Annotated in this window: 97 protein-coding genes, 1 tRNA gene and 10 pseudogenes (1 of these 108 running past the window's edge); 52 read left to right on the plus strand and 56 right to left on the minus strand. The window is 60.5% G+C overall.

All coding sequences use genetic code 11. The annotated features are described in order from the left end of the window. The coding region (locus NKH28_RS14785) for a hypothetical protein (protein WP_352979351.1) at positions 1-522 on the minus strand (522 nt) is incomplete at its 3' end. A gap of 282 nt (positions 523-804) precedes the next feature. Between NKH28_RS14785 and dnaG the strand changes: the two genes are divergently transcribed. From dnaG to NKH28_RS14810, 5 genes are all read left to right on the plus strand, one after another. Next, positions 805-2766, plus strand: coding sequence for a DNA primase (gene dnaG / locus NKH28_RS14790; RefSeq protein ID WP_352979353.1), 1962 nt, complete (start codon positions 805-807; stop codon positions 2764-2766). A 374-nt stretch (positions 2767-3140) separates the two neighbouring features. Further along, positions 3141-5162 carry an RNA polymerase sigma factor RpoD gene (gene rpoD, locus NKH28_RS14795; RefSeq protein WP_023678297.1) on the plus strand — a complete coding sequence of 674 codons (2022 nt, stop codon included), beginning with the start codon at positions 3141-3143 and terminating at the stop codon, positions 5160-5162. A 10-nt stretch (positions 5163-5172) separates the two neighbouring features. Next, positions 5173-5748 carry a hypothetical protein gene (locus tag NKH28_RS14800; RefSeq protein WP_352815511.1) on the plus strand — a complete coding sequence of 192 codons (576 nt, stop codon included), beginning with the start codon at positions 5173-5175 and terminating at the stop codon, positions 5746-5748. A 234-nt stretch (positions 5749-5982) separates the two neighbouring features. Further along, on the plus strand, positions 5983-6276 hold the full coding sequence (locus NKH28_RS14805) for a GYD domain-containing protein (RefSeq protein WP_292658752.1): 294 nt from the start codon (positions 5983-5985) through the stop codon (positions 6274-6276). 210 nt (positions 6277-6486) lie between these two features. Next, positions 6487-6867, plus strand: coding sequence for a thiol-disulfide oxidoreductase DCC family protein (locus tag NKH28_RS14810; RefSeq protein ID WP_352491498.1), 381 nt, complete (start codon positions 6487-6489; stop codon positions 6865-6867). Positions 6868-7026: 159 nt separating this feature from the next. Here the strand turns inward: NKH28_RS14810 and NKH28_RS14815 are convergent, their stop codons facing one another. Then, entirely contained in the window at positions 7027-7179 is a 153-nt protein-coding gene (locus NKH28_RS14815; protein WP_352591312.1) for a DUF2798 domain-containing protein, read from the minus strand. A gap of 270 nt (positions 7180-7449) precedes the next feature. Here NKH28_RS14815 and NKH28_RS14820 point away from each other — a divergent pair, with 270 nt between their 5' ends. Further along, the gene (locus tag NKH28_RS14820; RefSeq protein ID WP_352491496.1) at positions 7450-8133 is read left to right on the plus strand and encodes a PadR family transcriptional regulator; all 684 of its coding nucleotides are present in this window, start codon (positions 7450-7452) and stop codon (positions 8131-8133) included. 112 nt (positions 8134-8245) lie between these two features. After that, entirely contained in the window at positions 8246-8536 is a 291-nt protein-coding gene (locus tag NKH28_RS14825) for an HlyU family transcriptional regulator (protein ID WP_023719334.1), read from the plus strand. A gap of 381 nt (positions 8537-8917) precedes the next feature. On the opposite strand, the pseudogene NKH28_RS14835 reads toward NKH28_RS14825, so the two are convergent. The 3 genes and pseudogenes from NKH28_RS14835 to NKH28_RS14845 form a co-directional block, all read right to left on the minus strand. Continuing rightward, a pseudogene (locus tag NKH28_RS14835) lies at positions 8918-10054 on the minus strand (AAA family ATPase); the annotation flags it as partial. Further along, complete coding sequence (locus NKH28_RS14840) at positions 10051-11433, minus strand: 3' terminal RNA ribose 2'-O-methyltransferase Hen1 (protein ID WP_352979357.1); 1383 nt, start codon at positions 11431-11433, stop codon at positions 10051-10053. The gene NKH28_RS14840 and the pseudogene NKH28_RS14835, both read right to left, overlap by 4 nt. A 132-nt stretch (positions 11434-11565) precedes the next feature. Next, positions 11566-12210 (minus strand): FMN-dependent NADH-azoreductase, encoded by a 645-nt coding sequence (locus tag NKH28_RS14845; protein WP_352491493.1) that lies wholly within the window; start codon positions 12208-12210, stop codon positions 11566-11568. A gap of 111 nt (positions 12211-12321) precedes the next feature. On the opposite strand from NKH28_RS14845, the gene NKH28_RS14850 reads away from it, so the two are divergent. Then, a complete protein-coding gene (locus tag NKH28_RS14850) occupies positions 12322-13278 on the plus strand; it encodes a LysR family transcriptional regulator (RefSeq protein ID WP_352771690.1) in 957 nt (318 codons plus the stop codon). Here the strand turns inward: NKH28_RS14850 and NKH28_RS14855 are convergent. After that, positions 13211-13837, minus strand: coding sequence for a TetR/AcrR family transcriptional regulator (locus NKH28_RS14855; protein ID WP_352771692.1), 627 nt, complete (start codon positions 13835-13837; stop codon positions 13211-13213). The two genes, NKH28_RS14850 and NKH28_RS14855, sit on opposite strands and share 68 nt — an antisense overlap. 66 nt (positions 13838-13903) lie before the next feature. Between NKH28_RS14855 and NKH28_RS14860 the strand changes: the two genes are divergently transcribed. Continuing rightward, complete coding sequence (locus NKH28_RS14860; RefSeq protein WP_352771694.1) at positions 13904-14329, plus strand: VOC family protein; 426 nt, start codon at positions 13904-13906, stop codon at positions 14327-14329. On the opposite strand, the gene NKH28_RS14865 is transcribed toward NKH28_RS14860, so the two are convergent. Next, entirely contained in the window at positions 14326-15276 is a 951-nt protein-coding gene (locus tag NKH28_RS14865) for a S1C family serine protease (RefSeq protein WP_023678284.1), read from the minus strand. The two genes, NKH28_RS14860 and NKH28_RS14865, sit on opposite strands and share 4 nt — an antisense overlap. 169 nt (positions 15277-15445) lie before the next feature. On the opposite strand from NKH28_RS14865, the gene NKH28_RS14870 reads away from it, so the two are divergent. From NKH28_RS14870 to NKH28_RS14880, 3 genes are all read left to right on the plus strand, one after another. Beyond that, positions 15446-16315, plus strand: a complete 870-nt coding sequence (locus NKH28_RS14870; RefSeq protein WP_352771696.1) for a S1C family serine protease — start codon at positions 15446-15448, stop codon at positions 16313-16315. 7 nt (positions 16316-16322) lie between these two features. Continuing rightward, a complete protein-coding gene (locus NKH28_RS14875) occupies positions 16323-16958 on the plus strand; it encodes a helix-turn-helix transcriptional regulator (RefSeq protein ID WP_352771698.1) in 636 nt (211 codons plus the stop codon). Between the two features lie 114 nt (positions 16959-17072). Then, entirely contained in the window at positions 17073-17939 is an 867-nt protein-coding gene (locus NKH28_RS14880; RefSeq protein WP_352771700.1) for an SDR family oxidoreductase, read from the plus strand. A gap of 54 nt (positions 17940-17993) precedes the next feature. On the opposite strand, the gene NKH28_RS14885 is transcribed toward NKH28_RS14880, so the two are convergent. After that, positions 17994-18509 carry a TIGR00645 family protein gene (locus NKH28_RS14885; protein ID WP_352450730.1) on the minus strand — a complete coding sequence of 172 codons (516 nt, stop codon included), beginning with the start codon at positions 18507-18509 and terminating at the stop codon, positions 17994-17996. 239 nt (positions 18510-18748) lie between these two features. After that, complete coding sequence (locus NKH28_RS14890) at positions 18749-20914, minus strand: OmpA family protein (RefSeq protein WP_352941843.1); 2166 nt, start codon at positions 20912-20914, stop codon at positions 18749-18751. Positions 20915-21149: 235 nt separating this feature from the next. Between NKH28_RS14890 and NKH28_RS14895 the strand changes: the two genes are divergently transcribed. Together NKH28_RS14895 and NKH28_RS14900 are read left to right on the plus strand one after the other, a co-directional pair. Next, positions 21150-21596 carry a YcgN family cysteine cluster protein gene (locus tag NKH28_RS14895; protein WP_023678278.1) on the plus strand — a complete coding sequence of 149 codons (447 nt, stop codon included), beginning with the start codon at positions 21150-21152 and terminating at the stop codon, positions 21594-21596. Between the two features lie 225 nt (positions 21597-21821). Next, entirely contained in the window at positions 21822-22181 is a 360-nt protein-coding gene (locus NKH28_RS14900) for a hypothetical protein (protein ID WP_352637442.1), read from the plus strand. A gap of 132 nt (positions 22182-22313) precedes the next feature. On the opposite strand, the gene NKH28_RS14905 is transcribed toward NKH28_RS14900, so the two are convergent. Further along, on the minus strand, positions 22314-23024 hold the full coding sequence (locus NKH28_RS14905; RefSeq protein WP_352472400.1) for an SIMPL domain-containing protein: 711 nt from the start codon (positions 23022-23024) through the stop codon (positions 22314-22316). Positions 23025-23208: 184 nt separating this feature from the next. Here NKH28_RS14905 and NKH28_RS14910 point away from each other — a divergent pair. Together NKH28_RS14910 and NKH28_RS14915 are read left to right on the plus strand one after the other, a co-directional pair. Next, a tRNA-Ile gene (locus NKH28_RS14910) sits at positions 23209-23284 on the plus strand. Positions 23285-23757: 473 nt separating this feature from the next. Next, positions 23758-24036, plus strand: coding sequence for a hypothetical protein (locus tag NKH28_RS14915; protein WP_352979361.1), 279 nt, complete (start codon positions 23758-23760; stop codon positions 24034-24036). A 192-nt stretch (positions 24037-24228) separates the two neighbouring features. Here NKH28_RS14915 and NKH28_RS14920 read toward each other — a convergent pair whose 3' ends face one another. The 7 genes from NKH28_RS14920 to NKH28_RS14950 all read right to left on the minus strand — a co-directional run bounded on the left by NKH28_RS14920 (position 24229) and on the right by NKH28_RS14950 (position 32457). Beyond that, positions 24229-25023, minus strand: coding sequence for a DUF4427 domain-containing protein (locus tag NKH28_RS14920; RefSeq protein ID WP_352979363.1), 795 nt, complete (start codon positions 25021-25023; stop codon positions 24229-24231). Between the two features lie 69 nt (positions 25024-25092). After that, complete coding sequence (locus NKH28_RS14925) at positions 25093-25479, minus strand: hypothetical protein (protein WP_352979365.1); 387 nt, start codon at positions 25477-25479, stop codon at positions 25093-25095. Between the two features lie 21 nt (positions 25480-25500). Continuing rightward, positions 25501-26841, minus strand: coding sequence for an AbiJ-related protein (locus NKH28_RS14930; protein ID WP_352979367.1), 1341 nt, complete (start codon positions 26839-26841; stop codon positions 25501-25503). Then, positions 26838-28721 carry a UvrD-helicase domain-containing protein gene (locus tag NKH28_RS14935; protein WP_352979369.1) on the minus strand — a complete coding sequence of 628 codons (1884 nt, stop codon included), beginning with the start codon at positions 28719-28721 and terminating at the stop codon, positions 26838-26840. Before NKH28_RS14935 ends, NKH28_RS14930 begins: the two co-directional genes overlap by 4 nt. 2 nt (positions 28722-28723) lie before the next feature. Next, positions 28724-30691 carry an ATP-dependent nuclease gene (locus NKH28_RS14940; protein WP_352979371.1) on the minus strand — a complete coding sequence of 656 codons (1968 nt, stop codon included), beginning with the start codon at positions 30689-30691 and terminating at the stop codon, positions 28724-28726. Positions 30692-30897: 206 nt separating this feature from the next. Next, a complete protein-coding gene (locus NKH28_RS14945; RefSeq protein WP_352979373.1) occupies positions 30898-31389 on the minus strand; it encodes a PIN domain-containing protein in 492 nt (163 codons plus the stop codon). 3 nt (positions 31390-31392) lie between these two features. Further along, positions 31393-32457: a helix-turn-helix domain-containing protein gene (locus tag NKH28_RS14950; RefSeq protein ID WP_352979375.1), complete on the minus strand. Its 1065-nt coding sequence runs from the start codon at positions 32455-32457 to the stop codon at positions 31393-31395. Between the two features lie 205 nt (positions 32458-32662). Between NKH28_RS14950 and NKH28_RS14955 the strand changes: the two genes are divergently transcribed. The 7 genes and pseudogenes from NKH28_RS14955 (at position 32663) to NKH28_RS14985 (ending at position 38679) form a co-directional block, all read left to right on the plus strand. After that, positions 32663-33607 carry a CBASS oligonucleotide cyclase gene (locus NKH28_RS14955; RefSeq protein WP_352979377.1) on the plus strand — a complete coding sequence of 315 codons (945 nt, stop codon included), beginning with the start codon at positions 32663-32665 and terminating at the stop codon, positions 33605-33607. A 1-nt stretch (position 33608) separates the two neighbouring features. Further along, positions 33609-34109 carry an HORMA-1 domain-containing protein gene (locus NKH28_RS14960; RefSeq protein WP_352937898.1) on the plus strand — a complete coding sequence of 167 codons (501 nt, stop codon included), beginning with the start codon at positions 33609-33611 and terminating at the stop codon, positions 34107-34109. Between the two features lie 68 nt (positions 34110-34177). Then, positions 34178-35002 (plus strand): ATP-binding protein, encoded by an 825-nt coding sequence (locus NKH28_RS14965; RefSeq protein WP_352979379.1) that lies wholly within the window; start codon positions 34178-34180, stop codon positions 35000-35002. Next, on the plus strand, positions 34999-36168 hold the full coding sequence (locus NKH28_RS14970) for a hypothetical protein (RefSeq protein WP_352798103.1): 1170 nt from the start codon (positions 34999-35001) through the stop codon (positions 36166-36168). The genes NKH28_RS14965 and NKH28_RS14970 overlap by 4 nt, the downstream gene beginning before the upstream one ends. After that, complete coding sequence (locus tag NKH28_RS14975; protein WP_352798101.1) at positions 36165-36719, plus strand: 3'-5' exonuclease; 555 nt, start codon at positions 36165-36167, stop codon at positions 36717-36719. Before NKH28_RS14970 ends, NKH28_RS14975 begins: the two co-directional genes overlap by 4 nt. 93 nt (positions 36720-36812) lie before the next feature. Beyond that, positions 36813-37774, plus strand: a pseudogene (locus tag NKH28_RS14980) (HPP family protein). Between the two features lie 683 nt (positions 37775-38457). Continuing rightward, positions 38458-38679, plus strand: a complete 222-nt coding sequence (locus NKH28_RS14985) for a hypothetical protein (RefSeq protein ID WP_352979381.1) — start codon at positions 38458-38460, stop codon at positions 38677-38679. 45 nt (positions 38680-38724) lie between these two features. On the opposite strand, the gene NKH28_RS14990 is transcribed toward NKH28_RS14985, so the two are convergent. Further along, positions 38725-39924, minus strand: a complete 1200-nt coding sequence (locus NKH28_RS14990; protein WP_352979383.1) for an IS256 family transposase — start codon at positions 39922-39924, stop codon at positions 38725-38727. 57 nt (positions 39925-39981) lie between these two features. Between NKH28_RS14990 and NKH28_RS14995 the strand changes: the two genes are divergently transcribed. Then, complete coding sequence (locus tag NKH28_RS14995) at positions 39982-40395, plus strand: hypothetical protein (protein ID WP_352979385.1); 414 nt, start codon at positions 39982-39984, stop codon at positions 40393-40395. 808 nt (positions 40396-41203) lie between these two features. Here NKH28_RS14995 and NKH28_RS15000 read toward each other — a convergent pair. The 3 genes from NKH28_RS15000 to NKH28_RS15010 all read right to left on the minus strand — a co-directional run bounded on the left by NKH28_RS15000 (position 41204) and on the right by NKH28_RS15010 (position 46148). Next, positions 41204-42433 (minus strand): tyrosine-type recombinase/integrase, encoded by a 1230-nt coding sequence (locus tag NKH28_RS15000; protein WP_352979387.1) that lies wholly within the window; start codon positions 42431-42433, stop codon positions 41204-41206. A gap of 651 nt (positions 42434-43084) precedes the next feature. After that, positions 43085-44398 carry an HlyD family type I secretion periplasmic adaptor subunit gene (locus NKH28_RS15005; RefSeq protein WP_352979389.1) on the minus strand — a complete coding sequence of 438 codons (1314 nt, stop codon included), beginning with the start codon at positions 44396-44398 and terminating at the stop codon, positions 43085-43087. After that, the gene (locus NKH28_RS15010; protein WP_352979514.1) at positions 44376-46148 is read right to left on the minus strand and encodes a type I secretion system permease/ATPase; all 1773 of its coding nucleotides are present in this window, start codon (positions 46146-46148) and stop codon (positions 44376-44378) included. Before NKH28_RS15010 ends, NKH28_RS15005 begins: the two co-directional genes overlap by 23 nt. A 137-nt stretch (positions 46149-46285) precedes the next feature. Between NKH28_RS15010 and NKH28_RS15015 the strand changes: the two genes are divergently transcribed. Beyond that, the gene (locus NKH28_RS15015; protein ID WP_352979391.1) at positions 46286-46483 is read left to right on the plus strand and encodes a hypothetical protein; all 198 of its coding nucleotides are present in this window, start codon (positions 46286-46288) and stop codon (positions 46481-46483) included. 59 nt (positions 46484-46542) lie between these two features. On the opposite strand, the gene NKH28_RS15020 is transcribed toward NKH28_RS15015, so the two are convergent. Then, positions 46543-47343: a calcium-binding protein gene (locus NKH28_RS15020; RefSeq protein ID WP_352979393.1), complete on the minus strand. Its 801-nt coding sequence runs from the start codon at positions 47341-47343 to the stop codon at positions 46543-46545. Positions 47344-47790: 447 nt separating this feature from the next. Between NKH28_RS15020 and NKH28_RS15025 the strand changes: the two are divergent. Continuing rightward, a pseudogene (locus tag NKH28_RS15025) lies at positions 47791-48168 on the plus strand (hypothetical protein); the annotation flags it as partial. Between the two features lie 77 nt (positions 48169-48245). Here the strand turns inward: NKH28_RS15025 and NKH28_RS15030 are convergent. The 9 genes and pseudogenes from NKH28_RS15030 to NKH28_RS15070 form a co-directional block, all read right to left on the minus strand. Further along, a pseudogene (locus NKH28_RS15030) lies at positions 48246-48508 on the minus strand (hypothetical protein); the annotation flags it as partial. An 8-nt stretch (positions 48509-48516) separates the two neighbouring features. After that, complete coding sequence (locus tag NKH28_RS15035) at positions 48517-49479, minus strand: LysR family transcriptional regulator (protein ID WP_023678269.1); 963 nt, start codon at positions 49477-49479, stop codon at positions 48517-48519. 67 nt (positions 49480-49546) lie between these two features. Further along, positions 49547-50335: an ABC transporter permease gene (locus NKH28_RS15040; protein WP_352483783.1), complete on the minus strand. Its 789-nt coding sequence runs from the start codon at positions 50333-50335 to the stop codon at positions 49547-49549. A gap of 3 nt (positions 50336-50338) precedes the next feature. Further along, on the minus strand, positions 50339-51250 hold the full coding sequence (gene nodI, locus NKH28_RS15045) for a nodulation factor ABC transporter ATP-binding protein NodI (protein ID WP_023719311.1): 912 nt from the start codon (positions 51248-51250) through the stop codon (positions 50339-50341). 43 nt (positions 51251-51293) lie between these two features. Further along, a pseudogene (locus NKH28_RS15050) lies at positions 51294-51539 on the minus strand (carbamoyltransferase N-terminal domain-containing protein); the annotation flags it as partial. Positions 51540-51574: 35 nt separating this feature from the next. Beyond that, positions 51575-52171, minus strand: coding sequence for a nodulation methyltransferase NodS (gene nodS / locus NKH28_RS15055; RefSeq protein ID WP_031194123.1), 597 nt, complete (start codon positions 52169-52171; stop codon positions 51575-51577). 80 nt (positions 52172-52251) lie between these two features. Beyond that, the gene (nodC, locus tag NKH28_RS15060) at positions 52252-53577 is read right to left on the minus strand and encodes a chitooligosaccharide synthase NodC (RefSeq protein ID WP_352466667.1); all 1326 of its coding nucleotides are present in this window, start codon (positions 53575-53577) and stop codon (positions 52252-52254) included. A gap of 14 nt (positions 53578-53591) precedes the next feature. Next, positions 53592-54251 (minus strand): chitooligosaccharide deacetylase NodB, encoded by a 660-nt coding sequence (gene nodB / locus NKH28_RS15065; protein ID WP_352466666.1) that lies wholly within the window; start codon positions 54249-54251, stop codon positions 53592-53594. After that, on the minus strand, positions 54248-54841 hold the full coding sequence (locus tag NKH28_RS15070) for a NodA family N-acyltransferase (RefSeq protein ID WP_352457034.1): 594 nt from the start codon (positions 54839-54841) through the stop codon (positions 54248-54250). Before NKH28_RS15070 ends, nodB begins: the two co-directional genes overlap by 4 nt. Positions 54842-55109: 268 nt before the next feature. Here NKH28_RS15070 and NKH28_RS15075 point away from each other — a divergent pair, with 268 nt between their 5' ends. Beyond that, positions 55110-56039 carry a LysR family transcriptional regulator gene (locus tag NKH28_RS15075; protein ID WP_352457033.1) on the plus strand — a complete coding sequence of 310 codons (930 nt, stop codon included), beginning with the start codon at positions 55110-55112 and terminating at the stop codon, positions 56037-56039. Positions 56040-56156: 117 nt separating this feature from the next. Here NKH28_RS15075 and NKH28_RS34455 read toward each other — a convergent pair. The 3 genes and pseudogenes from NKH28_RS34455 to NKH28_RS15085 all read right to left on the minus strand — a co-directional run. After that, positions 56157-56394 (minus strand): annotated as a pseudogene (locus tag NKH28_RS34455) (IS1634 family transposase); the annotation flags it as partial. 445 nt (positions 56395-56839) lie between these two features. Then, positions 56840-57871, minus strand: coding sequence for a LacI family DNA-binding transcriptional regulator (locus NKH28_RS15080; RefSeq protein WP_352466665.1), 1032 nt, complete (start codon positions 57869-57871; stop codon positions 56840-56842). A gap of 302 nt (positions 57872-58173) precedes the next feature. After that, the gene (locus tag NKH28_RS15085) at positions 58174-59502 is read right to left on the minus strand and encodes a dicarboxylate/amino acid:cation symporter (protein ID WP_352615322.1); all 1329 of its coding nucleotides are present in this window, start codon (positions 59500-59502) and stop codon (positions 58174-58176) included. 1087 nt (positions 59503-60589) lie between these two features. On the opposite strand from NKH28_RS15085, the gene nifA (NKH28_RS15090) reads away from it, so the two are divergent. The 3 genes from nifA (NKH28_RS15090) (at position 60590) to NKH28_RS15100 (ending at position 64779) form a co-directional block, all read left to right on the plus strand. Then, on the plus strand, positions 60590-62272 hold the full coding sequence (gene nifA / locus NKH28_RS15090) for a nif-specific transcriptional activator NifA (RefSeq protein WP_352979395.1): 1683 nt from the start codon (positions 60590-60592) through the stop codon (positions 62270-62272). Between the two features lie 235 nt (positions 62273-62507). Next, positions 62508-63647 carry a histidinol-phosphate transaminase gene (gene hisC / locus NKH28_RS15095; RefSeq protein ID WP_352542067.1) on the plus strand — a complete coding sequence of 380 codons (1140 nt, stop codon included), beginning with the start codon at positions 62508-62510 and terminating at the stop codon, positions 63645-63647. A 91-nt stretch (positions 63648-63738) separates the two neighbouring features. Further along, positions 63739-64779, plus strand: a complete 1041-nt coding sequence (locus tag NKH28_RS15100) for an LLM class flavin-dependent oxidoreductase (RefSeq protein WP_023678254.1) — start codon at positions 63739-63741, stop codon at positions 64777-64779. Positions 64780-65025: 246 nt separating this feature from the next. Here the strand turns inward: NKH28_RS15100 and NKH28_RS15105 are convergent, their stop codons facing one another. From NKH28_RS15105 to nifS, 16 genes and pseudogenes are all read right to left on the minus strand, one after another. Next, the gene (locus tag NKH28_RS15105; RefSeq protein WP_352979397.1) at positions 65026-65229 is read right to left on the minus strand and encodes a hypothetical protein; all 204 of its coding nucleotides are present in this window, start codon (positions 65227-65229) and stop codon (positions 65026-65028) included. 159 nt (positions 65230-65388) lie between these two features. Further along, positions 65389-67284, minus strand: a complete 1896-nt coding sequence (locus NKH28_RS15110) for an ABC transporter ATP-binding protein (RefSeq protein ID WP_352979399.1) — start codon at positions 67282-67284, stop codon at positions 65389-65391. Continuing rightward, positions 67284-69152 (minus strand): ABC transporter ATP-binding protein, encoded by a 1869-nt coding sequence (locus tag NKH28_RS15115; protein WP_352979401.1) that lies wholly within the window; start codon positions 69150-69152, stop codon positions 67284-67286. Before NKH28_RS15115 ends, NKH28_RS15110 begins: the two co-directional genes overlap by 1 nt. 73 nt (positions 69153-69225) lie before the next feature. Beyond that, positions 69226-70131 carry an SIR2 family NAD-dependent protein deacylase gene (locus NKH28_RS15120; protein WP_352979403.1) on the minus strand — a complete coding sequence of 302 codons (906 nt, stop codon included), beginning with the start codon at positions 70129-70131 and terminating at the stop codon, positions 69226-69228. Positions 70132-70168: 37 nt separating this feature from the next. Continuing rightward, positions 70169-70381: a putative nitrogen fixation protein NifT gene (nifT, locus tag NKH28_RS15125; RefSeq protein WP_352542071.1), complete on the minus strand. Its 213-nt coding sequence runs from the start codon at positions 70379-70381 to the stop codon at positions 70169-70171. Continuing rightward, positions 70378-70698, minus strand: coding sequence for a nitrogen fixation protein NifZ (locus tag NKH28_RS15130; protein WP_352542072.1), 321 nt, complete (start codon positions 70696-70698; stop codon positions 70378-70380). Before NKH28_RS15130 ends, nifT begins: the two co-directional genes overlap by 4 nt. Positions 70699-70796: 98 nt before the next feature. Then, positions 70797-70991 carry a 4Fe-4S dicluster domain-containing protein gene (locus tag NKH28_RS34460; RefSeq protein ID WP_502906622.1) on the minus strand — a complete coding sequence of 65 codons (195 nt, stop codon included), beginning with the start codon at positions 70989-70991 and terminating at the stop codon, positions 70797-70799. A gap of 32 nt (positions 70992-71023) precedes the next feature. Next, positions 71024-72502, minus strand: coding sequence for a nitrogenase cofactor biosynthesis protein NifB (gene nifB, locus NKH28_RS15140; protein ID WP_352979405.1), 1479 nt, complete (start codon positions 72500-72502; stop codon positions 71024-71026). A gap of 238 nt (positions 72503-72740) precedes the next feature. Next, positions 72741-74429 carry a nif-specific transcriptional activator NifA gene (nifA, locus tag NKH28_RS15145; RefSeq protein WP_352979407.1) on the minus strand — a complete coding sequence of 563 codons (1689 nt, stop codon included), beginning with the start codon at positions 74427-74429 and terminating at the stop codon, positions 72741-72743. Positions 74430-74684: 255 nt separating this feature from the next. Further along, positions 74685-74984 (minus strand): ferredoxin family protein, encoded by a 300-nt coding sequence (locus NKH28_RS15150; RefSeq protein WP_023678245.1) that lies wholly within the window; start codon positions 74982-74984, stop codon positions 74685-74687. A gap of 11 nt (positions 74985-74995) precedes the next feature. Then, positions 74996-76303, minus strand: a complete 1308-nt coding sequence (locus tag NKH28_RS15155) for an FAD-binding protein (protein WP_023678244.1) — start codon at positions 76301-76303, stop codon at positions 74996-74998. Between the two features lie 9 nt (positions 76304-76312). After that, complete coding sequence (locus NKH28_RS15160) at positions 76313-77422, minus strand: electron transfer flavoprotein subunit alpha/FixB family protein (RefSeq protein WP_352979409.1); 1110 nt, start codon at positions 77420-77422, stop codon at positions 76313-76315. Between the two features lie 18 nt (positions 77423-77440). Further along, positions 77441-78292 (minus strand): electron transfer flavoprotein subunit beta/FixA family protein, encoded by an 852-nt coding sequence (locus tag NKH28_RS15165; protein ID WP_352979411.1) that lies wholly within the window; start codon positions 78290-78292, stop codon positions 77441-77443. 188 nt (positions 78293-78480) lie between these two features. Further along, a complete protein-coding gene (gene nifW / locus NKH28_RS15170; protein ID WP_352503026.1) occupies positions 78481-78861 on the minus strand; it encodes a nitrogenase stabilizing/protective protein NifW in 381 nt (126 codons plus the stop codon). Further along, positions 78858-80066: pseudogene (nifV, locus tag NKH28_RS15175) on the minus strand (homocitrate synthase). Before nifV ends, nifW begins: the two are co-directional and overlap by 4 nt. Beyond that, positions 80063-81280: a cysteine desulfurase NifS gene (gene nifS, locus NKH28_RS15180; protein WP_352979414.1), complete on the minus strand. Its 1218-nt coding sequence runs from the start codon at positions 81278-81280 to the stop codon at positions 80063-80065. The pseudogene nifV and the gene nifS overlap by 4 nt, the downstream one beginning before the upstream one ends. Here nifS and NKH28_RS15185 point away from each other — a divergent pair. Further along, entirely contained in the window at positions 81279-81671 is a 393-nt protein-coding gene (locus tag NKH28_RS15185; RefSeq protein ID WP_352979416.1) for a hypothetical protein, read from the plus strand. The genes nifS and NKH28_RS15185 overlap by 2 nt on opposite strands. A 69-nt stretch (positions 81672-81740) precedes the next feature. On the opposite strand, the gene NKH28_RS15190 is transcribed toward NKH28_RS15185, so the two are convergent. Next, the gene (locus NKH28_RS15190) at positions 81741-82061 is read right to left on the minus strand and encodes a HesB/IscA family protein (protein ID WP_352979418.1); all 321 of its coding nucleotides are present in this window, start codon (positions 82059-82061) and stop codon (positions 81741-81743) included. A 589-nt stretch (positions 82062-82650) separates the two neighbouring features. Here NKH28_RS15190 and hemP point away from each other — a divergent pair. After that, complete coding sequence (gene hemP, locus NKH28_RS15195; protein WP_352517086.1) at positions 82651-82755, plus strand: hemin uptake protein HemP; 105 nt, start codon at positions 82651-82653, stop codon at positions 82753-82755. 32 nt (positions 82756-82787) lie between these two features. Then, entirely contained in the window at positions 82788-83855 is a 1068-nt protein-coding gene (locus NKH28_RS15200; protein ID WP_352979421.1) for a hemin-degrading factor, read from the plus strand. A 129-nt stretch (positions 83856-83984) separates the two neighbouring features. Here the strand turns inward: NKH28_RS15200 and NKH28_RS15205 are convergent, their stop codons facing one another. Beyond that, on the minus strand, positions 83985-84197 hold the full coding sequence (locus tag NKH28_RS15205) for a hypothetical protein (protein ID WP_352975509.1): 213 nt from the start codon (positions 84195-84197) through the stop codon (positions 83985-83987). 520 nt (positions 84198-84717) lie between these two features. On the opposite strand from NKH28_RS15205, the gene NKH28_RS15210 reads away from it, so the two are divergent. The 9 genes and pseudogenes from NKH28_RS15210 (at position 84718) to NKH28_RS15250 (ending at position 93773) form a co-directional block, all read left to right on the plus strand. Then, complete coding sequence (locus tag NKH28_RS15210; protein WP_352979423.1) at positions 84718-85935, plus strand: cytochrome P450; 1218 nt, start codon at positions 84718-84720, stop codon at positions 85933-85935. Positions 85936-85975: 40 nt separating this feature from the next. Then, a complete protein-coding gene (locus NKH28_RS15215; protein ID WP_352491466.1) occupies positions 85976-86176 on the plus strand; it encodes a ferredoxin in 201 nt (66 codons plus the stop codon). Positions 86177-86499: 323 nt separating this feature from the next. Continuing rightward, the gene (locus NKH28_RS15220; RefSeq protein WP_352517095.1) at positions 86500-87111 is read left to right on the plus strand and encodes a nitrogen fixation protein NifQ; all 612 of its coding nucleotides are present in this window, start codon (positions 86500-86502) and stop codon (positions 87109-87111) included. 854 nt (positions 87112-87965) lie between these two features. Beyond that, a complete protein-coding gene (locus NKH28_RS15225) occupies positions 87966-89399 on the plus strand; it encodes a hypothetical protein (RefSeq protein ID WP_352979518.1) in 1434 nt (477 codons plus the stop codon). Then, on the plus strand, positions 89392-90210 hold the full coding sequence (locus tag NKH28_RS15230; RefSeq protein WP_352517088.1) for a hypothetical protein: 819 nt from the start codon (positions 89392-89394) through the stop codon (positions 90208-90210). Before NKH28_RS15225 ends, NKH28_RS15230 begins: the two co-directional genes overlap by 8 nt. Continuing rightward, complete coding sequence (locus NKH28_RS15235) at positions 90210-91523, plus strand: coiled-coil domain-containing protein (RefSeq protein WP_352979425.1); 1314 nt, start codon at positions 90210-90212, stop codon at positions 91521-91523. Before NKH28_RS15230 ends, NKH28_RS15235 begins: the two co-directional genes overlap by 1 nt. After that, positions 91520-92560, plus strand: a complete 1041-nt coding sequence (locus NKH28_RS15240; RefSeq protein WP_352979427.1) for an OmpA family protein — start codon at positions 91520-91522, stop codon at positions 92558-92560. The genes NKH28_RS15235 and NKH28_RS15240 overlap by 4 nt, the downstream gene beginning before the upstream one ends. A 58-nt stretch (positions 92561-92618) precedes the next feature. Further along, positions 92619-92765 (plus strand): annotated as a pseudogene (locus NKH28_RS15245) (DUF4236 domain-containing protein); the annotation flags it as partial. Between the two features lie 126 nt (positions 92766-92891). After that, positions 92892-93773, plus strand: a complete 882-nt coding sequence (locus NKH28_RS15250) for a hypothetical protein (RefSeq protein WP_352979523.1) — start codon at positions 92892-92894, stop codon at positions 93771-93773. 29 nt (positions 93774-93802) lie between these two features. Here NKH28_RS15250 and NKH28_RS15255 read toward each other — a convergent pair whose 3' ends face one another. Beyond that, positions 93803-94630, minus strand: a complete 828-nt coding sequence (locus tag NKH28_RS15255; protein WP_352975507.1) for a thermonuclease family protein — start codon at positions 94628-94630, stop codon at positions 93803-93805. Between the two features lie 538 nt (positions 94631-95168). Between NKH28_RS15255 and NKH28_RS15260 the strand changes: the two genes are divergently transcribed. From NKH28_RS15260 to NKH28_RS15280, 5 genes are all read left to right on the plus strand, one after another. After that, complete coding sequence (locus NKH28_RS15260; protein ID WP_352979430.1) at positions 95169-100757, plus strand: DUF3320 domain-containing protein; 5589 nt, start codon at positions 95169-95171, stop codon at positions 100755-100757. 70 nt (positions 100758-100827) lie between these two features. Beyond that, positions 100828-102087: a metallophosphoesterase family protein gene (locus NKH28_RS15265; RefSeq protein WP_352517742.1), complete on the plus strand. Its 1260-nt coding sequence runs from the start codon at positions 100828-100830 to the stop codon at positions 102085-102087. Then, positions 102084-105554: an ATP-binding protein gene (locus NKH28_RS15270; protein WP_352979433.1), complete on the plus strand. Its 3471-nt coding sequence runs from the start codon at positions 102084-102086 to the stop codon at positions 105552-105554. Before NKH28_RS15265 ends, NKH28_RS15270 begins: the two co-directional genes overlap by 4 nt. A 290-nt stretch (positions 105555-105844) precedes the next feature. Beyond that, a complete protein-coding gene (locus tag NKH28_RS15275; RefSeq protein ID WP_352491457.1) occupies positions 105845-106447 on the plus strand; it encodes a hypothetical protein in 603 nt (200 codons plus the stop codon). Continuing rightward, positions 106447-106881, plus strand: coding sequence for a hypothetical protein (locus tag NKH28_RS15280; RefSeq protein WP_352979435.1), 435 nt, complete (start codon positions 106447-106449; stop codon positions 106879-106881). The genes NKH28_RS15275 and NKH28_RS15280 overlap by 1 nt, the downstream gene beginning before the upstream one ends. A 558-nt stretch (positions 106882-107439) precedes the next feature. On the opposite strand, the gene NKH28_RS15285 is transcribed toward NKH28_RS15280, so the two are convergent. From NKH28_RS15285 to NKH28_RS15295, 3 genes are all read right to left on the minus strand, one after another. Next, the gene (locus tag NKH28_RS15285) at positions 107440-108657 is read right to left on the minus strand and encodes an MFS transporter (RefSeq protein ID WP_352491455.1); all 1218 of its coding nucleotides are present in this window, start codon (positions 108655-108657) and stop codon (positions 107440-107442) included. 57 nt (positions 108658-108714) lie between these two features. Then, on the minus strand, positions 108715-110151 hold the full coding sequence (gene rpoN, locus NKH28_RS15290) for an RNA polymerase factor sigma-54 (RefSeq protein ID WP_352450769.1): 1437 nt from the start codon (positions 110149-110151) through the stop codon (positions 108715-108717). A gap of 69 nt (positions 110152-110220) precedes the next feature. Next, entirely contained in the window at positions 110221-110754 is a 534-nt protein-coding gene (locus NKH28_RS15295; protein ID WP_352450770.1) for a peroxiredoxin, read from the minus strand. A gap of 1309 nt (positions 110755-112063) precedes the next feature. Here NKH28_RS15295 and nifH point away from each other — a divergent pair. The 5 genes and pseudogenes from nifH to NKH28_RS15320 form a co-directional block, all read left to right on the plus strand. After that, positions 112064-112257 (plus strand): annotated as a pseudogene (nifH, locus tag NKH28_RS15300) (nitrogenase reductase); the annotation flags it as partial. Positions 112258-112409: 152 nt separating this feature from the next. Continuing rightward, positions 112410-113612, plus strand: coding sequence for a cytochrome P450 (locus tag NKH28_RS15305; RefSeq protein ID WP_352979439.1), 1203 nt, complete (start codon positions 112410-112412; stop codon positions 113610-113612). A 94-nt stretch (positions 113613-113706) separates the two neighbouring features. After that, the gene (locus NKH28_RS15310; protein WP_352979441.1) at positions 113707-114996 is read left to right on the plus strand and encodes a cytochrome P450; all 1290 of its coding nucleotides are present in this window, start codon (positions 113707-113709) and stop codon (positions 114994-114996) included. Position 114997: 1 nt separating this feature from the next. Then, positions 114998-115123, plus strand: a pseudogene (locus NKH28_RS15315) (ferredoxin); the annotation flags it as partial. 168 nt (positions 115124-115291) lie between these two features. Then, on the plus strand, positions 115292-115343 hold the beginning of the coding sequence (locus tag NKH28_RS15320; protein WP_352529852.1) for an SDR family oxidoreductase. It continues 791 nt past the right edge of the window; 52 of the gene's 843 nt are visible here — the first part of the coding sequence; it begins with the start codon at positions 115292-115294; its stop codon lies off the right edge, out of view.

Here is a 115343-nt window from a genome sequence, read left to right on the forward strand (position 1 = left end):
CTGGCCGGCAGCCTGGTTGATGGTCACTGTCAGCGGCGGTGGCGGCGGCAGATTGTAGGTGACGGTATTGTCGGTGCTGGTCGAGGGCTCGTTCGGATCGACGCTGGCGTTGGTTGCCACGCCGGCCGGTATTGTGGCCACGACGGAACCTGAACCCGTCATGCCGCTGACCAAAACGCTGTAGGAGCTGCCGGAGCCGGTAACGGACGCGGTGGTGGCGCCGGCGGTGCCGGAAAGATCGACGTCGCTGCCATTGAAGCCGGTCACCGGCTCGCTGAAGATCACGTCGAACCGAATTGGTGACGAACCCGCCGGATCGCTCTGGCCCGCTGCCTGGTTGATGGTCACCGTCGGCAGCGCGAACGCCGCGGTCGGCACGAGCACGAGCACTAGAATGGCGGCAAGGGTGCGCCTCAGCGTTGCGAACAAAAGCAGGAAAATCGACGACAACGGAAAGGAAAGTGCGGATAACGGCAAACGCCGCAGTCGCATGGTGACATGCGCATCCAGAGCTACGGTCACCCCGTCCCCCAAAATCCCCCGACCGGCGGGCCTGCTCTCTACGGGCGCTGAATTCCGGACGAGTCGCCTTTGCTTATGATCATCTAGATTGGCGAGTTCATGCAAAGTCAATCTTGAAGCCACGGGTCAGGTAAGCTTGAGACTATTCCCGCTGCGGTGTGGCAGCCACGCAACGTCAGGCGCCTGGACCCCTTGGCCCTGTGAAAACCGGGTATGGTTCCGCATTAGGAGTCGTCGGGCTTCGCCGGCGTGATTATATGGAGGCCAAACGAGCTGTCCCCCATGCGCTTTCCGCCTGCTTTCCTCGACGAGATCCGCGACCGCGTGCCGATTTCTTCGGTGATCGGCCAGCGCGTCGCGTGGGACAGGAAGAAGACTAACGCGCCGCGCGGCGACTATTGGGCGTGCTGTCCCTTCCATGGCGAGAAGAGCCCGTCCTTCCACTGCGAGGACAAGAAGGGCCGCTACCATTGCTTCGGCTGCTCGGTTTCGGGCGACCATTTCAAGTTCCTAACCGAACTTGACGGGATGAGCTTTCCTGAAGCGGTCGAGAAGATCGCCGACATGGCCGGCGTGCCGATGCCGGTTCGCGATGCCCAGGAGGAGCGGCGCGAAAAGGAACGCGCCAGCCTGACTGACGTCATGGAGATGGCGACGGCGTTCTTCCAGGAACGGCTGCAGGGACCGGAAGGGGCAAAGGCCCGCGCCTATCTGCGCGACCGGGGGCTGACACCGGCGACGCAGCAGTCTTTCCGCCTCGGCTATGCCCCCGACAGCCGCAATGCGCTGAAGGAGCATCTTGCCGCCAAGGGTGTCCCCAAGGCCGACATCGAGGCGTGCGGGCTGGTGCGCCATGGCGACGACGTCCCGGTTTCCTACGATTGGTTCCGCGACCGCATCATGTTCCCGATCCCGGATTCCAGGGGCAAGATCATCGCCTTCGGCGGGCGGGCACTGGCGCCGGATGCGCCGGCCAAATACATGAACTCGCCCGATACGGAGCTCTTCCACAAAGGCAACGTGCTCTACAATTTCGCCCGTGCGCGCCAAGCGCTCGGAAAGGGGGCGCTGGCCAAGGGCGGCACGGTCATTGCCGTAGAGGGCTACATGGATGTGATCGCGCTGGCGCAGGCCGGCTTCGAAAACGTGGTGGCGCCGCTCGGCACCGCGTTGACTGAAAACCAGCTCGAACTTCTATGGCGCATGGCTGGCGAGCCGGTGCTGTGCTTCGACGGCGACCAGGCCGGGTTGAAGGCAGCGTGGCGCGCCGCCGACATGGCGCTGCCGGCGGTCCAGGCAGGCCGCTCCGTGCGCTTCGCCCTGCTGCCGGAGGGCAAGGATCCCGACGATCTGGTCAAGGGTGACGGGCCGGATGCGTTCCGCGCCGTGCTTTCCGAGGCACGGCCGCTGGCCGACCTCTTGTGGATGCGCGAGACCGCCGGCGGCATCTTCGACACGCCGGAACGGCGGGCGGAGCTCGAAAAGACGCTCCGCGAACTGACCAGCCGCATCCGCGACGAGAGCCTTCGTTATCACTACCAACAGGAAATGCGCGAGCGCGTACAGAGCTTCTTCGGGACCCAGCGCGGACGCCAGGGACGTCAGGAAGGACGGCCAGGTGAGCGCTTCCCGGGCAGGGTCTCAGCACCCGGCGGACAGTTTGCACGTGGCGGCAATGCCGGTGGGCGCACCGCGATCACCGAAAGCCTCGGCCGCTCGGCGCTGGTCAAACGCGGCGGCGAGGGCATGTCGGTGCGCGAGGCGACGATCATTGCGGCCCTCGTCAACCATCCCGTGCTGATCGACGAGAATTTCGCCCATGTCGAGTTCCTCGATCTCGCCAATTCCGATCTGAAGCGGCTGCATGCGGCCATCCTCGACGCTATGGCGCACGATATGGCCAACAACCGCGAGGCTGTAATCGCGACGATCGAGCGGGCCGGCTGCGGTGAGATCTGGCAGCGCGCGGTGGCGCTGATCAAACGTGCGCGGCAATGGCCGGCGCTGGAAACGGCAGCACTCGACGATGCTCGCGATGCGTTCAGCCAAGCTCTCCACTTGCAGCGCAGCGCGCGCACCTTACATAAGGAGCTGAAGCAGGCGGAAGCAGCGCTCGCCAGCGATCCCACGGACGAAAATTACCGGCACCTGGTCGAAATCCAGGCGCAATTTCGTGATGTGCAGGCAACGGAAGCGCTGATCGAAGGGTTTGGCGTATCGTCGGGCAGAGCTGGGCGCGTTTAGATCGAAGCCTCCAGAAGACTGAAATGTAAGGACGTGCTTGCGCGTTGAATCAAGCGTGCGGTGCTCTAAGTCGGGTAATTGATTCGCTTTTTTCATGCGAATCATGCGAGAGGCGCTTGACCTTCCGGCAGAATGGCGGAATCAGGTCGATTCGAAACGTTAACCCGCCCCGGCATCGACGGGAATGCAGCGATGTAAGGTACTGATCACTGGACAGGCAGTCAGCTTGCCACAGATATCAGGGTTAATCTGGACTTAACGAGAGATGCAGTTACTGGCCCGGTAAAGCGCGTTCTGGAAAGAGCGCATCCAATTTGACCGGACCGGCAGCTTACGCGGCTTTGATACTCAGCCGCTTGGAGAAAATAAAGACTATGGCGACAAAAGAAAAGGAAGAAGTCGAGACCGAACGCGAGGCCGCGACCGATGGCCCTCTGCTCGACCTTTCCGACGATGCTGTCAAGAAGATGATCAAGGCCGCCAAGAAACGCGGTTATGTCACCATGGACGAGCTGAATTCGGTGCTGCCCTCGGAGGAAGTGACCTCCGAGCAGATCGAGGACACGATGGCCATGCTTTCCGACATGGGCATCAACGTGGTCGAGGACGACGAGCAGGGCGAGGAGCCCGAAGCCGCCGATACCGCCGCTGACGCCGAGGAAGACGCCAACGAGCTGGCCGAGCAGACCGGCACCGCCGTCGCCGCCACCACGACCAAGAAAGAGCCGACCGACCGCACCGACGATCCGGTCCGTATGTATCTGCGCGAGATGGGCTCAGTCGAGCTTCTGTCGCGCGAGGGCGAAATCGCGATCGCCAAGCGCATCGAGGCCGGCCGCGAGACGATGATCGCGGGCCTCTGTGAAAGCCCGCTGACTTTCCAGGCCATCATCATCTGGCGTGACGAGCTCAACGAATCGAAGATCCTGCTGCGCGAGATCATCGACCTCGAGGCGACCTATGCCGGGCCGGAGGCCAAGCAGGCGCCGGTTGTCGAGCGTATCGAGGAAGCCAAGACCGAGGAAAAGTCGCGCCGTTCGCGCGAGGACGAGGACGACATTACCAATGTCGGCGGCGACACGCGTGGCCTGGTGGACGACGACGAGGAAGACGATGACGAGGCGAGCCTGTCGCTGGCGGCGATGGAAGCGGAACTGCGCCCGCAGGTGATGGAGACGCTCGACGTCATTGCCGACACCTACAAGAAACTGCGCAAGCTGCAGGACCAGCAGGTCGAGAACCGGCTGGCTGCCGCGGGCACGCTGTCGCCCAGCCAGGACCGCCGGCTGAAGGAATTGAAGGACCAGCTGATCAAGGCGGTGAAGTCGCTGTCCTTGAACACGGCGCGCATCGAGGCACTGGTCGAGCAGCTCTACGACATCAACAAGCGCCTGGTGCAGAACGAAGGCAAGCTGCTCAGGCTGGCCGAAAGCTATGGCGTGCGCCGCGAGGAATTCCTCAAGGAATATCAGGGCTCGGAGCTCGATCCCAACTGGACGCGCTCGATCGGCAATCTGACCTCGCGCGGCTGGAAGGAATTCACCAAGAACGAGAAGGACGCCATCCGCGACCTGCGCGCCGAGATCCAGAACCTCGCCACCGAGACGGCGATTTCGATCCAGGAATTTCGCAAGATCGTCAACCAGGTGCAGAAGGGCGAGCGCGAAGCCGCGATCGCCAAGAAGGAAATGGTCGAGGCCAATCTGCGCCTCGTCATCTCCATCGCCAAGAAATATACCAATCGCGGCCTGCAGTTCCTCGACCTGATCCAGGAAGGCAATATCGGCCTGATGAAGGCGGTCGACAAATTCGAATACCGCCGCGGCTACAAGTTCTCGACCTACGCGACGTGGTGGATCCGGCAGGCGATCACCCGTTCGATCGCCGACCAGGCGCGCACCATCCGCATTCCGGTGCACATGATCGAAACGATCAACAAGATCGTGCGCACCTCGCGCCAGATGCTGCATGAGATCGGCCGTGAGCCGACGCCGGAAGAACTGGCGGAAAAGCTCGCCATGCCGCTGGAAAAAGTGCGCAAGGTGCTGAAGATCGCCAAGGAGCCGATCTCGCTCGAAACGCCGGTCGGCGACGAGGAGGATTCGCATCTGGGCGACTTCATCGAGGACAAGATGGCGATCCTGCCGATCGACGCAGCGATCCAGGCCAATCTGCGCGAGACGACGACGCGCGTGCTGGCCTCACTGACGCCGCGCGAAGAGCGCGTGCTCAGAATGCGCTTCGGCATCGGCATGAACACCGACCACACGCTTGAAGAGGTCGGCCAGCAATTCTCGGTCACCCGCGAGCGCATCCGCCAGATCGAAGCCAAGGCGCTGCGCAAGCTCAAGCATCCGAGCCGGTCGCGCAAGCTCAGAAGCTTCCTCGACAGCTGAGGATTTTTAGGTGGGCGCGACCTACGGAACCGTCAGCATAAAGGGGCCAACGCAAGAAGCGTTGGTCAACTGGCTGAGGACGAAGACCATCGACGCCTTCGTCACAACCGAACAGAATGGTTGGACCACTTTCTCCGACCGTTACACAGACCAGCTCGACCCGCGCTGGATTGAATCCTTGCTTCAGAGCCTGACCCTCGATCTGACCTGCGTCGGCATCGCGATTACCGTCTATGATGAGGAACAGCTAAACCTCTGGGCGGCAAAGCACGGCGTTCTCCAATCGCGCTACAATTCCTGTCCGGGTATGGAGATGAGTGACCCTGACGATGCGGACATGCGTCCTCGGCTGGAAGACGCTCCCGCCTTGCTGGCTATGATCGGCAAGCAGGCCGCGCCTGACGATTTGCTTCAGATATTGGGAATAGATGGAGCGAAAGAGTACATGGCTCCGCTCGACCTCCATGAGGAACTCGCCGCCTATCTGGGACTTCCGGAAAATTCTGTTGGCCTTGGCCACAGATACATTCTGAAGGACAAAATCGATCTGTCAGAGCAGGGCTTGATCAGGACGGTCGATAGCTGACGTCGTGCTCGAGCATGCTCGGAACCGTCTTAGGAGCTGACACTCAAGAATGACTGAACGAGTCAGAGGGCGCCATCCGGCGCCTTTTTAATTTTATCGTCCGGCCGTTTGTTCTTGCGGTGCACCGGGTGTGGGAGGATAATTCCGCAACGGACGCATTCTCTGGGCGACAAACCCGGATGCCCGCCCCGGCGGTTGGACGCCGTGCTCCGTGGCACCGGAGGGAGGTGTGCCATGACAACTTACATCGTGCTGATCAACTGGACCGAGCAAGGCGCCAAAAATGTGCGCGAATCGCCGAAGCGGCTCGATGCCGCCAAGAAGCTGCTGGGAGACATGGGCGGGTCCTTCAAGGCATTTTATCTCACTATGGGGGATTGCGACATGGTGGCCGTGCTCGAAGCGCCCGACGATGCTGTCCTGGCTCGTTTCTCGCTGATGCTGGCGACGGGCGGAAACGTCAGGACGCGGACACTCAAGGCTTTCCCCGAGGATGCCTATCGCGAGATCATCACCTCGCTCGGCTGAGCCGCGGCGCCTGAAGCGCGTCGCGCTGAACGGCCCTTGCGACGCGCTTTAAGCTCTTCTTTTTATGCATGTCGTTATCGTAAAACCGCTGCGTACCCTTTGGGCGACCTGGATCAGCGAAGCCGGCCGTTCCGCCGGTATCGTGTCACGTTGCGGCGCAACGGCATTTCTCGGATAATCCGTGCGTGTCCTCTGGTGCCGTTTCGAAACATGGCCAAGCCTCTGCTGACAGTCTGGTACAATACGCGCTGTCCGGTCTGCGATGCCGGCATCAGCCGGCAGAAGCGGCGGCTGATCGAGGCGGTCAAGGCCGGGCGGATCGAATTTCGCGACATCAATGCCGAACCGGCGGCGCTGGCCGGGTACGGCATCGGCCTGGAGGACATCCGGCGCCGGCTGCATGCGATCGACGCCGACGGCAAATTGCTGGTCGGCGCCGATGTTGCCATTGCTGTATGGCGCACGACGCCCGGCGAAGGCTGGCTCGCAACGCTGTTCGGCAATCCCGGCGCACTGCCGTTGACGCGCTATGGCTATGATCGCTTTGCCGATCTGCTCTATGCCTGGAACCGGCGCAAAGGCCGCTGGTAACGGGTATTATCCGCTCCGCACCGAAACGTCCGGAGATTGTTTCCGGGCCTTTCGCGTGCCCTGCTATCGAGCCACGGGCTCGCAAAGCCAGCCAACGATGCGGCGCACCGCCGGCAGCACTGGCAGCAGCGTCGGCCAGCCAGGACAGGCCTCAAGCCGTCAGCCAAGTGGCCACATGTCGGGCTGGAAGCCAAGGCTTTTCAGTGTCGAGATGAACGACACGATGAACGTCGTCAACAACGACAGCACCAGCGGGTCGAGCACGGCGGCATAGCGCACAGGCAGCCTGCTGCGCGGGGTTTTCATGGTCATTTGGATTTCCCTGAAGCATCCGGTTCGTCGCCTTGCACCCATTCGCCGGTATCGTCGGCGTAACTGCCCGGAACGACCGGGGTGGATGCGTTGCTTCACGTCAGACGCTTACGGAGCGGCCTTCGGCCCTCATGCACCGTCTAGCTGCCCTCGCTGGCGAACTCAATCCTGCTGGTGCCATTTTCAGATACATCGTAAGATATATCTTGACTCGGCCGTGGCGGGCACTTAGTTGAGATATATCGTAAGACATAACTCAAGGAGCAGATAATGCACAAAGACAATCATTTCAGCCATCATCGTTTCGGCGAACGCGCCGAGCGCGTCTTCATGCATATGGCCGGCAAGTTCGGCGGACGTGGCGGCGGCTTTGGCCCGTTCGGGCATGGCATGAGAGGCGGCGGACGCGGCGGGCCGGGCGACATGTTCCGCGCCGGCCGCATGCTGGCCGACGGCGATCTCAAGCTGATCACGCTGTCACTGCTGGCCGAGGCGCCGCGGCACGGCTACGACATCATCAAGGCGCTGGAGGAGCGCACCAGCGGCGTCTACAGCCCGAGCCCCGGCGTGGTCTATCCGACGCTGACCTTCCTGGAGGAGGCCGGCTACGCCGTTTCTGCGGCGGAAGGCAACAAGAAGGTGTTTTCAATCACCGAGGCTGGGCAGGCGCACCTCAACGAAAATCGCGAGATGATCGACCACGTGCTCGAACATCTCGAGCGCTTCGGCCGCAAGATGGCCAAGGCGCGCGACTGGTTCGGCTGGAACGATGACGGCGACGGTGGCCGGCGCGGCCGCGGCCGCTCGGAAAAGCGCGACGAGTTTCGCGCCGTGCGCCACCGGCTACGCGCCGCGCTCGGCGAGATCGTCGATGCGCCTGAAGCAAAGCAGGCCGAGGCAATCAGCATATTGGAAGCTGCCGCGGAAGCCCTGGAAGCACTGACGCGCGACTGACCTCTAACGGCAAGCCGCAGGCGGCCCTTGCCGGTCCAGCCAAGGACCGGTACTGAAAATCATCCTGCGTCGCGCTATGTGGTGCAGGATGATTGCCGTTGGAGGATACCCCATGTCTTTTCTGAAGCGTCTTTTCGGCGGAGGCAACGAAGCCGCCGAGCCAAAGACAGCGGCGCCTGTAAAGCAGATCGAGCACAAGGGATTTTTGATCAGCGCCACGCCCTACAAGGCGGAGGGCCAGTACCAGACCTGCGGCGTGGTTTCGAAAGAGATCGACGGCGTGATGAAGGAGCACAAATTCATCCGCGCCGACCGCTTTGCCGGGCTTGATGATGCCGTCGACATCTCGATCAAAAAGGGCATCCAGCTGGTCGACGAGCAGGGCGAAAAGATCTTCGGATAGATCGGCTACTACAGCCTTGGGTCGATTGGCTCGCTTTCCAACGCCAGCACGGCGAAGACACACTCGTGAACCCGGCGTAGCGGCTGCTTGGCGACAAATCGCGTTAGCGCTTCGTGGCCAAGCGCGAACTCCCGGAACGCCAGGCCGGCGACCGGAGACATCCTGATAATCGAGCACGCCGTCGGCGTCGGCCTGTGCCGATTTACCGGGACCGGACCCGCCCAGCGGACGTATCGGCTCCGACCAGGTCTCGATTGCCGGCACCTCGACCAGTTCGCGTTCCGGCCAGCGCAAGGCCGTCAGCTTGCCGCCGAATACGCATCCGGTGTCGATGCACAGGGTGTTGTTGACCCATTCGGCCGATAGCGTGGGCGTATGTCCATAGATAATGCCCGTCTTGCCACGATAGGCCGCAGCCCAGTCGGCACGGACGGGCAGCCCGAACTCGTCGGTCTCGCCTGTGGTCTCGCCGTACAGAGCGAACTCGCGCACAGCGCCGGAACCGCGTCCGATCATCTCTTCCTTGAGGCCGGCATGGGCGACGGCGAGGCCTCCGCCATCGAGCCAGACATGGCTGCGCAGGCCGTCGAGAAAGGCCGGCAGCGCCTCGCGCAGGCCTCGGTCCTGTGCATTTAGCTGATCGACAGTCTGCTGGAGGCCGTGAGCGACCGTGACCTTGCGGCCTTCTAGCCAGCGGCTGAGTTTGCGTTCATGGTTGCCCTGGACACAGTAAGCCGTTCCAGCCGCGACCATGCTCATGGCAATGCGCAGCACGTCGGGCGAGTTGGGGCCGCGATCGACGAGGTCGCCGACAAAGACGATCTTGCGGCCCTCTGGTGGAACCACGGTGACCATTCGGTCGCCCTGATGCTCAGACCAGGCGACGCTGTAGCCCAGTCGAGCGAGCAGGATATGAAGCTCATCCGAACAGCCATGGATGTCGCCAATGATATCGAACGGGCCATGGTCGTCGCGCTTATCGGTCCACAGCGGCTGTCGCGACACCTCGGCCGCGTCGATGCTGGCCTCGCTGGTAAGCTTCCAGACTTGGCGGAAGCCCTCGCGTTGGAGGCCGCCAAGACCCTTGCGGACCTCGGTTGTCATGCGCCGGGCGACCCCGGCGCCGAACTGCCGGTCGGCTCGCACCGCATTGCGTGCGACGCACACCTCGACGCCTGGATCGAGGACCACGGCGACGGGCAAAGCGTGCCACTTGCGCGCCAGCTCAATCCAGGGCTTGCGGTCGGCGGCTCGCACATTGGTGGCATCGATGACGGCCAGCCTGCGGTGTTTGAGCCGCTTGCCGGCTATTTCGCGAACCAGATCGAAGGCATCCGCAGAGACGTCCTGGTCGGTTTCGTCGTCGGAGATCAGCGCCCGGCACTGGTCCGAGGAGATAATCTCGGTCGTCAGGAAATGCTTGGTGGCGAAAGTCGACTTGCCCGATCCGGTCGAGCCGATCAGCACGACGAGGGCGAAGTCAGGAATGGTGAGGTTGGTCTTATCAGGTTCTCTCATCGGGTGAACACCGCCATCTGTGTGGGGGCGCCGAGGGTCGGGTCCTCGGCTCCGATACCGCTGAAGGTGGCTGCATAGCCATAGATCTCGCCGATTTTGGCCGCCCAGGCTTGGAACTGAGCCCGGCTCCATTCGAAACGGTGATCGGGATGGCGAAATGCGCCAGGGACCAGTCTTGGAAACAGAGCGTTGTAGTCCGCATTCGGAGTGGTCACGATGACGGATTTGGGCGCCGTCTCACCGAAAACGATGCGTTCGACCAGGGGCAGCCTGTCCTCGTCGAGATGCTCGATGACCTCGACCAGAACGGCGACGTCGGCTGCGGCCCAACGGCTGTCGCGGTAGGTCAGCGATCCATGCAGCAGCGTGACCCGGCCCTCGGGCGGCCCGCCTAATTCGTTCAGCTTGAGACGCTTTGCGGCCCATTCCAGTTCGCGCGCCGCCGGATCCAGACCGAACAGCTTGTGAATCCATCGCTCGCGCACCAGCCTGTCGAGCAGCTTGCCTTCACCGCATCCCAGGTCCGCAACCGTGGTTCCTCGCGTCGCCCGAATGGCGTGGACAACTGCGTCCATGCGCAGATCGTTGAGCCGGATAGGCGTCTCCAGCGCTTCCTCGGGCGTAACGCGCGGCTCGGCAGGTTGTGCCTCGCCAGCCGTCTCGGGAGCCAGCCGCTCCAGGGCGATGCGGGCCAAAGCCCGGCGATTGCCCAGATAGCGGCGCACGATCAGGTCTTTGGCCGGATGGTTTTCCAGCCAGCCTTCGCCTTTGGACAGCAGCTTGTCGATCTCTGCTTCGCCGACCCAGTAATGCTTGGCATCGTCCATCACTGGGATCAGCACATAGAGGTGGTTCAACAAGGCGCTGAGCCGGCCCGTGCCGGTCAGCTTCAGATGGCCGTATCGGGGCTCGCCCGCAGCACCCCCGATTCCTTCGATTGGCGTCAGATCGACTGTCCAGCCCAAGGGTTCGAACAAACTTCGAACCAGAACCTCACCGCCGCGCGTTGGCAGTGGCGTAACCACGGCTTCCAGCGGCAGTTCGCTGTCGGCCAGTTCCTGGCGCTCCTTCGATGTACCGGTCATCGCCGTCCGCAGCATTTTGTTCAGCGCTACCGACAGGAAGGATGATGCTGCGTAAGGCCGGTCGTTCACATATTGGTCGAGCAGGCCTTCTGCCTGGCCCTTGCCCCGCACCAGTCCCACAGGATCGACATCGAGCAGGAGTGCAGCCTCGCAACGCTCTTCGGTTGCCTCGGGATAGAACAGCCACGCCTTGCCGAAAGACAGGTCGGTCTCGTGCAGGCGATCCGGATGCTTGTGCAGCAAGAAACCGAGATCGGTGGCCGGACGGTGCGTTGTGGCAACGGAAAGGAACATCCGCGACCGATAGCGCAGACAAGCGGAATAACCAATGGCGGTTGTGTGGCCCACCACAATAGGTTGTCGCCAACGACAACAAGGGCAGGCGCCGGGCGCCTGCCCTTGTACAATTCAGACGATGCTGACGCTTTACGCCGCGGTGGCGACGCGCTCGGCATTGCCGGTCGCGGCTACAATGGCGTCGACCTTGGTCGAGGCCTTGGCCAGCGCTGCTGCCACCGCATCGGCGCCCATGCCGACTCCTTCGATGCGGATGACCTCGAGATCGGTCATGCCGAGGAAGCCAAGCACGCTGCGCAGGTAGGGAATGGCGTGATCGAACTGCACGGCCGCACCTTCGGAATAGATGCCGCCCGAAGCCAGCACGATGTAGACCTTCTTGCCGGTGACGAGGCCCTTGGGGCCGTTCTCGCCATAGGCAAAGCTCTTGCCGGAACGGGCAATGTGATCGACCCAGGACTTCAGCGTCGAGGAGATGTTGAAGTTGATGAAGCCGGTGGCGAGAATCACCGAATCGGCGGCGAACAGTTCATCCAGCACGACATCGGAGACGCCAACGACTTCAGCCTGGCGCGAGGTGCGCGCTTCGGCCGGCGTGTAGATGCCGGTCGCATAATCGGCATCGATGTGCGGCAACGGATTGGCGACGAGGTCGCGCACGACAAGCGTGTTCGACGGATCGGCGGCAACAAGCTTTTCAGCGAATTCAGTAGCAATTCGGGTCGAGTGGGAGGCAGCGCCGCGCGGGCTCGATGTGACAAGAAGGATGGACATTAATGGGGTCTCCAGGGTTGGATTAAAATCTCCCGGCAGATATGTGTGCGCAGACCCATTTGAAAAACTGGTATATTTTGTATATTATCCATCTAAAATGTGGATTGAACGATGCAACCGAACCCGACGCTTGACCAACTGCAGATCCTGGTTGCGGTGGCCGAGACCGGCAGCTTCTCGGCCGCCGGGCGCAAATTGAATCGCGCGCAATCGGTGATCAGCTACGCCATCGCCAACCTCGAAGCGCAGCTTGGGCTGAAGCTGTTCGAGCGCGAGGGCACGCGTGAACCGCAACTGACCGATGTCGGCAAGGCGACGCTGGAAGATGCGCGGCGAATGGTCGGCGTGCTGCAACGCATCCGCTCGCGTGTCGACGGATACCGGCAGGGATTGGAGGCGGAAGTTACGCTGTCGGTCGACGTGACGCTACCGTCGCCGGTGCTGGTTCGGGTGCTAAAGGCATTCGAGGCGCAGTTCCCGGCCGTGACGCTGCGTCTGCATATCGGCTCGCTTGGCCTTATCCTCGATCATGTTGTCGGCGGACAGGCCGATCTCGGCATCGGGGGGCTTCTGGGTGAGACGGACGTGAATCTGCTTCGCATCGGCTTCTTCTCCCTGGTGCCAGCCGCAGCGCCTGATCACCCTCTGGCGCTGCTGCCGAGACCAGTGGCGCTAGAGGATGTCCGCGAACACATCCAACTGGTCGTCTCGGACCAGTCCGAGCGTACGCGCGGGCGTGACTATGGCGTCTTCGCCTACCGCACCTGGCGGCTGACGGATGTGCGCACCAAGCACGTGCTGATGCGCGAGGGGCTGGGCTGGGGCGGGCTGCCGCGATGGCTGATCGCCGATGATCTGGCGACCGGCCGGCTCGTCGAACTCGATCTCGATCCTTACAGCGAAGTCCGCTCGCCGCTCTATGCCATGCACCGCGCCGATCGCAGCCCGAAACCGGCGGCCGCCTGGCTGATCGACCAGTTCAAGCGCCAGCTAGGCTGTTTCAACGAGTTCGAACCGGGTGAGATACCTGAGGAGGAGCCGGAGACAGGCCGTCGATCAGCGCCATGAGAACGGCGCGATAGTCCTCGATCGATGCTCCAGTTTCGATTGCGAGCGCTGCGCGGTCGAAGGCGGCTGCGAGCAACGCGGTCAGTGCTTCCACAGGCAGTCTCGTCATGGAGTGCGAGCGCATCGCAGCAACAAGGCCTTCGCGCAGCGAACGGTTGCCATGGCGATTGTCGATCGCATCCATGGCGGCGCGGCCGAGCACGGCCGGGCCGTCAAGCAGCAAGAGCCGCGTGCGGCCGGGGGCACGCATGGCAGCCAGATAGGCATCCGAGCCGGCAATCAGCGCATCGCGGGCAAATAGCGAAGGCGGCGACGCGCGTTCGATCTCTTCCGAGACGGCTTGCGCCTCCTGTTCGACCACAGCGGCAAACAACGCCTGCTTGTCGGCAAAGTGATGATAGAGCGCGCCGCGCGTGACGCCGGCAGCGGCGACGATCTCGGGTGTACCGGTGTCGGCATAGGACTTTTCGGTGAACAGTTTGCGAGCCGCGGCGACGAGCTCGGCGCGTGTCGCCGCGGTGCGATCACGGTTGGAGCGACGAGCGGATCCTTGTTGCATACATGCAGCCTGTATGTTATTGCCATTTACATGCAGACTGTATGTTATTCGCCGGGAGAAGGAAAGATGAGGACGACGAGCTATTATCCGGTGCTGATGACGAGCGACGTTGCCGGCACGGCAGCCTTTTATGTTGCGCATTTCGGCTTCAAGCCGCTGTTTGAGGCCGACTGGTACGTGCATCTGCGCTCAGCCGAAGACCGTCGCGTCAACCTCGGCATCGTCCAGGGCGATCATGAGACGATCCCGGAGGAAGGGCGGGGCCGCACATCTGGTCTGCTGATCAATTTCGAGGTCAGGGATCCGGATGCCATCTATAAGCGGATCACCGCCGCTGGCCTGCCGATCCTGCGGACGCTGCGCGACGAACCCTTCGGCCAGCGCCATTTCATCACCAGGGATCCCAACGGCGTGCTGATCGACGTGATCAGGCAAATCCCGCCGAGCCCAGAATTTATGGCGCAATATGCGCAGGGTGCTGCGGCGCGCTAGCTTGCCCTCGCCAACGGCATCACGGTGACCTGAGTAATGCCGGAGCGGCGCACCACCGTGCATAGTGTCTCGCGGCCGATTCGCTCGGCGTCGAGCATGCGCACCAGATCGTCGACGCCGGTGACCGGACGGCCGTCGATGGCGGCAATAATGTCGCCTTCCCTGAGGCCGGCTTTGGCCGCCGGGCTGTTCTTTTCGACGGTGCGCAGGCGCACCGCCGTGCTGCTCGATACTTGCGACAAAAGGGCTGCGCGGCGCGGCAGGTTGGTGGTATCGGCGGAAACGCCGATGAAGGCACGGCGCACACGGCCGAAGCGGATGATTTCCGAGATGACGAAATTGGCGGTGTTGGAAGCAACCGCGAAGGCGATGCCTTGCGCACCGTGGATCATCGCGGTGTTAACGCCGATCACCTCGCCAGCCGAGGACACCAGCGGTCCGCCAGAATTGCCGGGGTTGAGCGCGGCGTCGGTCTGGATGACGTCGTCGATCAGCCGGCCGGTGGAGGCACGCATCGAGCGGCCGAGTGCCGAGACGACGCCAGTGGTGACGGTCCATTCGAAGCCGAGCGGATTGCCGATGGCAATTGCAATCTGGCCGCGCCTCAAACGCTTGGAATCGCCAAGCGGCGCGACGTCGGCAAAGTTGCCGTCGGCGCGCACCAGCGCAATGTCGGTGTCGGGATCGCGGCCGAGCACGCGGCCTTCCCTGGAGGCGCCGTCCGGCATTGACACGCGTACGCTGCGCGCATCGCCGACGACGTGGAAGTTGGTGACGACCAGCCCGTCCTGCGCGATGACGAAGCCGGAGCCATGGCCACCCGGGCCACCGATGCGCTCGATGCGGCAGACGGCGGGCCCGATGCGGTCGACGGCATCGGCGACCGTCGCCGAATAGGCATCGAGAAGGGCATCGTCATATTGCAATTGCTGGGCGGGCAGGGCCATCCGAGGGCTCCGTTTGGAACAAGATGAACAATGCCTATATGTGCGGAGCGGCCGGACCGGCCGCGACCTGACCAGATGGCCAGTCACATGCCCAACTAGCCGTCAGGCGAGTATCCGCCAACGCCCTGCCGGGCGATATCTGGGTCACGAAGAACCCAGGAGATAAATCATGAGCGATTTCAATCTGAGCACGTTTTCCGACGCCATTGCCGACATCGCGGCAGCCGCGGCACCAGCGACGGCCAGCTTCGCGACGCACCACCGGACGTCAACTGCTTTCCACTGGCGGGACGGCTATTTCGTCACTGCCGAGGAGGCGGTCGAGGCCGGCGAGGAGATCGAGCTGACGTTTTCTTCGGGCGAAGCCGTCAAGGCGGAACTGGTCGGCCGCGACCCGTCCACCGGCACGGCCGTTTTGAAACCGGCCGGCGCGCCGGCCGCCCCGTCACTGGTAAAGGCGGATGCGGTGCGGCCGGGCAACCTGGTGGTCGTGGCGGGCAATAGCGACGGCACCTCGCTCGCTACCTTGGGCACGGTCGGCGAGGTCGGCCCGGCCTGGCGTTCAATGCGCGGCGGCACGATCGACCGGCGCATCAACCTTGCCGTCAATGCCGGCGGCCGTTTCGAAGGTGGCCCTGTGCTCGATGCCAAGGGCGGACTGATCGGCATGCTGCTGTTCGGGCCACGCCGGCGGGCGCTGGTCATGCCTTACGAAACGATCGAGCGGGCAGTCACGACGCTGCGCGAGAAGGGTCATGTGGCGCGCGGCTATCTTGGCGCCGGCCTGCATCCGGTCCGCAATGGTGATACACAGGGTGCCATGGTGATGAGCCTCGACGATAACGGGCCGGCGAAATCAGCCGGTCTCAGTCTCGGCGACATCATCGTGTCGTGGAACGCAGAGACGGTGCATGGCCCGCGCGAGCTGATCCGCAAGCTCGGGCCGGACAGCGCCGGTGCCTTGGTGACACTCGGCGTGGTGCGCGGCGGCGAGAATCGTGAGGTTTCCCTGACCATCGGTGAAAAGCCACTGAGCTGAGGGATAGATGGTAAGCGGTGAGGTCGCTGGCAGACGGCTGACGGTGCTGATCGCGCTCGGTGACGCCGAGCGCACGCGAAGTCTGTCCGCCATTCTCGCCGCGACCGATGATCTGCGGCCGGTTCTGGCCGGCGAAGTCGACGGGCGTGAGGCGGCGGATGTCGCCATCGTCGATGATCATGGGCTACAAGGCGGGCTCGTCGACGCGACTATGCCTCGCGTGCTGCTATCGTCGCGAGCGGCCCGTGAACGGCCGGCCGATACAGTATTTGCCGTGCTGCCGGTGCAAGCGGACGAGTTGCTGATCGCCGCCGCCGCGCGGCTCGCGGCTGCGGGCTACCGGATTTCGCGTGACAGTCATGCTCTATCCGATCTGCATCACGATTTGCCCTTCCATGGCAGCGACCGGTTCGAAGAGGAACTGACCGACGAGCAGATCGTCCGGCCGACGCTTTCGCCGCGGGAAGGCGAGGTGCTGGCGCTACTGGCCGAGGGCGCCCCCAACAAGGTCATCGCGCGGCGGCTGAACATCTCCGTGCATACGGCGAAGTTCCATGTCGCAGCGATCCTGACGAAGCTCGGTGCCGCCAACCGCACCGATGCGATTGCCATCGCCATGCGGCAGGGCCTGGTGCTGGTCTAGTTCAGATTGTCTCAAGGCCGACGCAGCGTAACCCGCATGCGGTATGTTGGGCCTTGCGCGGCGGTTCTCAGCCGCGCAAGGATCGTGTCTTTCATGTTGCAGGAAGGCGCAAGGATGTCGCTCAAGGGAAAGACGCTTTTCATCTCCGGCGGGTCGCGCGGCATCGGGCTGGCGATTGCGCTGCGCGCCGCGCGCGATGGCGCCAATGTGACGATCGCGGCCAAGACCGCCGAGCCGCATCCGAAGCTGCCCGGGACGATCTACACGGCGGCGCACGAGATCGAGCAGGCCGGCGGCAAGGCGCTGCCGGTGCTGTGCGACATTCGGGATGAAGAACAGGTCGCCGAGGCGGTCGCCAAGACCGTGGAGAGGTTCGGCGGCGTCGATATCTGCGTCAACAACGCCAGTGCCATCCAGCTCACCGGCACGTTGGAGACCGATATGAAGCGCTACGATCTGATGCACCAGATCAACACGCGCGGCACTTTTCTCGTCTCCAAAATGTGCATTCCGCACTTGAGGTTGGCGGAAAATCCTCACATCTTGAATCTGGCGCCGCCGCTCGACATGAAGGCCAAGTGGTTCAAGAACCATGTCGCCTACACGATGGCAAAGTTCGGCATGTCGATGTGCACGCTGGGCATGAGCGCCGAGTTCGCCAGGGACGGCATCGCGGTCAATTCGCTATGGCCGATCTCGACCATCGACACGGCGGCGGTGCGTAACCTCCTGGGCGGGGCGACGGTGGCGGCGATGAGCCGTTCGCCCGACATCATGGCCGATGCGGCATACGCCATCCTGGTCAGGCCGTCGCGTGAGGCGACCGGCAATTTCTACATTGACGAAGAAGTGCTGCGCGCTGAGGGCGTCAGCGATTTCTCGGCCTATGCGCCGGGTGCGACAGGCCCGCTCGCCGGCGACTTTTTTGTGCCGGACGAGGTGTTCGGCCGGACGGATACCAAAATCAAAGGTATCTACTGACGGAAAGTATCTAGCTGACAGGCATATCTCTTAAAGACCGGCACAGACGTGTGCTCAGTCTTCGGCTTTCTTGGCTTTGCCAAGACCCATCAGCCGGTCGATATAGGCAAGCATCAGTGCCGACAGAACGAAGGCCAGATGAATGATGGTCAGCCACATCAGCTGGTCGGTCGTGTAGGAGACCGAGTTCAGGAACACCTGCAAGAGGTGGATCGAGGAGATCGCTACGATTGTCGAGGCGACCTTGACCTTCAGCGAGCCGACATCGATCGTGCCCAGCCAATGCACCTTGCCGTCATTTTCATCGAAGCGGCTGACGAAGTTTTCGTAACCCGAGATGATCACCATCACCACCAGTGAGGCGACCAGCGCGGCATCGATGAGGCCGAGTATTTTCAGGATGGTGTCGGTGTCATCGAGCGTGAAGGCAACGGAGACGAACTCGAACAGCTTGTTGCCGAAGGACACGGCATAGATGGCAAGTGCCGCACCCAGTCCGAGATAGAAGGCGACCAGCAGCCAGCGCGAGGCGAGAATGATCGATTCGATGGCGAGTTCGAGGCGCTTCATGCGGCGATTCGGGCTCCGTTGTCGGAGTGCCGTATTTCGGGCAGGCTGCGGCGGTTTGCAAGGTTTCAAAAAAACGAAACCCCGCCGGGGAGGGGAACCGGCGGGGCTCGTGTGTCCCGCTGGAGTCGGGACAGGGCAGGGAACGCCCTTTCCAGAATCTGGGATGGGTAACCGCGCGTTTCAAGATTGATGACCGCGCGATTCAATGGTTGATCAAATCGCGCGGTTCACATTGCGGTTTATTGGGCGCTGGCCACAGGCGCTACCAGGGGGGTAATCCGGCGGATGGCGACGCGGCGGTTCTCGCGGTTGGGTCCCGACGTGTTGACCTTGAGATACTCCTCGCCATAGCCCTGCGTCGTCAGGTTCTCCGGCGGGATGCCAAAGGCGTTGGTCAAGGCTTCGGCGACCGCCTCGGCGCGGCGGTCGGACAGAGCAAGGTTCGCTTCCGGTGTGCCGACAGCGTCGGTATGGCCCTCGATCAGGAAGCTCTCGGCCGGGTTTTTCTTCAGCAGCTTGTCCATGGCGTTGGCAACACCCTCCAGCTTCTGGACCTCGGTGTCGGAAATCGAGGCCGAACCGAATTCGAAGTTGAGCGTGTCGAGGTCGATGCGGCGGGCGATGTCGCGCACGCGGGCCGAGCGCTTGACCTCGTCGATCGAATAGAGGCGCTGGACCCTCTCGACCGGCGGCCGTTCGAGGAAGGTGTAGTAGTCGTCCGGATCCTCGACCTCTTCGGAATCCAGAATGTATTCCTCTTGCGGGATGGTAAGGCGCATCGGCGGCAGGTCGTCGCCCGGGTCGCGCCAGTCTGCATCATCGTCATAGTTCCGCTCGTCGACATAGCTCAGCACATATTCGCGGCCGTCGGGCGCGATGCGTGAACGCTGGATGACGTCGCCGTAGCGATTGCGGATGGTGACGATCCGGACACCATTGTCACGCTCGACTATTTCCCGGGTGCGATCGCCCGACAGGTCCTCATAATAGACATTCCTGGCGCCGCGGTGCATGCGCGGTGCATCGCTGCTTTCGACGAACGTCTGGTTGTTGAACTGGAGGATAACGCGGTCGCCGAATTCCCTGACGACGTTGGCACCCTGGGGGCGCGGACGACGACGAACATCCTCGATGTCCGGCGCACGCTCGACGCGCTTGCCTTTTTCCTCGGTCACCGGAACGATTTTTTCAGGCTTGATCTCCCGCTGGGCTGCCCGGTCGTCGGTGGGTGGCGGCCCCTGATCGACCGGAGCCGGCTTCGGGGCTTCCACCTGGTTCTCGCCCTGCTGGGCGGGCTGGTTGCCCTGCCGCTTACCGGCATTTTGGCCGCGCTCCTTGCCACCCTTGCGCTTGCGCAAGACATCCTTCTGGCTGTCCAGAACAGGTGCCTCGTTCGGATTGGCCTGGGCTTCACCCTGGACCGGATTTTCCCCCTGGACCGGCGCGGCCTGGCCAGTCGAAGGCTGTTCGCCGGTCGAGGGCTGTTGCTCTCCTGTCACCGGCTGTTCGCCGACAGGCCTCTTGCCACGTTTCTTGATCTTGTCCTGGGGCTGTTCGCCCGGGACGGGAGCGGCCTGCTGCTCGGTCGGAGCCGGTTGGGCCTGTGGGGTCGCTTCCTTATTGGTCGGCGCCGGCTGGCCTTCCGCCTCCGTGGCGGGTCCGGTCAATTCAGCAGGCTTCTTGCGCTTGCCCGGCTTTTGTCCGGGCTCGACAGTCGGAGCCTGTTCTGCCGGGGCAGCCTCGATCTGCTGGTTCTGTTTTTGCTTCTTCTTGCGCGGATTGACGTTGGGCTGGTTGTCGTTTGCCGGCGCTGCCTGCTCGGCCGGTTGTTCCGATGGGGCCGCTTCGATCTGCTGCTGATTGCGCCGCTTCTTGCGGGGCTGCTCGGTCTCGGCCGGAGCGATCTGCTCGGCCGGAGCGGATTCTGTTTGCTGCTGCTGATTGCGCCGCTTCTTGCGGGGTTGCTCGGTCTCGGCCGGAGCGATCTGCTCGGCCGGAGCGGATTCTGTTTGCTGCTGCTGATTGCGCCGCTTCTTGCGGGGTTGCTCGGACTCGGCTGGAGCGATCTGCTCGGCCGGAGCGGATTCTGTTTGCTGCTGCTGATTGCGCCGCTTCTTGCGGGGTTGCTCGGACTCGGCCGGAGCCGCCTGCTCGGCCGGAGCGGATTCCGTTTGCTGCTGCTGGTCGCGCTTCTTCTTTCTGGGCTGCTCTGCCTGCTGGCTCTGCGCGCAGGCCTCCGCCGACTCGCCCTCGGCGCAACTCGATTGCACTGGGATGAGCGGCGCTGCGGTGCGTTGCACGGGGCCGAGTGCGGCATTGCCTTGCAGCGGGAACGCGCCTAGCGGCGCGGACGCCATCAACAGGCCAAGCGCCGTGCCTGCCAGAATCCGTGGTTGGCGTTTCATCATAAACACTCCTTGTGGCGTCCCATCCCTGCCCAAACTTTCAGCAACCATGTTTGGTTCCTGTTTGTAGGTTCTAGCTGTGGCACAGGGCGATTGACCGGCGTTTTGAAGGCGACTTCATGTCATTCGTATGGTCCTGGCGTATGTTCCGGCGTATGGTCCCGGCGTATCGTTCGGACGAGGGTGCACGGTTGCCGTGCTTGACCTTGAAGCGTCCGGGGGCCACATGCCGACGATGGAAAAGCCGTTCTGGAAGACCAAGACGCTCGAGGCGATGACCCCGGCCGAGTGGGAATCACTCTGCGACGGTTGTGGCAAGTGCTGCCTGTCGAAACTCGAAGACGAGGACACCGGAGAGATCTACTGGACCAGCGTCGGCTGCCGGCTGTTCGACGCTGGAAGCTGCCGCTGCTCCGACTATGCCAACCGGCTGGCGCGTGTTCCGGATTGCGTCGGGCTGACGCCGCAGAACGTGCGCACCATCAGCTGGCTGCCCAAGACCTGCGCTTACCGGCTGGTGGCCGAGGGCCGCGATCTCTATTGGTGGCACAGGCTGGTGTCGGGAAGCGACGAGACCGTGCACGAGGCCGGCATCTCGATGCGCGGCCGGGTCAGCGCCAGCGAGACCGACCTTGCCGAGCCGGACGACTATTTCGACCATATGCTCGCGGACGAGCCTTAGGATTTCCTGCGGTAACGAAGACCGGGAACCATGGCAAAAGGGTACGTTCCCCATCTGCCCTGCATAGAACGGTTCCAGAAACGGACAGACTAACGGCTGGCCCATTCTTGCCGCATGAACGGGGGATGAATGGCCGGTTCGCAAAAAATTCAGACAGGCGGGTGCATTCTCCTCGCATAGGTTTGACGAAAACGGGTGGAAACCCTCAAACAAGGAGAGAAGACAATGTTCAATACCATCAAGACGGTTGCTCTTTCGGCACTTGTCGGCCTTGGCACGCTTGCTGCCATCCCCGCTCATGCTGACAGCATCTATCTCGGCTTCGGCAACAACCAGGATCCGCGCGTCGGCGTCTATACCGGCGACGAAGATGATGGTTACTATCGCGAACACCGCCGTCATGGCGGCTGGCGCCGGTCCTGTTCGCCGGAGCGTGCCATTGACAAGGCCGAACGCATGGGCCTGCACCGCGCCCGCATCATCGACATCAACCGCCGCACGGTCAAGGTCGCCGGCCGCCAGTATGGCGACCGCGTCGTAATCGTATTCGCCAACGAGCGCGGCTGTCCGATCATCTATCGCTAAGGTCTTCGGGCTTGCGGCCGGCTGACTTGCAGCCGGTAGAGTAGCGGAGCCCTTTCCGCCAGGACGGAAAGCGCGGCTCAAAAAACCCCGGAGGATCGATCCTCCGGGGTTTTTTCATGCTGCAAGCGATGATCATTTCAATTCGAAAGTCACCGTCACCTGTGCGGTATAGGAATTCTCGCCGGCTTGCACCGGGACCGACGCGCCGGCGGCATCGAATGCCTTGGCGTTGATCGGCATCGGCGGTGGTGCGAAATTCTGGTCGGTGATTTCCAGGACCCGGCCGATGCCGACGCCGGCCGCTTCGGCCAGCGTCTTGGCCTTGGCCATGGCATTGGCGACGGCCTTCTTGCGCGCCTCGGTGACGGCTGCCGCCGGATCGTCGTTGGAGAAGGAGATGCCGCCGCCCTGGTTGACGCCGAGCGACACCGCCTTGTCGAGAATGTCGCCGGTCTTGTCGATGTCGCGGACGCGCACCGAAAGCGTGTTGGTCACCTGATAGGCGACAAGCTCGGCCTCCTGGCTGCCGTCGGGCTTGTTGGTGTAGTTATAACGCGGATTGATCTGGATGCCCGCTGTCTGCAGGTCGCGCTCCTTGATGCCGGACGATTTCATGGCAGCGATCACCGCGGCCATGGCGTCGTTATTGGCATCGAGCGCTGCACGTGCCGTCTTGGCTTCGCGCATGACGCTGAGCGTCAGCAGAGCCAGATCGGGTGCTATCGCCGCCTCGCCTTCACCGGTGACGACGATACGCGGCGGCGGTGGCGAATCGGCGGCGGCCGCGATCGCCGGAAATGCGATTGCGGCGGCAATCGCCAGGGGCAAAATACGTCTGGTCATGAAATCTCCTCGATCTGGGATCCCAAGACAGCCGAGTGTTGGCCGGCGTCCAATGGGCGACGTGCAATAGGTTATCAATATGGGCTGATTTGGGCGATCCCTGCCAGCCCCCTTGGAACGCCTGCTCGGAAAGCCCTCGGAAAGCCTTGTGCGGTTCAGGGAAAAACACTAATCCAGCGCCGTGGGGCCTGTAGCTCAATGGTTAGAGCCGGCGGCTCATAACCGCTTGGTTGGGGGTTCGAGTCCCTCCGGGCCCACCATCGGCTATTGTGGCTCTTGATTTAATTGGATTTTTTGGCCATTTTTGTCCCACCTCTTTCAACCCCCTCAGAAAGTGGGACAATTTCGTTCTCGTTTCGAGCGAAAATCAGAAGTGTGCGGGCGGACTGCGCGACCTTCTGACGGCGCGCTTTCCGGATCTAATGGTCCGGGTGCTGGTAAGTAGTCCAGTCGTATATTACCTTCAGCTGCTCGTGCGTCGCCGTTTTCCGCTGCGACCGTAGCCCCTGCCTTTCGGATGCCGTATGCGCTACAATTCGGGAGTCCAGCCTCGTCGCACCACTTGCCCGCTGACGCTGAACCTAAGGCGAAGGCGGTTCCTGCTCCTGATTGTGGGTGACGGTATCCGAGTGGAGACGATCGCCGAATATCTACGAGTCATTCGGGCCTTCATTTCACATTAGGCCTCGTCGAGATGCCCATCTAGCAGCTGGCCGACGGCGCACGGTTTATCGTGCCGCGCGTGCTTGCGAAGACGCAGACGATCGTCAGGAGCGTCATCGAGCTTTCGGACGGCTTCGTTGTGTCGGAGGGAGAAGAGGAAGCGAACCTCCGCGCGGTCAAGACGCCGGAACGGCGAGCCGGTCGAGACCGTCGCAACGCCGTCAACCAACTCGTGCCGCGGGGCGCTCCGAACTTGAAGACACTGCTGAATCTGAGTACCCAGGAGGGCGGACCCGAGGACTTCCTCGACAAACGCCTCTGGGACTTCATTATCAGTCTACCGAGATAGTCTTAGGTCCAAAACGCGTCGCATCTCGGCCGTTGGAATCCTCATCTTCATCCCCGTACGCACAATCGGTCTCTCGGTGTGCCGGCGATCGCGGTGCTGGCCAGAGGAGGTGCTTTCCCCATTCCGGAAATCCCGGTAATCGGGAACACGGAAAGCCGAGTTCCCGCCATCCGACTTTGATGCACGACGACTTTAATAATCGTCGGCGTCATCGCTGAAATTATAGTATTTTCGATTGTCGAGTTCGTCGCCATTATATAAGGGGACCCCGTTGGGATCGTCGGACGCGAGCACCGAAAAATACGTCGCATGGACGCCGTGTTCGCCTTCCAAACGCTCGGCCAGTTTAAGGGTCATCTCCTCCCGCTGGGCAAGGCTGCGCAAGTCTGAATATTCATAGAGCTCAACGATGTAATTGCCTTCCTTCGTCACCCTCGCGAAATTGTACCTCAGCAGCGCTGGCGTCATCTCATGTTCGTTGTCGGTGATCCAGAGCCAGCAACCGCCAATTTCCCCAGATTCAGGCGGGCCCGCTTTCTCTTCGACGCTTTTGACCAACTGACGGAATTGTTCGGACAGCTCTTCGGCGCGGTCTTTGCTGATCGCGAAATAGGGTGCGAGATCAATGCGCCCGGCATCGATGGCGTCCTCCAGCGCCTCCCGATCCCGGATATCGGCCATGCTCGCAATCGAGTCGAGCGCGAGAACGAACTCATAACGATGCTCGTTGACATCGCCACGGTCCACCTGGGTGAGAATGTCGCAGATGAGTCGTTCGGCTTGCGTGGCAGTTTTGACGACGGCGCCGATCCCGTTGAGGATCGGACCATCGAGCTCCAGACCGGGCAGGTTATCGATATCGGGCGGCAGATCGTTAGGGTCGAGCGCAGGGGCATTTCGCAAGGGCCAGCGCCATTCCCGCTCATGGGTCCAGTCGATCGGCTTCGGACTTACAGGGTTGTAGGTGACATGGCGATACTGTGCCAAGGGGGGGTAGCTGGCTGCTCGCAATCATGCGCGCGCCATCTGGCATGTCCGTCACATTCACATTGCCGCTCAAATCATAAATGACGGGACGGGCGCCGAGTTGGAACATGGCGGATTTGGCAGAACAAGACCATAGGGGCTCATGGCCTGGCCAGCTGCGGCGCGGGCGAGGCCGGCCTCGACGAAGGCCGCTATCGGCATTTCCGTGAAGCAGACGGCGGGATCGGGACCATAGACCGTGCGGCGGCCGCTGCGCACGGACCAGGTGGCCCATACCCGACCCTGCCGCACCGCGTTGCGCAGCAGGAAGAAGGGCGAAAGCGGTTCGTCGAAATTCTCGACCGTGGAGAAGCCCCAATGTTCGGGGAGTGTCGGTGTGTCGGGATGCTGGGTGTCGAGCGGGCGGGAAAAGTGGATGAGCCGGTCGGAGAGATCATATCGGGCATTGTTGTTCATGAGGGGCGGCGACCTCGGGCGTCAGGATTTGAGTGGCATTGGTTTGTGGAGCGCCCAGAGACGATCGAAAAAGCCTTCGATTTCGGCTGACGCATTGGCACCTACGAGTTCGTTCGATCCGAAGCGATAGATCTCGTAGCCGCCCAGACGAAGATCGCGATCGGCGGAGACCATGTCCGCGTAAAGAGCGAGCGAGGGCTTCCCCTCGACGCTGAAATGCTGCGATCCGTCCACTTCGATGACGACGCGCTGATGGCCAGGCAGCAGCAACAGGAAATCCATACGCTGCCGGCGAAGCCCGGAGCGATGGCGCAGAAGCTTCACCACGGCGGGATCGTAATGGAGGTAGACCTGCGGGATGAGCGCCGGCAGGGTGTCGCCGAGGCGTGACCGGTAGAGCTTGAAGTAGGTACTGAAGAGGGTGCGCTCGGCATCTGAGGCGAGCGAGGCGTGCAATCGCTCACCGAGCGCGCGGGCCGGGTCCTCGGACGTCGGGCTCTGGGCTCGCCACCACTCGACCAGCTCGCTCCAGAGCAGACCGTCACGCCGGATCGGACGATCATAGATCAGGCAGCTTGCGGCGTTGGAGAGGATGACGATGTCATTGTTGATGGCGTCGGAGAAGCCGATCTCGGGCTTTGGGCCATTGGAGGCGAAGATCAGATTTTTGGGCGCACCCGCCACGCCACGGGCGATGGGCGCGAGACGATGGAGCGGATAGCCGGATTCCTCGCCGTCGACCTTCAGCTCATATCCGTCGCGCCGCAGTACGGCGTTGATCGAAGTGACAAGATCGACCTGCACGGGTCCACGTCGCCCCAGGGGATGAAGCGCTGCCTCGATCAGGCGGGCAAAGCGGTCGCGTGAACAGGTGAGGGCGCCGATCTGTTCGAACAGAAATTCGACGCTCCAGTCGCCGAAGTTGCGCACCATATGCTGGTCGATCTCGTCCGCGAGAGTTCGGGCCGAGAAAAACCCCGTGCCGACAAGCCCCATCGGGAACAGCCGCCGAACAAGCTCGACGACGCTCTGTTCGCCGGACAGATCGTCGCCGAAGCATTTGCCGACATCGCGCCTGGTGATCTCGGTGATCCGGGGCGAATCCCTCTCCAGAACAGCCCAGCCTGCCTCTTCCAGGCCGAAGTCGCCGAAATGGGCTCCGACCCTGCGCGCGATCTCGCCGAGTTCGTGCTCGGTCTTCCCTTGCAGCCCGATCCGCGCTCGATCGCGCTTGCTGATGTTGTCCTCCTGCGGCGGGACGGTGATGCCGGCAACGGCCGCCACGCTCGGCATCTGCTCATGAGTGGAGCGTGTCTTGAGGTATTCCGCCAGCCGCTCGCTGAGATCGGGTTCCGCGCTCATATGGCGATCTCCGGCACGCCGGCATCGGTGAGGAGCTGGTAGAGTTCGGCGACGTTATTTCGCGCACCGCGTTCCTGGCAGAACGCGAAGATAGCCCGCTGCTTGGCGCGCGAGAGGGCGACGAAGAAGGCAGCTACTCCCTCGGGATCTCCGGGAACGTGCGCCCACCAGGCTTGGTCATCGAGGCCGACGAAGACGATCGTGTCATATTCCAGCCCCTTGCTCTTGTGCACGGTCATCATCGGGATCTGGTTGACGCCCTCGAAGCCGTCCAGACACGCGGTCCAGTCGGCGGCGCCATCGGCCGACGCGAAGAAATGCAGGCAGAAGGCCTCAAGGATGATCTGGAGGAGGTCACCGACGCCATATTCGGCATAGGTCCGGGCGATGGCTGCCAGATCGAGATATTCAAAGACCCGCGTCGCGAAGTCAGCGGCACTATTCCGGGATGGAGCTGTCGCCGCCATGTCGGCGCGAAGCGTGGCAAGGAAGGCGGTCAGGTCCGCCTCGACCTTCGCCGCGCCGATGTCGTCGTCGGCTGTGACCGCCCGGAGCGCCAGAACTTCGGACGAAGCCAACTGCCACGCCGCAGCCGCTCGGCGTGTCGCTCCGAGGCGGAACATCGCTATCGCCAGGCGGCAGAGGTCATCTGAGAGAAGATCCTGAAGCGAGGTTTTCCCAAGAGCGTGGCTCTCATTGCGGATGCGCAGGCCATGGGCGGCGAAAGGTGCTGCGAGTTCATGCTCGTAATCATCGGATTTCTGCTTGACGAGAAGCGCATAGTCCCGTGGCGATCGTCCCCGGACCGCCATGTCATAGGCAAGCCATTGCGCGAGATGAGCGGCTTCGGCGGCTTTGGTCTGGCTGCGCCAGACTTGCGCCACATCACCATCGACCTGGCGGACCGCATGGGCAACGGTCGGAACGGCATTTGGATCGAGCGCGCGCGCAACGACATGCTGGATGGCAACAAGGTCGGGCGACGATCGGAAATTGAAGAGCAGAGGGAAGCGGGCTGCGCCGAAATCGACTTCAAGGCGCTGAAACGCATCGCTTCGAGCGCCGGCGAATATCATGATCCGCTGCTTGTCGTCGCCTACACCTGTGACGATGGTCTGTCCGCCGGCGAAGGCCGAGAGCAGGAAGTCGTATTGCGCGAAAGTCGTGTCTTGGAATTCGTCGACGAAGACAAAGGGGTAGGTGGCGATCAGCGCGCGACGGATGTGCGGATTGGCGCGGAGCAGGAGCTCGGCGAGACGGTTGATGCTGACAAAAGTCAGCGAGGAGGGATGGCTCGGCCGCAATTGCGTCGCCCACCATCGGGCGATGGTGAACTCTGCGGCGTTTTGCGGTGCCTGAGGCGCGAGGGGAAGTCGATAGCCGCCGACCACCCGCGCTTCGAAGTCCGTTGCGCTGAAGGCGGCGATGTCGGCCTGCCATTCCTGCGGCGCGTTGAGGCGTGACAGCGTCAGGAACTGATCGACCTGCCACCGCTTGGGAAACGCGATGTCATAGGGCCGGGTTGGGCGCCAATCGGCCGGGATGGCGTTGAGAAATCGATCGACAAGGCTCTTGCAGAATGAATCGAACGTGAGCGATACGAAGCGGTTGGCGAGCTCCGGAGGGCAGCGCTGCCGAACGCGCGCGGCAAGATTGCTGGCAGCGTCAGTCTTGAATGAGATCGCCAGTAAGCGGTGCGGCGCACGACAGATTCCGGTTTCGAGGAGATAGACCGCGCGTTGCGCCAGAAATTCGGTCTTGCCGGCGCCGGGGCCGGCTACCACGCATGCCGAACCGCCGTGCCGGAGCGCATTCCACGCTGCGGGTTCGAGATCGTTGATGCCACGCGGGCACCAGTCCTCGGGACGAACAAGACCCATGATCAGGCACCTGCCGGAGCCGCGGGCGTGAGGCGGGCGACGATCGAGGTCAGAAGAGCACGCAATTCTTCAGGGGCGCCGGCCGCGAGAGCGGCCGCGTCCTGGGCATTCAGAACGCGGACATGGGTGCTTGGCTTGCCACGGCCGAGAAACAGATAGCGATACCAACGCAGCAGGCCATCCTGATCGGCAGGGTACAGCTGGGGCAGACCGTCTTCGCCAAGCACCGCCGTTCGTGGTTCGCCTTGCGGAGACGGACCTTGTCGTCCCGGCTCGACAACTTGATAGGCGGCCGGGAAGGCCTTGAGCATCGAATAATCGAGATCAAGCGGGCCGCAGAAGTAGACATGAAACTGGCGCAGCCATTGGGTCCATTGCGTGATCTGCGCGAAACCCTGGATCGGCAGGGCGTCAAAGGCCGCCAGATTGGCCGCTGGACCTTGAGGATTGAGATACTGGCCGAAAATGGCCTGCGGTGGAACGCCATTGGCGAGCAACTGCGTGCATGCCGTTTTGATCCGCCCCCATCCGCCGCCGGCACGACCCCAATCGAGATCGAGAAGGGTCGTGTAGGGGATGTCGAGGTCGGTCAGCAGCCGCCAGAGGTGGTTCACATGCCGGCCGCCCAACGGCACCACCGCGACGAAGGAGCGGTCGATCTCCAAGCCCATAGCCTCGGCGAGACGCGGCAGAACGACCTCTTCGGACGCGCCTTCGCCGAGCACGACAAAGCGCGCGAAGTAGAGCTCGGGATAGGTCCGCACGGCCTCCCGGACGAACTTGGACGCATCCTCATCGCCGGGCGGCAGGCTTGTCGGACGGACTCGTGCAGTGCGATCAGCCGGGTTGAGCCGGAAATGCCTGACCTCGGTCGGATCGACTCTGGCGAGAATGCTCGGCGAGTGACTGGATACGACGGCTTGGGCGCGCGGTCCTCGCGTCAGATCCTTGATCTGGCGAACAATGCGGGAGAGATAAAAGGGCGCGAGATTGTTTTCGGGCTCCTCCACGGCGATGAGGGTCAAGGCCGGCAGCGGCACGCCGCCTTCCTGAAAGCCCGCCGCGGCGGGATCGGCGATGATCCCGGCCTCGACATCGAGGATCGCCGCCGTCATCGCCAGATGGAAGAGGGATCGCTGCCCGTCGCTGAGATCATCGAGAGCCCGTTCCCGGCCAGCCGCGTCGGGGCGGAACACCACTTCGACTTTGCGGATGAATTCTTGGAAACGCAGGTCGATCGGGCGGAAGAGCGGCGTCGTGTCGGTCCCGGCTGTGTGAACCTCCTGCCATCGTCGCCTAACGGCTGCGGCGATTACATCGACCGCCGGCTCTCCCGCGAACGCGCCGTTAAGCGTCGTGCCTACCTCGGTAAACGTGTCCCGGACCCCCTGCGACCAATTGATCGCGCGCCAGAGCCTGCCGCGCAGGAAGGCCGTCACCTGAGAGGCGCCATCGCGCGTCGCGGGGACGTAGATCATCTGGATTCGGGCGCGATCGGTCGCCTTGAGTTCGGTGCAGTCTGCTTCGGTGTAGGCGCCGAAAGTCCGGATCGCCCAGTATTTCTGCTCGATCGTTCCGTCGAGCGATCCGTCGTCGGTCCATGTCGCCTCGAGGCGCAGGCGGCATTTCAGGTTGCCGGCTTCGTCAGCGGCCATTTGGTGGAAGAATTCCGGGATGGCGGCTCCGCCAGCGCCGGCGGCATCGAGTTCGGGGAAAGCCACGATGGCTTCCAGTACCAGGCCTCGTTGCAGAGGCGGGGCGACTTCGGCTGACGGAACGTGAAAATCCTGACGCCGAAGCCGTCGCTGCTCGCCGGTAATGCCGAACAGGCGCTGCAGCGCCTGCATGACGGCGGTTTTGCCCGCGCCATTCACTCCGATAAAAGCTGTGAGACCGTGCGTAAGGTCAATCGTCAACGTGTCTGGGCCAAAGCACCGAAAATTACTTAAAGTGAGCCGTTCGATGAACATGCAGATTTAGTCTCCCCCAGTCCGGTGCGGCTCGATTGCTATGGCTGAGACGCAAATTTGCCCTAATACTTATTGTTTATTGTAGCTTGCAGTTCGCTGCATCCATAGACCATGACGCAGCTTCTTTTCGCCCCAAGCCGCAACGCTGCGGACCGGTTGAGCGAGCGCCCACGATCTTCACCAGGCGATATGTGATGACGCTGACCTCATTCGGCGAATCGAGCCAACCGGCGTCGCACTTCGTTCGCCGGCAGCCGGCATCTTGGATGGGCGAAGATGGTGCTCAGGCCATTATGGAGGCGATGGAAGGGAACATGATCGCCATCCGCGAACTGGTCGAACAGCCAGAGCACGCCATGCATGTCGATCGCTTCGGCGACGGCCAGCTCGCGCAGGCTGCCGTCGCCGGTGAGCAACGTCCATTGCCGTGATTGTGCTATGGCGAAAGCAAACGTGTCCGGGACCGAGAGACGCGCGTCCTGCCGCCGCACCGTGGTCGCCCGGCTAAGCTCGGCGGGCGTCAGGACCTCGACGCGCAGCCCCAACGCCACCAATTGGTCACCGAGTGCGCCCGCTAATTCCCTTTCATAGAGAAGGTCGGGCACAGCGAACTCAAAGGGCAGCCGAAAGGTGTCCTCGAGGAGTTGCGCTCTCTCCAGATCAATCAGAACAGACGTATCCGAAACGAGAATCGACACTGATCAAGCCGCCACCTGATCGAGTCTGGCGTCGAGTTCGCGGACGGATATGCCGAGCAGTTCCGCAGCACGGGATTCTCCGATCACGCCTTCGGCGAGGGCCCGGTAGCAGAGGCGCTCGAAGCGCTTGGGTTCCTCCAGCTCCGGCTCCATCGTCTCCGGTTCCTCAAAAGGCGCCGTCCTCCACCCTCGCTCCGCAAATATCTTGAAGAGGCGAGCAAAGGCGGCCTGGTTGATGATGCCCAAATCCTTGCATCGATAAGCGAGGGCCTGGATGCTCACACCAAAGCGCTTCTTCAGCGCGACGAGTTCCCCGATACTGATCGTAGACCGATGGACGCCGACCTCGGTGCGCAGTACGTCGGCCGGCATCAAAAAGGCGCCAGCGAAGCGATGTGCTGCCTTTTCCTCATCCACGCCTTCGCCGGCCGCGAGGACCATGTGGCCGAGTTCGTGGGCGAGGTTGAAGCGCTTGCGCTCCGACCACGTGCTGCGCTTGATAACGATCACGCGCGCGGCCGCTCGATCTTTGCGCCGGACTTTGGCGGCAAGCCCGTCGACATCATCGAGATCGAGCGTCAGGACCTTGATGCCACGCTCCTCGAGCAATTCGGCGAGTTGCGGGATAGGGTCATTGCCGAGCCCCCAGTCATCGCGCACCGAGCGCGCCGCGTCCTCGGCGTCCCGGATGTCCGCAACGGGATGCGGAGCGCTTCGTGGCTGCTCCCATTCGACGCTTCGCATCTGGAGAAGATCCTCGACGGCGAGATAACGCTCCAGCATGTGGATGGCGCGTGCCTCGAGAACGGCCTTTTCCCGGGAGGACGTTCCGACCTTCTTCCTGAAGTCCACCCCTTCTAGGGCGATCTCGTCATCGCTGAGGAGATACTCCTCCGAAACGTCGAGCACTTTTGCGAGCGCGATAAGCACGCGCGAGCTCGGCATGTCTTCGTTTCTCTCGTACTTCCCAATGGCTTGGGCCGAGACAATGCCGTCCATGGCATCGGCGAGCGCGCGTAGCGACAGCCCCGACGCCGATCGCGCAACCTTGAGTTTGCTTCCGATCATGGTGGCCTCCTTCGATTCCAGTTTCCAAAACTACGATATAAGCGCAATTTTGTAAACCAAAATCCCTTGAAAAGAGGTAAACGGGTTCCTAACTGAGATGAGCGCTGTTGCTGAAGGCCAGTTTGTAAACCGGGGCGGCGCGCCGCGAGACAATGGTCGCCTGTCGGCGGTCAACGGATTGGCGCCCAACCGGAAAGGAAAGGCAATGGCGTTAAGCAATACGGAACTGCGCTACTATGACAACAACGTCCTACGCCTGCCCGCGGACAAGCGGAAGGAATATCACGAACAGGTCGATCGCCTGATCGCTGAGTTGTGCAAGAGCGTCCGCGACAAGACCGAGATCAAGATCACCAAGGTCGTGAAAGCAGGGTCCTTCGCAAAATACACAATCCTGCGGAAGACCAGCGTCGATCCGGTCGACGTCGACGTGGTGTTCTACATCTCAGGCCGCGATGCGAGCAAAGAGACGCTCGATACTCTGAGCAACACGATCTACGACCTGCTGGTCAAGATTTACCCCAACAAGTCGGTCGAGGATTTCGAGATCCAGCGCAAGGCCGCGACCGTGACCTTCGTCGGTTCCGGTCTGAGCGTCGACATCGTGCCGGTGATCGAGGACGAGAACCGGCCCGGCTATGGGTGGCAGTTCGACATCCATGACGGATCAAAGATCCAGACCTGCGCGCCTTGCCAGATCAAGTTCGTGCGGGATCGGAAGAACACCGATAGCGATTTCCGGACACTGGTGCGCCTGGCGAAGAAGTGGCGAAACCATGCCGAGATCAAGCCGCTCAAGTCTTTCGCGATCGAGCTGATCATGGCCCATGTGCTGGCGACCCAGGGCAATTCCGCCACCATCGAGCAGCGTTTCCGTAATTTCCTTCTCTACCTCGCCCAGTCGGGTATCAAGGAGCAGATCAGCTTCCCCGAGAATACCGCCCCGTTCGGGAACTTCTCCGATCCCGTGATCATCCTCGACCCGGTCTATAGCCTCAACAATGTGACCAGCCGGATTTCGGAAGCCGAGCGCAAGGAGATCGTCGCAGCCGCGGAAGCCTCTTGGGAAGCCGCCAATTTCGCATCCGCTGAAAACGACAATGAGGTCTGGAAAGAGATCTTCGGGTCTCGCTTCAAGACGGAGGACTGAGATGAGCCAGACCATGACTGCCACTGCCAGCGCCACCTACACGGTCGTCGACATCGAAAATGTCGTGCGCCGCGTAAAGGCGGATCTGATCATGATCGGTGATAGCACCGGCGCTTGGACGGCGGCCAAGGCTGCCGATTATGCCCATGACGTCGAGGTGCTGGCCAAGGCCGGCTACCTCGCCTGGGTTGATGTGACGTTGCTCAGCTACGGCGTTGAGCAGAAAGCCGTTCGGTTCGACGTCGATACCGATGCCGGGTCTCTGACGACGAGCCGGCCGGGCGGTGTGCTTTGGCCGAAGGTGGCAGGGGCGCATCTGCGGCTGATCCTAGGTTATACCGAGGCGTACACGAGCGCGGCGCGCGAGGCCATGAAGGGCAAGCTGAAGATCGGCTGGGTCACATCCTACGACGACACCAGCCATACCAGCCTTACGTCTTCAGGCGGCCGTAACTATGCCAGCAATGCGTACGGAATGCAGAGAAAGGATTGGGCAGCGTGAGTCAGCCAAGCATCTTCGATAACGAAACACCACTCCCCAGCGAGGCGCTAGCCAAGCGGGAGAAAATCTTGCTGGGCTTCGACACACGCTATGCCCGTGTCCATGATCAGCTTCGCCTGCTGCTCAATGTGGGCGGGCTGGCTGAATGGAACCGCAAGCACCACGGCGGCAAGCTTGCCATATGCGATCTCGTCGCCGAGCAGTACCCGCTAGTCATCTTCCATGGCGATGTCGGGACCGGCAAGACGGCGATGGCTGAGTGCATCGCCAACAAGCTGGTGGCTGAGGCGAAGAGCGAGGATTCGATCCTTTTCAAGCTCTCGAACCGAGTTCGCGGCAGCGGCATGGTGGGCGAGATGGGGACACTTATCGCCGAGGCTTTTCGCAAGGTGATCCAGTCCGCCGGCAAGAGCCGCCGGGCTATCCTCATCATCGACGAGGGGGACAGCCTCGGCGCTTCCCGCTCGCAGGACCACAGCCACCACGAGGACAAGGTGGCAGTGAACACATTGATCCAAGGTGTCGACGATCTGCGCCAGTATGGCGGACGTGTCGTCGTGATTCTCTGCACAAACCGGTTGTCGGTTCTCGACGCTGCGCTGCGCCGGCGGGCCGCCATCATCGAGGAGTTCAAGCGTCCGTCCGAGGAAGAGCGCCGCCAACTCTTTCAAATGGACCTGGGAGGGCTGGGCCTGCCTGCCGCGCAAATCTCTGAACTGGTAGCCGCGACGGGGACCCGTGGAAGCCATCCGTCCTGGACGTATTCGGACATCCGCACGCGTCTCTACCCCGCGGCCCTGGCCAACGCCTACCCGCAGGAGCCGCTGCGCTTCGAACACCTGAGGTCGGTGGCGGCGATGCTTCATGCGTCGCCCGTGATGGAGGACAAATGATGGCGCGCTCTCCTTTGTACGGCCGCCGAATTCATATCAGCGGCAGCGTCATCGACGACGGGGCGATCGCTCCGACGCACGACGTCAATGCTGCAAGGGAGCTCGTCACGTGCTTGGTGAGGGAACTTGTCAAACGCGGTGCAAATTTCGTCGTGCCAGTGGATGCCGAACCAATTCGCAACGTTGACAGCCTGCCGATCTGCTTCGATTGGCTGATCTGGAAAGCGATCAAGGACAATTGGACGCTGCGTCCGTCCGGCGTTCCGGGACCGCTCGCCGTTGCCGTGCAGCACCACAAGACCGAGGATCAAATCCCTGTTGCCAATGTTGAACTGTGGGACGAACTGCGCGCTTCACCTCTGGTGAAGATCGAGAATGCCGCGCACTGGAATATGGCGAGCAAACGCATGGAGGCACAGGCCCGCTTCGGCGACGTCCTCGTCGCCTTGGGCGGCGCAGAAGGCGTGCTCTACCTCGCCAACTTGTACCACGATGCGGGGAAACCGGTCATACCGCTCAATCTGGCGCTTTGCCCGGAGACCACAGGCGCGCGGCGCCTCTATAGCTTCGGGTTGAGCAGCCACCAGAGTCGGCGCCTGTTTCAGATTGAACAGGACGGGGATTCCCATGATTGGATCAACAGGATCCGCTTCCCGCAGCGGCAGTCGATTGCGGATCGCGTCTCGGTGTTGGTCGAGCTGTTGGAATCGCTCGAGAGGCCGAGGGCTTTTGCCGTCCGCCTCCTGAACCCGGACCTGCCTGACTATGCTGACGTCCAGACCTTTTTCGATATGGTTGTTCAGCCTGTGGTCGAGGATGAGTTGGGATACCGGTTGGTCGTGATCGATGGCCGTCAGGCGTATGAGTATTCGAGGATCGACCAGGAGATATTTGCCAAGCTCCATCGCAGTAGCGTCGTTCTGGCAGATATTACCGGCGCTCGTCCGAATTGCTTCCTTGAGCTAGGCTATGCCCTGGGGCGCGGCCTGCCGACCATGGTGATGGTGCGCGAAGGGGCAAGCCTGCCTTTTGATATCACGACGTTTTCGGGTCTCCACTGGAAGACGACCGGCGCGGCGGAAGACAGGCGGCGGGCGTTCCGGGAGCACTGGCAGGCGATCCGCAACCGACCCTCCCTCGTTCCGGCGGAGCCACTGATCTCATGAGCGGCAAGCGCGAAGTTTTCGTTTCGGTTGACGTCGAGACGGCAGGCCCAATTCCCGGCGAGTTCAGCTTGTTATCGATTGGGGCCTGCTCGATCTTCGAGCCTGAACAGACTTTCGCGTGCGAGCTGAAGCCGATCAACGGAAATTTCGATCCCAAGGCCCTGGAGGTGAGCGGTTTTTCTCTCGACGAACTAGGGCGAACAGGGCTTGCGCCAACGGAAGCCATGGGTGCTTTTGCAAAGTGGCTCTCTGGCATTGCAGGTCGGAATGGCACGCCGGTCTTCGTGGGATTCAATGCTCCGTTCGACTGGTCGTTCGTGAATTACTATTTCCACCGGTTTGAAGCCGGCAATCCGTTCGGATTCACTGCGCTAGACGTCAAAGCGCTTTACATGGGGGCAACAGGCTGCTCATGGGCCGATACGCGTTCAAGCAAGATCGCTGAAAGGATGAAACCCGCGTTGACTGGCACGCACGATGCTCTCAGCGACGCTTTATATCAGGCCGAAATCTTCCGGCTGATTTGGTCCAAGCTCATCAAGACGAGATGACAGCGAGATGTCGGCGTAAAGCTAGCGGCCGCCAACAGGCGCCCCGCGCTGCCGCAGCAGGTTGCGCTGACCGGCGTGATCAGCGGGCTCGCCATGGGCGGCGGGCCACATGTGGCGCTGCTGGTGGCGCCGATGGGCGCCTCCGCCGTGCTGCTCTTTGCCGTGCCGTCGAGCCCGCTCGCGCAGCCCTGGTCTATTATTGGCGGCAATTCGATCTCTGCACTGGTCGGCGTGACGGTCGCGCTTTTCGTGCACGATCCGGTGATCGCGTCGGGCCTCGCTGTGGCGCTGGCGATCGCTGCCATGTCATTCTGGCGTAGCCTGCATCCGCCGGCGGTGCCGCGGCGCTGACGGCCGTGCTTGGCGGACCGGCCGTGCTCAGCTTCGGCTTTCTGTTCCCGTTGGTGCCGGTGGCGCTGAACTCGACAATTTTGGTGGCGCTGGGCTTGGTCTTCCACCGCCTGTCACGGCGCAACTATCCGCATGTCCATGCAGCCGCGGCCAACAGCCACAGCACCGCCGATCCGCCGCCCACGAAGCGCGTCGGCTTCCGGCCCGAGGATGTCGATGCGGCACTCGCCGCTTTGGACGAAACGTTCGACATCGGCCGCGACGACCTCGAAAGGCTGCTGCGCCAGCTCGAGCTGCAGGCGATGGTGCGCTCGCACCGCACGCTGCTTTGCCGGGACATCATGTCCCGCGACGTGATCTCGGTCCCGGAAAACGCACCCATCGACGTGGCGCGAAAGCAGCTTCTCGACCACAACATCCGCACCTTGCCAGTGGTCGATCCGCACGGTCGGCTGGTCGGCGCCGTGGGCCTGCGCGAACTGACCAAGGGGGCCGATACGGTGAAATGCGTTATTTCGAAGACTGCCACCGCCTCTCCCAACACGCCAGCGATGCGCCTGCTTCCTGTGCTCACCGACGGCCGCAGCCATGCCGTAGTCATTGTCGATACCGAGCGAAACATCCTTGGCCTGATCACCCAGACCGACCTGCTGGCGGCGGCAGCGCGCGTGCAGACCGCAGGCGCAGGGGTATCAGCGGCATAAAAGGCATTCCGCATTCTCAATCGGGATGCCATTTTTCAGACAGACACATCCACTGTCTGTTCGGAGTCGCGATGAGAAGCCGGCCAAGTCGTCGCGGTTTGCGCGGCCGTCGCTGCCGAAATGGGGCTCGTACACCGGGATCGGGCCGGAGGCTGGTGCCGGGCCTGTGCCAAACGCTTTGGAAGCGACGCCTCAGCCGGGCGCAGGAAGCACGGCGCTCTGCACTGCCACGTCGCCCCTACTAACCAGTCTGCCGGGACGTGTCGACCGGCGATGGTACTCGTCGTGTTCCGCGCGGCTGACGCCCATATCTCGAAACCATGCTCCAGGAACAGGTCGCGCGCGGCAGACAATATTGCGCTGGCCTTGCGATTTGGGCGGTCGGGAGAGCCTTCGTTCTGGCTTGATCGCCTGCCTCGGGCCGGGTGCCTCGTCGAATGCCCGTCGCCATCTCAGTCCTCGCCACACATTAAACCAAGCCGTTCAGTTACTCCCAGTCCTGACACCGTTGGGTGTGGAGGCGAACGCGCTCCTGTATCGATCTGACTGTCAGTTTTTCGCGGTCATTCTTGATCGCTTCATCATCGACGATCAGTTGGTAGACAAACGCTTCCGACAGCTGCGGGACGGTCTCAATCAGGGTGGCGACTGCGGGCGACGAGGTCCTGTCCTCAGGAACCCGCATGCAGCAGCTTCTAACCGGAAGCTATCGGCGCTACGGAAACTACATCCAGAGCGCTCTCTTCAAGCTCGGAATGTCACCGAGATATGCTGCGGGCTGTGACCAGGCGATCATGCTCCGATGGCAATCCAGTTCCGAAAAAGCGGTCAACGGCAAGGCTCGCGACGTCTTTAAGAAGCTTGCCGAGCGCACGAACAGGATCTTGCCCACTGACGTGGTGTAGCTGACGGCATTGGTCGCCGTGCTCTCCGGCATGGGCCGGAATTGATCAGCGCGCCACTGCCGGCAGGCTGATGAGCGGATCATCGCTCATCTGGCTGATGATCTCAAGAGTCATGTAGCGGGCCCGCTGCACGGCCCATTCGTCATTTTGCTCCAGCAGCAGCGCGCCGACGAGACGGACTATGGCATCGTCATTGGGGAAGATGCCGACGACCTCGGTCCTGCGCTTGATCTCGCCGTTGAGACGTTCGATCGGGTTAATGCTGTGCAGCTTGACGCGGTGTTCTTTCGGGAAAGTCATGTACGCGAGCACGTCGTGCTCGGCCTCGTCCATGATGGTAGCGAGCTTCGGCACCTTGGGCCGGATCTGGTCGGCCACGGCGCGCCATTGCACGCTTGCGGCCTCGGCCGTCTCCTGGGCGAAGGCGGTGGCGATGAAGGCCGAGACGACGCGGCGGCCGCTCTTGCCGGCATGCGCCAGCACGTTCCTCATGAAATGAACCCGGCAGCGCTGCCAGGTGGCTGAGAGCACCTTGGTCACGGCGGCCTTGATGCCCTCATGGGCGTCGGAGACGACAAGCTTGACGCCGCGCAGGCCGCGCCGGGTGAGCTTGCGCAGGAACTCCGTCCAGATCGGCTCAGCCTCCGAGGTGCCGACCTCCATGCCGAGCACCTCGCGGCGGCCGTCACTGTTGACGCCGACGGCGATGATGACGGCGACCGACACGATGCGGCCACCGCGGCGCACCTTCAGGTAGGTGGCATCGATCCAAAGATACGGCCAGTCGCCCTCGATCGGCCGCTCGAGGAAGGCCTTCACCTTGCCGTCGATCTCCTCGCAGAGCCGGCTCACCTGGCTTTTGGAGACGCCGCTCGCGCCCATTGCCTTGACAAGGTCGTCGACCGAGCGCGTCGAGATGCCCTGCACGTAGGCCTCTTGGATGACCGCGGTGAGCGCCTTCTCGGCCATGCGCCGCGGCTCCAGGAAGCTGGGGAAGTAGGAGCCCTTCCTCAGCTTCGGGATGCGCAGCTCGACCGTGCCGGCCCGCGTCTCCCAGTCCCTGTCGCGATAGCCGTTGCGCTGGACAAGCCGCAGCGGGTTCTTCTCGCCATGGGCCGCGCCGGTCGCCGCGCCCACTTCCAGCTCCATCAGCCGCTCGGCGGCAAAGCCGATCATCTCGCGCAGGAGATCGGCGTCGGGGGTCTTCTCCACGAGCCCGCGCAGGTTCATCATGTCGTCGGTCATCGGTGCTTCCTTCGAATCAGGTTGGTGTCAGCAACCCAACCCTACCGAAGAACATCGATGACCACCGCTGCGCCGCTCGCTCGCTACCGCGCTGTTGAGTGCGCGCTCGCGAGCGGCTTCGCTACCGCCAAGCTACACCACCCCGCGGGACACGACCCCGAACAGCTGCCGCAGGAGACGGATTCCGTTATTCGTATAGGCCTCGAACCGTTGGAATCCGGTGAGGTCGAGCGGCGCAGGTACGATAGGATCCTCGAGAGCACCGCCCGCTTTGACGCGAAGGCGAAGAACCTTCGTTACGTTTACTGCCACTACCTCATGCCGGAAAGCCCGCCCGACGAGTCCTGGGCGTTCGACGAAACCGTGCAGTGGCGCCGGATCACGGGTACTGAGCAGCGACCTCTGGAATACCCACTTCTGGTGCTGCCGGGTGATACGGAAGTGAGGTTTGGACCATATTGGGCGACTTGATGGTGGAGTGAAGCGTTCCGCAGTGGACGGGCGCGCGAGTTGTGGGACTGATCGCAGGAAACGAATAGTTCGACCGAGGTTGGCGTGGCCAGTCGGGAGCTTCAGACCAGACATGCCATATGGCCGACTTTGCGGCAGGCTCGACGCGTGGCGAACGACGTGCTGGGACTTCTGCTTTACGCCATCGCGATGTTCCTGGTGATCACCTCAGGCTGGCGGCATATGTAAGCTTCGTCAGGACCGGATGGAGCAAAGCCGGAATTCAGTTGATTGCATACCGCTCGACCTGACAGTGAAGATACATCCGACCATTCGGGGACTCTTGATTTCAGGACAGCGGAATGGGCGCGCGCGACTGCGATCTGGATGAGCGGGATCCTCGCGGAAGCTATCAGCCCTGCGCGTATCGACTTAACAGAGGAGTCTGACGTGTTGACGCTGTCCGAAGGGATTCAAATCTAAGGTTAGCGGCTTCCCTATTGCCGGGAAGCCGCGCCAACAACTGCCGCCTCTTTCTCACGTGCTGCTATCGGACCGTCCGCTCCCGGCCACAATCGAGACGCTCCTTGCTCTTAATGGTACTACCGCGACTTTCCAAGGAGAGACTGAAACACCGTCACGATCCATCTTACGCGATAAGGCGAGAGGGGCGTTCATCGGGCGAAATGCAGCGTTGTAGCTGGGACAAGAACATCGAAAAACATTGGAACAGATTTGAATGCTTTGCTGTCCCGCTGGTCCCTAACTGCTTGATTTGGCTTCCCAACATTCCTCCGGCCCACCAGTCCCCCGGACAGCTATTGTTAAATCACGATTTTTTCGCCGTAATTGTCCCACCTGATTCCACCCCGGCGGAAAATGGGACAATTTTGTTCTCTTTTCGATCGATAAGCAGCAGGTATTTCGCCGCTCTCGCTACCTTCCGGCGACGCGCTTTCTTGATGTAGTGGTCGGGCTGCTGGTACGTAGTCCACCCATATATCGCCTTCAGCTGCTCGTGCGTCGCGCCGTTCTCAGCGGCGATCGTCGCGCCGGCCTTCCGAATTCCATGAGCACTGCAGTGCGGCAGCTCAGCTTGGTCACACCACTGGCGCATCTTGTTGCCCAGACCGTTCTCCGAGAACGGGCGACCATATTCATTGACCAGGAATGTCATCTGGTCTGACGGCGTGTGCTCAAGTTCCGCCTCTAGTTCGGGCAGAAGCGGGAGCTCCACCAACACCGCATCCTTGTTACGACTGGTCTTCCCAGGCTTAATTCTGATCCACTTCTCCCACTGCTCGGTCTCCTCGTTGTAGACGAGCGTGATGTGCTGTCGACCGAAGATCGCGACGTCCGACAACCGCAGGCCAGTAAACATGAAGATCGAGAGCGCACGTCTGGCTGCGGTACCCAGCGGATGCCGCTTCTCATATTGAACGATCTCCGACAAGTCCCATGTGTGCCAGCCGTCGCCGCTCTTCAGCCGTCTGATGCCGCGGGCGGGATTGAAGTCGACGCCCGGAATCTCTGTGTCCTTTGCCCACTCAAACATCGCGCTGATGGCTTTTACGATATTGTTTGCGGCGCCAAGGGCGTCGAGCCTGGTGTCCCTGATCTCCTTAACATGAGACCTTTTCATACCGGCGAATGGCAGAGATCCCTTGGTGGGATACTGAGGATCCGGCTCACCTTCGAGGGGATGAGGTAATTCGCATACGCGCTCCAGAATTGCTCGTCGGCGCGCCATAGTGTCTTGGGTGATTTCCGTGCCGCCCCGACGGTAATACTCCTGGCAAAGCCACAGTAACGTGCCTTTCTTCGCTGGCTCGGAAGGCTTGGGGAGGCGCCGGCAAATCTCGGGAAGAGTGCCGGGCCGAACATAATAGACCTCGGCGCGTGCGCAGCGCAGTTCCTCGAGGAACTCGTCGCTGCCGGTCGGTTCACGGAGCCGGACCTTCTTCCGACCCGGTGCGCGAAAATAGTACCGCTCATTGCCGTGGCGATCAGTGTCCTTCACTACGCCCTTAAGATCGATTTTCACGGGCTCATCCGTCATGTTCGTGGTTTTCGATCCCAAGGATTGTCTAGTGGCGGCGAATCTTCGTCAAGCTTTGGTGCTCCTCCGATTTGGCGGTGAGGGAGCTTTCGAAAGGCCAATACAAGTTCCTCGACGTCCCAAACAATGCGCCCCTTGCTCGGCATTCGTGGCTGCGGCATCCGGCCGTCCTGGACCATTTCATCAAAGGTCGTTGAGCTTACGCCGATGAACGTCGCAGCCTGCTCGCGATTGATTCCTACCGGCGGGAGCGAGGGCGGCAAGACGCTCGGGGTGCGCAGCATCGGTTTAGTCTAGTGCGTTGAAAGCGCGTCTTTGACGCCTGCCTGTCTTCCTATGTACCTGTCCGAATATTGCAGACGCTCAATCATGTCCTAGCTCTGTGCTTGCAGGCTCACCCTAGGTCTCCAGACCTAGGATCGCTCAAGACACCGGACTCTTTTCCAGCCTTTGTGTACGATGATGGGTATCTTAATGCGCTCGAGGCCAAGAACTGAATGGTCGGCGACTTGGAAGGGCAAAATGACCGCGGAACCACGAATCTGAGTCAGAGGCGGAATCCAACTGAGGAAAGTATGGCTGTGTTTTCAGACGGTTGTGACTCTCATGCATGCGTAACAACGACCAACAAAATATTTCTGTGGATCACTTTCATTCCTCATGGAATGCGCGACTGATTTGGTCCGACAGCGGCTTCACAAAATAAGAAAGCGCCGTACGCTCGCCCGTCTGGATCATCGCTTCGGCCGGCATGCCGGGCACGAGCGTCAGGTCCTTGAGCTTCGTCAGTTCCGCATGCGGAACCGACAGACGCACCAGGTAATACGAAACGCCGTTTTTTTCGTCCGTCGCCAGATCGGCTGCGATCCGGCTGACATATCCGTTCAATACCGGCGTGGTCCTCAGATTGAAGGCTGACATCCGCAGCACGGCCTTGTGACCAAGCTGGATTTGGTCGATGTCCTTCGGGGTGATTCGTGCTTCAAGCGCAAGATCGTCGCCTTCCGGCACGATTAGCATAATCGGATCGGCGGGCGTGATCACTCCTCCGACCGTATGAACTGCGAGTTGTTGAATGGCGCCTGACTGCGGCGCGACAATATCGATCCGTCGCAGTTCCTGTTCAGCCGCCACCTTGCGCTCAACATACTCCCCAACCTGCGCCTGAACCTCTCTGAGCTCCTGGCCGACTTCCGTCTTGAAATCCGGATCGATCTGCAGGATCTGCAGGCGCGTTTCGGCTATGCGGGCTGCCGTCTGTGCCTGATGTGCAATCTTCTCACCGCGTTCGCCGCCGAAAGTGGCAACCTGCGTCTTCAGGCTGTTCAAGCGTTGGTCCGAGACAATGCCTTGGTCGCGCAGCCCACTCAGGGCAGCAATTTCCTTTTGGAGAATCTCGGTGCTTTTCTCAGAAGCGATTTCCTGCGCCTTGAGCCCCTCGATCTCGTGCTCATATTGAGTGATGCGTTCCGCTAGCTGCGCCTGCCTTCCGTCGCGGGATTGTCTGCGGAATTCGAACAGCCGCGTCTCGCCATGTACTGCCGAAGCTACGTCCGGAACATCTCTGCGGGCGAGCAGCCAGTCCGGGAAGGCGATCTCCACCAGATCGTCACGCTCAGCTTCGAGTCGTGCCAGGTTGGCGGCCAGCTCATCGAGCCGCTTGGTGACTACAGCGAGAGTGGCGCGCGTCTGGGTGGCGTCGAGCCGCATGAGGATGTCGCCGGCTTTTACTTTATCACCTTCGCTCACCAGGATTTCTCCCACCACCCCGCCGGTCGGGTGCTGCACCTTCTTCACATAGGAATCGACGACAAAGTGTCCGGACGCGACAACCGCACCGGAGAGATTCGTGAAGGCCGCCCAGGCTCCGGCTCCTCCAACAAAGATCACGCTCGCCAGAAGGCCCGCCACCAGGTGCCGGCGAATGGAGCTGGAAACGTCATTATTCTGATGAATGCCGGCCACCGGGATCCTCCATGTCAGCGCGCTCTCCCACGTTATCCTGTGTAGACTCGATGGCCTTGACGCCAGCGCCTGGTGCCATCGCTGCCCTCTTCAAGACTTTGGAAAGCGCTTCATCACGCGCACCGAATGCTCGCTGCCGTCCACCTTCCATGACCAACACAAAATCCACGGCGCGGATGGCGCTCGGCCGATGGGCGACGACAACCGCAATGCCCTTGCGCCCGCGCACGGAGGCGATCGCCTTGACGACCGCAGCCTCGCCTTCCGCATCGAGATTGGCATTGGGTTCATCCAGCACAACAAGGAAAGGGTCTCGATAAAGAGCACGGGCAAGACCGATACGCTGGCGCTGCCCGGCGGAAAGTGCCGATCCGGCCTCACCAATCGGAGTTTCGTAGCCGTGCTCAAATCGGAGGATCAGTTCGTGCGTGCCCGCTGCTTTCGCCGCGGTGACAATAGCCTCAGGGTCAGGATTATCTTCAAAACGAGCGATGTTTTCGGCAATGGTGCCGTCGAACAGTTCAACACCTTGCGGCAAATAGCCGATATGACGGCCTAGCGCTTCCCGGTCCCATTGATCGAGGCTTGCGCTGTCGATGCGAATCTTTCCGGCGACCGGCGCCCATGCGCCGACGATGGCGCGCGAGAGTGTCGACTTGCCCGAACCCGATGCACCGATGATCCCGAGTGCGCTTCCCGCCTGAACGGCAAACGCAAGGCCGGTCACGGTCGGCTTCCTTTCGCCGGGCGGAACGATTGTCACGCCTTCGAGGCGGAGTTCGCGTTCAGGTGCAGGCATTGGCATAACAGGAGCGGTTTCAGGAACCTTTCCCAGGAGGTCCTCCAGCCGCGCCCAACCCTGGCGCGCCATGAGGAAGGGTTTCCAGCTTGAAATGGCCAGATCGACCGGAGCCAGCGCACGCCCCATCATGATCGAACTGGCAATCATGACCCCGGCCGTAGCCTCCTGCCTGATGACAAGGTACGCGCCGACGGCAAGAATTGCCGATTGCAGCAGCACGCGCAACGACTTTGCAATGCCACCCAGCCCACCTGCCACGTCCCCAGCTTTCCGGTTGGCGGCCAGATACTCGGCATTGGCCTTGTGCCATCGGGCAGCGATCCGCTTTCCGAGACCGAGAGCTTGCACGACCTCGGCATTGCAACGCGCTGCTTGCAGTAGGCCATTGCGCACCATGTCGTGGGCAATGGTCTCGCGTATCGGCCGTTGCGAGAGAGTGTTGGTAAGAAGTGTCAGAGATGTGAGACCGATCGCCCCGATAAGTGCCGTCATGCCGATCCAGAAATGAAGGAGGAAGCAAATGGCAAGATAAAGCAGCATCCATGGCAGATCGAAGAACGCTGTCGGACCGTTTCCACCTAAGAATCCGCGAATATTGTCGAGGTCGCGAAGCGGCTGCAAGCCGTCGCCCGGCATGCGCGTTAAAAGCGGAAGGCGAACGATCGCATCGTGAACGCGTCCGGAAAACTGTTCATCGAAACGCTCGCCAATCCGCAGCAGCACGCGGGCGCGCAAAACGTCGAGCAGGCATTGGAACGCATAAAGCCCTGCAGCAAGCACGACGAGCCCCACTAGCGTCGATACGCTGCCACTTGCCAGAACGCGGTCGTAGACCTGAAGCATGAACAGCGGCGAGATCAGCGCAAGCACGTTGACCACGCCGCTGATCAACAGAATTCCCCAAATAGCGGAAGTCAGAGGGAAAGGTCTCAAAGCTGAATCCTTCAAGGAATGGTTACTCACGTAGGTCTCCGTGAGGATCTGGCGACCCAGCTCCCTATATTGCTCCCCGAGCGGCAACCGACTGCATCCGCTGGCTGATTCAGGATCAGTGCTCCCGCCGAATGTGTTTGGTTTGGCATTTAATGGAGCGGGTCAACAACAACACCGTCCGGCTGAAGGTTTGGAAGGGCAACGTCATCGTGGCCGGCCGCAAGGGCCCGAACAGGCTTCCGCCTCCACGCCTTCAGGGAGATTCGGTGTACGACCAGCGCGACGTGCAGGGCTTCGTCAAGCTGTACACGCTGCGACTGCTCCCGGGCGCCCCGGCCCATCGCAAGTAGCGGAAACGGAAAGCGCCCGCCCAGGGGGGCGGGGCGCTGTTCCGTATGGGTTTTCTGGATCAAACGAAGGTGAAGTCCGACGCGGTCAGGCCTAGGTCGGCCACGGTGACCACACCGCCCAGGTGGGCGAACTCATGCGCGCTGTTGTCGGCGGTGACATAGGCCAGAGTTGCGACTCTGTCGGTGTAGCTGCTTTGGTAGACAATGATGTCGCCGGCGTGCTCGCCGGAGATCGCACTCGCGGCTTCAGAAGCAGAGTTGAAAGATTCGCCAGTGATTACCACGACGTGTTCGCCGTTCGCACCCGAGGCCGCACCACTGTAGAAGCTGCTCACCGGGTAGCCGGACTGTATGCTGGCGTTGTTGACGAAGTTCGCGCCAAAACCGTCGTTGTAGAGGCCCACCGCATCGAAGGCGAACTTGTCCTCCGCCGGGTTGAAATCGGTGATAGTGGTAATGTCCGGCTTCGACCCGACACTCGGGACGACGCCAGGCACCGGATTGTGGAACTGGAACACGAACGTGTCATTGTCGGTGCCCCCGGTCAACGTATCCTGGCCGTCACCCACGTAGAGGACATCCTGGCCGGGACCGCCGCTGAGCCTGTCATTGTCCTCACCGGAGATGCGCGCGTTGAAGCGGCCGTTGTCGCCGGAGAGATCGTCCCAGCCATCTCCGCCGAAGATGCGGTCGTTACCCTCGCCGCCAATGGCTCGGTCACTGCCCTGGCCAGCCGAGATCTCGTCGTTGCCGCCACGACCGTCAATCCAGTCATTGCCTCCGAAACCCTCCATCCAATCTTCAAGCTCGGTGCCGAGGAGTGTTTCGGCACCCGGGCTACCCTCGATAATCTTTGCCATCGAAAATACTCCTAATGATGCACCCTGCCTGACGCGGTTCATATTCCTCATCGGATAATTAGAGAAATCGATTGCTTGGATAGACACACATTTACGAAATGGATGCACTCACGTTCACTTCGCCCTTCTGCTGAGCAGTTGCGGGCTCGCTGGCGGCCGGGAAGCTGGTCGCCCAAGCAATCGATCTGAAGATTCGACACTCAAACCGGACCAGGACAACACTTCGTCGGGGCCGTCCTAGTTCGGCCCCAAACTTCTCTCTGTTACTCGACGCCGGCATACCCGCACCGTAAGCGCTGGACGAGGACAAGTTCCGCTGGCCGCGGGTGGAGAACGGCGTGATCCGGCTTGCCGCGCCGAACTGATGGCGCTCGTCGAAGGCATGGACTGGCGCGTTTGAGCCGAACGGAGACGGCGTCCGACGTCGGCCGGATAGGCCGTGGCGAAGTGACTCAGGCGCAAAAGGCGGGCCTCAGGCCGTGCAAAATAAGCTCCTGTCGGCGTCATGACGAGAAGCGCTTCGGCCCGTCCCCACGAAATCGATCCGCTCAAGGCGATGTTCGTCGCCATGGCGGCGGAGAAGGCCGAACTGCAACAACTCCGGAGCGAAACACTCAAGGCCGAGATCGTCCGGATGGCGACACTCAACGAGCGTGCCCAGGAGAGGATCGCCGACCTTCACGGGATCGTCAAGCAGCTGGAGCGCGCCACTTCGGTCGCAGCTCCGAGAAGCTCGAACGTGCCCAGCAGGCCTTCGCCTTCGAAATCCAGACCGGGCTCGGCGCGATTGAGTCCGAGCTCGAGGCCGCAAGACCGACAGGCGAGCCGCGACGTGCTGCGCGACCGCGCAAGGCGTTCCCGGCGCACCTGGAGCGGGTCGAGATCGTCATCCAGCCCGAGCCATGGCGGAAGAAGCGCTCCCGCAGCCAATCGTCCAGTCCGTCAAACGCGGTCGGCCGCACAGGCTTGCGAAACGGAACAGTCCCGCCCTCGCTTAGATACCGAGGCACCGTGTTGCGAGCGCACCCGAATTCGTTCGCCCGTCGGTTCCCCAGCCAAGCTCATGCAGCGGCAGCATCGCTGCCACCTCTTCAGGCTGAAGGATCTGCTCTCCCTGCATCGTTCTCGACAATGCAGGAATCGCCCAATCCCAATCGCCATCCATGCCTCCTCTCATAACCGAGGGGTCGTCGGCCGACAACTGAGACGTCCGGTGCTCTTAGGCGGGGTAATCATACGAGATGCCTCCTGCAACATCATTTCCCGCATCCATAGGCTTGCCGGATCATTATTGTGAAGCGCAGGCCATTGGACGGCCTCCGTGAATGCGGCAGGAAGTGGCGGCGGAAGTTCGACAATCCGCAGGGGTGTTAATTTTGCGAAATGCTGCGCCAGCCGTAAGGGCATTGTCCCGATGCGGTTGGTGCCTGATAGAAGGGGCGGGATCATGCTAAAGCCCTGTACGACGACCTCGATACGTCTCTCGAAACCGTTCTCGAGCAAATACCATTCCTCGATGGAGGGCTGCCGGGTGTCCCCGAATTTGAGCACAACCTGCCCCATCGATAAGTATCGGTCGAATGTAAGTGGCTCTGACAGCTGCTTGTTCGTGCCGCAGCCTACGCATACGAGTATATCTTCGAACAGGGCTGCGCGAGGATGTTTCGACATGAACACTTCCGGCATAATCAGAAAATCAACGTCGCCGCGCCGGAGAAGCTCCTCGGGGTCGTCGGAAATAAGCAGACATTCGAAGCGGACTGCGGGAGCTTCCCGCGCAGCACGCTTTACGATCTTCTTAAAAAATACGAGTGTGAGGTAATCGGAAAGGATGATGCGGAAGCGACGATCCGATCGGGCCGGGTTAAAGGCGTCCCAGGAAATAATCGACAGCTGGATGTGCAGCAATGCCTCCCGGACTGCTGTGGCGAGCCCCTCCGCGCGCGGTGTCAAAATGAGTTCGCGGCCGTTCATCGTAAATAGCTCATCGCTGAAATAGGCGCGTAACCGACCGACGGCGGCGCTCATGGCCGGCTGACTCAGGTTAATACTGCGGGCTGCGGCGGTGACTTTACGCTCCCTGATCAAAGCGTCCAGCACAACGAGGAGATTTAGATCGAGTCCCTTAAAACGCATGTATTGACCTATCCGACGCGTGGATGGGTATCGCCCAAAGAATCAATTTTACGAATGGTGAGTAGCGTCAACGCATCAGCCGACGACGAAATAGAGCAACCGATAGGAAGAACGGCAAAACCGTGTATATGCAAAGCGCGCCGATATGCAGGCCCATGCTGCCGGCCGGACGGCCAAGCATCGCCGGACGAATGAGGTCAATTGCATGTGCGAGCGGCAACAAGGAGGCGACGTCCTGAAAAGCGCCGGGCAACTGGTTGACCGGAAACATCGCGCCGCAAAGGAACAGCATGGGTGTTACAACAAGCGTATTATAAAATATGAAATATTCATAACTGGGCGCAAGCGCCGTGACGACCATCGCTAGACTCGCGAAGGCGAGGCCACTGAGAGCGATGACTGGCAGCAAGCAGAGGATGGATGGCCACGATGTGTAGCCGAGCGTGGTGGCAACAATAGTGATTGCTGTGCCCGCCATCAGGGCCTTGGTGGCTGCCCACGCCAATTCGCCGAGTAAGATATCGCCGAGCGTCAGCTGAGTGCATAGCATTCCTTCCCAGGTGCGCTGGTTGTCCATGCGGCCGAAACTCCCGTAAACCGTTTCAGCAGTCGCCGATGCCATCGCGCTTGTGGCAACCATGCCAGCCGCGAGAAACGCAATGTACGAAGTGCCCTCAACAGGACCTATCATTGTTCCGATGCCAAAGCCGAGACCGAACAGATAGATCATCGGATCGGCGAGGTTGCCGAGAACCGATGCAAGCCCGATTTTCTTCCATCCAAGATAGTTGCGGCGCCAAACCGCGACCCAATTCCACGCATTGGCGGGCATGGCCGCCGCATAACGTTCGCCCATTGTTCAGTCCTCCATCTCGCGCCCGGTTAGCCGCAAGAACACATCCTCGAGATTGGGGGGACGCTGCAGAAGGCGCAGACCCGCGCGCCCGCGTAGCTGCACCAGCACCTGCTCCGGATCGGGTGCATAGCAAAAAAGCGTCTCACCGCTCACCTCGATGCGCTGTGCGTACGGCCGGATCAGCGCACCCAGTTCATGCGGATTGCCGCCGTAGACCTCGACCACGTCACAGCCGATCTGCTCGTCAATGAGTGCGGACGGGCGGCCTTCGGCGATCTTGCGCCCCTCCTCCATAACGCACAGCCGATCGCACAGCCGCTCGGCCTCTTCCATGAAATGGGTAGTCAAAAGAATAGTCTTGCCCCGCGCCAGCAGCGATCGCAGCCGTTCCCAGATCAGGTGGCGGGCCTGCGGATCGAGGCCGGTGGTCGGCTCGTCCATCACCAGCAAGTGCGGGTCATTGATCAGCGCACGCGCGAGCGTCAGGCGCCGCTTCATGCCGCCGGACAGTTCGGCGACGCGCGCATCCGCTTTGTTCTCGAGGCGGGCGAACTCAAGCAGCGATGGTATGACCGCTTCGATCTGGCGTCTGCTCATCCGGAAGTAGCGCCCGAACACCAACAGATTCTCGCGTACAGTGAACGCGGTATCAAGATTGTCGAACTGCGGGACCACGCCGATGCGCATACGTGCCAAACGCGCGCGCGCCGGCACTGGAGCGCCAAGCACAGTAATCTTCCCCGCATCAGGCGATGTCATGCCGAGGACCATACGCGCAATCGTGCTTTTGCCCGCACCGTTCGGTCCCAAGAGCCCGAAGCATTCCCCCGCCGCAACGCGGAACGACAGTCTGTCGACAACGAGCTTGTCATAAGTTTTGCTTACGTCCGTAAGATCGATCGCTACCATGGACATGGGTTCATTTTACCGAGAGGGACGCCAAGACTGGCGGTTGCTTGGTTGCCTGCCGGACCTGAAACTGTGACTCGTCTTCGCCATCCCAGCCGTCGATAACGAACTGATCGACATCACAAGGATTTAGCCCCTGTTCCGCCAAAGCGGCGACAATTGCGTCGAGATTATCGATGGTTTGATAACGCGGATTGTTGTGCCGCTTTTCCTGCTCAACGCAGAAGACGAGCCGTCCATCCTCGACAAGCGCGATCGCCCCATCATGGGTCAGCTTGGTACCACAGATGCGCATAGTGTCTCCACGTTAACGGCGATAGATTCGATTGATCAGGAAGCGGAAAGCGGGTTCCGGAAACGGACGAGCAAGCAGTCTTCGTTGACCGACTCGCCCCGACACTCAAGACGCTCTACCTCGATCAACGTTTCGTTCAGCATGGCGATGACCGGCTCAGCACCAGCGGCGTGACCCCAGCGACGGCAATTAGCATCCCTTGCCGATCCGAAGATCAGATGCCCGCCTGGCGCAAGCACCCGCACCAGGTTTTTGACGGCCGCGCGCATCTCGGCTATGTCTTCGAGGTAGTATAGGACCTCCGCCACAACGATCAGGTCAAACAACTCGTCGGTCGAAAACTGTTGAACATCGGAGACTATCCAGTTGATGCGCGACGGCTCCTTTATCCGTTGACGTGCTCGAGCAATCGCTTGCGCCACGACATCGATGACGGTGAGCCCTTGGCAGTTGGGAGCTAGTTTTTCCGTGAATGCGCCGGCAGCGCACCCGACTTCGAGGGCATTTGTAATGGAGCCTTGGGCAAGCGCCAACTGGAGCATTTGCGTGTGGCGCTCCCGCTCGAACGGATTGCCGTCGAGGCGCCACGGATCGTCTGCGGCCAATTCCCGATCGAGCAACTGATGATTCATGTTCTGGGTCAAACTCGTCCACCTCTCGTCCACCTAGGTAATTAGCGATCACTCGTCGCCGCAGATGTTGCTCGACAGCGCTAATCCCGAAGAATCCGCGCAAGATTGAGCCTGCGAAGCGGAGCCGCATGCGGTGAGAATTCTGCCCTGCTTGATCCAGTGATCGGAGTTTGGGTGGGGGCCTGTTTTCCCCCAGTGTTCGATGTAGCGACAGCAGAGCTTCGCGACAGCCAATCGCTATTGCTCAATGTACACAGCGCGTAGGCCTTCAAGGGAAGTAAGAGAAAGATGTTGATGAACGTGTGCAGAGAAAAGCCCAGAAATCGAAACTGTCGAGCACGAAATGCTACCACGCTGCATCGGAGCATGGTCATGGACACAATCATCAGTCCTGTCCACCAAGGCACAGTGCCTGTCAGTGCGAAATGTGCGAGGCCCGTTAGTACCGATAGGGCGAGGAGTAGCGGCCCGAGATTCTGTCCGACCACGTCCAACGTGAGATAGCTATTGAGGCCGGGCAGCAAGCGCAGCCCAAGCAGCGTGTCCCGGAATGTGCTTCGTGCCCAACGGAGTTGTTGGCGCAGATACGGTCCGAGTCTGTTCGGAACGACTGTGGCCGCGATGGCGCCCGGAACGTACTCGGTTCGAAAGCCTGCTTTCAGCATGAGGATAGTGAGATGGCGATCCTCCCCGAAGTCGCTTGGCTTGCCCCGAAAAAATTGCGACTCGTACTGGTCCAGTAACAAAAGGAGCGCAGACCGGCGGTACATGGCACATGGGCCGCAACAGCACATAACGGCACCGAAGCGAGCCTGTGCCGCGCGCTCCTCGTTGCAAGCCAGCCAGTACTCCATGTCTATCAGCCTTGTCAGCCAGCTCTCGCTCCGGTTACTGGCAATCAACTGACCCATGACTGCGCCGACCGCTGGATCTCGCATCTTCGGTACAAGCTTGGTGATGACGTCGGACGCGAGTATCGTGTCTGAATCAACGTTAAGCACCAAATCCCCGGATGAGCGGCGTATCGCGGCGATCTGCGCCTTGCGCTTTCCAACATTCTCGGGAAGCAAAATGATGTCAAACCTAGGGTCGCGCGCGTAGGTTTCGTGGACAGTTCCTACGGCTTCGCGATTTCCAGAACCGTCATCAACCACATAGACCCGAAGTCTTCCGGCGTATTCTTGGTCTGCAATGGACGCCAGGCACTCTGAAAGCGTGCGCGGATCCTCGTTGAAGCAGGGGACGATGACATCCACGCTGGGCAGTTGATCGGAGCCGACGAGATCCTCCAACGCCGATGAGTCGTTTGTCGGCAGAGCATAAATCCCCTGCATGCTCTTATAAGCAGTCGAGAGCAGTGCATAAAGCGAAATGGCCACAGTGCTGGTTGTACCAAGAAGAGTCATGGGATCTCGTTTGTTCAGTGATGTTGAGGAAGTGAGCGGATTACAAATCCGCGCTCATGAAGTGCTGGAATCAGACGGGACAGCGCCGTGACCGTCTGGTCGCGCAGACCGGCGTGAGCGCCCTGGCTCAACTCGCCGGGAGGGCATCCGTCGTGCAAGAGTACGATTGCGCCCGGCCGGACAGAGGCGAGCACGGTATCGATAATCGCGTCGACCCCAGGGCGAGACCAATCTCGAGGGTCGACGGACCAATGGAGGGCCGTCAGCCCGGCGATCTGTGACGCTGTGAAGATTTCTTCGCTCCAGGCGCCGTAGGGCGCGCGAATATAGCGCACCGAGGCCTGAGGGCACGCCCTCATGATGGCGCCGTTAGCTTCAAAGATCTCACGTTGCACTTCGCCGAAGCCGCATTTGTACAGATCCGGATGAGTCATCGTGTGGTTGCCTAGCTCGTGCCCTTCTGCAAACATTCGTTGGATTAGATCCGGGTGCTCTAAGGCGTAGGCGCCGATGACGAAGAAAGTCGCCGGCACCCGCTGCTCTGCCAACACATCGAGAATCTCCGGTGTGAAAAGTGGATTGGGACCGTCGTCAAACGTCAGATAAACGCTGCGACGGCCGGTGCCGTCAGAGCACTCACGGCGCACTTCGTACAAGCAATCGGGACGGCTCATAGCTCTGGTCCGTTCCGATCGATCATCGTGCCCGTGGGCCATTCGCTGATCGGCCGTCCAACTGGCAGAACAATGGTGAGTGCGTCATCGATGCGTGTGGGCGGCAGGTCGAGGCGCGCCTCTGGTCGGGTGGAGCGCACGCGAATTCCCGACAAAACGGCCAAAGGGCTGTATCGCCGCGCGAACCTCTCAACATGATTCCGCAGCGCGTCCCGGACGGTTCCGAAAGCGAATGGAACGCCAAGCTCCTGCAGTATTGGAAGCATGACATGGATTGAATGGGCGATTCCGAGACCCTCAAGATCCGGACGTACCCCGTACAGGCCCAGCTCAGCCACCAACAGATCGACCGCGTCAACCTTGATGAAACGGCGCAGTATGCCCATGTGAGCCGCTACACCGCTCGAATCATAGGCGATTGCGCGGAGTTCAGGCCTGGCTCCGGCCCAGCTTCGACTACCTTCGAACGGTTCTGCGTTGGACGCCCCAGTCGGCCCGTAGGTATTACGAAAGAACTGGGCGAGCTCGACGTGGTCCGAGAGCTGCAACTCGTTTTCCCAGCACAATTTCCACTGCACCTGAGGGCGCATTCAGGACCTCTCTTCAAAATGGTTTCTTGCGGGCCGCATTACCCGGCCAAAGCGGCGGCGTTGTTGGCTGCACTCAACCGTTGTCGTTAGCGACGGTGAGCCAGCCGGTGGGGCTCGCCAATGAGCTCTCTCGATGTTCCCGCCCGTGTGGCGGCGCCGTCGATTTGAGCTTGACGTCGGTCATTTACGTTCCTCTAATGCATGGTTCGTAAATTCGTAAAATTGATTGTTTAGATGATGCCCATCCACACGCTGGATAGATCAGGATATGCGGTTTAAGGGGCTGGATCTGAATCTCCTCGTTGTGCTGGACGCTCTGATCAGGGAGCGTAAAGTCACTGCCGCGGCCAACAGTATTAATCTGAGCCAGCCGGCCATGAGCGCCGCCGTCGCTCGGTTACGCGCCTACTTCAGCAATGAGCTATTTACGATGAACGGCCGCGAGCTCATTTTGACACCGCGCGCGGAGGGGCTTGCCCCAGCAGTCCGGGACGCATTGCTGCACATCCAGCTATCGATTATTTCCTCCGACGCCTTTAACCCAGCCCAATCGGATCGTCTCTTCCGAATCATGCTTTCCGATTACCTCACGCTCGTGCTTTTTAAGAGGATCGTAGAGCGTACTGCGCGGGAAGCTCCCGCCGTCCGCTTCGAATGTCTGCCTATTTGCGACGACCCCGAGGAGCTTCTCCGGCGCGGCGACGTTGATTTTCTGATTATGCCGGAAGTGTTCATGTCGAAACATCCTCGCGCAGCCCTGTTCGAAGATATGCTCGTATGCGTAGGCTGCGGCACGAACAAGCAGCTGTCAGAGCCACTTACATTCGAGCGATACTTGTCGATGGGGCATGTCGTGCTCAAATTCAGGCACACCCGGCAGCCCACCATGGAGGAATGGTATTTGCTCGAGCACGGGTTCGAGAGACGTATCGAGGTCGTCGTACAGGGCTTTAGCCTGATCGCGCCGGTCCTATCAGGCACCAACCGCATCGGGACCATGCCCTTACGGCTGGCGCAGCATTTCGCAAAAACAACACCCCTGCGGATTGTCGGACTTCCGCCGCCACTTCCTCATCCCGCATTCACGGAGGCCGTCCAATGGCCTGCGCTTCACAACACTGATCCGGCAAGCCTGTGGATGCGGGAAATGATGTTGCAGGAGGCATCTCGCCTGGCGCCTTTGCTTGAAAGCTATTGAGCGTCTCGGGCACGACCATCCGACCTTGCAGTTTAAACACCGCCCGCAAGAATATGTCATTAATCAGCATGTTAGGCGCGCTCCGGCGCGTGTTACCACTACGTTTTGGGGGTGATCTCAGGCGAGTTGTTCATCGAGGTTGTGTGGCAGAGCGATGCCAGCTGCCTTCAAAACGTTGCCCACTTTGGCCGTGACGTGGTGGTGACGACGCGAGCATCCTTTTCGATGGTGGCTTCCTGGAGGCGGTCGCGATCGCGTAGGAGCGGTTGCCATTCGGGCGTCAGGCCTTTGGCCCGGCAGAGCGGCGCAGTTCCTTGCTGAGTACGAGGGCCAGGAACGAGCAGAACACATGTCCGGGTTGGTACTGAATTGACTGCCGCCTCCGATTTCGCGTGCGAAGTCCCAGAAGGTGTTTAGCCCCACTCAAATGCCAACTTTGCCGGCCATGCCGCGGCTTTTCACGCGGCCAGGCGAGGAGATGGCGGTCGACGAGGTCGATACCAATGGACTGTGCCGGCCTCGCTCGGCTACTGGCGTGAGGCATCCTTGACGACACCGCCCTGCACCGACAACGTCGAGATGTTGGCAATGAAGCCGGTCGAGGTCGACGCTGCGGATGTAGGCAATTTACCTCGCGCTTCGGGCTGAACGCGCGGCCGATCCGTTCACCCAATCGGCGCTTCATCCTGGGCCGCGGCTGAGGCCTATGGGGTGCGGCTACCCCGCGTGGATGGGATAATCAATCAACTTTCTCTCATTCATGAAAGGAAACTCCCCGCTTACGATAGAAGCCATCAGTTTCATATATTTTCCGGCAGATGGATGTCGAACGGCAGAAATGTCTGTCCTGGTGTTTCAGCAGTGCCGGTCTCGATAGCCCGCGTCATCAGCGTTATCAGCTCCTGGGAAAGCCGGCGCATTGGCGTGGCGACTGCCATCGTGATGATGTTATCAGCGAGTGCCGCCCGAGATTCCGGCGTGATTTCATTCACGATCGCGACGAGATCGCGACTTTTACCCTCTTCCCGGACCGCGGAGATGGCGCCCTCCATGCCGCCGCCGGCGACATAGAAGCCGACGAGCTCGGGTTCCCGCTGCATGAGATCAAGCGTTGCCTCGTAGGTGACCTGCCGTTTCTCCAGGTTCACAAGCGGATCGAGCACCTCGAACGTCGGCGCGTTCTCACGGCAATAGGAGCGAAAGCCGACGTCACGGAGCTCGTGCCCCTGGAAACGATGGCTACCGACAAACACCGCCACCTTGCCGGGCCGTTTTGCGACCTTGGACACCATCCAAGCGGCCGTGCGCCCCACCTTGCGGTTGTTGAGGCCGATATAGCCCTGTCGCACGCCGGCGGCGAAGTCGGAAAGCAGCGAGAAAACCGGAATGCCTTTGGCCTTGAGGTCCTCAACCGCTGCTGTAATTTTTGGGTGGTCCGGTGCCACCATCGCGATCGCATGGCAGCGTGCGCCCAAATCCTTGAGCGGTGCGATTAGGTCGCTCGGCATATGTGACGGGGCGAATTGGATGAGCGGAATGCCGTGGAAGGACTGGGCCAAATTGACCGACGCTTCGACCTCGCGCGCAAAGTCTTGGTAGAAATGCTGGGCCGGTTTTCTCAAGATGAAGCCCAGACGGTAGCACGGTAGGTCTCGCCGCAAGCGCTGCTTGATGAGCCCGGCAGCATGATAGCCGATCGCGTGGGCGGCGTCGTGGACCCGCCGCGCGGTCTCCTCGCGCACCGGATGGCGGGCGTTCAGAACCCGATCGACCGTTGCTACGCTGACTCGGGCTTCGCGGGCGAGATCGGTAATTGTGGGGCGCTTGGTCATGGGTCCTATTCTGATTGGTTTTTGACGCAGGCTGGCTCTCTGTCACCTAGCGCGATTCGACAATGCTTTCGGGTGGGCAAAGTGAAGACGCCCGCATACTGAATGATCGACAGCGTATTGGACTACTCCAGACGTAGACCGGCCGGGTATAACGGAAGGTTCATTCGCTTAGGGCGGCGATGATTTGCACTCACACATTTAGCGCTTCTGATACATGGTCCGTGAGGCGCCGTTTAGAGCCTGCGAGTCGATCGTTCAGGTCATGTGACCAGCTTGGCGAAACCGGTCGCGGTGCGTCGCCCTTACTCGGCGGAGGATAGCCGGTTTGATGCCTCGGCAAGCTGATGACCGCAGAAGGCGGCTTTCATCTGCGCTTGGTCCAATTCTCCTTCCCAGCGGGCGACGACGAGGGATGCCACTGCGTTACCAACGCAATTCGTCAACGCCCGGCATTCGGACATGAAGCGGTCGATGCCGAGTATCAGGGCCATCCCAGCAACGGGAACACTCGGAACTACGGCGAGCGTAGCAGCCAGGGTGATGAAGCCCGCACCTGTCACACCTGCAGCGCCCTTGGAGGAAAGCATCGCAACGAGCAGCAGCAGCACCTGATCGCCGATTGACAGATCGGTGTTCGTCGCCTGCGCGATGAAGAGGGCCGCCAGGGTCATGTAGATATTCGTGCCGTCCAGATTGAACGAATATCCGGCCGGGATGACGAGACCCACAACCGAACGCCTGGCGCCCGCCTTCTCCATCTTCTGCATGAGCGAGGGGAGCGCGGCCTCCGAGGAGGACGTTGCGAGGACAAGCAGCAGCTCTTCCTTGATGTAGCGAATGAGAGAACAGATCGAAAAGCCGTTGTAGCGGCAGACCGCGCCGAGAACCCCGAACACGAAGAGGAAGGCGGTGAAATAGAACGTCGCGACCAGCATCGCGAGGTTGACGACCGAACCGATGCCATATCTGCCGATGGTGAAGGCCATTGCGCCGAAAGCGCCGATCGGCGCGGCTTTCATCAGAATGCCGACGAGCTTGAAGACAGGCGCGATGAGCGCCTGAAGGAAGGAAACGACAGGCTTGCCCGTCTCTCCGGCCATCGCGAGCGCCATGCCGAACAGAACCGAGAAGAACAGCACCTGCAGGATGTCGCCTTCCGCGAAGGCGCCGACTATCGTTGGCGGGATGATGTTCATCAGGAAGCCGGTGACCGACTGCTCGTGGGCCTTTGCGGCATAGGTATTCACGGCCTGGACATCGAGCGAGGCCGGATCGATGTTGAGGCCGGCGCCAGGCTGGACGACATTGGCGACGATGAGGCCGACGATCAGCGCCAGCGTCGAGAAGGTGAGGAAATAGACCATTGCCTTGCCGGCGACCCGGCCGACCTTGTGAAGATCGTTCATGCCGGCAATGCCGGTCGCAATTGTCAGGAAGATGACAGGCGCGATGATCATCTTGACCAGCTTGATGAAGGCATCACCCAGCGGCTTCAGGCTCTCGCCGGTCCCCGGATAGAAATAGCCAATTGCGACGCCGAGGGCGATGGCGGCAAGCACCTGCGCGTAAAGCTTGGCATAGAAGGGTTTGCGGGGCGCGGGACTCGCGCCGCGGACTTGTGCAGCTGACACTGTTTCTCTCTCCCTGACCGGATCGAGGTGGCGTGACTTCTCCCGGGCTTCTCCCTATCGCGGCGCTCCGGTCGAACGCTGCACCAAGGCCGCCGCAATACCCATGCCAAATGGATCCGCATGACCTGAACTGACGTTGGGCTCGCCAATGATGGGATGAGCGGTGGCACAAGACGGGAATGACAAGGCCGCCGTCCAGCACGCGCTTGATGTTCTCCGGCAGATTGCCGGTCGATCTCTCTGGCTTGCGGTTTTGCTGCACATCGTGGCGGGCTCCTCGGTTTGCCGACTTTGGGAAGGGCCGCATCGCTGGCACGAGGGCGCAGAATTGCCGTGTTCTTTGCCGCGCTCCCGCTGCAGCGACAGCTTGAAAGCGACGTCGAGACGTAGGGATTGACGCCGCTGGTGCTGACCGCGACGATGCGGTTCAGAAGTTCCGAGCACCGCCGAGAAAGCCGCGCTCGACCGCCAGCTTCGCGCCTTCACACGCGATGCCGCCGCCTTATGTCCGTCATCAATATCGAGGAAATGGCGGTTGCCGCGACCGACCAGTGTCGTCGGCAGTGATTATCGCTCCCGCCCCTGGTTCGCAGGCGCTGGTGACTGGCACGGCCCGGCAACTCGGCGCGGTCAGCCGCTCGGGCACCGCATCGCCGGCGCCGTATTTCTGTCGTTCAACATCGCCGACAAAAATTAGAACTGATGAATTCTATCATAGGCCGCGAGGTTTCCTTTCACGAATGAAAGAAAGCTCGATTGACTATCCCGCCTCGCTCCAGTCTTTTGAAAATCAACGTGTGGTTGCCCCCGTGCAAGCCGAGAACGTGGCCAAGCTTCGTGGAGGGAGAGCCAAGCGATGCGTCAGGGGTCGACCCGCTTTGCACTCGACCACACGGCGGTGGCACGAGTTCACGTCAGAGCATTTTCGCGCTTGCCCGCGACGTCGCGGGCGCACATGCCGCCGGCATGCATTTCATGGCGCGAGATCGAGGATCATATGCACCACAACATTCCCAAATCAGAACAAAATGCCAGCGAGTGCCGCATTTCGCTTCCGGATTCGAAAAGGGCTTACCCAAAGTCCGAGATGAACACCGCGGTCCCTTTTGTGCCATCGCACGAGCACGCGCTTACCGGCATCTTCGAAATATCGAAAGTATTCACCGACCCCGCCCGGCTCGAAGTCACGTTGGCCAAGGTCGTCGATCTCCTGCCCTCGTTTGTGCAGATGCGGCACGGCATCATCGCTCTCTTCGACGCTGAGGGCGTACTGGACATCACCGTAGTCACCGGCTGCGACGAGAACAGCGATGAGCGCTCCCGGATGCGCCTGCCGCGCAAGGCAATCGATCTGATTGTGACGACGGACACGCCGCTCGTCGCCGAGAACATAGCGGTGCATTCGGCCTTCACTGCCGCTGACATAGAGGTGCTTGGGGCCTCCGACACCGTGTCCTTCATCGGCGTTCCCATTCGTGTTGATGGGAACGCCGTAGGCACGCTGACTATCGACCGCGCCTTGGACAGCAGGTCAACGTATCGGCTCGATTATGATGTCCGGCTGCTCACCATGATAGCCAACATGGTGGGACAGACAGTCAAGTTGCACCGCTTCTCCGCGGGCGACCGCGAACGACCGACGGAGGTGGAAGATCGGCTGCAAACGCAATTCTCTGATGTCAAGCACCCTGCACCGCAGCGCAAGAAGGTTCACGTCAAGGGAATGATTGGCGACAGTCCGGCGCTAAGCGCGCTGCTCGAGAAGATCGCAGTGGTAGCTAAGGCAAAGACCACGGTTCTGTTGCGAGGCGAATCCGGTACCGGGAAGGAGCTGGTCGCGAAGGCAATTCACGAGTTGTCGCCGCGCGCCAAGCGGCCCTTCATCAAACTCAATTGTGCAGCGCTGCCAGAGACAGTCCTGGAATCCGAATTGTTCGGTCATGAGAAGGGTGCCTTCACAAGCGCGTTCAATTCCCGCAAGGGTCGCTTTGAGCTCGCCGACAAGGGGACGTTGTTTCTGGATGAGATCGGCGAGATCTCGGCCTCCTTCCAGGCAAAGCTACTGCGCGTGCTGCAGGAGCAGGAGTTTGAGCGCGTCGGCAGCAACCAGACCATCAAGGTCGACGTTCGCGTGATTGCCGCCACGAACAGGAACCTTGAAGAGGCGGTTGCAAGGAATGAGTTCCGCGCCGACCTATATTATCGCATCAACGTGGTTCCCTTGCTGGTGCCGGCGTTACGCCAAAGGCGCAGCGATATTCCGCTCCTCGCAGCTGAGTTTCTCAAGAATTTCAACGATGAGAACGGCCGTACGCTGACCTTCGATCCGCGTGCGATTGAAGTACTGATGAAATGTGAATTTCCCGGCAACATTCGCGAGCTTGAAAATTGCGTGCACCGGACAGCGATCCTGGCGGAGGGACGATCAATCGGGAGAAACGACTTTGCGTGCTCCCACGACCAATGCTTTGCCGAGGCGCTGCGGAAGAGCAGATCGGGCAAGGCCGCGCTGCAACCAGCGCCAATCCTCCCAGAGGCAGTGAATCCGGCCACGCCGCCGGATGCGGCCGCTCGTTCGGCCGCCACCACAGTCCCGCCTGCCGGAGCAACCCACTCATTGGGCGCGAGGACCACCGACGCCGAGCGCGTCATTGCTGCCATGGAAAGATGTGGCTGGGTGCAGGCAAAGGCGGCGCGCCTGCTTGGACTGACCCCGCGCCAGATTGGCTACGTGCTGAGGAAATACGGCATCGAGGTCAAGCGTCTGTGAAAGCATGACTCAGGCGGATTAGCTGAGACCGCTTAGCGGCTTGGCCCGCGCAGGGATGCAGATCCGCGTCCGCGTCAAGTCGATCCGACCGAGGACAGCCTGGCCGAATTCCCGTGGCAGCCGGCGTTGTGACCATCTTGTGAAAGGCGACGCTGCCATCGTCAATCCGTCCGCCATGTTGCTCTCGTTGCGAGCTCATACGGATGCCCCTGTGCGACTGAAACGGAGATAAAATATGTCCGATGCAAAACTGCAAGCTGTGCTTTCGTCTCTTCCGCAAGGGACGCGACAGTTAGATGCTCTGCCGTCCAACGGACCAGCGCCGGACAGAAGTTTTGTCAAGCTGAATACGAATGAGAACCCGTTTCCGTTGCCGCCAATCATAATGCAAAGTGCAGTGGCGGCCCTCAATCGCCAGTATCTGTATCCGGACGACGATAACATCAGCTTGAGGGAAGCAGCGTCCAATACCTATGGCGTATCCACGGATCAGGTCATCGCAGGCAACGGGTCGTCTGAACTGCTCGGACTCATCTACAGAGCTTTCCTCGCCCCTGGCGACAAGGTGGCGATGATATCGCCAGGGTTTTCGTTCAACCGCAAACTTGCCATGTTGCATGGTGCTGAGTTTCTCGAGATCGGATGTCAAACTCATTCGCTGCCAATGGAGCAATTGCTTTCCGGTCCGGCAAAAGACGCCAAGTTCATTCTGGTGGCCAATCCAAACAATCCGACCGGAACATTCCTCTCGATAAGCAATATCGAACGCCTCGTGGCACAATCGGATCGCCTGGTCGTCCTTGATGAGGCCTACGTCGACTTTGCACCCGATCACGGGCTGCGCCTCATCAACCGTTATTCGAACCTTCTGATCTTGAGAACATTTTCGAAGAGCTATGCCGCCGCCGGCATTCGCGTCGGTTTCGGTTTCGGTCACCCTGAGATTATTGGCAGGCTGCGCAACATCCAGAACGTCTTCAACATGAACGTGATCGGGCATGCGGTTGGTATCAGCGTGCTTGCGCATCGCGGCGCCTACGCAGAGAACCACAAGCACATCAGACATGAACGACAGCGAGTGACAGCCGCACTGTCGCAACTTGGATTTTCCGTAACGCCCTCCCACGCAAATTTCTTGCTAGCCCGTGTGCCAGCGGGACAGGACGGCTCATGGTGGCAAGCAGCCTTGGAAAGGCAAAAGATACTCGTTGCCTACTTTCCGGACAATGGTTTGGAACATTGCATCCGCGTCAGCATCGGCACAAAAGAGCAATTGGATGCATTTCTTGCTGCCGCTCGCGATATAGTTGGAAGCTTAAACATACCAAGCACCACGGGGAGGGGAGCGTCAGGCTCTGCTCGTTCGGTACGCTGACGCTAATCCGATATCACACATTGCTATCTTTAGACTTGCTTGGTCACCCAAGCACGACAACATTTTTCTTTAAAATCGGGGACAATATCGAGTGACAAACGTCTTTCCTTCAAATCTAGCCTTCGGCATCTTCGATCATCTGGACGAGGACGGCCTCGATATCGCCCGGCAGTACGAAGATCGCCTGATATTAGCAGAGGCGTGCGATCAGCTAGGGTTCTATGCCTATCATCTCGCAGAGCACCACTGTACCCCCCATGGGAGAGGTCCATCGCCGAATCTGTTCTTATCGAGCGTCGCCCAGCGCACCCGGCGCCTGCGTCTCGGACCCTTGGTGATGCTGCTTGCGCTTTATCATCCGCTGCGTGCGTTCGAAGAGATCTGTATGCTGGACCAGTTGAGCGGTGGCAGGCTCGAACTGGGCATAGGGCGCGGTGCTCTCCCGATCGAATTGGGTTACTTCGGGATTGGTGCGGACGCGGTGCCGGGCCGCTATGCGGAAGCCAGCGAAATTCTTGTTGAAATACTTGTTAATGCCATGAAGGTTGGCACGCTGTGCTATCAAGGCCGCCATTTTGAGCTCAATGACGTTCCTTTGACGCTAAGACCTCATCAGCGTCCACATCCGCCGACATGGGTCGCCGCCAATCGACCCGAGTCCGCAGCCTGGGCCGCTGCGAATGGAGCAAATATCGCGTGTGTAGGACCTTCCTCTTCTGTTCGCAAAACTACTGATGCGTTCCGCGCCTATCAAGAGGACAACACTGGCGCGGGCGATCGAGCGCCATTTATTGGATTGCTCCGCATGGTGGTGGTTGGGCGTTGTGACACACATGCCTATTCGCTCGCGGCACCTGCTTACGAAAGATGGCTCAAGAGCTTCCAATTCCTTTACGAGCTTAACGCTATCCCCACTCCACCCAACCTGCCGCTGACCTTCGATGCGGCAGTCGAGAGTGAATTGTGCGTGGTAGGATCAGCAGCGTCTGTGCGAGAAGCTCTGCTCAGTCAGTTGGAAGAGGCAGGTGCTAACTACCTTCTTTGTCAGCTGGCATTTGGGAATCTGCCGCTAGATGCTTCCCTATACACCGCGACGACCATTCAATCCGAAATCATGGCTCGACTTGGCTGACCATGAAATTCGCGGTCTGATCCGAAGGTAAATCGTTGTAACTGCGCTCCCTCACATTGCTCGAGCGTGCACGTGGTGGGGATTGGGAAATCGTGAGGGAGGCCAAACTGACGACGAGCCGGCGGCACAGATTACCAGGTTTGTGCGTTGGCCGGCATCTGGGCACGGTGTGAGACTGCACGATCCTAAGGAGATGATGGCCGAGCGCGTCACGATGCCGGCACGCATCTGCTCGTCGCGCTCGCGCTAGTCGTTGCCCATAGCCCGCCGCAAGAGGTTCTTCTTGACCGGGGCGGCGCCGGTGGCGGCTCCCGCATCCAGCTTCATCAGCGGCTCGGCGGTAGCAAAGCCGTCACTCGCTACGGCGCTGTTGAGGGCGCGCTCGCGAGCGGCTTTGCTACGCCGAGCGACACCACCTGGAGCGAGTTCGCCCGATGTCGCGGCGTGCACCGCGGTCGGATAACGACGCTGGAGGAAATCGTTCGCAGCCGGTCTTCACGATCCGCGCGAGTGCTTTGCATGAATGCTGCCTGCTTCCTCGTCTGCGGCTGCCTGAGTATCCGCCGGCACGCCCGAAGTCAATGTCAGTACCACAAGGCCGCCAAGACGTCAGGTCTGGGAGCCGGCTTGTACGGTCGTATCGTGTTCTGGAATATCGTCAAAGGAGGCGTAGTTGAGATTGTAGAGTTTGGAATACAGGCCGCCCATGGCTATTAGCTGATCGTGGTTGCCAGTCGCAATAACTTGGCCATTCTGAAGCACGATGATGCGGTCGGCACCCCGGATCGTGGCAAGACGGTGGGCGATGACGAGGCCAGTGCGCCCTTCAAGCAGCTTTATCAGAGCCTTCTGAATCTGCATTTCCGTGTAGCTGTCGATGTTGGCGGTAGCTTCGTCGAGCACGAGGATCTTGGCGTCGGCGACGAGGGCGCGGGCGAAACTGATAAGCTGGCGCTGGCCGAGAGATAAGTTGTCGCCGCGTTCGCCAAGTTGGGTCTCATACCCGTCGGCGAGGCTCATTATGAAGTCGTGGGCGCCGACCGCCTTGGCGGCCTCGATCACCTTGTCGCGCGTGGCTTCCGTCTTGTGGTATCGAATGTTCTCGAACACCGTCCCGGTGAACAGGAACGGCTCCTGCAGCACCATGGCGACCTGGCGGCCGAGCGATTCCTGGGTGAGATCGCGCACATCATGTCCGCCGACCAGCACTTGGCCCTGCTGAACATCATAGAAGCGGTGGACCAGGGCCATCGCGCTCGATTTGCCAGAACCGCTCGGCCCGACCAGTGCGACCGTCTCGCCGGGATTGACCCGGAAGGAGACATTTTTCAGCACCGAACGGTTCGGATTGTAGCCGAAGGTGACGTCCCTGAACTCGACCGAGCCGTCCATTTCGGGCGAAAGCACCTCGGCATTGGGTTTGTCCTGAACATCGATCTTGACGTCGAGCACATCGGTCAGGCGCTTGCCTGAGGCCATGGCGCGCTGCATGACCGAATATTGCAGGGTGAGTGAGCGGATCGGGTCAAAGAAGCGCTGGATGTAAAATAGGTAGGCAACCAATACGCCCACATCTATGCGGCCATTCATGACCATCGAGCCGCCGACCACAATAACGGCGGCCATGGCGAGGCCGGTGAGGCCATCGACGATAGGCACCATGACCAGTGCATATTTGGCAGCGATCAGGTGGGTCCTGAGGTTGGCATGGGCCTTGTCGTCAAAAAGGATGAAATTCACCTGCTGGCGGTCCATTGACTGGACGGTGCGCACGCCGTGAATGGCTTCGGCCAGCGCGCCGTTGACGACGGAATTAGTCTCGTGTGCGGCCATGAAGGCGTCGCGGGCACGCGGCAGCCAGACAATGCGGACGATCACCAGGACCGGCAGAACCGAGAGCGTCAGGAGGCCGAGGCGGAAGTCGAGCCACAGCATTACGAAAACGATGCCGAAGAGAAGCGCAACATCGCCTACGGAATATACCGTGGTTTCGAGGAATTCCTGTATGGAGTTGACGTCGCCTTGCAGGCGCGACATGAGGCGTCCGACCTCGGTCTTGTCCATGAAGGAGAGCGAAACCTTCTGCAGATGGCCAAACATGGCGCGGCGGATGTCGAACAGGACAGTTTCGGCCACTTTCCCAACCACGGTTTCCTGCATGTAGCCGGCAGCGAAATTGACCAAAATCGCCAAAACGAACGCGCCGACGGCCGCAAGCTGGGCTGAGCGATCGGTCCTTTCCGGGTTCATGCCCTGGTCGATCGCGTAGCGGATGATCAACGGGATGAGAAGCTGCGTCCCGGTGAAGATCAGCATTGCTGCAATCGTGATGACTACCCTGGCCCGATAGGGACGGACGAAGGCCCAGATGCGCCGGAGGATGCTCTTGTCGAAAGCCCGGCCGAACATCTCCTCCTCGATGCGGTGCGAGCCGACAGCCGCGCGCGGAGGGCGTCTGCCGTCCTCACGTTCGGCTTCGAGTTCGCCGGCGCGGCGCTGCGCCATCAGCGGGCGCCCCCATACTGGGTCATAATGTCATCACCCGGGCGCGTCTGGAGATCGTAAAGGGCCCTGTAGCGTCCCCGCTTCGCCAAAAGCTCTTGATGCGTGCCGCGTTCTACGATTTCGCCGTTATCGACAAAAAGGATCTGATCGGCATGCATAAGCGCACTCAGCCGGTGCGCGATGATGATCGTCACCCGATCCTTAGCGAAGCGCCGCATCGCCGCGCGGATGCGCTGCTCGGTGCCGGCATCGATCGCCGCCGTTGAGTCGTCGAAAACGACGACGGAGGGGCGCAGCATCATGGTGCGAGCAATCGTGAGACGCTGGCGCTGGCCGCCAGAGAGAGAGACGCCGCGTTCGCCCACGACCGTCTCGTAGCCTGCTGGGAGCCCGAGGATGTAGTTGTGGAGCTGGGCAAATTCGCCAGCGCGTTCGATTCGCTGTCTCTTCGCCCAGGGATCGCCATAAGCGATGTTGTTCTCGATCGTGGTGGTGAATAGGAATGCATCCTGCTGTACGACGGCGACCGCCTTGCGAAGCGTCGCGAGGGTGACATTACGAATGTCCTGGCCGTCCAGCATGATGGCGCCACCGGTCACGTCGTAAAAGCGGGGGACCAGATGAGCCATCGTCGATTTGCCCGAACCCGGCGGACCGACGATCGCGATCGTCTCGCCTCTACGGGCCTCAAAGCTGAGGTTCTTCAGAATGGCGCGGTTTTCGGCGCTGGGGTAAGCAAACGAGACATTGTGGAAGCGCAGAGTGCCGTCGCCTATCTCGAGCGGTCTGGCCTCGAGAGCATCCCTGATTGTGATCTCCTGGTCGAGGAGACCGAAAAGCCGCGAACCGCAGCTAGAAGCGCGGGCAAAGGCATTGACCATGAGGCCGATCTGGCGGACTGGCATTTGCAGGATTGTCATGAAGGTCAGGAAGGTCGCCACCGTTCCGACGCTGATCTCGCCAGCGACGAGCTTGCTGCCACCGATCCAGAGCACCAATCCCATTGCGAAAAAGAAGGACAAGGTCATCGCCGACGTGCTGGGCACGTAGATGTCAACGCGGTCGTTGGCGAGGTCGAGCGCGTTCTTGGAAGCGCCGTCGAACTTCTGCATCTCATAGGCTTGAGCCGCAAAAGCGCGGACCACGCGGATGCCTGCGAGGTTTTCCTCCATCACGCGGCTTAGTACCGAAAGCCGCTCATGCAGGTCGAGCCAGGTGGCGCGCAGCCTAAGCTGTGTGGCCGATGAGCGCCAAGCGACAAAAGGCACGAAGCTCAGCGCGACCAGGCCGAGCATGGGATCGGTCGAGATCATCATATAGGCGCCGATCCCGATCAGCATGGTGAGCAGGACCACGCGAACGAGCGCGGTGGAAAAATACATCCGCACGCCTTGGAGATCGAGCATTCCGATGGTGATCAGATCGCCTGAATGGACCCGGTCGTGAAAGGAAAAGCTGAGACGCTGGATCTTGTCGTAGTAGGCGAGCCGCAGTTCGTACGCGACATGATGCCCGACGGCTTCGGCAAAATAGTTCTGCGCCATCGTGAAAAGGCCGCGTAGCGCGCTGACGGCGAGCAGCAGGAGAGCCGGAATCCAGAGCGCTTGTCCTGCCGCGGTCCCCGCGACACCGCCCCCGATGGCTGTCTGGGTCTGGTCGACAGCCCGGCCGAGCAGCTGGGGAATGAGCAACTGGAGGATTGCCGCCATGATCGTCGAGCCCATAGCGAAGGCGACCTGCCAGGGATGCCGCAAATTCATCCGCGTGATGCGCAACAGCGTACTCAAATCCCGGCCCCAGCGCGCCGCTTCCACATGGGTCAACGAATTCAGAGCGTTCGTTGCGCTGCCGATAGCATCACTGCTCACGGGTGTATTCCCGACTGCATTTTGCGCCTTCGAGGCAAGCCGAAGGACCAATCATCAAAGGGGCCCGCCATTGTTAATCCTGTCCACCACCTGCAGCAGGGCGCGTTCCTATAAGCCGAGCCGCGGCTTCACTTACTGGCATGTCGATCACCGTGATTCCGCTTGCCGCAAGGAAACGCGCTTCGTTTCTGGTCAGCGTTTCCGCGTCCATTACCGCGCAATATGGACCTCGGGAGCGCTTCATGATCTGCCTGGCGTAGGTGCGCAGCATCTGATCGTTGAAGCGGCAGCCAACGAAGAAAAGTCCACGGGTGATGCGCCGTTCCTTCACCACGTCTGGGATCGGTGTCTGGATATCGATTTCGGTCAGGACTTCGACATAGTCGGAATCTGCGACGAGAAAGTTTTGCGCCGGCCTAATACTCCCGTGAGGTGTATAGAGAACCGTCTTCGCCCCCGATCGGGGGTCGAGTTCCCTCCCGGACAAATCGTAGGTTTTCGTCCAAATGTTACCGATTTCGTTCGCCCGCGTGACGCCTTGTATCTCAACGACGTCCGTTCGGCCGGTCTCTACGAGAGCCGTGCGCATCGCGCCGTCGTACCAGCTGTCGACGATGAGGGAGAGCGGCAGCCTTGCGAGCCAGGCGTGGAGGAGGGTCGGCGCCACCGGCGCTGCGAATATGTCGGTCATCCAAGCTTGAAGCGTCCGGCGATGCCGGCGCTGTTCGATGAACTGCGCAACCGACCACATATTGGTGCGGATCCTGGAAGGGGCTGGCGCCCGTGCATTGAGTGCCGCGGCAACGACCTCCGGCGTATGTGGCACAGGCGGTTCCGCACAGTTGAACCCAAGAAGACCCGGACCGAGATAGGGGATCACCTCATCGGCGGCGAGCGCTTCCTTCGCCAGGTCAAGCAGCTTTTCGGCAAAACTGTCCCGCACGATGACGAGGTGGCCCGATGTCAGGATCGTGTTCATGCTCGTTTCCTCGCGACGCACCTATCAAGGGGCAGCATCAGTCCTGTTCGGAAACCTTCCTTGCCTCGACGGTGATCGGCAGACGCGTATCCCGTGGAAGATCGGGTAGGAGGAGCCGCCACCCGTTCCTGAGCGTCACAGTTCCGCCCCACAACTCTTCCTTCTCGAGCTTGATGATCGGCTCTTCGAGGTCCTTCTTCGGGACATACGCCGACAAGCCAGCCTCGGTCCTGCGGATCATGACTTTCATCTGGCCGTCCCTTCATTGGTATTGCTTTCAGCACTGCAGGGCGCCTCGGCTTTGTCGAGGCTCATCAGTTCACGCGCTCGCATGCCGACGACGGTGCCACGGTCGACCCATTCGACCGCATAGATGAAGAACTGCTGGAGAAAGGTGCCAATGTCGCGCACATATCCCTCGTCGCCCTTCCGCACGAGATTTTCGCCGATCTCCCTGCCAGGATAGGTGCCGTCATTTTTTATGTGGCGAGTGGCACGTACCCGCTCTCCCGGCATGAATCGTGGAGGCCTGCGGATTTCGACCTCCTCTTCGCGTCCGAGCGACATATCCGTTCCCTGATTCTCTTGAGGCTGCAGATTGTGAACAAAGGCGTTCCAGGCGTCCTGCGAAGGCATCCCCGACCATGTCGGCAGCCCAATGCTCGTCACGCAGGAACGCAGGTCTTCGGCACCGGGCATACCGAGGCACATTGCTGCGCATCGAAGACCCCGTCGCACTCGGTGCACTTTTGCGGCTCGATCACATAGCTCTCGCCTTTGAACTTGATCGCGCCGGAGGGACACTCGAATTCGCAGGCGCCGCATTGGGTGCATTGGGATGCGATGATCTTGAAAGCCATTTTAACTCCTGGTCCGAATGGATGAGACGCGCTCAGGCCGTCGCCGCGAGTGCGGGGGTCCCAGACGCGGCCGCGTAAATCGCGCTGATTGCGGTCTCGATATAGTCGTGGGCATATGCGTCGGTGGCTTGGATTCCAGCGTCGGCGAGCTGATCCTGCGGGCAGTTTCCGATCTTGGCGCACAGCACGACATCTATGCCCTCAAGCGCAGCGATGACGCCATCGAGGGCGGCTTCTCCGCCCCAGCCGCCGAGACAATACTGCTCGACCTTGCGATGCCCGACAAAGCTGATCCCTCTCGGCGAGGCTTCGTAAACCTGGAATTCCTTCGCATGGCCGAAATGTTCATTGACGCGGCCGCCGCCCTTGGTCGCCACCGCGAAGAGAAGGGACTTGCCGGGGCTCGCTGCCTTGACCAATCCGATCGCTTCTCTCCTAGCCGCCACGTGATCACGGCGCTCCTCCGCGACCAGCTCCCGATAGGCCTTGCGATTGCTGGCATCGTAGGTGACCTCGCCGGGAATTCGGTCGACTGTGAATTCCTGGCCACGATCCTCACCGAGCAGGCCGACGGCATCTGCCCGGCACTGCCGGCAGTGGCGCATCAACTGGGCGCCGCCTTCGACACGATCCTGAAGAGCCTTCATCTCCATTGCGTTTGGGCCGCGTTGCCCGCTCAGTCCGTAGTGCGTGCCGTGCGCCGGGTCCGAAATCAGCGGCATGAGGTTGTGCAGGAACGCGCCTCGCTCCTTGACCCATCTATTCACCTCGATCAGATGCTCATCGTTCACGCCGGGGATCATCACCGAATTGATTTTGGTGAGGATGCCGCGCGCGGTCAGCATCTCCAGACCCAACATTTGCCGCTCGTGCAGGATCCGGGCGGCTTCGATGCCGACGTAGCGGCGATGGTCGTAAAAGATCCAAGGATAGATCTTTGCACCGACCTCAGGGTCGACCATGTTGATGGTGATCGTCACGTGATCGACATTCATGTCGGCAAGCTCATCGACATGGTCCGGCAGCGCGAGCCCATTCGTGGAGATGCAAAACTTGATGTCTGGGATTTCCCTGGCAACTCGTTCGAACGTTGCCTTCGTCTTCTTCCAGTCGTAACAGGCATCGCCCGGTCCGGCGATGCCGAGCACGGAGAGCTGCGGCACCTCGTTGGCGACCGCGACCACCTTGCGTAGCGCCTGGTCGGGCGTCAGGTTTTCGGAGACCACCCCAGGCCGGCTTTCGTTGGCGCAGTTATATTTGCGATTGCAGTAGTTGCACTGGATATTGCAGCCGGGCGCGACCGCGACGTGCATGCGCGCGAAATAGTGATGCGCCTCTTCTGAAAAGCAGGGGTGATCCTTGATCTTTTCCCAGATAGCCGGATCCATGTCGTCCGGCTTTATCGACGAGCCGCAGGACGAAGACGCGCAGCCACCGGCTTTCACGGTGGCAAGCAACTGGTCATCGAATGTCGTGCTGAGGCTCTCAAGCGAAATTGCCGGTGCGGACATCGAACGGCTCCGTTGCTGGGTGAATGTCGCAGTTCAAACCGCAAGAGCTATGCCAGCTCAAAGAGCGGGTTTGGTTCACGAATTGGCTTTCGTGTCGGATTCCGTCGGATTGCTCCGACACACCTTTGTCGGGCTTCCGACAGTGGACAAGCAAATCGGGTCGCGAAGGCTACCAGCCTTGGGCGCGAAGAGTGTGAGGGAGACTACTCCGGGCTTACGTTTGACGTCATCACGACTTCTAGAATTTCTTCACCTCGATGCCATGCCGGCGCAGCGCGTAGCCGATTTGCCGCGGCGTGAGGCCGAGGATACGAGCCGCTCTGGCCTGAACCCAACCGGCCTTGTCCATCGCGTCGATCAGCCGGTCGCGTTCCGTCAGACGCGGGGGACAAGCGGGATCGTTCGGATCGCCGGCCGCTAGGGGAGATGCGTTGCCTGCGGAGGCACCGATGCGACTGGCCGGCAGCCGCAATCCGACCGGCACTGCGTTGACCCGTGCGAGATCGTCGATGGCATTGCCGCCATTCGAGCGGTCGGCTCGCTTCCAGAGGAGCCAGGAAAGGCACTGGCTCTTCTTACAGGCGAAATCGGATTGAGTGATCGTCCTTGAACGCGCAAGTGTGGCCGTCCTTTGGACGCAGTTCTCCAGCTCGCGGACGTTACCAGGGAAGTAGCATTGCGAGATCAGGTCAAGCGCCGACGGTGCGAAGGCGAGTGCGCGATCGTTCTCCTTGTTGAATCGGTTGAGGAAGGCGTTCGCAAGGCGTGGAATATCGCCGGGTCGCTCTCTGAGCGGAGGCAGGATAATTGGCACCACATTGATCCGGTAATAAAGGTCGGCCCTGAACTCCCCTTTTATGACGGCCGTCTCGAGGTCCTTGTTGGTGGCGCATATGAGGCGCACGTCGACCTGTAGCGTTTTGGTGCCGCCGACTCGCTCCAACTCGCCTTCCTGCAAGACACGCAACAGTTTGGCTTGAAAGGCCGGCGAAATCTCGCCGATTTCATCAAGTAGCAGCGTCCCCTCATTTGCCAATTCAAAACGACCGGCGCGCTGGGAGATAGCACCCGTGAAAGCGCCCTTTTCATGCCCAAACAGTTCTGACTCCAGAACGCTTTCAGACAGTGCGGCGCAGTTCAATTTAACGAAAGACTTCTTCCTCCGACGTGAGAGCTTATGGATGGCTTGCGCAAAGAATTCCTTGCCGGTGCCGCTTTCACCCCGCAGTAGCACGGTGGAATTGGTTCCTGCTACGACCGAGACGGTTTCGAGCACCTGCTTGAGTGCGGGGCTTTCCCCGATGATCCCGTCGATTTTGACATCCGCATGCCGGGCAGGGTCGTAGGTCCTCCCCTCGTTGGGCGATTTCTCCGGTCTCCATTGCTCATGGACACACCGCTGACGATCTGTACTCAGGGTACGATGGAGACGGATGGTCCGGCCGACAAGGTTGGCGACCATCGTCAGGAAGTATGTGTCCTCGTCGTCGCGAAAGTCGGTGGCGCCGTCTCCGGCGCGGTCGATCGACAATGTCCCAAGGATATTATGATCAGCCTTTAGCGGGATACCGATAAAGGCAATTGGGATGGTGCCGCTGCTCGAAGATGTTTGAAGGTCAGCCTGAAATAGTTGGGACTTGCGGACGTCCGGTATGAAGAGCGGCGTCCCCGTAGCGACGATTTGATCTGTTATGGCCTGTGGTATGACGCGGCGAGTGCCTGATTGAGGTGCGTGGGTATTGCCGGCAGCTGCGGCAATCTCCGGCTCTCCTTCAGCGTCCAGGACGACGATTGCTCCGTGACGCATCTGCAGAAACGAAGGCAGGATGTTCACGACATTGGCGAGCGTAATCTCCAGCTCGCTGGGGGCGGTCAGCACCTTCGATATCTCGTAGAGTCCCCTGAGCGCGATATCTGCTTGGGGCATGCTTTTGATGGGCGGTTCAGGGCGGGTATCCCGAGGTGCTACCTCGTCGACCCGATCTTGCGGTACGTGAGCCATGGAAACACCTCAGCGGTTGTCGTCCAGAGTGCTCCTCCTTTTGTGTCTGAGTCTGAATTCTGAAAGCACAGTATTCACGAGCTTCTCTTCGTGGCGCGGCAATTCAAGCAAAGATAGACTTGGCGTTGGTCGCGACCTCAGGTGTACCAAGATTGACCTCTTGATACGGTGCGTGCGTCCTCATCCGAATTTGAAGAGGACTCCGAAGCCGCCGCGTGGATAGTTCCACTCGATCTCGCCACTGGTCTCGCACAAAATCCGGCAGGTGCCGCACTCCATGCAGCCGTCGGCGGTGATCTCCACTTGACCTTTGTCGTTCAACTCATAACATTTCGCGGGGCAGACGTGGGTCAGCGCGAGCAAGTTCGCGCTTGGCCTCTCGTGCGGTCGCACTTTGATATGCGGACGGCCGGAATCCACCAAGTAGCGGTTCTGGTAAAGCTTGTCCTCGACACGTGACTTCGTCACTGCGATCGTCATTTCGTCTCCCCTCAGCGCCACGCCAATGCAAGGCGGACCGCGTCGCTGACCAGCCCCCAGCGCGAGCGCGCCTTGATGAAGGCCGCCGTGGTCGCCTTTTCCTTCTCGATCTTCGGCGTGCCGTCGACACGCATGAAGTTCTGCGCGGCTTGCGACATCAACCGCGGATAAGCCGTGAAGTAATTGCAGGAATTGGTGTGGAGCAAGGCCGGCATGTCTTTGTATTTCCTTAGGTCCTTGACCACGAAGGACTTGTCCAGCATGGCTTTGTAAAGGGCGAGGTTCCGTTTGGTCATAGGACCGTTGCGGCTCTTGACCTCGATGATTGCCTCAGCCGCGATGCGGCCGGAGGTCATGGCGAGGTTCGAACCCTCGCGGTGAATGGCGTTGTTCAGTTGCGCGGCATCGCCGACCACGACCCAACCGTCGCCAAAGAGCTGCGGAATAGCCTTGTAACCGCCTTCGGGAATGAGATGCGCGGAATATTCTTTCACTTCCGAGCCGGCAATCAGCGGCCGGATCGAAGGATGGGTTTTTAAGGCGTCGAGGAGGACGTAAGGGCTCTCGACCATCGCGGCGAAATCGGAGACGAGGCAGCCAATGCCCAGTGAGATCGACTCCTTGTTGGTGTAGAGGAAGCCGAGCCCGGCCATGCTGCGGGAGGTCGTGCCCACCGCCTCGATCACGCAGCCTTCATCGCCTTTGAGGCCGAACCGCTGCTCAATGACCTCTTCGGGCAGGAAATGCATTTCCTTGACGGCGAGCGCCACGGTTTGCGGCTTCGGCATCTCGCGCAGGCCGGCCCGCGTGCCAAGCAGTCCGCAGACACCTTCTGCGAGGACGACCACGTCCGCGTAGATGGCTCCGCCGGCCCGGTCTGTGCGGACGCCGATCACCCTGTCCTTGGCGTCACGGATGAGTTCCGTCACGGTCGTCTCGCACAGAACCGTCGCGCCGGCCTCGCGCACCTTACGCGAAAACCATTTATCGAACTGGGCACGGATGATCGTGTAGCGGTTGGGCTTCGCCTCATTGAAGTCGTCCGACCGATAGTGAATCCCGGTGTGGGACGTGTCGTCCATCACCCAAAGCCGCTGTTCAACCAAATGCCGCTCAAGAGGCGCATCGTCGCGGAAATCCGGGATGATCTTCTCCAGCATGTTCGCGTACATGATGGCACCCTGGACATTCTTGGACCCCGGATATTCACCCCGCTCCAACTGCAGCACCTTCAGGCCGTGGCTGGCCATGGTGTAAGCAGCTGCGTTTCCGGACATGCCGGCCCCAATAACAATGGCGTCGAATTGTTCCTCAATCATGTCCATCCCTTAGCTCGCAAGCTTGTCGCGACTGTGGGGCGACAGCCGCCGGGTGAAGGCTTCCGTCAGTGCGGGCAGGAAGCGGATCGCGTCGGTGACGATCCCGAGGTGAGCGAAATCGAAAATCGGCGCGTTCGGGTCGGTGTTGATGGCGACGATGAGATCCGCCCCCTCGACGCCAACCCGGTGCTGGACGGCGCCGGAAATCCCAGCCGCTATGTAAAGCTTCGGCCGGATGGTCTTGCCAGTTTGGCCGATCTGCCGATCAGCCGACATCCAGCTCTTCTGGACCAACGGGCGCGAACAGCCATGCTCGGCACCAATTGCCCGCGCGAGATTCTTCACAAGCTGCAGGTTCTCCGCCGCGCCAAGACCGAGGCCTCCCGCAACCACGACGTCGGCATAGGCAAGATTTGCCTTTGCCGACTGACTATCCGGCAGGAAGCCCAGGACTTTGGTAACGATCTCGTCCTCGGCTACCGAGAGCTTGTGCCGGATGACACGCCCGACCGGTTTATCCGCCCGCTGCGGCATGGGCATGACCCTCGGTCGCACTGTCGCCATCTGGGGGCGGAAATTGAGCGTATAGATCGTGCACAACAAGGAACCGCCGAAAGTCGGACGGGTGGCGGCGAGCGAACCGTCGGTATCCACATCGAGTTCGGTGCAGTCGGCCGTGAGCCCTGTCTGCAAGGTCGTCGCCACGGAGCCGGCAAGATCCCTGCCGAGTGTGGTGGCACCGAGAAGAAGGATCTCGGGTTTGTGGGTATCGACCAGATCCGTCATCGCCTTGGTGAAAGGCTCGTTCCTGTAGTCGGCGAGCAGCGGCTCCTCGACGATGTAGACCAGGTCGGCACCATAAGCGAAGGCTTCGGCAACGGCGTTCCCGATGGCCTCTCCCGGCGGTCCAAGCACGACGCCCGCAAGCTGGACCTGAAGCTTGTCTGCTAACTTGCGGCCTTCGCCGAGCAGTTCGAATGATACGGGATGGACCTGACCGCGTTCGAGCTCGATGAAAACCCAAACGTGCCGGTAGTCCTTGAAATGCGCGGGCAGCTCCTTCTTTATGCCGGCACGGCCGGCGGCAGGGCGACGGGTTTCTCGGTTCGCGTTCGACATCGTCTGATCCTTGCCCTCTCACGCGCCGCCGTTGAAGGCGAGCTCATGTTCCAATGCCGGCTGGCGGGTGAAGATTGCCGTGATGAGTTCGTCAGCGACATCGCGCAAAGCCATCTCGGCGGTGTCGATTTTTGCCGCCTTTTCCGCCCGCGCAGGAGGGGCGAAAACACGCTTGACGACCGTCGGTGAACCGCGCAGGCCGCATTTGGTGAGATCCTCAATGCCGGCGTCGGCGGCACTCCATTTCAAGACCTGGCTGCGCGCGGCGCCCAGGGCGTCCTGGATCGAGCCCCGGCGGATCTCGTTTGTGCCTTCCAGCATGGTGATGAGGCAAGGGAGCCTGCTCTGCAGCATCTGTGTGCCGCCTTCCGAGCGGCGCTCGACCTTGATCTCGCGTGCAGCAAGGTCAATAGAGGCGATCTTCGCGACATAGGTCAGTTGCAGGAGTCCGAGGCGCTTGGCGATGCCGGGCCCGACCTGGGCGGTGTCGCCATCGATCGTCTGCTTGCCGGTGAAGACGAGGTCTGGCGTGCCGAACGTCTCGCCAACCTTCGCGATTGCCTGGGAAAGGGCGAACGAGGTCGCCAGCGTGTCGGAGCCGGCAAAATAGCGGTCGGTCAAGAGCACCGCTCGGTCGGCGCCGTAACCGAGCGCCTTGCGCAGCGCGTCCTCTGCCATGGGCGGACCCATAGTGAGCACGGTGACTTCGCCACCATAGTCGTCTCGCAGTCTGAGGGCTTCTTCGAGGGCGAACAGGTCGTAAGGGTTGATGATAGTCGGAACACCCTGGCGCATGATCGTGTTCGTCACCGGATGGACCCTTATCTGTGCCGAGTCCGGCACCTGCTTGATGCAGATTACGATGTGCATTGGCGGTTTCTCTAGGCTCCTGTCCGGATGCGGGCTTGGCTGTTATCTCTTTGGTGCGCATCATTCGTGCCAACTGTTTTGCGCTGCCCCCTATTCCCAGAACTTCGCTTGGTTGCTTCTGAGGGCGCCGTGGTGATGACCGGATTTGTCGGCTTCTCGACATTGTCGCGTCGCAACCCGTGTCGCGGTCATTCCTGTCCGAACCGCTTCAGTACGGAGTCGAACGGGACAAAGGTGCGGCCCGGCGTGGCAGGTTTGTTCGGATCGTGGTCTTTGAGCACCTTGAAGACCCGATGGGTGAGCGGCGAGGAAACCGCGAAGTCCTCGTAAGCGCGTTCGAGCGTCGCGCGCACCCGCGCGGCAATCACCTGGTCGGGCAGACCGGAGAAATCCTCTTCGGCAAGGTATTGGCCCACGCGCTTCATGATATGGAGCCGTGAGACATTCAGCACCTTCGGATCATAGGAGACGCCAAGGACTGCGAAGAACTCCTCCGCAGCCGACAGGCGCTTCAGTCGTGCGAGGATGTCGGTGACATCGATGGGGCGGCTGTCAGCGGAACAATTCATTGCATTCTCCCTGGTCGGAAAACTGTGGTGTCGGTGCGCTCGCGCACGGCTGACCTGGACCCGCACAGCTCCGCGAGGGATGCCTCGCTGCACATTCCATCGTAGAGCTCGACCAGTTGAGTTGCAGTGACGGTCGATTTGGTCTCGGCCGCCTCGCGCCGGACGCGGGCCACCATCGCGGCTGCCAGATCCGGGTCGAGATCGCGACCGCTTTCGCTCAGCACATGGGCAATCGCAGTGGCGCCGGAATGCTTGCCGATGACGATACGCCGGCAGCGGCCCACGAGAGCCGGATCGAGCCCTTGATAACTACGCGAGTCCTTTAGCAGCCCTGCGACGTGAATGCCGGATTCGTGGGTGAAAACATCGGCGCCGACGACCGGCTTAATGGCCGCGGTCTGCCGGCGGGCGGCCCAAGCCACCTGGGCGGCGAGGTCGGGCAATGCGGTCAGCTCGATGCCGGTATCCGCGCCGTCGAAGACCGCCATCGCGGCGGCCACCTCTTCCAGCGCGGCATTGCCCGCACGCTCGCCGAGCCCCAGGACGGTGACGGACGCATGGCGCGCGGCTGCGCGGATTGCGGCCAGCGTGTTGGCGGCAGCAAGTCCGAGATCGTTGTGCGCATGAAATTCAAGGTCGATTGGAGACTGCGCCACAAGCTAGGCGACAAGTTCGAAGGTCGAAAACGGGTCGAGAACGCCGACTGTGTCGGCTAGCCTGACGCGGCTTGCGCCGGCGCGTGCAGCCGTCTCGATGACGCGGGCGAGATGATCCCGATTGGCCCGCGAGGCATCCTCGGCGCCCACCGCGACGAAGAAGCCGGCGGCGGCTGCGCGCCTCACCATATGTTCGATGACCTGGAGCGCTCCCGCCTTATCGAGGCCGAGCTTGGCGGCAAGTTGGATGTCCGACGCAGGCAGCGATAGATTGACGGCGTGGACGCCGCTCTCGATCGCTGCATCGAGATCCAGCGACGTCATCCGGCACCAGGCCATGAGCCGAACCGGGAGACACCGCGCGACCACGGCGCGAATTGTTTCGATCTCGTCGGCGCCCATGACCGGCGTGCCGATCTCGATCTCTGTGACGCCGGCCGCCGCAAGAGACTCGGCGATCTCCAGCTTTTCCGTCGTGGTAAAGGAGACGCCGGGCGCCTGCTCGCCATCGCGCAAGGTCGTATCGTTGAGAAAGACATGACGGGTCATGAACGGTAGCCTGTTCTGCTGCCGCTCAGGCATAGACCGGATTGAACGTCTTCGGAGCTTCGCTTACCCGGCCCAGAACTGGGAAAGCCACGCAGCTTCTCCACGATTGCCGGCATGACCTCGAGCACCCGGTCGACGTCCGCTTCGCCGTTGTCCCGCGCCAAGGAGAAGCGGACTGCCGCGTGTGGCGTTTTCATTGCGCTCAGGACATGGCTCGGTTCCAGAGAGCCGGAGGTGCAGGCAGAGCCGGAGGAACACGCGATGCCCACGCGGCTGAGGAGGAGTGGAATTCCATCACTTTCGACATGTTCGAAGGAGATGTTTGCGGTGTTGGGCAACCGTTCCAGGGGATCTCCAGTGACACAGGTGCTTGGGATGCGCTGGAGAATCCCGTCCTCTAAACGGTCGCGGAGCGACTTTACCCGTGTGGTCTCGTCGTCCATGAATTTCAAGGCGAGTTCGGCCGCCATGCCGAGCCCGACTATGCCGGGCGTATTCTCGGTGCCAGCACGCCGGTTGTGTTCTTGGTGGCCCCCCTTGATCAGCGAGTGGAAATTGACGCCACGTTTTACGAAAAGCGCGCCGATCCCTTTCGGCCCGTGCAGCTTGTGGCCGGAGAGCGACAGCATGTCGATTGCGGTCGACTTCAGGTCCATCGGAAGCTTGCCGACCGCCTGCACAGCATCGGTATGGAAAAGGGCGCCCACTTCCTTGGCCAACTCGGCAAGCCTGGCGACGGGGAAGATCACACCAGTCTCATTGTTCGCCCACATTATCGAGACGATTGCCACCTGTGGGGTGAGGGCGGCCATATAGGCGTCGAGGTCGAGCCGGCCACGGCAATCCACCGGGATCCTGTGCACCTTGACGCGGCGGGTCTTCTCAATATGCGCGCAGAGCGTCAGCACGGCGGGATGCTCGACCGCGGACGTAACGATCTCGGTTCGGTTGGGCGCCGCCTCGAGCGCCGAAAGAAGCGCTGCATTGTCGCTTTCTGTCCCACCCGAGGTGAAGGTGATCTCATCGTCGAACTCCGCGCCGATCAGAGCTTGCAACTGCCTCCGCGCCTTTCTCACCGCCGCACTGACTGAGGCGCCAAGAGCGTGCGCCGACGAAGGGTTGCCGAATTGATCCCTAAAGAACGGCAACATCGCTTGCACGACCTCAGGATCGGCCCGTGTGGTTGCGTTGTTGTCGAGGTAGACAGGTTTCATGTGCGATCCTCAGTTGACCGGAATGACGCGAGCGTGCGACCGCCTCATTGAGCCTCTGGCGCATGCCGTTGATGATGATGGGCCCGAACTGGCAGCCGGCGCAGACGCCCGAGAGTTTGACTTAGACCGGATCGGCGTCGACACGGACAAGTCCGCAGTCGCCGCCGTCAGCCCGCAGGTAAGGACGCCCGAACACGACAACGTTGTCGATAAGCCGAATTTGGCGCAGCGGCGCGATTTGGCCGCCAGCAGCTTGGGTGCCACCAGGAACCGAACTGTTTCGGGAGGCGACGTTCTTTGCATCCTACCTGAAGCGATTGCCGGTCCCAAGATCGGCTTCGACCTTGCCTTGTTCTTGAGGACAGGGACATCTGTTGTGCCGGCCATATAAGCCTCCTCTGCCGCAAATGAGTCCGTCAACGGCAATCGCTTCATGGACCCGCACAGGCGCTTCGGGCGATCAACTGAAGGACTTGCCGCAGCCGCACTTCGCGCGCGCGTTGGGGTTATCGAAGACAAAGCCGGAAGATTCGAGCCCGCTGAGGAAGTCGACGGTCATGCCGGCGACATGCGGTTGGGAGCCCGCGTCCACGAACAGCTTGATCCCATCTGTCTCGGTGATCGCGTCGCCCTCGCGCGACACGCTCTCCAGGCCCATTAAGTATTTGAAGCCGGCGCAGCCGCCGGCCTGGACCATGATGCGAAAGCCTTCCGCCGGCTCGCTGGCGCGGGAAAGAGCAGTCTTGATGGCGGCAACAGCGTTGTCGGTGAGCGTAATCATGGCTCCATTCTCCTCAGTCCGGGACCTGCTTGCGCATCACGTTGCATGCACCGTGCCAAAGCGAAAAAATGTTTCAACACAGCGCGGCATCTCTGACACTGCGGTGGTTCTTGTGAGTCCATTGCTGCGAAGGTGTCGGGCAATCGACACGTACTGTCGGGTTTGTCGGGTCCGCCACGCCGGATGTTGGGCCTGAGTTCTTGGCTGAACTCACATTAAACCAATGACCATTACAGAAGACTTCTTCTGAGCTTGCTTCGGCGCAGTTGGCACGGTTTTTGAAGCTCCATTTGGTGAGGCGGCAAGAGACTGCCGATCCACAATCATGTCGTGGGTGCCCTCGCGATCGATGGGGCGAAGCAAGGGAGCAACATGTCAGGACTGGGTCAGACACGCTTTGTTTGGCGAAGCAGCGCCGCCCGTGGCATCCGAATGACCGATTGGCCGATTGCGACAACACCCACAATCGCTCACCACCGCCCGGTGGCCACCGACCGGCTCGATGAGATTCCATCGGCATGTGCCTGCACGTGTCACTCGGGTCTCGCCGCTCCGATAGCACCCCCGGTTTTCGGGCGGGTGCGACGACGTGCGCACGCTCTCCAGCGACACTCTTTTCCTGGGCGAGCAGCAGATCAGGATCGAGCATTACGGCGCGCCCTATCGGCTGAAGGTTCCCCGGCAGTGCAGCTGATCCTCACACGTAGGTGGAAGCAGGGGTAAGACATGGACCAGCGCGAGAAACCGTCGCCGGACGAAATCCGGCGGGCGTGCGAAGACAATCCGAAAATCCGGGAGCATGATCTCGCCGCTCGATTGTGCATTTCGGAAGCCGAATTGGTCGCGGCGCATTGTGGTCACGGCGCGGTGCGCATCGAGCCGCGCGTCGATGATCTGCTGACCGGCCTCGAAGCGGTCGGCGAGGTGATGGCGGTCACCCGCAACCAAAGTGCCGTGCACCAAAAGATCGGCGTGTACGACAAAGTGGTCACCGGCAACCCGCATGCCATGGTGCTCGGCGACGAGATCGACCTGCGCATCTTCCCGAAAGCGTGGGCGTATGGCTTCGCCGTCGAGAAGCGCGAGGGAGCCGAGATCCGCCGCAGCCTGCAATTCTTTGATGCCACCGGCGAGGCGATGCACAAAGTACATCTCAGGCCCGCCTCGAACCTGCACGCCTATCAGAATCTGGCGGCAGAGCTCGTATCCTCCGACCAGGACCCGATCATATCGGTCGAGGCGAGCGGGGCGCGCGATAACGCAGTGAGTCCAGACCAAGCCGCCACGGTCGACGACCTACGCGAGCACTGGAGCCGGCTGAGCGACGTGCATCAGTTCTACCATATGTTGAAGACACTGAAGCTCAGCCGCTGCCAGGCGATGCGTATGGCCGACGAGGATTACGCCTGGCTGCTCGACAATGATGCCGTTGGCGCCCTGTTCCAACAGGCGGCCGAAGACGAGATGCCGATCATGTGCTTTGTCGGCAATCGTGGTTGCATCCAGATCCATTCCGGCCCGATCAAGTCGGTCAAGCAGATCGGGCCGCGGATCAATGTGCTCGACGAGACCTTCCATCTGCATCTTAGGACTCATCACATCCGCGAGGTCTGGGCCGTGCGCAAGCCGACGAGGGACGGTCACGTCACGTCCGTTGAAGCCTATGGCGCCGACGGCAAGATGATCATCCAGTTCTTCGGCAGGCGCAAGGAAGGCGAACGCGAGGGCAGCGACTGGCGGTTTCTGGCCGAGAGTCTGCCACGTGTTCCCGGTCCGACCTACAGGGATGTGTAGAGTGCCGACAGGCCCCTCAGATTGAACCGGCCGCCATAGGACTCGGCACCACGTTGCGACAGCGGCTGCGAGGTCGTAGCGCATACGGACGGTTAGGTGTGCACGCCGGAATTGACCGCATCGATACAGTCAAGCTCGTCGCCGGCCGGACTGCTGCGCACGAGTGCATCGCCGTCTGACCGAAAATCCTTGCAGCGCCTGCGAGCGATAAAACCCATACGCCACCAGGACCGAACCGAAGCGCGGCTCGACCTTGTTGATATTTCCGATCATCGCGCGCAAGCGCCGACGGGTCTTGTCGGACCGCACCCGATCCTTGCGCTGGATCGCGTCGTTGCTCAATCCGGGCCGTGCGAGCGATCTCCTCGCTCGTCGACCGGAAGGCTGTGCAGCAGCAGCCAAGCCGAACAGCCCGATGTCGCGGACACGACAAAACCGACCACGGATGTCGGTTGTCGGACGTTGTCCTAAGAATGATGGACAGGTGATCATCAGCGGCGGGCCCAGTGCAGGCTGGCATTGCTTGGTGCAGCGCCATGGGTACGCCTATCCGGCACGCGACTTGCTTCGACAATTTGATCAGCAGGGCATCAGCAGTGCGTCACGGTGCTCAGATGTGATTGATCAGCCTCTCAACCCTAACGGGGATAAGCGGCGGCTTTGCTTCATGACCGCAGCGCGGCGGAGATGCCCCTTCTGATCGACTTCGCAACCGATCTCATCCGCGCTGGTGCAGGTGGGCTGTATCAGGCGACAGAATCTAGAAGGCGCCCGACAAGAGACGTGCCCATGCTGGAAATCGACTTTATGAACAGCGGTGCAATCTCAATCGAGCCATGAACGCCAATGTAGAGAAAACAAAATGGCGACCAACCCCGTTCCAGATCATGTCCCGCCCGAAATGGTGAGTGACTTCAGCCTGTTTACATCGCCAGGGATGCCACCAACACCCAACGGGGATCCACACGCAGCTGTCGCTTGCGTACATGACGGGCCTCCGATCTTTTACTCCCGCTACAACACGCAAGATGGCCGGGGTACCTGGGTCATCACCCGTGCCGCGGACCAGCGGAAGGTGCTGCAGGACGCAGAGACTTTTTCCAGCCATCGCAGCATCTTCTCCTCCATACTGGGTGAAAACTGGCCGACGATCCCGCTTGAGCTCGATCCACCGGCCCATGGCGTCTTTCGCTCACTGCTCAGTCCGCTGCTTTCGCCAAAGCGGGTGAGGGTGTTGGAGCCGGCTGTCCGCGAACAAGCGATCATGCTGATCGATAGAATTGTCGCATCGGGCACAAGCTGCGACGCGATGAAGGATTTTGCCTTTCCTTTCGCGGTGAGCACCTTTCTTCGCTTTCTGGGGTTGCCCGATGACCGACTCGATACATTCGTCGGCTGGGGGAAAGATCTGCTCCACGGCGACGATAAGGAACGACCTGTGGCTGCCCGGACGATCGTGGCATTCATCGACGAACTTGCAGCCATGCGCCGCCAGGAGGCGGTTGACGATTTCATGACCTTTATCGTGCAGGCACAGGTCGAGGGCCGCCGGCTGACGGACACCCAAGTCCGCGGCATCGGCGTGCTTGTCTTCGTCGCTGGGCTCGACACGGTCGCAGCAGCTATAGGCTTTGACTTGGCGTACCTCGCGCGCAACCTCAAAGATCAGCAATTGCTGCGGAGCGAACCGGACCGCATCCCGCTCGCAACCGAAGAATTGCTGCGGGCCTATCCGCCCATTCAGTTGATCCGCGTGGCTACGAAAGATATCGACTTCGAAGGCGCGCCGATCCGGAAGGGGGACTATGTTTCCTGCGCCACGATGATTGCCAATCGTGACCCGGCGGAATTCGAATGCCCCAACACGATCGATTTGGAGCGGGAGGACAACCGCCACGCAGCGTTTGGCTATGGTCCCCACCGTTGCCTTGGCTCACACCTTGCCCGGCGGGAGATTGTCATTGGCCTGGAGGAGTGGTTGGCGCGCATCCCGGCTTTCAGGATCAAGCAGGGTACGGCACCGATAACTTCTGGCGGCCATGTGTTCGGGATCGAAAATTTGATCCTGGACTGGTCTTAGGCCCGCCCCGACCCGGGGCACAGACAATGGAGGCAGCGCCATGCGCATCATCGTCCAAAAGGCCAAATGCCAGGGTCACGCGCGATGCGCGGCGCAAGCGCCGGACATCTTCAAGCTTGATGACGAGGGCTACATCCTGCCTGGTGACATTGAAGTTGCGGAAGGGGAGGAACTGCCTGCATCGCGGGGCGCGCGATCCTGTCCTGAACGTGCGCTGGAACTCACCCGCTGCGCGCTTTGAGGACTCATTCAACCGAGAGTCTGGCGGGCTTGAACCATGTGGCCGCACTCAGCACGCGACCTCTGTCCCGCACGGTTCACGTCCAACTCTGCAGGGGCATTTCCGGCGCCAGTGTTCCCCGTGAGGCGCAAACGGCAGGGCAGGGGTTCGCGAACACCTCTTCCAATCACAGAATTTGCGTCAGAGCCGATGGACCAGACGAGAATTGCCGAACTACTCGACGCGAGGCGACCCGGAGTGCCATACCGAAGAACTGCCCGACCCATGTTGCGGCAGGCCGGGTCTCTGCATGATTTGATAGGACGAAACCAGGAGAACGCACCATATTTGCCCAACATCATGCCCGGCTCAGCACCGGCCAATGGCCGCACATCGAGCTGGAGAGGAGGTTCGACCAGCATGTGCTTGCCTGTGTGCTTTCACGCGCGCTCGAGGAGATCGAGGCCGGCGAGGCGACGGCGACGGAGGCAACCGGACTTTCGCGCGCCGAGTTGCGCGATGTCCTGGTCCGCTGTTTCCCTGCTTTTCCTATCAACGCGTTTGCCTTGAAAGAGGTGAGCGAGCCCGAGCCGGATCTGGAAGAAGAACTTCTGCATGGACTGCTGCTGGCGCATGCCCGACATGGCGACCCGGCGAGCGCCCGCTTCGCCAAGATCATCGCCCGGCGTGCCATGCGCAATGACCACCTCTGGCAGGACCTTGGCCTTTTTAATCGAACCGACCTCGGCCGCCTGCTCGCCTCGCATTTTCCGACGCTGGCGGCCGGCAACACCCAAAACATGAAATGGAAAAAATACTTTTACCGAAAGCTCTGCGAGGCCGAAGGTTTTTCGCTGTGCAGCGCCCCCAGTTGCCGGGACTGCAATGATTTCGAAAGCTGCTTCGGCCCGGAGGAAGGCGAAAGCCGCCTCACACGGACCAAGGACAACGCCTAGGATTGAGAGCCGCTTGCGTCAGTCGTACAGCGTCAGCGCTCGCGCCGCGCCATATGTCTGTTGTCAAATCTCGACGGACGCCATCGTTGAGACGGCCATTTCGGCAGCGATAGCCCTCTTTTCGGCCTCCTGGGCAAGATGACTGGCCGCGACCTGCGAATGGCCCCTGCGGCAAGCAAGGCGCCATAAATAACTGCACCCAGCAGAACCAGTCGGCAAGAACGAACGGAACTGGCCACGTGGACGGGTATATCGAAGCGTCCATTGTTGACGTCAGCATTATACCTGGTAACGCCAGACTTCGACCGATTTTCAGCGGGCCGATAAGAAAGGCGCTCGAAGAGAAGGCGACTTTCGACCTGAACCGGAAATTGCAAAGCTGCAAGCCCAGTTGGAGCAGCAGTTGGCCCGGTTGAAGGATGCAGAAAAGTTGGCGATCAAGCTCAAGACTAATTCTGTTGGCCTCAAACGAATCAACGTCGCCGACGAAGCAATCGAGGTCGTAGACGGTTTCACAGGACGGCGGACATTGCGGTCGGCAGTCTAGTCCCAGCCAAATAGGGCGCGCGCTTCTGCTACTGCGCAAACGCCTCTGGAGTCGATTTTATCAGCTCATTGGCGTGATCTTCAGTTCCTTCGCCACAAAGCCCGGCGGAGAAGAGTATGCTGCCTGGCCTATTCATTCGCCCAAGCCCGCTTGCCACGGCAGCTATCGTTGTCATTTTTACATCAGACGATCGTCTCGTGAGCAGTGGACCGCAGAGTTGCGAAGACGCAGTTGCCCTTTGCTTCTACTGTGCATAGAAGCCATTTGTGCGGGCAGAGGTACAAAATCTGGGTGCGGTGCTGTGGGAATAAAATTCGAAAAGCTAAATAAACTGCGAGAGTCTCTGCTAGAGGCAAATCACGATTTCCGCGCCAGCACCCAATTGTTCAATAGCTTGGATGTCGCGAAAATTGATCGCGAAATGGATCTTGGAGATCGCGGAAAGCAGCGGGGCGAGGCGAACCAACCTCCGAAGGCGGCCAAGAATTTCGACGACGTTGAGCATGCAGTCATCGAGAGGGTCGAGGACGAAAAAAAGGCGGCACACCACACCCTCGAGGATAGCCTGCAGCTTCTCTCCGGACGTTTGGCGGGCCTCGACTTTGAAGAGCAATTTGGTCTGATCCGTCAGGCGAACGCCGCCAGTGTTTCTGATTTCAAGGCCTCGATCGCGGTAGGCCTGGACGAACTTCACGGATTGCGAAAATCGCTCAACGACGCGGAGAAGGAGCACGCCTGGTTCAAACAGAAGCACGGGCTTGTGCGCGCCGTTAGGATTCAGCACGGAGCAGCCTACGTTTTCCGAATTTCCTTGCTGATTTTCCTGTTTCTGATTGAAACGGTGATGAACGGAAATTTCCTTGCCAAGGGAAATGAACAGGGATTCTTTGGCGGGCTCCTCGAAGCCGCCGCGTTCTCGTTTTTGAACATCGGCGCCGCACTGCTGTTCGCAATATTCTGTGCACGCCTGGTGACTCACAGATCGGTTTTTGTGAAGTTGATCGGCGCGCTGTCGATAGTGGCCTATGTTGGCTTGGCGTTGACCATAAACCTAGCGCTTGCGCATTACCGCGAAGTCAGCGGATCCTTTGTAGACGGAGCCGGCGTCGAGGTCGTGCGCAGCATGCTCGCCAATCCCGCCGGCCTTATGGACGTGAAATCCTGGCTTCTGTTCGCGATCGGCCTCATGTTTTCGATCTTTGCGTTTATCGATGGCTGGTTCGTTCTAGATCCATACCCGGGCTATGCGGGTGTCGAAAACAGATTGGTCGCTCGCAGGGAAGACTACATCGAGCGCAAGAGCGAGCTCATCGAGGCTCTGCAAGAGGTGCGCGATGAGCACAACGAGAAGGTGGAGGACATCGTCAAGCGGCTGGGGAGCAGACGCAGGGAGCATCGGGCGATCATCGATCATCGGTCGAGGCTGCTGACGCTCTTTGCGCAGCATCAAGACCAGCTAGAGCGAGCCTGCAACCAGCTTCTCGCAAAGTACAGGGAGGCCAATATCCAGGCCCGCACAGAGCCAGCGCCAAGACATTTTGCCACGCCCTCCAGACTCGAGCGCATAAAACCCCTGATATCGTCCGACGATGAATGGAGCGAGAAGGACCTGAGCGCCTCAATTCGTGACGCGCAGGAAGAACTCAACGCTCAGGTGCGGCTCATCGGGCTGGAATGCGAGCGCGGGATCGAACAGTACCGAGATCTCGACAAGCTTCATCCGGACAGCGTGAATGGCTAGGCGGGGCCGCAGAAGAAAGAAAGGCAGTGGCGGCACCATTGTCGCAGCCGTCGGATTGGCCGTGCTGTCGGCTGCGATGCTGGCCGGTTTTGTTTGGATGTGGTCGAGATCCGGGAAGGACCAAATCGACGCCAGCACGAATTGCCCGTTGGGCGGTCCTGTAAGCCTGACGGCGGTCTTGATCGACGCCACCGACCCGATTTCGCCAATAACCATGGCGGATCTGAAGAATGAATTCCGCAAGACCATTGGGCGCGTCGAGCCTGGCGGCTATCTGAAGATATTGACGCTGGGCGCGACGCCCGGCGACCTGACTGTGATGTTTGATGGATGCAATCCGGGCGATGGCTCGACGGTCGATAGCTGGACGAACAATCCGTCTCGGCGGCAGAAGAAATGGGAAGATGCGTTCGAGGACCCGTTGACGAAGCTTCCCGACCAGATTCCCAATGGAGAATCCGCGAGCCAATCTCCGATCATGGCCGGAATTCAGAAAATCAAACTGTCGCTATTCGATAGCGGTTTGGCGAAAGAGAAGACCGCAAAGCGAATAATAGTCGCGTCAGATATGATTGAACATACGGCGCTATACTCACAATATCGTTCGGGCCTCGATTATCAGAAGTACCTTGATAGCGCGGCTGACAGGACTTACGGGACATCGCTTGATGGCGTTGGGGTCACGTTACTCTACGTCGACAGGGCGAAGAAGCCATTTGGCTCTTACGAACATGCAGAGTTCTGGACCCGGTGGGTTCAAAGCCATCATGGTGATTTTGAGAAGCTGGTAGGATTGGAGGGGTTAAACTGATGGCCAAGAAGCGAGGGGAGTCGTTCTTAGGACATCCGAGCCTGCCCCTTGTCGTCTTTGCGACGCTAACCCTGGGTGGCTGCGTGTTCATCGCAATAGCCAAGCTGTCGGGCGTAGACCCGATAATGGCGGCGAGCGCACCGGTGTGCCTGATGCTCATCTATCTTGCCGCGTCCGTCTTCACCGGCAAGCTACGGCTCCACGATGAGCAAACTGGCGACAATCTCTACTACATGGGTTTCCTGTTTACGTTGACGAGTCTCGGCGTATCGCTGTTTCAGTTTGGGTCCGAAGGATCCACTGACACAATCGTGCGGAACTTTGGCATCGCCGTGACGTCGACGATCACCGGCATTGCTCTACGGATCTTTTACAATCAGATGCGCCGCGATCCTGCCGACATCGAACGGACGGCCAGGCACGAACTCGCGGATATGACGCGGCGTGTAAGAGCTGAGATGGAAAGTGTAACCAGGGAATTCGCTGACTTTCGCCGCGTCAGCAATCAGATGTTGGAGGAGGGTTTTGCCGAAATTGCCGTCCAAGCGGAGCGGAACGGAGAGCACATAAGATCGGCACTGGATAAAATCGCGATGGAATCGATCAAACCGGTTCAAGAGGCCTCGGGAAAGCTCAGCAACGCTTTGAGCGATAATTTTGGGCAGATCGAAAGTCAGTTCTCCTCGATCGCACAGCGCCTCGAGGCGGCAGCCGATCTGCTCGACAAAGCCAACAGCTCAATGTCCTCTTCAGTTCGCAGACTGGGTGAACAGGCCGACAGCGTAGCCACCAAGTTGGAAAAGGTTGTCGTCCCCGATGAGGTCCTTAAGAACGATCTGGCGCCGATAGTAAAACTCCTTGGCAGCGCGGTCGCTCAGTATGCTGTCAAAACAGAGACGGCTTCGCAGGAACAGCAAGGCCGCATGGCTGGCATCGTGGATGCTGTGGCTAAAGTGGCCGCAGGTGTGGAAAGGGCTGTGGCAGCCGCAGAGCAAACAGCGGAGAGCGTTCAGGCACAACAGCGCTTGACCCAGGCGCTTGCTGCAGTGGTGCAAAAGCAAAGCAAGGACACCGGAGACCTTGTCGCAACCTTGGCAGGAAGAACCCTTCACGCGCCGAGGCCTGTTCCCCCTCTCAACGCTCCTATCGCGATCGAACAGCACCTGGCAGATCTGGTCGCAAATGACACCGTCGAGAGCGCACCGATTAGGGTCGAGCCTGCGCCCGAACCAGACGCTTTCCAATCTCTGGGAAGCGAGCCTCCCGCCGAACGAACGGAGCCGCCTAAGCGAACCAGTTGGTGGGGCAGGTGAGCGACGCTGGTGGGACTTCGGTCGCCTTCGAGCGCAAGGGTTACGGCCGCGGTTTGATACTGGGCCTGACCATGGCCGAGACGATGCTGCTTTTGGTGTTCTGCCTGCTGCTAGCAGCCGGTGCTATCATCACGAAAAAGCAGAGAGAGACCGATGAGGCACTCCGAGCCGCTCAATCAAACAAGGAAAACGTGCAGAGGCTCGAAGCCGAAAACAAGCGGCTTCTGGCTCAGATAAAAGCGGTGTTTCAGCCCGCGAGCGGAGGAACCGTTCCCGACGAAGAATGGCGCGAGCTGGTCCTGGCCAAGGATGCTGTTAGGTCGGTCAAGGAAGCAGGTATTTCCCTGGAGGAGGTCGTGCGAAATGCCCCTGTCGCGAAGGTCCTTGCGAACAACGACATAAGCGTTGACCAGGCTAAGGCCATGATAGATGCGGCGAAGGTCTTGAAAGAATTTGGTTACATCGGCTCCGACAAAGGGCTGCAGGATCTGACTGACGCGCTCAAGAAGGCTGCAGAGCAGACGCAAGCAGCAAAACCTCACGACTGGCCGCCGATAATTAGTCTTAGCGAACTGGATGGCTATAATTTCGATACCGGAAGCGCAGAGCTTTCGGATCCGTTCAAAACAAAGTTGCGCGATCTTGCGAAGACAATCGCCGGCACTGCGACCTCTTACGGTGTCGACGTGATTGAGGTGATTGGACACACGGACGAACAGGCAATGGCGGGCGAATCCTCCAACATGGACAAGGGGCTCCAACCGGTCCTGTCAGGGAAAGTGGAAATCGGCTCACTCCATCCCGCCGACAATGCCGGCCTTGGGCTGGCGCGCGCGATTTCAGTTACAAGTGTGCTCAGTGACATGCCCGCATTAAAGGGGTTTACGATTTTGCCGATGTCTGGTGGTCAGCTCATCCTGCCCGGCGATCATCTCACCGACGGAGCGCAGATGGGCGATGTGCGGGCTCGAAGGCGCATCGAGATTAGGGTGAGGCAGCGATCAAAATTGGCGCCGGTTGGTGGCGCCAAGCCATGAATGGGGACGAGAGACTGGCGCCTTAGCCGGTACGGCAGTTGAGTTGGGGGATTGGGCTATGGGGTTTTACGTTCGAAAATCGATCAGTGCGGGACCATTCCGCTTTAACTTTTCGTCCGGCGGGGTTGGCGCTTCCGTTGGCGTGAAGGGCCTCCGCATCGGCACTGGGCCACGAGGTCACTACATCCACGCCGGCGTCGGTGGGCTCTACTATCGTGGCACTTTAGGCAAGGCTAGCGCCAAGAAGGTAGTCCAGCTCTCTCAAACCCCATCCGCGCCGCAACCCCGTCCACAATCGTCGCCCCCGGAGTACGTCTCTGACGGCGTCGTAATGAGGGAAATCGAGTCCCGCGATGTGGTGGAGATGCTTGATGAGACATTTGCCAATGTGCTCGATGAAATCAATGCAAGGCAATCGCAGACGCGGCTGTCTGTAGCACTCGCGGTTCTGTTCGGGATTGCAGGTTTCCTTGTGGGGACCAAGCTCGGAGGTGCCGCACCGGCGCTGGGCGTCGGTGCCGTTGTGCCGGGTATGCTCATTGGCAAATGGTTTGACAGCTACCGCCGGGTAAGCGTGCTCTATTACGATCTGGAAAAAGACGCGGAGGCTGCCTACGGGCGACTTGTCGGCGCGTTCGAAACTCTCACTGGCTGCGCAGGGAAATGGCATGTCGCCGCCGGCGGCAAAATAGAGGAACTGACGGCTTGGAAGCGAAATGCGGGCGCGACGATGTTGGTCGACAAAAAGCCGACCACGCTTGAAAGCTCCTTGCCTAAAATTGTTCGTAGCAACGTCACTCCACCTTCGCTCCATGTCGGCCGGCAAGTCCTTTATTTCATGCCAGACCTCGTCTTGGTGAAGGACGGAAACCGATACGGCGCAGTCGGATATGCCGATCTGCAGACCCAATTCGCCCCGAGTAATTTCATCGAGACCGGCAAAGTTCCATCTGATGCGGAGATCGTGAGCTACACCTGGGCTCACCCAAACAAAAACGGCGGGCCCGACAAGCGCTTCAAAGACAATCGGCAGATCCCTGTCTGCCGCTACGAAGCGTTGCGGTTTTCTAGCCCGTCCGGACTTAACGAGCTGGTGGAATTTTCCAAGACAAACGTCAGCCAGCCCTTTTGCCAGGCTCTATCGGCACTCGCGCAATTGCATCGAAGCTCCGACCGCCAATCCATAACGCTGAACGCGCACTCAAGGGACTGATAGTGGCGATGGCTCAAAGCATGGCCAGGTCAGCAAACGCCTTCGCATGGAATCCCATCGCTATCTCGATCCAACTTGCTCCCCCATGAGCAGTTGGCGAGATACCAACGCGCTTCTTCGCAAGATGAAATCTCCGTGCAAAAGCGGCGAGGTTGGCATGAGTAGCTCTGTGCTACTTGGCGACGGCTGACAAGCCCAAGGGGGCTTTTGGTTGGGCTCGCAGATTCGGCATGTTGTTCGCGCCAATCCCAAGGGTTGTCAAAAGTCCCAATCCAGATTCCAACCTTTGCGGTTTCAGCATTAGTTTGCTGTTGCGCATAGGCGCCGTGGCTATAGCGGGGCCAGTCCAAGGCTCGGCCATGTTCGACCATCCAGGACGCGACGCTGACACCGTCCGCGCGCCGACAATCACCGACGAAGCGACGGTACCGATCCCATGAAACAAATGTGCATTGGACAGGCTGCGAAGCCGCAAGGAAATTCGCCAGTGCTTCGGCCGCCTGGCGCCCGCAGGGGTATTGATGTGCGCTAGCGTCATTGCAGTATTGGCGGCTTTCGGGTGCATCGATGCCGTTGAAGCGGACGCGCTGCCCGTGGATCTCTATCGTGTCTCCATCAATCACCGATGCTATGCCTACAATCGGCGCCGGTCTCGACCCGGTCGAGTTTGCTATATCCAGACCGCGTAACTGGTCGCCCGAGCCTGTAAAATAGTGGGTCGCGTAAGCAGCCAAGGCCACCACCATCACCAGGATCAGAGGCAAGGGCACATCTGGAAAGAAACGTCTGCGGACGATTGGTTCCGCGCCGCGCCTTGGTCGCGCGCGGCGACGATGAGAATAGCGATTGTTATTCAATTTCCGATCCTTTGCGAAACGCAGGCTGCATGATTTCTAACGTGCCTCTGCACGCTTCGTAGGCGCCTTTTTCGCTGGCGCTGGTTTGCCTTGTAGTTCGGCGCTTTGAACACCATGGTGCCTTCGCAGATCAGCCCGAAGTCACGACTTTGTAGTTGCCCTTTTCGTGAACACGACCATCTTTCCGCGCTGGAGCCTACAAGTTTTCTCGGAATGCGATTAGGAGGGCCGATTGAAAAAGAAGTCGGCTTGTGCGCCAGTTGGTCGTGGCCGGCGAGGCAGATGCCAGAGCTGCCAACACCTCGTCCAGAGGTATGATGGCATTTTGTCCGAAAGGGAACCTCGAGATCAAGGTGGGGATGCGAAGTGTCCGGAACATTAAACAAACATCCGCAATTTTTCCACTAAGCCGCGGTGCTCACAATACTAAAACGATTGAAGTGTTGGTGGCAGCCATTCGAAGTTGAAAAACGAGCATTTTATGTTGCGGACAGCCCTTGTGTAGGCTCTATGTGTCCAGCCTATCAGGGGGGTGTGAGTGTCGGAAGTTGAAAAATCGGTCTTCCAAAGCGATCTGCCTTTAAAGGAAAAGCTCGAGCGAGCCAGGATGGAATTGCTCGACCTTTCTGCTCGCAACCGACTTTTGAATGTGCCACGGTTTTCAAAGAGCGCGAAGACGATCGATATTGTCGACGAGAGGTCGTCTGAGATCTATCGATTGCTGGTGAGCGAAGGAAAGGCTTTTACCTTCCTGGCCGGCAAGCCGGATCGGCCGAAGGCAGGCCAGGTTGAAAGCAGCCCTCCAGACGAGGAAATCGACTATTCCCCCGTTGCTCTTGCTCAGCCTGAGGACGAAGGATTCGACGATAGAGGGGTGTCTGCGCGACATTCTGACACCAAGCTTCAGACGAGGATGACCCCAACGGGGCTGCAGCGCCGGCTCCTTGATCTCTACCACGATGCCCGCACACTTGAGGAAGAGCAGGGCGTCAATATCCTCTTTCTGGCCCTTGGCATGCTGAAGTGGATTGACCCGAACAACAAAGAAAACATCCGTCAGGCTCCTCTCATTTTGGTGCCGGTACGGCTTGAGCGAGGGGCCGCTGGAGAAAAGTTTCGGCTGCGAGCTCGTCCGGAAGATCTTACCGCAAACCTCTCCTTGGAACTCTATCTCGACCGTATCCACAAGCTCGCCCTGCCGCGTTTTGAAGTAGGAGACGACTTCGACGTCTCGGCCTATCTCGATGCCGTTGCCGAAGCAGTGTCGACCAAAGAGGGTTGGCAGGTGCTTGCCGATGATATGGTGCTCGGCTTCTTCTCGTTCGCTAAGTTCTTGATGTACCGTGACCTGGATCCGGATCTCTGGCCGGATGGCGCAAAGATTATCGAACAACCGAAGATCCGCTCGCTTCTTTCAGATGGTTTCGAAACACGCGAACCGCTGATGTCGGACGACATTGCGATTGATCCGCATATTGCGCCTGCCGAAATGTTGCATATCGTCGACAGTGACAGTTCTCAGACGCTGGCGATCCATGATGCAAGAAAGGGTCGCGACCTCGTTATCCAAGGTCCTCCCGGGACAGGAAAATCGCAGACGATCGCGAACATTATCGGGTCGGCCGTTGCCGACGGAAAGACCGTGCTGTTCGTTGCGGAAAAAATGGCCGCACTTGAGGTCGTGAAGCGACGGCTTGACACTGCGGGGGTGGGCGACGCCTGCCTCGAGCTCCATAGCAACAAGGCAAACAAGCGCATGATGCTGGAGGAGTTGCGGCGCACCTGGCAACTCGGATCGCCTCGCGGACAGCTGGCTTCTTCTCTTACTGAACGCCTGCTGGAGGCTAGGGATAAACTCAATGCACATGCTACAAGGATGCATGTTCCATATGGAGCCTCCGAACTCACCGCTTATCAGGTTCTAGGTCAGCTGACCCGCCTAAGGCAGGCCGGTCAGAAACCCGTGGACATCGAACTTACGGACGCCACAAGCTGGACAAATGATGGCGTTTCGCAACGTCGCAAATTGCTCGATGAGGTCTCTCAACGGATCAACGAGATCGGCTTGCCCATCCACCACCCATGGAGGGGAGTTGGCCTGGATGTCGTTCTTCCAACGACCATTGAGAGGCTCGTCCCACGCATCGCGGCGTTGCTGGATCAAGCCAAGGCGCTGCACGCCAAACTGGTCGATATTGCTGAGCGGATCGAGGCCGAGCCTCCGCAAATTCTCAGCGACAGCGGTGAGATAGAAGATCGCGCTGAACTTCTTGCGTCCGCGCCTGGGCTTCCTGCCGAGGCGCTCGTCTCGCCGGTATGGGATGAGCGTCCGAAAGACACTTCATCGCTTCTCTGGTCAGGAACGGATTTCAACCGCAAATCCGAGGAACTGTCGGAGCAGTTGGTGGCGACGGCTATCGACACGCCAATCGAAGGTCTCGAGACAGAGCTTGCTAAGCTTCCTTCAGACTTTCCGAAAGATGGTTTCGTTCGTGCGCGCCAGCTAACCGTGTTGCTCCCACGCTTACGGGAAGAAGCTGAGCGGCTAAATCAAGAACTGGGGTCTACGGTTTTACCGGACACGCTTGCAGGACTCCTCAGGCTAGTGATGACCGGCGAGAGAGTTGCGGCAGCCCCCGATGCGAGCCCTGAGGCATTCGCAGCCACAGTTTGGGACTCCGGGCTGGAACAGGCTGGTGACCTTGCCGACAGCGTAGCAACGCTAGAGACTGCTAGAGCCGAGCTTCAGGGCAAGGTTGTTGATGCCGCGTGGAGTACCAACGTGGCCGCGGCGCGGCAAGCGCTCGCCACGCACACGGGAATATTGAAAGCATTGAATGGCGACTACCGTCGCGCCACTGCACTTGTGCGGACTATTTTGGTAGCCCCTAGCGCGCCTGCGGCGGAGATAGTGGGTCTCCTCGACATTCTGATGAAGGGCCAGGCGGCCGCAGCAAAAGTGCGCGAAGGCGACGCCTTTGGCCGTTCCGCCTTCGGAGCCGATTGGCGCGGGGAGAGATCGTCTTCGGCACCACTCCAGGCCTTAGTGGAGTGGATGCGCACGCTGAGGGGACTTGGCTCGGAACCGCGAATTATAGCCGGGCGGATGGCGGAGCGCTCTGAAGCGGGCGCGCGTGCGGTCCGAGTTCGTAAGGTGATCGACATCGGTCAGCCGATTATCGAGGGGTTCTGGAACGATTTAGGCCACCTTGCGTCATCCATGCTAGGTGACGTGGCTTCCGCCGAGCGGGCCTCGCTGCAACTGATGGAAGCGAAGGCAAGCACTGTAGCTCAAGCCGATGACGCGTCACGACAGGTTCTGACTGACGTTCCAGATCTGATCAGTGAGCGGGTGGAGATACTGCGCCGACTAGGCAGACTACAAGCGCTTGCTCAAGAGATCGACGACGGGGAAAGCCTTGGCAAGTTCGCATTCGGCTCGTCGTGGCTCGGTCGAGGATCCGATTGGGCCGCTCTCGCGCAAGCCGAACTTTGGCTGAGAGAAAATGGCTCAATCCGGCATTTGGCTGCGCGGTTGCCTGAAAGAAAAGAGATCGCAAACTTGGCGCGTTCAGCGCGTGAAGCGGCCCAAGCGGCAGCGCGGGAATTGAAGGCGCTTGCAGGGGATTTGAAAGCCGATGCTCCCTCCTTGTTTGGAGTAGACGATTTTCCAGACGTCGCGATAGTCGAGGTTGTTTCTCGACTGGCGGGGTGGCTCGATCATCAGGAACAGCTCTCGAAATGGGTTGCCTATGAAGAGCGATCCGAAACGGCCCGAAAGGCTGGACTGGGACAGTTGATAGACGGCCTAGCCGACGGCCAGATTACAACAGGATCGGCGCGATCAGTCTTCGATATGGCCTACTACGAACGAATGTTTCTAGCGATGGCGACCGATGAGCCGGAGCTGGCAAGGTTCGACGGGGAACTGCATTCCAGGGCTGTACGTGACTTCGCGGATCTGGACCGACAGAGGATCAAGGCCGGTGCCATTGAAGTTGTGACGGCTCATCACCGAAAAATTCCCTCAAGAGACGGCGGAGCTGGACCAGTCGGACTGCTTCGTTCTGAGATGGCGCGCAGACGGGGCCACATGCCTATCCGGCAGTTGATGCAGAAGGCAGGGCCTGCCATCCAGGCACTCAAGCCAGTGTTCATGATGAGCCCGCTTTCGGTGGCCCAATTCCTGTCGCCCGGCAGGATGTCCTTCGATCTGCTTGTGATGGACGAGGCGTCTCAGATACAGCCTGTGGACGCGCTTGGCTCGATCGCCAGGGCCAATCAGGTGGTCGTTGTTGGCGACGAACGCCAACTGCCACCCACGACATTCTTCGCGAAGATGACAGGCTCGCAGTCTGAAGATGACGAGGGTGAGGGCGCGCAGGTCGCCGACATCGAAAGCATCCTCGGCCTGTTCACGGCCCGCGGCTTGCCGCAGCGTATGCTCCGCTGGCACTACCGTAGCCGTCACCAATCTCTGATCGCCGTATCGAACAGCCAGTTCTACGAGAACCGGCTTTTCATCGTGCCAAGCCCCTATACCCAAGAGGCAGGCATGGGGTTGCGGTTTCATCATGTGCCGGAGGGGGTCTTCGATTCCGGTGGCACAGGAGCCAATCCGGTAGAGGCGAGAGCAGTAGCCGAAGCGATCATCCGTCATGCGAAGGTGAACCCGCAAGAGACTCTAGGCGTTGCAACATTTTCGGTTAGCCAACGCCGCGCGATCCAGGATGAACTCGAAGCGCTGCGGCGACTAAATCCCGATACGGAGGAGTTCTTTCACGCGCATCCCAGCGAGCCATTCTTTGTCAAGAACCTTGAGAATGTTCAAGGCGATGAGCGCGACGTGATCATGATCTCGGTGGGGTATGCCAAGAATGCGCAGGGATACATGGCCATGCGTTTCGGCCCTCTTGGTGCGGAAGGCGGCGAGCGTCGGCTCAACGTCCTCATAAGCCGAGCCAAGCGCAGCTGCGAAGTATTCGCGTCCATCACAGACGAAGACATCGACCTGGAGCGTGGCAAAGGGAAAGGCATCTTCGCCTTCAAGCTCTTCTTGCACTACGCGAGAACAGGGCGAATTTCGCTTGCCCAGGCCACGGTTCGCGAAATGGATTCGATCTTTGAAGAACAGGTAGCCAACGCGCTGATCGAAAAAGGTTATCAGGTTCATGCTCAGGTGGGCATTGCCGGTTTCTTCATCGACCTCGCGGTTGCGGATCCAGAGAGGCCAGGCCGGTATATACTCGGCATCGAATGCGATGGTGCAGAATATCATTCGTCGCGCTCGGCCAGAGATCGAGACCGGCTACGGCAATCCGTCCTTGAGGATCATGGTTGGATTATTCATCGGATCTGGAGCGCTGACTGGTTCCAACGACCTCATGAGCAGCTGGAGCGAACCATACTAGCGATTGAGGCTGCCAGAAAGGAACTCGATGAGCGGGCCGAATTGGGGGTTCAGAGAAATCGTGCTGTAGCCGTTCAGGTTGTTATGGTCGACCGGGGCAACGTGACGGAAATCGGTCTCGAGAGCACAAACGGATCCGAGACTCCCAATCGAGCCTACGAAGAGACTCAGCTAAGGCGACCGGGATCGTTCGAACTCCACGAGACGCCCAGCGGAATCATGGCCGGGCTGGTCGAGCAGGTCGTGGCTACAGAAACACCAATCCATGTCGACGAAATAGTTTCGCGTATTCGGGACGCGTGGGGTCTGCAGCGGGCCGGTGGCAGGATTCAGGATGCAATCGAGCGAGGTGTAGGCATAGCACAGAGAGGTGGTGCAGTAGCCCGTCGAGGCAACTTCTGCTTCAAGCCGGGTGCTCCTGTTCGTCTTAGAGAACGCAGTGCGGTCGTGTCCCCTGGATTGCGTAAGCCCGAAATGATTGCGCAGGACGAGGTCGCCCAAGGCGCTATGGAAGTCGTGAAATCCAATCTCGGTGCGACAGAGGAAGAAATTGCCACAGGCGTTGCGAGGATGCTGGGCTTCAAAGCCACAAGCGCACAATTGAAGCAGCTAATTTCGGCCGCGGTCGCCGATTCAGTTGCCAAGGGATTGTTACGGTCCCAAGACGGCTTGTTGGTGGTCGGCGACTGCACGAGCGAGAAATTAGCCGAAGTGTAATGGGGCGTTGCAGCGACCTCGCTGCAATTTCAGTCGAGCTCAGAACACCTCTTTCCCTGGCGGAGGCCGAATGGCATTTCGATTCGTACACACGGCCGATATTCATCTCGACTCGCCGCTTCGTTCGCTGGCGATGCGAAATCCCGATCTTGCCGGGCTCGTGGGCGACGCCAGCCGCCAGGCATTCGTTTCGATAGTGGATCTCTGCCTTGAGGAACGAGTCGACGCGTTGGTCATTGCTGGCGACCTATACGATGGCGAGCAGACCTCGATGAAAACTGCGCGGTTTCTGGCATCGCAAATGACACGCCTGCACCAGACCGGCATCAGGGTTTTCAAGATCCGCGGCAATCATGACGCCTTGTCGCGGATTTCCAAACAGCTGGTGTTTCCCGACACCGTTACCATCTTCGGCGGTCGTGCTCAGTCGGTATTGCAGACAGCCGGCGGTCTGGACATCGTTTTCCACGGTTTGAGCTTTGCGAACCCAAAGGCCCCGGACAGCCTGCTGACCAAATATCCGGCTGCTCGTGAAGGGGCCGTCAACATAGGCATCATGCATACCAGTCTGGCTGGATCGCCCGGTCACGACGTTTACGCGCCCTGCAGCATCGCTGACCTGCACGCCCACGGTTTCGACTATTGGGCCCTCGGCCACATTCATGTTCGTCAAGTCTATTCCGGCGCAAGCACCGTGGTGATGCCGGGAATACCTCAGGGGAGGGATATTAACGAGGCGGGTGAGAAATCAGTCACCCTGGTGACGGTGCGCGACGACCGTTCGGTGGAGATCGAGGAACGGCTGACCAGCGTTGCGCAGTTCGAACGGGTGAGCGTCGACCTTACCGGGGCGGTGGAGTGGCCCGAGGCCGTCGCGCGTATTCGTTTCGCGCTCGAAGAGATGCGGGCCACCGTCCGATCGCGTCATGCTGTGGCCCGCGTTGGCCTGAGAGGGACGTCACCATTGTTATGGGCGCTGATCCGCGACAGGGACCTCCTTCTTGCCGAAGCCGAACAGGCTGCGGAACAGCTGGGCCATACGTGGGTGGAGAAGCTCGAGCTTGACCTCGCGCCGCCTCGGACGGAGACCGCCGAGGATATTGCTGATCCGATTTTCGAACTCGGGCAATCAATGCGTGCCGATGCCACCTCGGAGGCCTTCCGCGCTGAGGCGAGGGCGTTCGTCCAAAAGATGGTCGCCGACCTTCCGGCTGACGGACGGGATTTTGCTGGGAAGGACGAAGCCGGGCTGGAGCAGTTCCTCGATCAGGTGCTTTCCAAGGGTGCGGACTTGGTCACTGCCCGCCTTAAGTCCGGTGGATCGTCATGAGGTTGCGGCGACTTGACCTCATTCGCTATGGAAAGTTCACCAATAGTACGATCGACTTCGGACCCAAACCGGAATCCGGACCTGACCTGCATATCGTGTTCGGCCTGAATGAGGCCGGCAAATCGACCGCGCTTTCCGCCTACTTAGACTTGCTGTTCGGCATCGAGGAACGGAGCCGCTACAACTTCCTGCACGAGTACAGCGCCATGCGCATTGGCGGCGTGCTGGAACTGGCCGGCTCCGAGCACACGTTCACGCGTACGAAACAGCGTACTAATTCGCTATTGAACGCGACGGGCCAACCGGTGAGCGACGTGGCGATCACGGCGCATCTCGCCGGACTGTCGCGTGACGCTTACACGACGATGTTCTCACTCGATGACGAGACGCTGGAAGCGGGCGGGAAGTTGATTCTGGAGTCGCGGGGCGACCTCGGCAAGCTCCTCTTCACGGCAAGCGCCGGTCTTGGGAACGCAAGTGATACGTTGAACACCCTCGAGGCCGAAGCAGACGCTCTGTATCGGAAGCAGGCGCATGGCACCGAACTGGCGCTCCTGAAGAAGCGCCTTGTTGACGTGAAGTCGCGCAGGGATGCGATCGATACCCTTGCATCAACCTACGAGGGCCTGGAGGCCGAACGTCTCGATGCAGCGCAGCAATACGACCGGACCATCAGTGACCGAGCGGTGCTGGTGGCCAGGCTGGATACCATTGCTCGTTACGTGCGTGCTGCGCCGATGCGGGCGGATATCCGGCGCAAGATTGCCCGGCTGAATGAGCTGCCGGACATCGCCTCCCCAGCTCGCACGTGGACGGGTAGTGTCACCGGACTCATCGATGACGATGCCAGCCTCAGAACGCGGCTGTCCGCAAACATCGACGAGGTCCAGCGCTTGGCGGCAAAAGTCACTGCGGTCGATGAGGATGAATCGATCCTGTCGATTTCCGAACGAATCCGCGGGCTTGCGGAGAGCAAAGTGCGCCATACCGCGGCTGGCTTTGACTTGCCCACTCGCAGGATGGGGCTGCAAATCCTCAACAACACCGTGGCAAGCTGCCTAGCCGCCTTGGGTCGATCTTCCGAGCCGGATCCTGCCGCGCTGCTTCTGCCTGCCGTCACCGTTGGCGTCGTTCGCGCTATGGTCGAGCAGAGGTCCGGGATTGCTACCGGGGTGCGCGCCGCCCGCGACGAGGCGGCGGCAGCACTCGATGCGCTGCAGGCGGCAAGGCAGCGGGTCGGCGAGGAAAGGGCAGTGCCCGAACCTGCCAGGGCAAGGCTGGGCTCGGCTTTGTCGAAAGCGCGAGCAAGCGGACACCTGGCGGAGATCAGGACGGCTCGCGAGGCAGAAGATGCGGGAACAATTCGATGGGAGGTGTCGCTCGCGCGCTTGCGTCCATGGAGAGGAGATGCCCTTGCTCTCGCCAACGTCGCGGTTCCGAGCGCCGGGCACATTGCCGCCTGGAAGACAGTAGCGTCAGAACTGGCAAGAAACACCGCCGTACTTGCCGAACGCCTCGCCGAATACGAGGGCAACCATGCCATGCTCAAGGCTGGATTGGATGCCCTTCGTGCCTCGGTCGACGTTGTCGACGATGATGGGGCTGCCGCGATCCGCCGTGTCCGCGATGATGCGTGGGCAACGCACCGCGCAGCGCTGACCGGTGACACCGCTGACGATTTCGCCGTGGCACTGGCGCGCGATGACATTGCCAGCGCGGGCCGGCTGGCCGGCGCGGCGGATCTTGCCGAGATCCGGGCAACGACTCGCGAACTGGCCGAGGTCGCGGCCAACCTGTCACGCAACGGCATCCAACGCACACAGCTCGGCAAGGATGTGGATACCCAATTGTTGGAAATCCGCGCGGCCGCCAGAGACCTGCTCGGAGACGCCGTGGAACCTTCGTCTGAGCGCCTGATCGAAAGGATCGAGGATCAGATCGAGGCGCGCAGCGATGCGCTCGCTGCCTGGGAGCAGATCGAACTTCTCCGCAGGAAGGCGGAGCGAGCCGCTGACGCCGGCGAGCAGATACGCTTGGAAATGAGAGCAGCGCTGGAAAGCGTCGGCATAGTATCAGAGCCCGGCGACACCCTCGAAGCAATCATGGCCATCGCTGAGCTGTTTCTGGATCGGCAGCGCAAGGTGGACGCAGAGTATGCCGAGGCGCTCAGAATGGTGGGCTCCAAGGAAGAGGATCTAGCGGCCCGACGGGTTGCCGTAGGCGTGGCGGAGCGTCGCGAGGAGGAATGGCTGGCCGGCATTGTCGAAGCACTCAAGGGAACTTGGCTCGAAAGCGGGCTCTCAGCATCCGGCGTCGGCACTGTGCTCGATCAATTGGCCGAACTGTCAAGAAGCCTGCAGGAACGGGACGATCTGCAGCTGCGTATCGACAAGATGGCGGCCGACAGGGCTAATTTTCTGGTCGAGGTCATCGCCGTAGCGGTTGAAGCCGACGAGCCGACGGAGGATGGCGAGCCGGAGCAGTTGGCCATCCGCCTTGCCGAGCGCCTGGAGCGCGCCGAGCGGACACGCGAAACGAAGGCAAGCCTCGGCCACGACCTGAAGCGCCTGAAGGAGGCGCGCGACATCCTCGACAAGGAGATTTCGGCGCACGAACGCCGCAAGAACGAAGTGCTGGGCGTTTTTGGCGTCGCCACTTTGTCCGAGGTAGTCGAACGCGATGAGCTGCTGCGCGAGCGGGATGGATTGCGCGCTGCCGTCGCTGACCTTGAGGAACGGGTAGTGGCGGAACTTGCAGTCGACGGATTCGAGGAGGCACGCTCGATCCTGGACGCGATCGATTTCGACAGCCTCACGGTCGAGAAGGCTGAGGGCGAGCAGCGGCTTCGCCAGTTCGATGAGATGATCCAGCAACAGCTGATCCGGCAGACACGCGCGGCCGATAAGCTGGACGCCATCGGCGGCGACAGCGCGGTTGCACACCTGGATGCCGAACGGCGCACAACTCTGTTGGAAATCGAGGAGAAGGCCGTTCGTTACATCGAGCTGAAGCTCGGCATCATGTCGGCTGGAAATGCTTTGCGGATCTACCGTGAGAACCACCGTTCGGGGATGATGGCGCGTGCATCAGACGCATTCAAGCTAATGACCCGTGGGCAGTATTCAGGCCTTACAACCCAGCCCGTGAAAGGCGGGGAGGTTCTCATCGCGGTGCAGCGCGACGGGCAATCCAAGCTCGCTGACGCGCTTTCGAAGGGCGCGCGCTTTCAGCTCTACCTGGCACTGAGGCTCGCCGGTTATTACGAGTTCGCGCAATTCCGGCCCTCGGTTCCCTTCATCGCCGACGACATCATGGAAACCTTTGACCATATTCGCTCGGAGGAGGTTTTCAGATTGTTTGGGGAGATGGCGAACACAGGTCAGGTCATCTATCTCACGCACCACAAGCACCTATGTGAAATCGCCAAGGCTGTTGTGCCACAATCTACCATTCACCAGCTGGATTAGGCTCGATTAGAATTCGCCTCAAAACGGTTCAACTAACCAACTCGTCTGACATAGGAACTTTCGATCGAATCCGTCATGACGTCCCATAGAGGTTGAGAAATGCCTATTTTGTTCTGCAATGTTGCGTGGATGAACGACTACGCCGGGCGGAGCGCGGATGACCCGCCTCTCGGTGGCGGGGCATTTCCGAGTAAGCAGGGTTATTGCGCGGAAGAATGCAACTTTGTTGCAGCCGATGACGGGTACGTTTACGGCGCTTCGAGACGATTAAGGGCGAATTGGATCGGCAGGTGCGCATCCAGAATCTGGGTTCAGGCAAGCACGACGAATTTGTCGACGGGATCGACATCGTTTGGACGGCTCCGGAGGAAGGCAAAGATCCGCGCGTGGTGGTCGGGTGGTATCGCGGTGCGCGACTGTATCGCCACCGCCAGCACTTCAAGGGGCGTAACCCTTCCGCCCAGCACTACAAGGATAAGATCAGGTCGTTCAGGGCTAGGACACTCGCCGAAAATGCATTCGTGCTGCCCCCGGAGGATAGGCACCGTGGCAAAGGGTGGAGCGGCCAGGCAAGCTGGTGGTATGCGAACGATACGACAGATCGATCCGCCAGAGCATTCGTCAAGAGAGTAAAGGCATTTATCGAAGGCGAGCCAGTCGCTCCCGTCGGGGCATCGCCCGATCATGATGGAGGTCGTGGCCGACCGGCTGGAGCGGCAGCGTCCGACGTCTACAAACGGTATGTGCGGAAGTACGAGATCAATGTCCATCCTCAGCATGACAGTCTGCACAAACAGTTCGTAGCGTTTCTCAGCGAGCGATATCCGCGGATTGATTTTCCCGCTTGTTTTCGCGACGACCTTCGGTTGCGGTTGACGCAATGCCGGAAGTGATGGTCGAGATCAAGCCTGCTGATGCGGCTACGATGCGCTTCGCGATTCGCGCCGCGATCGGCCAGTTGCTCGACTACCGCCAGCATCAGCGGTGGACTGGCCGACAGGTAATTCTCGTCGGTGCGAAGGTGACGAGCAAGAACGATCTAAGTCTGGCGTTTGACAACGGCTTTGGCCTTGGCCTGGCCCATTGGAACCGGCGGATTCGAGATCCGCTGGCCCGACGGCGCTGGTTGATTGGCAAGCAAGCGCCGAACGTCCGGAGGCTAAAGCTCAGGGTCGCGATGGATCGGCATTGCTGCTTTCGGTGCCGAACCCAATCTCTCATGTGGGGATATCGCAGTCCTCCAAACGATGCTCAAGTCGGTAGTAATGGTCCCTCATGCTTCGCAATCGTGCAATCAGTCCTTACTCGCCGGCGCGCAGAGCTGTGACGAACTCGTTTTCCTCCGCGAACCTGCTTGAGATCGTATCGCGTTACGTACGACATCGATGTTTGCGCCAGCTCAGTGCGGCCAATTTTGTACGATTGCTCGAATTCAGCGTATATCACGCCGTAGATTCAATCAGTCTGCTGCGCAGTTCGATGAACACTGCATCGTCCGTCGATTCGGATAGTCTGGCATCCGACAGTATGTTCCTGACGTGGAGCTCAGTGACGCAGACCGCTGATATAGCACTTGTGTCAACGATCAACGCCAAACCGAGAGGCTTTCTTATCGTCTTGCATTTTGGGACATCTCTACCCTTGAGTGTCTCAGATGCGTATGCGCGAGCCTCTAAGGTCGCTGTACGTTGGCTTTAACGGTGCGGCAGATGCCGCGCACCGAGGTGCTTTGTCGACAACCGGTGTCGGTCGCGTGGCCCGGAGGTGAAGCCGGCGAGGCGCTTGCGCTGGTCCATGCGTAATCATGCGGAGGATCGCGCCGCGCCGTGCATGCGATTGCATCTCTCGTCCCGCTGCGCTGCTGAGGCCTCTTCTGTCAGGCGGTCTAGGTTTCCCGCTTCGGGCCGAGCAGGAACACTGTCAGGGCGGCGAGGAACGTGGCAACAGCACTGTAGGCAATGGCACTGGTAATCCCGGCATTGTCCACCAATAGTCCGCCGAAAATCGCGCCGGCTGCGATTGCCACTTGGAACGCTACGACCATCAGCACACCGGCGCTTTCGGCCTGCTCGGGAGCGGCGCGCCGCACCATCCACGTCTGCAATCCCACCGGCACCGCGCCGAAAGCAAAGCCCCACGCGGCAACCGCAATCGCCGAGGCCGAGGCCGATGCTCCCGCCGTCAGCAGCGAAACAGCGGCTATCGCTATGAGCAGCGGTGCAAGGGCAGCGACTGCCTTGAGACTGTACTCGGCCAGAAGCCCGCCGGCCAAATTGCCGAAGAATCCGCCGATGCCAAAAGCAAGCAACACAAGCGAGATCGTTTCGACATCCAGCGCGGGAATCTTCTCGAGGAAGGCGCGGATATAGGTGATTCCGGCGAAGTGGCCGGAAGCGACCAGCAGGATGACCAAAAGCGCAATTTTGACCATCGGAATCTTGGCCACATCCAGCAGGCTGCGGAAGCTAGCCACTCCAATCGGAGGCAGTCTCGGAATAGTTATGAGTTGCACGAGCAGTGTAGCGGCGCCGCCGGCTGCGGCGAGCACGAAGGCGCTTCGCCATCCCCAGATATCGCCGACATAAGCGCCGATTGGAGCTGCGCAGACGGTAGCTACGGAAACGCCGGTGAGGATGATCGACATGGCGCGCGGCAGGAAGTGGCTTGGAACGAGCCGCATCGCCAGTGCTGCCGACATCGACCAGAAGCCTCCGAGCGCTATGCCGAGCACGACGCGTGCAGTCAGGAGAGCCGCCAGCGACCACGCGCCGGCCGCCAGAACGTCCGACAGGATCAGCAGCAGCGTCATGGTCCACATGACGGTCCTGCGGTCCAGGCGCTTTGTGATGATGGCCACCGTCGGCGCCGAGATCGCCCCGACGATAGCTGTTGCCGTCATCGCCTGTCCAGCCGCTCCCTCGCTGATACCGAGATCATGCGCGAGGGGCGTGAGCAGGCTGACAGGCAGAAACTCTGCCGTGACCAGCCCGAAGGTGCCCAAGGAAAGCGAAATGACCGCACCCCATGCGGGACCAGACGGTGGGACGGGCTTTTCTGGGTCGTGCAGAACAGCGTCCATGACGCCTGCTGCGGATTGGGTCATGAACGAAGTCTCCACTTTGATGCAATGCAACGTGATGTTGGCTGCCTTGACCCAAATCTAAAAACACAAGCGCATTTCCCGGCGGCGTTGCACGGAGGAGGGGATGTTCATTGCTTCGCGATATTTTGTGACGGTGCGGCGCGCAACATCGATGCCGGTTTCCTTCAGCCGGACAGCGATGTCCTCATCGGAAAGCACGTCGCCGGGAGATTCTGCGGCAATGATCGCTTTGATCCGATGCCGGACAGCTTCGGCGGAGTGCGCATCGCCGCCTTGGCAGGACGCGATCGCGACGGTGAAAAAATACTTCAGTTCAAAGACTCCGCGCGGGGTAAGCATGTACTTGTTCGAGGTCACCCGGCTTACCGTCGACTCGTGCACGCCGATCGCGTCAGCGACGGTTCTGAGATTGAGAGGCCGCAGGTGGGCGACGCCATGTTCCAAAAAGGCATCCTGCTGACGCACGATTTCAGCCGCAACCTTAACAATGGTCTTGGCGCGCTGATCGAGGCTGCGGATCAGCCAGGTCGCGTTTTGCAAGCATTCGTCGAGAAATGCTTTATCTTTTGAATTTTGGGGAGTTTGACGCGACACTTCGGCATAGTAGCTTTGGTTGATCAGCAGCTTTGGCAGTGTGGCGGGATCAAGTTCGATCTGCCACCCGCCTTGCGGCGAGGGCGTGACCCAGACGTCGGGTATGATTGATTCAGACGCACCGGATTGGAATCGGTTCCCAGGCTTGGGATCGAGCGCCCGAATCTCATGCATCATGTCGAGAAGGTCTTCTTCATCGACGCCGCAATGCTGCTTCAGTGCCTCAAAATCGCGTCGCGCAAGCATTTCAAGATTGGCAACCAAAGCTGCCATTGCCGGGTCGAGCCGATTTCGCTGGCGCAACTGAATCTCGAGGCATTCTCTGAGACTTCGCGCAAAAACTCCCGGTGGATCAAATTGCTGCAAGGTTCCGAGAACCCGTTCCACAACAGCCTCATGGACATTCAGGCTCTCGGCCAGCTCCAAAAGGTTTGCCCGAAGATAGCCAGTGTCTTCCAGATCGGCGGCAAGCTGGCCAGCGATCAGCCGCTCCTGTGGTGTGAACGCAGTGAGGGCGATCTGACGAGCGACATGGTCGTGCAATGTTTCGGCGAGGGTGGCAAACTCGTCGAGGGAAGGGCCATTGCCCGGCGGGTTGTTGGTCGTGTTGCCGAGTGATTTCCATTGCCCGAGCCGTTCAGCCGACCCTGCCCCGGTCGGTCCTTCAACGGCGTTTGCGCCAGGGCCGACAGGCTGATCCGCTCCCGAAATCGAGACGTCGTCAAAAGGCCCGCCATCGCTTGATGCAGATTCCAAAAGCGGGTTCTTCTCGATTTCCCGCTCCACGAACTGATGCAGTTCAGTATGCGCCAGTTGCAGCAGGCGAATCGACTCAATGAGTTGAGGCGATGCGACCATGGATTGCTTCTGGCGCTGAAGCAGGCTTGCTGAGGATTGCATGGTGAGCGCGAAAATCCTGTCGAGGAGCCTCTTGGGGCCGGCAATGGCACCACTGAGACGTATTCTAGGTCATGCGGCGGCTTTCAGCGTTTCGAGAACGTTTTGCGGGGACGAGACGCCATAGGGGTCGGCCTCGCAGTTGTCGGAGAAACCTTCCTCCTCGAACCAATGCTCCACCACGCCATTGTTGATCAGGGCGGCGTAGCGCCAGGAGCGCATCCCGAAGCCGAGATTGTCCTTGGCGACCAGCATGCCCATTTTGCGTGTGAACTCGCCTGAGCCATCGGGGATGAGCTCGACCTGCTTCAGACCCAAGGACTTCCCCCACGCATTCATGACAAAGGCGTCGTTGACTGAGAGGCAGTAAATCGCGTCAATTCCCTCCTTCTCAAACTCATCATAGAGCTCTTCGAACTGGGGCAATTGGTAGGTCGAGCAGGTCGGCGTGAAGGCGCCAGGCAGCGAGAACAGGATGACCCGCTTGCCGGCAAAGTAGTCGTCAGATGTCTTTTCTTGCCAGCGATATGGATTTGTCCCCTGGACTGACTTATCGTGAACACGCGTGAGAAAGGTGACGAAGGGAACTTTCTTTTGAACTGTCATCAAGTTGCTCCTAAAGAAGAAAACTGGCGCTGAATTCTGGCAGAGGCTGGCGCAATACCGAGCAAAGGCTCGTATTCCCGGCACGGAATGAGGACCTCGCGGGTCGCAACCTCCTTTTTCCCTCCCGACGTATAGGAAGGTCTTGGCGGCTGGTCTTGGCCACCCGAACGCAATCGATCTGAGCGAGCTGGACACCGTCGAGCCGCTTGGTTCCCCCGGCTATGGCGCCGGAAGCGGGATCGGTCACTCGCGATCGTGCGTTTGGAAAAGGGATAGCGGCCGGAAGTAGCCAATATCGCAAGCATGTGGGGGCCTGAAATGTCACTTCACGCAGACTCGGGTCACTGGACTGGTTCAGCGTGTTGTCGATATGTGGCAGTGACCCGCCGGCCTTGGCTTGGGTGACCCTTTGACGGGGCTCTTGGGCACTCACATGCTGAACAGAACCGGTAAACGGCATTTGCGCGAGCGGCCCGTGTTGGCGTGCCGGCATCGGACCAGCCATGCGCAAAGCGGCCACCGAGAACGGCCTTCCGGAGGAGACGGTGTCCCGATGTTCAGCGGGAACGGGCATCGTCTCCTCAGGCCACTGTCTAGAGCTTCGCGCGTCGGGCATGGTGCAAGTCGCTTTCATCGTGATTTGATGGTGCTCTAACCAGGAGCAGCAAGCGGCGTGCCATTTCAAATAGAGGTGCTGTTGGACCGCCCCCTTCTTCTCGGAGGCCGTGTCTTAGAAGATCGGGCGCGCGCTATACCGCCTCGTCACACAGGCAACAACGATGCTGTAGGGTGCGGATATTCGGCGCTTCAGCCCGGGCTGGGCAAAGAAGAACCGAAAGCGGAGCCGATGCACTACCTGAGGCTGGCGGGCACTCCAGTCATTGCGTAGCGTGTGCCGCTAGCGTTCATGGGTGCGCAGGCCCGGCTATCGCGAACACGCGCCTCTCGCAGCAACATGAGCGCGCGCTCTTGGGCAAGCGCCCTGGCGCCGTGAGGATCGAATTCCCAATCGTGTCTGTTTGCCGCCCTCTTATGTTCGAAACTGGACCAGAATGTCGCAAGCCCGACCTAAAGGTCGCCCGAGGCGTTCTGTCCGACACTCTTCCGTCGCCTTTGTTGGCCCGCGACACCGGCCTATTTCGCCTAGCTCTTCTCTGGCCTCAGGCTAGGCCGCTGAGAAGCTGCCACAATTTTTTTCTGCTGCGGCCAAATTGGCACGAGATTTGAAGCACCTTCGTTGCTGGCCGGGAGCCGCCGACCGACTTTCATTTCGTGGATGACACGAATGGAACGAAGAAAGAAAAGCAAAATGTCAAATCCGCATCAGATAGCATTCTATGGGAAGGGGGCCTCGGCGAAACCGCCCCCTACCAAACAGGCTCGCCGCCCTTGTCGACCCTTGCGCAGGAAATCTTGATGGCCGGCTGCGACTCAAAGGCCCGCCACACTCGCCTTATCCTGAACTCGAAGGCGCAGGATAACGTTCTGCATCTCGCCGCGCGGTATGCCTAGGCAGTTACACGTTGGCCGACCTTGATAATCGAATCGGCTACGCTGCGGAGGACGTCGTCTACATGCCTTCCTAAGCCATTCGCTGCCCGCAGCGCCTGCCGGTCACCTTCCGCCCTTCCATCGCTTAGAGATCAAGTGCCACCATGTCCGAACAACCCTTGCCGACGCTGCCGATGTGGCGCGTCGATCACATCGAGCCCTCGCCCGAGATGTTGGCGCAACGCGCCAACGGTCGGATCCACCGCGTGCGCTTCCCGTCCGGGCACGAAGGCTGGTGGGTGACAGGCTACGATGAAGCCAAGGCGGTGCTGTCCGACGCGGCGTTCCGGCCCTCGGGAATGCCGCCGGCGGCATTCACCCCGGATTCGGTGATTCTCGGATCACCGGGGTGGTTGGTCTCGCACGAGGGGGGCGAGCATGCCCGGTTACGCACGATCGTGGCGCCGGCCTTCAGCCACCGCAGGGTGAAGCTGCTCGAGCAGCAGGTCGAGGCGATCGCCGCGCAGTTGTTCGAGACACTGGCGGCCCAGCCCCAGCCCGCCGACCTGCGGCGCCACCTCTCCTTTCCACTTCCGGCCATGGTCATCAGCGCGCTGATGGGCGTGCTCTACGAGGATCACGCCTTTTTCGCCGGGCTGTCCGACGAGGTGATGACGCACCAGCATGAAAGCGGCCCGCGCAGCGCGTCGCGCTTGGCCTGGGAAGAACTGCGCGCCTACATTCGCGGCAAGATGCGGGACAAGCGCCAGGATCCTGGCGACAACCTGCTGACGGATCTGCTCGCGGCGGTCGACCAGGGCAAGGCGACCGAGGAAGAGGCGATCGGCTTGGCGGCGGGCATGCTGGTGGCGGGGCACGAGAGCACCGTCGCGCAGATCGAATTCGGCCTGCTGGCCATGTTCCGCCATCCGCAACAGCGCGAACGCCTGGTCGGCGATCCATCCCTGGTGGACAAGGCGGTGGAGGAAATCCTGCGCATGTACCCGCCGGGCGCGGGCTGGGACGGCATCATGCGCTATCCGAGTACCGACGTGACTATCGCGGGCGTGGAAATTCCTGCGGAGAGCAAGGTGCTTGTCGGCCTGCCGGCGACGTCGTTCGATGCGCGCCATTTCGACGACCCGGAAAACTTCGACATCGGACGCGACGAAAACCCGCACCTGGCGTTCTCCCATGGGCCGCACTACTGCATCGGCGCGGCGCTGGCCAGGCTGGAACTCAAGGTGGTGTTCGGTTCGATCTTCCAGCGCTTTCCCGCGCTGCGCCTGACCGTGGCGCCCGAAGAACTGAAGTTGCGCAAGGAGATCATCACTGGCGGGTTCGAGGAGTTCCCGGTGCTCTGGTGATGGGCGGACGCCGCCGGGAATCGCGATCTTCTCCGCAATTTGCCGTCGCGCCTGGCGCGCGCCGGTCAGATCAGCCAGCCAACAGGTAACCAATATGGACTTGCAAGAAACCACGGCAGCATGCCGGGACGCCTTCGCCGAACTGGCGTCGCCAGCGTGCATCCACGACCCGTATCCGTTCATGCGGTGGTTGCGCGAGCACGATCCGGTGCATCGCGCGGCGTCGGGCCTCTTTCTGTTGAGCCGCCACGCCGACATCTACTGGGCGCTCAAGGCCACGGGCGATGCTTTTCGGGGGCCGGCGCCAGGCGAACTGGCGCGCTATTTCCCGCGTGCGGCGACCAGCCTGTCGCTAAGTTTGCTGGCGTCCACTTTAGCGATGAAGGAACCTCCGACGCATACGCGTCTGCGCCGGCTGATCTCGCGCGATTTCACCATCGGCCAGATCGACAACCTGAGGCCGACCATCGCTCGCATTGTCGCAGCGCGCCTGGACGGCATGGCGCCCGCACTGGAGCGCGGGGAGGCAGTGGACCTGCATCGGGAATTCGCGCTGGCCTTGCCCATGCTGGTTTTCGGCGAACTGTTCGGCATGCCCCGGGACGACATTCTCGGGCTCGTCACCGGCATCAGCGCCATTCTGGAAGGCCTGAGCCCGCACGCCAGCGATCCCCAACTCGCTGCGGGGGACGCGGCCAGCGCCAGGGTGCAGGCCTACTTCGGCGACCTCATACAGCGCAAGCGCACCGATTCCCGCCACGACATCGTGTCAATGCTGGTCGGCGCACACGACGACGATGCCGAGATGCTGTCGGATGCGGAATTGATCAGCATGCTGTGGGGCATGCTGCTGGGCGGCTTCGCCACCACTGCCGCGGCCATCGGCCATGCGGTCCTGGCGATGCTGGCGCATCCCGAACAGCGGCACTGGCTGAGGGGAGATGCCGTGGGGGTGAAGGCATTCGTCGAAGAAGCCCTGCGCTACGACGCGCCCGCCATGTTCAGCTCCATTCCGCGTATCGCCCAGCGCGACATCGAACTGGGCGGCGTGGTGATCCCGAAGAACGCGGACGTGCGCGTGCTGATCGCGGCCGGCAATCGCGACCCGGACGCCTTCGCCGATCCCGACCGCTTCGATCCCGTGCGGTTCTACGGCACCAGTCCTGGCATGTCGATCGACGGGAAGATCATGCTGACCTTCGGCCACGGCATCCACTTCTGCCTTGGTGCGCAACTGGCCCGGGTGCAGTTAGCCGAGAGCCTGCCGCGGATCCAGGCGCGCTTCCCCACGCTGGCATTGGCCGAGCAGCCGACCCGGGAGCCCTCCGCGTTCCTTAGGACGTTCCGCGCGCTGCCGGTGCGGCTGCATTGGCAGGAGGGCTGAGATGCGCGTCCTGGTCGATCAGGATCTGTGCGGAACTACCGGGCAGTGCGTGCTGACGCTGCCGGGCACCTTTCGCCAGCGCGAACCGGACGGCGTGGCCGAAGTGTGCGTGGCGACGGTCCCGCAGGCGCTGCACGCTGCCGTGCGGCTTGCGGCCAACCAGTGCCCGGTCGCCGCCATTCGGGTCATCGAAAGCGACGCTGGCCATGACCAGCGCGCCAGCGCCGACCCTGCGCCTTCTCCGGCGCAGGCCCAGCGGCATGCTGCGAAAGACCAATGCAATCCAGGAGACACGATGGGACGGTTTGAAGGCAAGGTGGCCGTGGTGACCGGCGCCGGCGCCGGCA

The organism is Mesorhizobium sp. M1227 (genome assembly GCF_040318315.1).
GTDB lineage: Bacteria > Pseudomonadota > Alphaproteobacteria > Rhizobiales > Rhizobiaceae > Mesorhizobium.

Coding starts and splice junctions, on each gene's coding strand:
- NKH28_RS14865 (WP_023678284.1), bottom strand. CDS start 15,276: ATGGCCCTGCCCGCCCAGCAATTGCAATATGACGATGCCCTTCTCGAT.
- NKH28_RS15120 (WP_352979403.1), bottom strand. CDS start 70,131: ATGAACACGATCCTGACATCGGGCCACCTCGTCATCGTGCGGGACAGT.
- NKH28_RS15285 (WP_352491455.1), bottom strand. CDS start 108,657: ATGACCCAATCCGCAGCAGGCGTCATGGACGCTGTTCTGCACGACCCA.
- NKH28_RS15250 (WP_352979523.1), top strand. CDS start 92,892: ATGAGGGAAATCGAGTCCCGCGATGTGGTGGAGATGCTTGATGAGACA.
- NKH28_RS15070 (WP_352457034.1), bottom strand. CDS start 54,841: ATGCGCCCTCAGGTGCAGTGGAAATTGTGCTGGGAAAACGAGTTGCAG.
- NKH28_RS14975 (WP_352798101.1), top strand. CDS start 36,165: ATGAGCGGCAAGCGCGAAGTTTTCGTTTCGGTTGACGTCGAGACGGCA.
- NKH28_RS14875 (WP_352771698.1), top strand. CDS start 16,323: ATGGTAAGCGGTGAGGTCGCTGGCAGACGGCTGACGGTGCTGATCGCG.
- nifA (WP_352979407.1), bottom strand. CDS start 74,429: ATGCCCCAAGCAGATATCGCGCTCAGGGGACTCTACGAGATATCGAAG.
- NKH28_RS15295 (WP_352450770.1), bottom strand. CDS start 110,754: ATGACAGTTCAAAAGAAAGTTCCCTTCGTCACCTTTCTCACGCGTGTT.
- nifB (WP_352979405.1), bottom strand. CDS start 72,502: ATGTCCGCACCGGCAATTTCGCTTGAGAGCCTCAGCACGACATTCGAT.
- NKH28_RS15280 (WP_352979435.1), top strand. CDS start 106,447: ATGGTCGAGATCAAGCCTGCTGATGCGGCTACGATGCGCTTCGCGATT.
- NKH28_RS14825 (WP_023719334.1), top strand. CDS start 8,246: ATGTCTTTTCTGAAGCGTCTTTTCGGCGGAGGCAACGAAGCCGCCGAG.
- NKH28_RS15215 (WP_352491466.1), top strand. CDS start 85,976: ATGCGCATCATCGTCCAAAAGGCCAAATGCCAGGGTCACGCGCGATGC.
- NKH28_RS15080 (WP_352466665.1), bottom strand. CDS start 57,871: ATGACCAAGCGCCCCACAATTACCGATCTCGCCCGCGAAGCCCGAGTC.
- NKH28_RS14960 (WP_352937898.1), top strand. CDS start 33,609: ATGAGCCAGACCATGACTGCCACTGCCAGCGCCACCTACACGGTCGTC.
- dnaG (WP_352979353.1), top strand. CDS start 805: ATGCGCTTTCCGCCTGCTTTCCTCGACGAGATCCGCGACCGCGTGCCG.
- NKH28_RS15015 (WP_352979391.1), top strand. CDS start 46,286: ATGGAGCGGGTCAACAACAACACCGTCCGGCTGAAGGTTTGGAAGGGC.
- NKH28_RS14905 (WP_352472400.1), bottom strand. CDS start 23,024: ATGACCAGACGTATTTTGCCCCTGGCGATTGCCGCCGCAATCGCATTT.
- NKH28_RS15150 (WP_023678245.1), bottom strand. CDS start 74,984: ATGACGATCGCAGTGACGAAGTCACGTGTCGAGGACAAGCTTTACCAG.
- NKH28_RS15130 (WP_352542072.1), bottom strand. CDS start 70,698: ATGTCGCTCGGACGCGAAGAGGAGGTCGAAATCCGCAGGCCTCCACGA.
- NKH28_RS15155 (WP_023678244.1), bottom strand. CDS start 76,303: ATGATTGAGGAACAATTCGACGCCATTGTTATTGGGGCCGGCATGTCC.
- NKH28_RS14995 (WP_352979385.1), top strand. CDS start 39,982: ATGACCACCGCTGCGCCGCTCGCTCGCTACCGCGCTGTTGAGTGCGCG.
- NKH28_RS15265 (WP_352517742.1), top strand. CDS start 100,828: ATGGCATTTCGATTCGTACACACGGCCGATATTCATCTCGACTCGCCG.
- NKH28_RS15200 (WP_352979421.1), top strand. CDS start 82,788: ATGGACCAGCGCGAGAAACCGTCGCCGGACGAAATCCGGCGGGCGTGC.
- NKH28_RS15210 (WP_352979423.1), top strand. CDS start 84,718: ATGGCGACCAACCCCGTTCCAGATCATGTCCCGCCCGAAATGGTGAGT.
- NKH28_RS15230 (WP_352517088.1), top strand. CDS start 89,392: ATGGCTAGGCGGGGCCGCAGAAGAAAGAAAGGCAGTGGCGGCACCATT.
- NKH28_RS14930 (WP_352979367.1), bottom strand. CDS start 26,841: ATGAGCGCGGAACCCGATCTCAGCGAGCGGCTGGCGGAATACCTCAAG.
- NKH28_RS15235 (WP_352979425.1), top strand. CDS start 90,210: ATGGCCAAGAAGCGAGGGGAGTCGTTCTTAGGACATCCGAGCCTGCCC.
- NKH28_RS14950 (WP_352979375.1), bottom strand. CDS start 32,457: ATGATCGGAAGCAAACTCAAGGTTGCGCGATCGGCGTCGGGGCTGTCG.
- NKH28_RS14935 (WP_352979369.1), bottom strand. CDS start 28,721: ATGGGTCTTGTTCGTCCCGAGGACTGGTGCCCGCGTGGCATCAACGAT.
- nifW (WP_352503026.1), bottom strand. CDS start 78,861: ATGAATTGTTCCGCTGACAGCCGCCCCATCGATGTCACCGACATCCTC.
- NKH28_RS15000 (WP_352979387.1), bottom strand. CDS start 42,433: ATGACGGATGAGCCCGTGAAAATCGATCTTAAGGGCGTAGTGAAGGAC.
- NKH28_RS14880 (WP_352771700.1), top strand. CDS start 17,073: ATGTCGCTCAAGGGAAAGACGCTTTTCATCTCCGGCGGGTCGCGCGGC.
- NKH28_RS15160 (WP_352979409.1), bottom strand. CDS start 77,422: ATGTCGAACGCGAACCGAGAAACCCGTCGCCCTGCCGCCGGCCGTGCC.
- nifA (WP_352979395.1), top strand. CDS start 60,590: ATGAACACCGCGGTCCCTTTTGTGCCATCGCACGAGCACGCGCTTACC.
- nodI (WP_023719311.1), bottom strand. CDS start 51,250: ATGTCCATGGTAGCGATCGATCTTACGGACGTAAGCAAAACTTATGAC.
- nifT (WP_352542071.1), bottom strand. CDS start 70,381: ATGAAAGTCATGATCCGCAGGACCGAGGCTGGCTTGTCGGCGTATGTC.
- NKH28_RS14925 (WP_352979365.1), bottom strand. CDS start 25,479: ATGAACAACAATGCCCGATATGATCTCTCCGACCGGCTCATCCACTTT.
- NKH28_RS15075 (WP_352457033.1), top strand. CDS start 55,110: ATGCGGTTTAAGGGGCTGGATCTGAATCTCCTCGTTGTGCTGGACGCT.
- NKH28_RS14940 (WP_352979371.1), bottom strand. CDS start 30,691: ATGTTCATCGAACGGCTCACTTTAAGTAATTTTCGGTGCTTTGGCCCA.
- NKH28_RS14990 (WP_352979383.1), bottom strand. CDS start 39,924: ATGACCGACGACATGATGAACCTGCGCGGGCTCGTGGAGAAGACCCCC.
- NKH28_RS14885 (WP_352450730.1), bottom strand. CDS start 18,509: ATGAAGCGCCTCGAACTCGCCATCGAATCGATCATTCTCGCCTCGCGC.
- NKH28_RS15190 (WP_352979418.1), bottom strand. CDS start 82,061: ATGATTACGCTCACCGACAACGCTGTTGCCGCCATCAAGACTGCTCTT.
- NKH28_RS14900 (WP_352637442.1), top strand. CDS start 21,822: ATGTTCAATACCATCAAGACGGTTGCTCTTTCGGCACTTGTCGGCCTT.
- NKH28_RS15110 (WP_352979399.1), bottom strand. CDS start 67,284: ATGGCGCAGCGCCGCGCCGGCGAACTCGAAGCCGAACGTGAGGACGGC.
- NKH28_RS14985 (WP_352979381.1), top strand. CDS start 38,458: ATGCAGCAGCTTCTAACCGGAAGCTATCGGCGCTACGGAAACTACATC.
- NKH28_RS15305 (WP_352979439.1), top strand. CDS start 112,410: ATGTCCGAACAACCCTTGCCGACGCTGCCGATGTGGCGCGTCGATCAC.
- NKH28_RS14970 (WP_352798103.1), top strand. CDS start 34,999: ATGATGGCGCGCTCTCCTTTGTACGGCCGCCGAATTCATATCAGCGGC.
- nifS (WP_352979414.1), bottom strand. CDS start 81,280: ATGAAACCTGTCTACCTCGACAACAACGCAACCACACGGGCCGATCCT.
- NKH28_RS15185 (WP_352979416.1), top strand. CDS start 81,279: ATGTGCGATCCTCAGTTGACCGGAATGACGCGAGCGTGCGACCGCCTC.
- NKH28_RS14820 (WP_352491496.1), top strand. CDS start 7,450: ATGCACAAAGACAATCATTTCAGCCATCATCGTTTCGGCGAACGCGCC.
- NKH28_RS34460 (WP_502906622.1), bottom strand. CDS start 70,991: ATGGCTTTCAAGATCATCGCATCCCAATGCACCCAATGCGGCGCCTGC.
- NKH28_RS15035 (WP_023678269.1), bottom strand. CDS start 49,479: ATGCGTTTTAAGGGACTCGATCTAAATCTCCTCGTTGTGCTGGACGCT.
- NKH28_RS14855 (WP_352771692.1), bottom strand. CDS start 13,837: ATGCAACAAGGATCCGCTCGTCGCTCCAACCGTGATCGCACCGCGGCG.
- nodC (WP_352466667.1), bottom strand. CDS start 53,577: ATGACTCTTCTTGGTACAACCAGCACTGTGGCCATTTCGCTTTATGCA.
- NKH28_RS14815 (WP_352591312.1), bottom strand. CDS start 7,179: ATGACCATGAAAACCCCGCGCAGCAGGCTGCCTGTGCGCTATGCCGCC.
- NKH28_RS15020 (WP_352979393.1), bottom strand. CDS start 47,343: ATGGCAAAGATTATCGAGGGTAGCCCGGGTGCCGAAACACTCCTCGGC.
- NKH28_RS14890 (WP_352941843.1), bottom strand. CDS start 20,914: ATGAAACGCCAACCACGGATTCTGGCAGGCACGGCGCTTGGCCTGTTG.
- NKH28_RS14955 (WP_352979377.1), top strand. CDS start 32,663: ATGGCGTTAAGCAATACGGAACTGCGCTACTATGACAACAACGTCCTA.
- NKH28_RS14805 (WP_292658752.1), top strand. CDS start 5,983: ATGACAACTTACATCGTGCTGATCAACTGGACCGAGCAAGGCGCCAAA.
- NKH28_RS14840 (WP_352979357.1), bottom strand. CDS start 11,433: ATGTTCCTTTCCGTTGCCACAACGCACCGTCCGGCCACCGATCTCGGT.
- NKH28_RS14845 (WP_352491493.1), bottom strand. CDS start 12,210: ATGTCCATCCTTCTTGTCACATCGAGCCCGCGCGGCGCTGCCTCCCAC.
- nodB (WP_352466666.1), bottom strand. CDS start 54,251: ATGAGCCGTCCCGATTGCTTGTACGAAGTGCGCCGTGAGTGCTCTGAC.
- NKH28_RS15040 (WP_352483783.1), bottom strand. CDS start 50,335: ATGGGCGAACGTTATGCGGCGGCCATGCCCGCCAATGCGTGGAATTGG.
- rpoD (WP_023678297.1), top strand. CDS start 3,141: ATGGCGACAAAAGAAAAGGAAGAAGTCGAGACCGAACGCGAGGCCGCG.
- NKH28_RS15310 (WP_352979441.1), top strand. CDS start 113,707: ATGGACTTGCAAGAAACCACGGCAGCATGCCGGGACGCCTTCGCCGAA.
- NKH28_RS14810 (WP_352491498.1), top strand. CDS start 6,487: ATGGCCAAGCCTCTGCTGACAGTCTGGTACAATACGCGCTGTCCGGTC.
- NKH28_RS14895 (WP_023678278.1), top strand. CDS start 21,150: ATGGAAAAGCCGTTCTGGAAGACCAAGACGCTCGAGGCGATGACCCCG.
- NKH28_RS15165 (WP_352979411.1), bottom strand. CDS start 78,292: ATGCACATCGTAATCTGCATCAAGCAGGTGCCGGACTCGGCACAGATA.
- NKH28_RS14870 (WP_352771696.1), top strand. CDS start 15,446: ATGAGCGATTTCAATCTGAGCACGTTTTCCGACGCCATTGCCGACATC.
- nodS (WP_031194123.1), bottom strand. CDS start 52,171: ATGAATCATCAGTTGCTCGATCGGGAATTGGCCGCAGACGATCCGTGG.
- NKH28_RS15270 (WP_352979433.1), top strand. CDS start 102,084: ATGAGGTTGCGGCGACTTGACCTCATTCGCTATGGAAAGTTCACCAAT.
- NKH28_RS14860 (WP_352771694.1), top strand. CDS start 13,904: ATGAGGACGACGAGCTATTATCCGGTGCTGATGACGAGCGACGTTGCC.
- rpoN (WP_352450769.1), bottom strand. CDS start 110,151: ATGCAATCCTCAGCAAGCCTGCTTCAGCGCCAGAAGCAATCCATGGTC.
- hisC (WP_352542067.1), top strand. CDS start 62,508: ATGTCCGATGCAAAACTGCAAGCTGTGCTTTCGTCTCTTCCGCAAGGG.
- NKH28_RS14850 (WP_352771690.1), top strand. CDS start 12,322: ATGCAACCGAACCCGACGCTTGACCAACTGCAGATCCTGGTTGCGGTG.